Source organism: Sphingopyxis indica, assembly GCF_900188185.1.
Taxonomy (GTDB): domain Bacteria; phylum Pseudomonadota; class Alphaproteobacteria; order Sphingomonadales; family Sphingomonadaceae; genus Sphingopyxis; species Sphingopyxis indica.
In genome coordinates this window covers 57,672-173,014 of the sequence record NZ_FZPA01000001.1, presented here as the reverse complement: position 1 = coordinate 173,014, position 115,343 = coordinate 57,672, and the positions used below count along the sequence as shown (strand labels likewise).

At 63.8% G+C, this 115,343-nt stretch carries 95 protein-coding genes, 1 tRNA gene and 1 pseudogene (1 of these 97 only partly in view); 53 read left to right on the top strand and 44 right to left on the bottom strand.

Annotation, left to right across the window (positions count from 1 at the left end; translation table 11 throughout):
* On the bottom strand, positions 1–644 hold the beginning of the coding sequence (locus tag CHB69_RS00715) for an MFS transporter (RefSeq protein WP_089214076.1). It extends 682 nt beyond the left edge of the window; the window shows 644 of its 1,326 coding nt (coding positions 1–644); the start codon lies at positions 642–644; the stop codon falls past the left edge of the window.
* Between the two features lie 172 nt (positions 645–816).
* Here CHB69_RS00715 and cyoA point away from each other — a divergent pair, with 172 nt between their 5' ends.
* The 8 genes from cyoA (at position 817) to galE (ending at position 8,705) form a co-directional block, all read left to right on the top strand.
* Entirely contained in the window at positions 817–1,995 is a 1,179-nt protein-coding gene (gene cyoA, locus CHB69_RS00710) for a ubiquinol oxidase subunit II (RefSeq protein ID WP_089214075.1), read from the top strand.
* 18 nt (positions 1,996–2,013) lie between these two features.
* Positions 2,014–4,023, top strand: coding sequence for a cytochrome o ubiquinol oxidase subunit I (cyoB, locus tag CHB69_RS00705; protein ID WP_170935384.1), 2,010 nt, complete (start codon positions 2,014–2,016; stop codon positions 4,021–4,023).
* A gap of 1 nt (position 4,024) precedes the next feature.
* On the top strand, positions 4,025–4,660 hold the full coding sequence (gene cyoC / locus CHB69_RS00700) for a cytochrome o ubiquinol oxidase subunit III (RefSeq protein WP_089214709.1): 636 nt from the start codon (positions 4,025–4,027) through the stop codon (positions 4,658–4,660).
* Entirely contained in the window at positions 4,657–5,031 is a 375-nt protein-coding gene (cyoD, locus tag CHB69_RS00695; protein ID WP_089214074.1) for a cytochrome o ubiquinol oxidase subunit IV, read from the top strand. The genes cyoC and cyoD overlap by 4 nt, the downstream gene beginning before the upstream one ends.
* Positions 5,028–5,729, top strand: coding sequence for an SURF1 family protein (locus tag CHB69_RS00690; protein WP_089214073.1), 702 nt, complete (start codon positions 5,028–5,030; stop codon positions 5,727–5,729). The genes cyoD and CHB69_RS00690 overlap by 4 nt, the downstream gene beginning before the upstream one ends.
* Entirely contained in the window at positions 5,729–7,033 is a 1,305-nt protein-coding gene (locus CHB69_RS00685) for an ATP-binding protein (protein ID WP_089214072.1), read from the top strand. The genes CHB69_RS00690 and CHB69_RS00685 overlap by 1 nt, the downstream gene beginning before the upstream one ends.
* Positions 7,030–7,563, top strand: a complete 534-nt coding sequence (locus tag CHB69_RS00680) for a response regulator transcription factor (protein WP_089214071.1) — start codon at positions 7,030–7,032, stop codon at positions 7,561–7,563. Before CHB69_RS00685 ends, CHB69_RS00680 begins: the two co-directional genes overlap by 4 nt.
* Positions 7,564–7,673: 110 nt before the next feature.
* On the top strand, positions 7,674–8,705 hold the full coding sequence (gene galE, locus CHB69_RS00675; protein ID WP_089214070.1) for a UDP-glucose 4-epimerase GalE: 1,032 nt from the start codon (positions 7,674–7,676) through the stop codon (positions 8,703–8,705).
* 1 nt (position 8,706) lies between these two features.
* On the opposite strand, the gene CHB69_RS00670 is transcribed toward galE, so the two are convergent.
* From CHB69_RS00670 to CHB69_RS00635, 8 genes are all read right to left on the bottom strand, one after another.
* Complete coding sequence (locus tag CHB69_RS00670) at positions 8,707–9,279, bottom strand: TMEM165/GDT1 family protein (RefSeq protein ID WP_089214069.1); 573 nt, start codon at positions 9,277–9,279, stop codon at positions 8,707–8,709.
* A 238-nt stretch (positions 9,280–9,517) separates the two neighbouring features.
* Positions 9,518–9,712 carry a hypothetical protein gene (locus CHB69_RS00665; protein WP_089214068.1) on the bottom strand — a complete coding sequence of 65 codons (195 nt, stop codon included), beginning with the start codon at positions 9,710–9,712 and terminating at the stop codon, positions 9,518–9,520.
* Positions 9,712–13,944, bottom strand: coding sequence for a translocation/assembly module TamB domain-containing protein (locus CHB69_RS00660; protein WP_089214067.1), 4,233 nt, complete (start codon positions 13,942–13,944; stop codon positions 9,712–9,714). Before CHB69_RS00660 ends, CHB69_RS00665 begins: the two co-directional genes overlap by 1 nt.
* Positions 13,944–16,259, bottom strand: a complete 2,316-nt coding sequence (locus tag CHB69_RS00655; protein WP_245836424.1) for an autotransporter assembly complex protein TamA — start codon at positions 16,257–16,259, stop codon at positions 13,944–13,946. Before CHB69_RS00655 ends, CHB69_RS00660 begins: the two co-directional genes overlap by 1 nt.
* Positions 16,260–16,438: 179 nt before the next feature.
* Positions 16,439–17,650 carry a nucleotide sugar dehydrogenase gene (locus CHB69_RS00650; protein ID WP_089214066.1) on the bottom strand — a complete coding sequence of 404 codons (1,212 nt, stop codon included), beginning with the start codon at positions 17,648–17,650 and terminating at the stop codon, positions 16,439–16,441.
* 84 nt (positions 17,651–17,734) lie between these two features.
* Positions 17,735–19,201 carry a protein adenylyltransferase SelO gene (locus tag CHB69_RS00645; protein WP_245836423.1) on the bottom strand — a complete coding sequence of 489 codons (1,467 nt, stop codon included), beginning with the start codon at positions 19,199–19,201 and terminating at the stop codon, positions 17,735–17,737.
* A 33-nt stretch (positions 19,202–19,234) separates the two neighbouring features.
* Positions 19,235–20,419 carry a hypothetical protein gene (locus CHB69_RS00640; RefSeq protein WP_141133885.1) on the bottom strand — a complete coding sequence of 395 codons (1,185 nt, stop codon included), beginning with the start codon at positions 20,417–20,419 and terminating at the stop codon, positions 19,235–19,237.
* Between the two features lie 9 nt (positions 20,420–20,428).
* Positions 20,429–21,919: an O-antigen ligase family protein gene (locus tag CHB69_RS00635; RefSeq protein WP_170935383.1), complete on the bottom strand. Its 1,491-nt coding sequence runs from the start codon at positions 21,917–21,919 to the stop codon at positions 20,429–20,431.
* A 287-nt stretch (positions 21,920–22,206) separates the two neighbouring features.
* Here CHB69_RS00635 and CHB69_RS20450 point away from each other — a divergent pair, with 287 nt between their 5' ends.
* From CHB69_RS20450 to CHB69_RS19555, 11 genes are all read left to right on the top strand, one after another.
* Positions 22,207–23,658 (top strand): sugar transferase, encoded by a 1,452-nt coding sequence (locus CHB69_RS20450; RefSeq protein WP_089214063.1) that lies wholly within the window; start codon positions 22,207–22,209, stop codon positions 23,656–23,658.
* Between the two features lie 278 nt (positions 23,659–23,936).
* Positions 23,937–25,886 carry an acyltransferase family protein gene (locus CHB69_RS00625; RefSeq protein ID WP_170935382.1) on the top strand — a complete coding sequence of 650 codons (1,950 nt, stop codon included), beginning with the start codon at positions 23,937–23,939 and terminating at the stop codon, positions 25,884–25,886.
* 320 nt (positions 25,887–26,206) lie between these two features.
* Positions 26,207–27,277, top strand: coding sequence for a GDP-mannose 4,6-dehydratase (gene gmd, locus CHB69_RS00620; protein WP_089214061.1), 1,071 nt, complete (start codon positions 26,207–26,209; stop codon positions 27,275–27,277).
* Positions 27,278–27,346: 69 nt separating this feature from the next.
* Complete coding sequence (locus CHB69_RS00615) at positions 27,347–28,270, top strand: glycosyltransferase family protein (RefSeq protein WP_141133884.1); 924 nt, start codon at positions 27,347–27,349, stop codon at positions 28,268–28,270.
* A gap of 45 nt (positions 28,271–28,315) precedes the next feature.
* Positions 28,316–28,849 carry an acyltransferase gene (locus tag CHB69_RS20640; RefSeq protein ID WP_281252624.1) on the top strand — a complete coding sequence of 178 codons (534 nt, stop codon included), beginning with the start codon at positions 28,316–28,318 and terminating at the stop codon, positions 28,847–28,849.
* Positions 28,846–29,778 (top strand): NAD-dependent epimerase/dehydratase family protein, encoded by a 933-nt coding sequence (locus tag CHB69_RS00605; protein ID WP_089214058.1) that lies wholly within the window; start codon positions 28,846–28,848, stop codon positions 29,776–29,778. The genes CHB69_RS20640 and CHB69_RS00605 overlap by 4 nt, the downstream gene beginning before the upstream one ends.
* Positions 29,775–30,902: a glycosyltransferase family 4 protein gene (locus CHB69_RS00600; protein WP_089214057.1), complete on the top strand. Its 1,128-nt coding sequence runs from the start codon at positions 29,775–29,777 to the stop codon at positions 30,900–30,902. The genes CHB69_RS00605 and CHB69_RS00600 overlap by 4 nt, the downstream gene beginning before the upstream one ends.
* A 1-nt stretch (position 30,903) precedes the next feature.
* On the top strand, positions 30,904–32,403 hold the full coding sequence (locus CHB69_RS00595) for a hypothetical protein (protein ID WP_141133883.1): 1,500 nt from the start codon (positions 30,904–30,906) through the stop codon (positions 32,401–32,403).
* Between the two features lie 15 nt (positions 32,404–32,418).
* Positions 32,419–33,351: a GDP-L-fucose synthase gene (gene fcl, locus CHB69_RS00590; RefSeq protein ID WP_089214055.1), complete on the top strand. Its 933-nt coding sequence runs from the start codon at positions 32,419–32,421 to the stop codon at positions 33,349–33,351.
* Between the two features lies 1 nt (position 33,352).
* Positions 33,353–34,588: a WcaI family glycosyltransferase gene (locus CHB69_RS00585; protein WP_089214054.1), complete on the top strand. Its 1,236-nt coding sequence runs from the start codon at positions 33,353–33,355 to the stop codon at positions 34,586–34,588.
* A 224-nt stretch (positions 34,589–34,812) separates the two neighbouring features.
* Positions 34,813–36,816, top strand: coding sequence for a hypothetical protein (locus tag CHB69_RS19555; RefSeq protein ID WP_141133882.1), 2,004 nt, complete (start codon positions 34,813–34,815; stop codon positions 36,814–36,816).
* 30 nt (positions 36,817–36,846) lie between these two features.
* Here the strand turns inward: CHB69_RS19555 and CHB69_RS00565 are convergent, their stop codons facing one another.
* The 6 genes from CHB69_RS00565 to CHB69_RS00540 all read right to left on the bottom strand — a co-directional run bounded on the left by CHB69_RS00565 (position 36,847) and on the right by CHB69_RS00540 (position 44,159).
* Positions 36,847–37,515, bottom strand: a complete 669-nt coding sequence (locus CHB69_RS00565) for a hypothetical protein (protein ID WP_141133881.1) — start codon at positions 37,513–37,515, stop codon at positions 36,847–36,849.
* A 6-nt stretch (positions 37,516–37,521) separates the two neighbouring features.
* Positions 37,522–38,844, bottom strand: a complete 1,323-nt coding sequence (locus CHB69_RS00560; protein ID WP_141133880.1) for a lipopolysaccharide biosynthesis protein — start codon at positions 38,842–38,844, stop codon at positions 37,522–37,524.
* 127 nt (positions 38,845–38,971) lie between these two features.
* Positions 38,972–41,188 carry a GumC family protein gene (locus tag CHB69_RS00555; RefSeq protein WP_089214048.1) on the bottom strand — a complete coding sequence of 739 codons (2,217 nt, stop codon included), beginning with the start codon at positions 41,186–41,188 and terminating at the stop codon, positions 38,972–38,974.
* A 35-nt stretch (positions 41,189–41,223) separates the two neighbouring features.
* Positions 41,224–41,844, bottom strand: a complete 621-nt coding sequence (locus CHB69_RS00550) for a polysaccharide biosynthesis/export family protein (protein ID WP_170935381.1) — start codon at positions 41,842–41,844, stop codon at positions 41,224–41,226.
* A 350-nt stretch (positions 41,845–42,194) separates the two neighbouring features.
* Positions 42,195–43,232 carry an NAD-dependent epimerase/dehydratase family protein gene (locus CHB69_RS00545; protein ID WP_089214046.1) on the bottom strand — a complete coding sequence of 346 codons (1,038 nt, stop codon included), beginning with the start codon at positions 43,230–43,232 and terminating at the stop codon, positions 42,195–42,197.
* Between the two features lie 69 nt (positions 43,233–43,301).
* Positions 43,302–44,159, bottom strand: coding sequence for a metallophosphoesterase (locus CHB69_RS00540; RefSeq protein WP_342746761.1), 858 nt, complete (start codon positions 44,157–44,159; stop codon positions 43,302–43,304).
* Between the two features lie 204 nt (positions 44,160–44,363).
* Between CHB69_RS00540 and wecB the strand changes: the two genes are divergently transcribed.
* From wecB to CHB69_RS00515, 5 genes are all read left to right on the top strand, one after another.
* Entirely contained in the window at positions 44,364–45,479 is a 1,116-nt protein-coding gene (wecB, locus tag CHB69_RS00535) for a non-hydrolyzing UDP-N-acetylglucosamine 2-epimerase (protein WP_089214044.1), read from the top strand.
* Positions 45,469–46,764 (top strand): UDP-N-acetyl-D-mannosamine dehydrogenase, encoded by a 1,296-nt coding sequence (gene wecC, locus CHB69_RS00530; protein WP_089214043.1) that lies wholly within the window; start codon positions 45,469–45,471, stop codon positions 46,762–46,764. Before wecB ends, wecC begins: the two co-directional genes overlap by 11 nt.
* 75 nt (positions 46,765–46,839) lie before the next feature.
* Positions 46,840–47,658 (top strand): class I mannose-6-phosphate isomerase, encoded by an 819-nt coding sequence (locus CHB69_RS00525; protein ID WP_089214042.1) that lies wholly within the window; start codon positions 46,840–46,842, stop codon positions 47,656–47,658.
* A 4-nt stretch (positions 47,659–47,662) separates the two neighbouring features.
* The gene (locus CHB69_RS00520) at positions 47,663–48,742 is read left to right on the top strand and encodes a mannose-1-phosphate guanylyltransferase/mannose-6-phosphate isomerase (protein ID WP_089214041.1); all 1,080 of its coding nucleotides are present in this window, start codon (positions 47,663–47,665) and stop codon (positions 48,740–48,742) included.
* Between the two features lie 184 nt (positions 48,743–48,926).
* Positions 48,927–50,315, top strand: a complete 1,389-nt coding sequence (locus CHB69_RS00515) for an exopolysaccharide biosynthesis polyprenyl glycosylphosphotransferase (protein ID WP_089214040.1) — start codon at positions 48,927–48,929, stop codon at positions 50,313–50,315.
* 55 nt (positions 50,316–50,370) lie between these two features.
* Here the strand turns inward: CHB69_RS00515 and CHB69_RS00510 are convergent, their stop codons facing one another.
* On the bottom strand, positions 50,371–50,592 hold the full coding sequence (locus CHB69_RS00510; RefSeq protein ID WP_089214039.1) for a hypothetical protein: 222 nt from the start codon (positions 50,590–50,592) through the stop codon (positions 50,371–50,373).
* Positions 50,593–50,767: 175 nt separating this feature from the next.
* Between CHB69_RS00510 and CHB69_RS00505 the strand changes: the two genes are divergently transcribed.
* The 4 genes from CHB69_RS00505 to CHB69_RS00490 all read left to right on the top strand — a co-directional run bounded on the left by CHB69_RS00505 (position 50,768) and on the right by CHB69_RS00490 (position 53,142).
* The gene (locus CHB69_RS00505) at positions 50,768–51,178 is read left to right on the top strand and encodes a glycine zipper 2TM domain-containing protein (RefSeq protein WP_425442381.1); all 411 of its coding nucleotides are present in this window, start codon (positions 50,768–50,770) and stop codon (positions 51,176–51,178) included.
* A gap of 159 nt (positions 51,179–51,337) precedes the next feature.
* Positions 51,338–51,889, top strand: a complete 552-nt coding sequence (locus tag CHB69_RS00500) for a GNAT family N-acetyltransferase (RefSeq protein WP_089214038.1) — start codon at positions 51,338–51,340, stop codon at positions 51,887–51,889.
* The gene (locus CHB69_RS00495) at positions 51,886–52,326 is read left to right on the top strand and encodes a DUF1330 domain-containing protein (RefSeq protein WP_089214037.1); all 441 of its coding nucleotides are present in this window, start codon (positions 51,886–51,888) and stop codon (positions 52,324–52,326) included. The genes CHB69_RS00500 and CHB69_RS00495 overlap by 4 nt, the downstream gene beginning before the upstream one ends.
* Before the next feature lie 87 nt (positions 52,327–52,413).
* Positions 52,414–53,142 (top strand): hypothetical protein, encoded by a 729-nt coding sequence (locus CHB69_RS00490; protein WP_089214036.1) that lies wholly within the window; start codon positions 52,414–52,416, stop codon positions 53,140–53,142.
* A 15-nt stretch (positions 53,143–53,157) separates the two neighbouring features.
* Here CHB69_RS00490 and CHB69_RS00485 read toward each other — a convergent pair whose 3' ends face one another.
* Positions 53,158–53,895, bottom strand: a complete 738-nt coding sequence (locus CHB69_RS00485) for a Crp/Fnr family transcriptional regulator (protein WP_089214035.1) — start codon at positions 53,893–53,895, stop codon at positions 53,158–53,160.
* Between the two features lie 125 nt (positions 53,896–54,020).
* Here CHB69_RS00485 and CHB69_RS00480 point away from each other — a divergent pair, with 125 nt between their 5' ends.
* The gene (locus tag CHB69_RS00480) at positions 54,021–55,415 is read left to right on the top strand and encodes a DUF1254 domain-containing protein (protein WP_089214034.1); all 1,395 of its coding nucleotides are present in this window, start codon (positions 54,021–54,023) and stop codon (positions 55,413–55,415) included.
* 77 nt (positions 55,416–55,492) lie between these two features.
* Here CHB69_RS00480 and thiS read toward each other — a convergent pair.
* Positions 55,493–56,463 (bottom strand): annotated as a pseudogene (gene thiS / locus CHB69_RS00475) (sulfur carrier protein ThiS).
* A 78-nt stretch (positions 56,464–56,541) separates the two neighbouring features.
* On the opposite strand from thiS, the gene CHB69_RS00465 reads away from it, so the two are divergent.
* The 4 genes from CHB69_RS00465 (at position 56,542) to CHB69_RS00450 (ending at position 60,373) form a co-directional block, all read left to right on the top strand.
* A complete protein-coding gene (locus CHB69_RS00465; protein ID WP_089214032.1) occupies positions 56,542–56,982 on the top strand; it encodes a type II 3-dehydroquinate dehydratase in 441 nt (146 codons plus the stop codon).
* A gap of 66 nt (positions 56,983–57,048) precedes the next feature.
* Positions 57,049–57,534: an acetyl-CoA carboxylase biotin carboxyl carrier protein gene (gene accB / locus CHB69_RS00460; protein ID WP_089214031.1), complete on the top strand. Its 486-nt coding sequence runs from the start codon at positions 57,049–57,051 to the stop codon at positions 57,532–57,534.
* An 11-nt stretch (positions 57,535–57,545) separates the two neighbouring features.
* Positions 57,546–58,907: an acetyl-CoA carboxylase biotin carboxylase subunit gene (accC, locus tag CHB69_RS00455; RefSeq protein ID WP_089214030.1), complete on the top strand. Its 1,362-nt coding sequence runs from the start codon at positions 57,546–57,548 to the stop codon at positions 58,905–58,907.
* 71 nt (positions 58,908–58,978) lie between these two features.
* Positions 58,979–60,373 (top strand): L,D-transpeptidase family protein, encoded by a 1,395-nt coding sequence (locus tag CHB69_RS00450; protein ID WP_089214029.1) that lies wholly within the window; start codon positions 58,979–58,981, stop codon positions 60,371–60,373.
* 79 nt (positions 60,374–60,452) lie between these two features.
* Here the strand turns inward: CHB69_RS00450 and CHB69_RS00445 are convergent, their stop codons facing one another.
* Positions 60,453–61,673: a winged helix-turn-helix domain-containing protein gene (locus CHB69_RS00445; protein WP_141133879.1), complete on the bottom strand. Its 1,221-nt coding sequence runs from the start codon at positions 61,671–61,673 to the stop codon at positions 60,453–60,455.
* An 84-nt stretch (positions 61,674–61,757) separates the two neighbouring features.
* Between CHB69_RS00445 and CHB69_RS00440 the strand changes: the two genes are divergently transcribed.
* The gene (locus tag CHB69_RS00440; RefSeq protein WP_089214027.1) at positions 61,758–63,194 is read left to right on the top strand and encodes a serine hydrolase domain-containing protein; all 1,437 of its coding nucleotides are present in this window, start codon (positions 61,758–61,760) and stop codon (positions 63,192–63,194) included.
* A gap of 59 nt (positions 63,195–63,253) precedes the next feature.
* On the top strand, positions 63,254–63,751 hold the full coding sequence (locus CHB69_RS00435; protein ID WP_089214026.1) for a nuclear transport factor 2 family protein: 498 nt from the start codon (positions 63,254–63,256) through the stop codon (positions 63,749–63,751).
* Between the two features lie 13 nt (positions 63,752–63,764).
* Here the strand turns inward: CHB69_RS00435 and CHB69_RS00430 are convergent, their stop codons facing one another.
* From CHB69_RS00430 to CHB69_RS00415, 4 genes are all read right to left on the bottom strand, one after another.
* Positions 63,765–65,009 (bottom strand): dicarboxylate/amino acid:cation symporter, encoded by a 1,245-nt coding sequence (locus tag CHB69_RS00430; protein WP_089214704.1) that lies wholly within the window; start codon positions 65,007–65,009, stop codon positions 63,765–63,767.
* An 82-nt stretch (positions 65,010–65,091) separates the two neighbouring features.
* Complete coding sequence (locus CHB69_RS00425) at positions 65,092–66,414, bottom strand: dicarboxylate/amino acid:cation symporter (RefSeq protein ID WP_089214025.1); 1,323 nt, start codon at positions 66,412–66,414, stop codon at positions 65,092–65,094.
* Positions 66,415–66,516: 102 nt separating this feature from the next.
* Positions 66,517–68,064 carry a sensor histidine kinase gene (locus CHB69_RS00420; protein ID WP_089214024.1) on the bottom strand — a complete coding sequence of 516 codons (1,548 nt, stop codon included), beginning with the start codon at positions 68,062–68,064 and terminating at the stop codon, positions 66,517–66,519.
* A gap of 10 nt (positions 68,065–68,074) precedes the next feature.
* Positions 68,075–68,740, bottom strand: a complete 666-nt coding sequence (locus tag CHB69_RS00415; protein ID WP_089214703.1) for a response regulator — start codon at positions 68,738–68,740, stop codon at positions 68,075–68,077.
* Between the two features lie 405 nt (positions 68,741–69,145).
* On the opposite strand from CHB69_RS00415, the gene CHB69_RS00410 reads away from it, so the two are divergent.
* The 6 genes from CHB69_RS00410 to CHB69_RS00390 all read left to right on the top strand — a co-directional run bounded on the left by CHB69_RS00410 (position 69,146) and on the right by CHB69_RS00390 (position 77,751).
* The gene (locus CHB69_RS00410; RefSeq protein WP_089214023.1) at positions 69,146–71,752 is read left to right on the top strand and encodes a TonB-dependent receptor plug domain-containing protein; all 2,607 of its coding nucleotides are present in this window, start codon (positions 69,146–69,148) and stop codon (positions 71,750–71,752) included.
* Between the two features lie 80 nt (positions 71,753–71,832).
* Positions 71,833–72,663, top strand: a complete 831-nt coding sequence (locus tag CHB69_RS00405) for a sulfite exporter TauE/SafE family protein (RefSeq protein ID WP_425442380.1) — start codon at positions 71,833–71,835, stop codon at positions 72,661–72,663.
* Positions 72,664–72,709: 46 nt separating this feature from the next.
* Entirely contained in the window at positions 72,710–73,897 is a 1,188-nt protein-coding gene (locus CHB69_RS00400) for a pyridoxal phosphate-dependent aminotransferase (protein WP_089214021.1), read from the top strand.
* A 67-nt stretch (positions 73,898–73,964) separates the two neighbouring features.
* The gene (locus CHB69_RS19960) at positions 73,965–74,120 is read left to right on the top strand and encodes a hypothetical protein (protein WP_170935378.1); all 156 of its coding nucleotides are present in this window, start codon (positions 73,965–73,967) and stop codon (positions 74,118–74,120) included.
* Entirely contained in the window at positions 74,117–76,507 is a 2,391-nt protein-coding gene (locus CHB69_RS00395) for a TonB-dependent receptor (RefSeq protein WP_089214020.1), read from the top strand. The genes CHB69_RS19960 and CHB69_RS00395 overlap by 4 nt, the downstream gene beginning before the upstream one ends.
* Positions 76,508–76,509: 2 nt before the next feature.
* On the top strand, positions 76,510–77,751 hold the full coding sequence (locus CHB69_RS00390) for a dipeptidase (RefSeq protein WP_089214019.1): 1,242 nt from the start codon (positions 76,510–76,512) through the stop codon (positions 77,749–77,751).
* Between the two features lie 415 nt (positions 77,752–78,166).
* On the opposite strand, the gene tig is transcribed toward CHB69_RS00390, so the two are convergent.
* Together tig and CHB69_RS00380 are read right to left on the bottom strand one after the other, a co-directional pair.
* The gene (tig, locus tag CHB69_RS00385; RefSeq protein ID WP_089214018.1) at positions 78,167–79,780 is read right to left on the bottom strand and encodes a trigger factor; all 1,614 of its coding nucleotides are present in this window, start codon (positions 79,778–79,780) and stop codon (positions 78,167–78,169) included.
* Between the two features lie 60 nt (positions 79,781–79,840).
* A tRNA-Leu gene (locus CHB69_RS00380) sits at positions 79,841–79,925 on the bottom strand.
* A gap of 170 nt (positions 79,926–80,095) precedes the next feature.
* Between CHB69_RS00380 and CHB69_RS00375 the strand changes: the two genes are divergently transcribed.
* The 3 genes from CHB69_RS00375 (at position 80,096) to CHB69_RS00365 (ending at position 82,903) form a co-directional block, all read left to right on the top strand.
* On the top strand, positions 80,096–80,287 hold the full coding sequence (locus CHB69_RS00375) for a hypothetical protein (RefSeq protein WP_089214017.1): 192 nt from the start codon (positions 80,096–80,098) through the stop codon (positions 80,285–80,287).
* Between the two features lie 59 nt (positions 80,288–80,346).
* Positions 80,347–82,041, top strand: a complete 1,695-nt coding sequence (locus CHB69_RS00370; protein WP_089214016.1) for an amidohydrolase — start codon at positions 80,347–80,349, stop codon at positions 82,039–82,041.
* 100 nt (positions 82,042–82,141) lie between these two features.
* A complete protein-coding gene (locus tag CHB69_RS00365; RefSeq protein WP_141133877.1) occupies positions 82,142–82,903 on the top strand; it encodes a hypothetical protein in 762 nt (253 codons plus the stop codon).
* An 18-nt stretch (positions 82,904–82,921) separates the two neighbouring features.
* Here the strand turns inward: CHB69_RS00365 and gatB are convergent, their stop codons facing one another.
* From gatB to CHB69_RS00345, 4 genes are all read right to left on the bottom strand, one after another.
* A complete protein-coding gene (gatB, locus tag CHB69_RS00360; protein WP_089214014.1) occupies positions 82,922–84,388 on the bottom strand; it encodes an Asp-tRNA(Asn)/Glu-tRNA(Gln) amidotransferase subunit GatB in 1,467 nt (488 codons plus the stop codon).
* Between the two features lie 107 nt (positions 84,389–84,495).
* A complete protein-coding gene (gene gatA, locus CHB69_RS00355) occupies positions 84,496–85,992 on the bottom strand; it encodes an Asp-tRNA(Asn)/Glu-tRNA(Gln) amidotransferase subunit GatA (protein ID WP_089214013.1) in 1,497 nt (498 codons plus the stop codon).
* Positions 85,993–86,095: 103 nt separating this feature from the next.
* A complete protein-coding gene (gene gatC, locus CHB69_RS00350) occupies positions 86,096–86,398 on the bottom strand; it encodes an Asp-tRNA(Asn)/Glu-tRNA(Gln) amidotransferase subunit GatC (protein WP_089214012.1) in 303 nt (100 codons plus the stop codon).
* Positions 86,399–86,464: 66 nt separating this feature from the next.
* Positions 86,465–88,246, bottom strand: a complete 1,782-nt coding sequence (locus CHB69_RS00345; RefSeq protein WP_245836421.1) for a DUF4153 domain-containing protein — start codon at positions 88,244–88,246, stop codon at positions 86,465–86,467.
* A 75-nt stretch (positions 88,247–88,321) separates the two neighbouring features.
* Here CHB69_RS00345 and CHB69_RS00340 point away from each other — a divergent pair, with 75 nt between their 5' ends.
* The 8 genes from CHB69_RS00340 to CHB69_RS00305 all read left to right on the top strand — a co-directional run bounded on the left by CHB69_RS00340 (position 88,322) and on the right by CHB69_RS00305 (position 97,307).
* Positions 88,322–89,605: a DUF3089 domain-containing protein gene (locus tag CHB69_RS00340; RefSeq protein ID WP_089214702.1), complete on the top strand. Its 1,284-nt coding sequence runs from the start codon at positions 88,322–88,324 to the stop codon at positions 89,603–89,605.
* A gap of 122 nt (positions 89,606–89,727) precedes the next feature.
* On the top strand, positions 89,728–90,186 hold the full coding sequence (ruvX, locus tag CHB69_RS00335) for a Holliday junction resolvase RuvX (protein ID WP_089214010.1): 459 nt from the start codon (positions 89,728–89,730) through the stop codon (positions 90,184–90,186).
* A gap of 175 nt (positions 90,187–90,361) precedes the next feature.
* Positions 90,362–91,357 (top strand): aspartate carbamoyltransferase catalytic subunit, encoded by a 996-nt coding sequence (locus CHB69_RS00330; RefSeq protein WP_089214009.1) that lies wholly within the window; start codon positions 90,362–90,364, stop codon positions 91,355–91,357.
* Entirely contained in the window at positions 91,348–92,565 is a 1,218-nt protein-coding gene (locus CHB69_RS00325; protein WP_089214008.1) for a dihydroorotase, read from the top strand. The genes CHB69_RS00330 and CHB69_RS00325 overlap by 10 nt, the downstream gene beginning before the upstream one ends.
* Before the next feature lie 100 nt (positions 92,566–92,665).
* Positions 92,666–93,856: a GGDEF domain-containing protein gene (locus CHB69_RS00320; RefSeq protein WP_089214007.1), complete on the top strand. Its 1,191-nt coding sequence runs from the start codon at positions 92,666–92,668 to the stop codon at positions 93,854–93,856.
* A 113-nt stretch (positions 93,857–93,969) separates the two neighbouring features.
* On the top strand, positions 93,970–96,066 hold the full coding sequence (locus CHB69_RS00315; protein ID WP_089214006.1) for a malate synthase G: 2,097 nt from the start codon (positions 93,970–93,972) through the stop codon (positions 96,064–96,066).
* 190 nt (positions 96,067–96,256) lie between these two features.
* Positions 96,257–96,505, top strand: a complete 249-nt coding sequence (locus CHB69_RS00310; protein WP_089214005.1) for a hypothetical protein — start codon at positions 96,257–96,259, stop codon at positions 96,503–96,505.
* A 49-nt stretch (positions 96,506–96,554) separates the two neighbouring features.
* Positions 96,555–97,307, top strand: a complete 753-nt coding sequence (locus CHB69_RS00305) for an alpha/beta fold hydrolase (protein WP_089214004.1) — start codon at positions 96,555–96,557, stop codon at positions 97,305–97,307.
* On the opposite strand, the gene CHB69_RS00300 is transcribed toward CHB69_RS00305, so the two are convergent.
* The 3 genes from CHB69_RS00300 to CHB69_RS00290 form a co-directional block, all read right to left on the bottom strand.
* Positions 97,261–98,295 carry an alpha/beta fold hydrolase gene (locus CHB69_RS00300; protein WP_089214003.1) on the bottom strand — a complete coding sequence of 345 codons (1,035 nt, stop codon included), beginning with the start codon at positions 98,293–98,295 and terminating at the stop codon, positions 97,261–97,263. The two genes, CHB69_RS00305 and CHB69_RS00300, sit on opposite strands and share 47 nt — an antisense overlap.
* Before the next feature lie 62 nt (positions 98,296–98,357).
* The gene (locus tag CHB69_RS00295; protein ID WP_089214002.1) at positions 98,358–99,986 is read right to left on the bottom strand and encodes an MFS transporter; all 1,629 of its coding nucleotides are present in this window, start codon (positions 99,984–99,986) and stop codon (positions 98,358–98,360) included.
* 102 nt (positions 99,987–100,088) lie between these two features.
* Complete coding sequence (locus tag CHB69_RS00290) at positions 100,089–101,459, bottom strand: DEAD/DEAH box helicase (RefSeq protein ID WP_089214001.1); 1,371 nt, start codon at positions 101,457–101,459, stop codon at positions 100,089–100,091.
* A gap of 570 nt (positions 101,460–102,029) precedes the next feature.
* Between CHB69_RS00290 and CHB69_RS00285 the strand changes: the two genes are divergently transcribed.
* Positions 102,030–103,502, top strand: a complete 1,473-nt coding sequence (locus CHB69_RS00285) for a glycerol kinase (RefSeq protein WP_089214000.1) — start codon at positions 102,030–102,032, stop codon at positions 103,500–103,502.
* Between the two features lie 134 nt (positions 103,503–103,636).
* On the opposite strand, the gene rpmE is transcribed toward CHB69_RS00285, so the two are convergent.
* From rpmE to rpsB, 12 genes are all read right to left on the bottom strand, one after another.
* The gene (gene rpmE / locus CHB69_RS00280) at positions 103,637–103,864 is read right to left on the bottom strand and encodes a 50S ribosomal protein L31 (protein ID WP_089213999.1); all 228 of its coding nucleotides are present in this window, start codon (positions 103,862–103,864) and stop codon (positions 103,637–103,639) included.
* Positions 103,865–104,063: 199 nt separating this feature from the next.
* Positions 104,064–104,543, bottom strand: a complete 480-nt coding sequence (gene fabZ / locus CHB69_RS00275) for a 3-hydroxyacyl-ACP dehydratase FabZ (RefSeq protein WP_089213998.1) — start codon at positions 104,541–104,543, stop codon at positions 104,064–104,066.
* Positions 104,544–104,547: 4 nt separating this feature from the next.
* The gene (locus CHB69_RS00270) at positions 104,548–105,237 is read right to left on the bottom strand and encodes an OmpH family outer membrane protein (protein ID WP_089213997.1); all 690 of its coding nucleotides are present in this window, start codon (positions 105,235–105,237) and stop codon (positions 104,548–104,550) included.
* Positions 105,237–107,915 carry an outer membrane protein assembly factor BamA gene (gene bamA, locus CHB69_RS00265; protein WP_089213996.1) on the bottom strand — a complete coding sequence of 893 codons (2,679 nt, stop codon included), beginning with the start codon at positions 107,913–107,915 and terminating at the stop codon, positions 105,237–105,239. The genes CHB69_RS00270 and bamA overlap by 1 nt, the downstream gene beginning before the upstream one ends.
* Positions 107,916–107,986: 71 nt before the next feature.
* Positions 107,987–109,120: an RIP metalloprotease RseP gene (rseP, locus tag CHB69_RS00260; RefSeq protein WP_089213995.1), complete on the bottom strand. Its 1,134-nt coding sequence runs from the start codon at positions 109,118–109,120 to the stop codon at positions 107,987–107,989.
* Positions 109,113–110,276 (bottom strand): 1-deoxy-D-xylulose-5-phosphate reductoisomerase, encoded by a 1,164-nt coding sequence (locus tag CHB69_RS00255; protein ID WP_425442377.1) that lies wholly within the window; start codon positions 110,274–110,276, stop codon positions 109,113–109,115. The genes rseP and CHB69_RS00255 overlap by 8 nt, the downstream gene beginning before the upstream one ends.
* A gap of 1 nt (position 110,277) precedes the next feature.
* The gene (locus CHB69_RS00250) at positions 110,278–110,955 is read right to left on the bottom strand and encodes a phosphatidate cytidylyltransferase (RefSeq protein WP_089213994.1); all 678 of its coding nucleotides are present in this window, start codon (positions 110,953–110,955) and stop codon (positions 110,278–110,280) included.
* A 3-nt stretch (positions 110,956–110,958) separates the two neighbouring features.
* Positions 110,959–111,648, bottom strand: a complete 690-nt coding sequence (gene uppS, locus CHB69_RS00245; RefSeq protein ID WP_089213993.1) for a polyprenyl diphosphate synthase — start codon at positions 111,646–111,648, stop codon at positions 110,959–110,961.
* A gap of 162 nt (positions 111,649–111,810) precedes the next feature.
* A complete protein-coding gene (gene frr / locus CHB69_RS00240; protein ID WP_089213992.1) occupies positions 111,811–112,365 on the bottom strand; it encodes a ribosome recycling factor in 555 nt (184 codons plus the stop codon).
* A 20-nt stretch (positions 112,366–112,385) separates the two neighbouring features.
* Positions 112,386–113,108: a UMP kinase gene (gene pyrH, locus CHB69_RS00235; RefSeq protein WP_089213991.1), complete on the bottom strand. Its 723-nt coding sequence runs from the start codon at positions 113,106–113,108 to the stop codon at positions 112,386–112,388.
* A gap of 114 nt (positions 113,109–113,222) precedes the next feature.
* Positions 113,223–114,149, bottom strand: a complete 927-nt coding sequence (tsf, locus tag CHB69_RS00230; RefSeq protein WP_089213990.1) for a translation elongation factor Ts — start codon at positions 114,147–114,149, stop codon at positions 113,223–113,225.
* A 143-nt stretch (positions 114,150–114,292) separates the two neighbouring features.
* On the bottom strand, positions 114,293–115,105 hold the full coding sequence (gene rpsB, locus CHB69_RS00225) for a 30S ribosomal protein S2 (RefSeq protein WP_089213989.1): 813 nt from the start codon (positions 115,103–115,105) through the stop codon (positions 114,293–114,295).
* Positions 115,106–115,343 lie beyond the last annotated feature (238 nt).

The window sequence follows — 115,343 nt, the reverse complement described above, 5'->3', positions numbered from 1 at the left end:
ATCGCGAACGCGACGAAGAAGGGATAACGCCAGCCCCAGTCGAGGAAATCCTGCACGGGCAGCGCCGAAATCAGGAACATGAAGAGCAGGCTCGCGACGATCAGGCCGAGCGGGGCGCCGAGCTGCGGTATCATCGCATACCAGCCGCGCCTGCCCTCTGGCGCATTGATCGCGAGCAGCGAGGCGAGCCCGTCCCACGAACCGCCGAGCGCCACCCCCTGTCCCATGCGGAACAGCGCGAGCAGCGCCGCGGCGCCGAGCCCGATCGAGTCATAGCCGGGAAGGAAGGCGATCGCCGCGGTCGAACCGCCGAGCAGGAACAGCGCGATCGTCAGCTTGGCGCCACGGCCATAGGCGCGGTCGATCGCGGTGAAGATCACCGTCCCGACAGGACGCGCGAAAAAGGCGAGCGCGAAGATCGCGAACGACCAGAGCGTGCCGGTCAGCGGGTCGAACTGCGGAAAGACATGCTTCGGAAACACCAGCACCGAGGCGATCGCATAGACGAAGAAGTCGAAAAATTCGGACGTTCGCCCGATGATCACCCCGATCGCGATCTCGGCGGGCGAAATCGGGTGACCATCGTCGTGAAGCGCGCGCGCGTCGCGTTCGGCCTGCTCGGTGGGCGCGGTATCGGCAACCATGAAAGCCTGTTCCTGCTTCTGACGCGGCGCCAGCCGGGCTTGCCGCCGCGCGAGTCGGTATATTAGGGCATTGGCCCCGTGCATGAAACGCCCTCTGCGTCATTGATCGCGATCAAGGGATTGGACAAAATGTCCTATGTGCAGTGCAACAAAGTCGGCCTAGTGGCGCCGCATGCCTAGCATTGCCCCCCGCCTTGCGCGCCGGTTCCGGCTGATTCTGGCCGCGGCCGCGATTCCCTTCCTTGCCGGTTGCAATATGGTCGTGCTCGATCCCGCGGGCGACGTCGCGCGCCAGCAGGGCAATCTGATCCTCGTGTCGACCGGCCTGATGCTGTTGATCATCGTCCCCGTCATGGCGCTGACGATATTGTTCGCGTGGCGGTATCGCGCCGCGAACAGGCAAGCGACCTATCGGCCCGACTGGGATCATTCGACCCAGCTCGAACTGGTGATCTGGGCGGCGCCGCTGCTGATCATCATCTGCCTCGGCGCGGTGACCTGGGTTGCGACGCACCTGCTCGACCCCTATCGCCCGCTCGCGCGCACCGCGCCCGGACAGGCGATTGCGGCCGAAACACAGCCGATCGACGTCCAGGTCGTAGCGCTCGACTGGAAATGGCTGTTCATCTACCCCGAACAGGGCATTGCGACGGTGAACGAACTCGCGCTGCCGGTGAATCATCCGGTGCGCTTCCGCATCTCGGCCTCGTCGGTGATGAACAGCTTCTACATTCCCGCGCTCGCCGGGCAGATCTACGCGATGCCGGGGATGGAGACCAAACTTCACGGCGTCTTCAACGAAACCGGCCAATATACGGGTTTCTCGGCCAATTATTCTGGCGCAGGCTTTTCGGACATGCGCTTTGCGGTGAAGAGCCTGTCCGATGCCGGCTTCGCCCAATGGGTCGCCGAAACGAAAGCGGGCGGCGGAACGCTCGACCGCGCCGCATACCTCAAGCTCGAAAAGCCGAGCGAGAAGGTGCCCGTGCAGCGCTTCGCCTCGGTCGAGCCGCAGCTGTTCGACGCGGTGGTCAACCTCTGCGTCGAACCGGGCAAGATGTGTATGCACGATATGATGTCGATCGACGCCGCCGGCGGTGCGGGAATTGCGGGTATCCGCAATGTGCGCAGCCTGACCTATGACAAATTCGCCGCGCGCGGCACCGAGCCCGGCTATTGGGGCAAGCGCTATGTCGGCGCGCTGTGCAGCTCGCCGCTGCTCGCGCAGGACGACCGCCCCGACGCGACCCCGGTCGACCTCGCGCCGCTGACCGGCGCCGGCCTGCCCAGCCCCGGCGAACCCGATAGCGCCGCCGTCGCCCTCGCCAGCCGCCCTGCGCCCCGATCCTGATCGACCGAGACAATCGACATGACGCCCCACCCCGCTCCCGAAACCGGCCCCTTCCTCGGCCGCCTGTCGCTCGATGCGCTGCCGCTGCACGAGCCGATCCTCGTCGTCACCTTCATCGCGGTCGCGATCGGCGGCCTCGCCATCATCGCCGCGATCACCAGATATCGCCTGTGGGGCTATCTCTGGAAGGAATGGTTCACCACCATCGACCACAAGAGAATCGGGATCATGTACATGATCCTGGGGCTCGTCATGTTCCTGCGCGGCTTTTCGGACGCGATCATGATGCGGCTCCAGCAGGCGATGGCCTTCGGCGGGTCCGAAGGCTATCTGCCCGCGCATCATTATGACCAGGTGTTCACCGCGCACGGCGTAATCATGATCTTCTTCGTCGCGATGCCGTTCATCACCGGGCTGATGAACTATGTCGTGCCGTTACAGATCGGCGCGCGCGATGTCAGCTTTCCCTTCCTCAACAATTTCAGCTTCTGGATGACGACCGCGGGCGCCGTGCTGTGCATGATCTCGCTGTTCGTCGGCGAATTCGCGCAAACCGGCTGGCTCGCCTATCCGCCGCTGTCGGGGATCGCCTACAGCCCCAATGTCGGGGTCGATTATTATATCTGGTCGCTCCAGATCGCCGGCGTCGGGACGACGCTGTCGGGGATCAACCTGATCGTCACGATCCTGAAGCTGCGCGCGCCGGGCATGGGGCTGATGAAGATGCCCGTCTTCACCTGGACGAGCCTGTGCGCCAACATATTGATCGTCGCGAGCTTCCCGGTGCTCACCGCCTGCCTCGCGCTGCTCAGCCTCGATCGTTATGTCGGGACAAATTTCTTCACCAATGATTTCGGCGGGTCGGCGATGATGTATGTCAACCTGATCTGGATCTGGGGCCACCCCGAGGTTTACATCCTGATCCTGCCGCTGTTCGGCGTCTTTTCCGAAGTCACCTCGACCTTCTCGGGCAAGAAGCTCTTTGGCTATACCTCAATGGTTTATGCGACGGTGTGCATAACCATATTGAGCTATATCGTCTGGCTGCATCATTTCTTCACCATGGGGTCGGGCGCGAGCGTCAACAGCTTCTTCGGCATCACGACGATGGTGATCTCGATCCCGACGGGGGCGAAGCTCTTCAACTGGCTGTTCACCATGTATCGCGGGCGCATCCGTTTCGAGCTGCCGATGATGTGGACGGTCGCCTTCATGTTGACCTTCGTTGTCGGCGGCATGACCGGCGTGCTGCTCGCCGTCCCGCCCGCCGACTTCGTGCTGCACAATTCGCTGTTCTTGATCGCGCATTTCCACAATGTGATCATCGGCGGCGTGCTCTTCGGCCTGTTCGCGGCGATCAATTACTGGTGGCCCAAGGCGTTCGGCTTCAAGCTCGACGTCTTTTGGGGCAAGGTCAGCTTCTGGTGCTGGGTCGTCGGCTTCTGGCTTGCCTTCATGCCGCTCTATATCCTCGGACTGATGGGCGTCACCCGCCGGATGCGCGTGTTCGACGATCCGGGCCTGCAAATCTGGTTCGTCATCGCCGGCATCGGCGCCGCGGTGATCGCGGTGGGCATCGCCGCGATGCTCGTCCAGTTCGCGGTCAGCATCTGGAAGCGCGACCAGCTGCGCGACGAAAGCGGCGATCCGTGGGGCGGACGCACGCTCGAATGGGCGACCAGCTCGCCGCCGCCCGTCTATAATTTCGCCTTCACCCCCGTAATCCACGATCTCGATGCGTGGCACGACATGAAGGCGCGCGGCGCCGCGCGGCCGACGAGCGGCTTTCGCGACATCCACATGCCGGCGAACACCGGCGCGGGAGTGATCCTCGCGGGCATCAGCCTGGTGATGGGCTTTGCGCTCGTCTGGCATATCTGGTGGCTTGCGGGGCTCAGCTTCGTGGCGCTCGTCGCGACCGCGATCGGCCATACGTTCAACTACAAGCGCGACTACGACATTCCGGCGGCCGCCATTGCCGAAGTCGAGGATGCGCGCACTCGCCAGCTCGCGGCGGCCGGAGCCTGACATGAGCACGACCACTCTCGCCCCCGCCGCCGCACCCGAAGAGCTGCGCTTCTACGATCTCGACGAGCATCCGCACCCGGAGGGGCACAGCACGATGCTGGGCTTCTGGATCTATCTGATGAGCGACTGCCTCATCTTCGCGATCCTCTTTGCCTGCTATGCGGTGCTCGGCGGCAATTATGCCGCGGGCCCTGCGCCCAAGGATTTGTTCGAGCTGCCGCTTGTCGCGCTCAACACCGCGATGCTGCTCTTTTCGTCGATCACCTATGGCTTTGCCGTGCTCCAGATGCAGCAGGGCAAGGTGCGCGGAACCCAGCTGTGGCTCGCAATTACCGGCCTGTTCGGCCTCGCCTTCCTCGGCATCGAGCTGTCGGAGTTCCACCACCTGATCGAGATCGGCGCGACACCGCAGCGCAGCGCCTTCCTCTCTGCCTTCTTCACCCTCGTCGGAACGCACGGGCTGCACGTCACTTTCGGGACGGTGTGGCTCGTCACGCTGATGGTCCAGCTCGGCCGGCACGGGCTGATCGCCGCGAACAAGCGCCGCATCATGTGCCTGTCGATGTTCTGGCACTTCCTCGACGTCGTGTGGATCGGCGTCTTCACGATCGTCTATCTGATGGGAATGCTGCGATGAGCGCGAACCACGACCCCGCCGCCGGCGGCCATCACGAGATCGAGATGCCGCACGCGTCGCTGCGCGACTATATGATCGGTTTCATCCTGTCGGTGATCCTGACCGCCATCCCCTTCTGGATGGTCATGACGATGCCCTTGTCGGCGCCCGTGACCGCCGCGATCATCATGGGCTTTGCGGTGGTGCAGATCGTCGTCCATATGGTCTTCTTCCTCCACATGACCCCGAAGGCCGAGGGCGGCTGGTCGCTGACCTCGCTCGTCTTCACCATCATCGTCGTGGGGATCATGCTCGCGGGCTCTTTGTGGGTGATGCACCATCTCAACACCAACATGATGCCGATGCCGCACGACATGAACCAGCTGCCGTGAAACGCGCGCTGCTGACGACGCTCGCGCTGCTGTTCGCGGCGGGGTTCGTCGCGCTCGGGGTGTGGCAGGTCGAGCGGCGGGCGTGGAAGCATGATCTGATCGCCGCGGTCGATGCGCGCATTCACGCGGCGCCGGTCGCGGCGCCCGGCCCGGCCGCATGGCCCAAGATTTCGGCCGAAAAGGATGCCTATCGCCGCATCCGCGCAACCGGACGGTTCCGCCACGACAAGAGCGTGCTGGTGAAGGCGGTCACCGATCTCGGCGGCGGCTATTGGCTGCTCACCCCGCTCGAAACCCCCGCCTTCACCCTGTTCGTCAATCGGGGCTTCGTGCCGCAGGACAAGCGCAATGCCGTGTCCCGGCCTGAGGGCAGCGTGACCGTCACCGGCCTGCTCCGGATCAGCGAGCCCGGCGGTGCCTTCCTGCGCGCGAACGATCCCGGCGCGGGGCGCTGGTATTCGCGCGACGTCGCGGCGATCGCAGAGGCCGAGGGGCTGGGCCGCGTCGCGCCCTATTTCATCGACTCCGACGCCGCCCCGCAGGCGAAGGGTTATCCGGTCGGTGGCCTGACCGTCGTGCATTTTCCCGACAATCACCTCGTCTATGCGCTGACCTGGTTCGCGCTCGCCCTCCTCTGCCTGTTTTTCGCCTGGCGCCTGTGGCGTCAAGCCCCGCTTCGGTCCAATATGGGCGGGTGATGACCGATGCATCGCTGACCCTCGCGCCGCCCGAAGCCGATGCCGGGCGCCGCAACATGGCGCTGCTGATCCAGCTGCGCTGGCTTGCCGTGGGCGGCCAGCTCGCGACGATCGCGGTGGTCAGCGGGCTGATGGACATCGTGCTGCCGCTGCCGCCGCTGCTCGCCGCGCTCGTCGTTCTCGTCCTCATCAACCTCGTCAGCCTCGCGCTGCTCGGGCGCGGGCGCGCGGTGACCAATATCGAGCTGACCGCCGCGCTGCTCTTCGACGTCGCGGCGCTCGCGTGGCAGCTTCATCACAGCGGCGGCCTCGCCAATCCTTTCGCGTCGCTCTTTCTGCTCCAGGTGGTGATCGGCGCGATCCTGCTCACCCCCCGCTCGTCGTGGGCGATCGTCGCCGCGACGCTCGCGGCCCTTGCCGCGCTCCGCCTGAACCCGACGCCGCTGTTGCTCCCCGAACGCTATGCCGTCGATCCGCTCGGCCTCTATCTGAAAGGCAGCCTCGTCTGCTTCGTGTTGATCGCGGTGCTGCTCGTCGCCTTCGTCACCCGTATCAGCCGCAATCTGCGCGAGCGCGACGGCGCGCTGGCCGCCGCTCGCCAGCGCGCGGCCGAAGAGGACCATATCGTGCGCATGGGCCTGCTCGCCTCGGGCGCGGCGCACGAACTCGGCACGCCGCTGTCGACGCTGTCGGTGCTGATCGGCGACTGGAAAAACGCCCCCGCGGTCGCGCGCAACGCCGAGCTTCAGGAGGATCTTGCCGACATGGATGGCGCGGTGCAGCGCTGCAAGGCGATCGTCGGCGGCATATTGATGTCGGCGGGCGAAGCGCGCGGCGAGGCCCCGCAGCTCACGACGATGCGCGCCTTCCTGACCGCGATCGTCGAAGCGTCGCGCGCCGGGCGGATGCCGGGGACGGTCGAGTTCAACGACCTGTTCGGTCCCGACGTCGCGATCGTTTCGGACCCGGCGCTGCGCCAGGTGATCGGCAATGTCATGGACAATGCCGCCGAAGTCTCCCCCGACTGGATCGGTGTCACCGCCTCGCGCGACGGCGATATGGCGGTGATCGAGATCGCCGACCGCGGACCCGGTTTCAGCGAAGAGATGCTGGAACATTTCGGCCAGCCCTATCGTTCGAGCAAGGGCCGGCCAGGCGGCGGGCTCGGGCTGTTCCTGCTCGTCAATGTCGTGCGCAAGCTCGGCGGCAATGCGAGCGTCGCCAACCGCGATGCCGGCGGCGCGCTCGTGCGCATCGTGCTGCCGATTTCGGCGATCGCGCGCGAGGAAGGAGATGCGTCATGAGCGAAGCGCGGAAGCTGCTGATCGTCGAGGACGACGAGAGTTTCGCACGCACGCTCAAGCGGTCGTTCGAGCGGCGCGATTATGAAGTGCGCGTCGCCCACGGTCCCGACGAGCTCCACGCGCTGCTCGCCGGCTATCGGCCGGGCTATGCGGTGGTCGACCTCAAGCTCGGCAATGCCTCGGGCCTTGCCTGCGTCCAGACGCTGCGCGCCGCCGACGCCGCGATGCGGATCGTCGTGCTGACCGGTTTCGCGAGCATCGCCACCGCGGTCGAGGCGATCAAGCTGGGCGCTTCCTATTATCTCGCCAAGCCGTCGAACACCGACGATATCGAGGCGGCGTTCGAGCGCACCGAAGGCAATGTCGACGCCTCGCTCGACGCGCGGACGACCTCGATCAAGACCGTCGAATGGGAGCATATCCACCAGACGCTCGTCGAGACCGGATTCAACATATCGGAGACGGCACGCCGGCTCGGGATGCACCGCCGCACGCTCGCGCGAAAGCTCGAGAAAAGGCAGATTCGCTGAGCCCCGCCGGGTGGCCATCGCCCAAATCGGCCATCGCACCCCGCAGGGCTTGGCAGCGCCCCCGCAAACGCGCTAGCTCGCGCCGACCCAAACGAGAATGAGGTGCTGAGTTGAAGGTTCTCCTGACCGGCGGTGCCGGCTATATCGGCAGCCATGTCGCGGTGGCGCTCGCCGCCGCCGGACACGATATTATCTGCTTCGACAATCTGTCGAACAGCCGGGCCGACGTGATCGACCGGCTAGAAACGATCACCGGCAAGCCGATCCCGCTCGTCGTCGGCGACATTCGCGACCGTGCTGCGGTGCGCGGTGCGATCGGTAAGCATGGCGCCGAGGCGGTGGTGCATTTTGCGGGGCTGAAGGCGGTCGGCGAATCGGTCGCCGAGCCGATCAGATATTATGACAATAATGTCCGCGGAACGCTGTCGATGGTCGAGGCGATGATCGAGAGCGGCGTGAAGACGCTGGTCTTTTCGTCGAGCGCGACCGTCTATGGCCAGCCCAAATATCTGCCGCTCGACGAGGCGCATCCGACATCGGCGACCAACCCCTATGGCCGCACCAAGCTGATGATCGAGGAGATGCTGGCCGACATCGCGGGCGCGGATCCCGGCTGGCGGATCGCGGTGCTGCGCTATTTCAACCCGGTCGGCGCGCACGACAGCGGGCTGATCGGCGAGGACCCGAGCGGCATTCCGAACAATTTGATGCCCTTCATCAGCCGCGTTGCGGCGGGCCGGCTTCCCGAACTGTCGGTGTTCGGCAACGACTACGACACCCCCGACGGCACCGGGGTGCGCGACTATGTCCATGTCGTCGACCTCGCCGAAGGGCATGTCGCGGCGCTGGGCGCGATCGCCGCGGGCGACGCGCCGCTCGGCATCTGGAATCTCGGCACCGGCGAAGGCTATTCGGTGCTCGACATGATCGCGAGCTTCGAGCGGGTCAACGGCGTCAAAATCCCCTATCGCATCGCGCCGCGCCGCGCCGGCGACGTCGCGAGCTGCTACGCGAGCCCCGACCGCGCGCGCGACGAGCTCGGCTGGACGGCGCAGCGCGGTCTCGACGCGATGTGCGGATCGAGCTGGACCTTCGAGCGCACGCTCGCGATGCGCAACGCGAAGGGCAAGGCGGGCGAATAGCTCAGCCGATCCATCCCGCGGTCTGCGCCAGCACCCAGAGCCCGATCGCCAGGAACAACGCCGCGGCAACGACGCGGACCTTGGCGAGGTCGACCCGCTTCAACAGTTCGTGGCCGAGGAAGATGGCGGGCACATTGGCGATCATCATGCCGAGCGTCGTCCCCGCGGTTACCGCGGCGACATCATGGAAACGCGCGCCGAGCGCGATCGTCGCAACCTGCGTCTTGTCGCCCATTTCGACGAGAAAAAAGGCGATGAGCGTGGTCAGAAAGGCGCCGAACCGGGGCGCTGGAGCATCCTCGTCGTCGAGCTTGTCCGGAATCAGCGTCCATGCGGCCATCGCGACGAAGGAGGCGCCGATCGCATAGCGGAAGATCGGGCTGTCGAGGAAAGCCGCCGCCTGCGCGCCGAGCAGGGCCGCGAGCGCATGATTGGCGAGCGTCGCCGCGAGAATGCCGAAGATGATCGGCACCGGTTTTCTGAAGCGCGTCGCGAGCAGCATCGCGAGCAGCTGGGTCTTGTCGCCGATCTCGGCAAGCGCCACGATGGCGGTCGAGGTGACCAGGGCTTCCATGAACGAACTCCGGGGCCGGGCGGCTTGCGATTCCAACGGACATCCCGCCCGCCGCCCGGCCCGGACGGAGGCGCGATGCCATTGGTCTCGCCCGAACGGTGATCCCGCTCCCACCGCACCACGGCCTCTCGACCGAGTATGTTGACGCGGCGGCCCATCGCAAGGGGCGACGGCTGGCTACTCCCCAGATGACGCGGGCGGATTAGCGGCGCTTCGGCGCGCTGACAAGCTTGAATCGCTAACGGGTCTGCGGCGCGGCGCCGGTCCCGTCATCGTCCTTGGCCGCCTTGTCGGCTTCGGCGACATCGGCGTCCATCGCCTTTGCCCGCGCCTCGATCTCCGCTGCCGCCTTGTCGTAGCGCGTGTCGAAATCGGGCTCGTCCTTGCAGGCGCCGAGCAGAAGCAGCGGCAGCATTATCGCGGCGCGGCGCATCAGTAATTCTTGCGATAGCGGATCGACAGCGACGTCTCGCCCGATCCGCCCGCGGTGCTGAGAATCGACAGCGCGCGCGACAGGCTGATCTCGAGCTGGGTCGCGGTATAGCCGCGCCCGTCGGTGATAATCTCGACATAGATGTCGTTCGAAATATGCTGCCCTGCGGCGAGCGCGGTGCCGCGGCCTTCGGCTTCGTCGGCCCCGAGGACGCGCAGGCGGTCGATGCCGGTGGCCGACTGTAGCGAGCCCAGAGGGCTGAGGCCGCTGCCGCTGCTGTTCAGCCGATTGAGCGACGCTGCGAGTTGCACCGCCTGCAACGGCGACAGCGAGGTGATCGAGTCGCCGAACAGGATGCGCGACACGATTTCGTCCTGTGGCAATCCCGGCACGCTCGAGAAGGTGATCTGGGGAGCCAACGCGCGCCCGGACACGTTGATCGAAACCTCGACATCCTCGATCGCTTCAGTCGCGACGAGTTGGATCGACGGGTCATAGGGATCGCCCGTCGGGAAGGTCACCCGTCCTTCCTCAAGCTCGAACGACCGGCTCGCAAAGACCAGCGTGCCGCGCACGAGCTCGATTTCGCCGGTCACGCGCGGCGCCTCCGTCGTGCCCGCCAACGTCACGTCGGCTTCCCATTCGGATTCGAGCCCCATGCCGCTGACATAGAGTTCGTCGGGCGCGCGCAGGTGGACGTCGAGGCGCAGCGCGTCGAACAGGCTGCCGCTCGCCGCCGCCATCCCCTCGCCGGTGATCCGGCGCCGCCCGGCCGGCGCCTTGCGGCGCACCCCGCTCAGCGTCGGCACCTGCGCCGCACCCTCGCGCACATAGCGATAGCGCGTTTCGGGGAGCCGCAGTTCGCCCGACAGCAGCGCCGTCTCGCCCTTCGACTTGGTGAGCTTGAGCGTTCCCGTCGCGCGCGCAGCGATATTGTCGCTGCGCGCAAGTCGCGCATTGTCGAGCGTCGCGGTGAGGTTCATCGGATAGCCCTCGGCCTGGGCCAGGCTGATGAAGCCGCTCGCGGTGACGGCGCCGTCGCCGGCGGTCGCGGTCAGATTCCGGATCTCGAGCCGGTTGCCGCTGAAGCGGCCATCGACGGCCATATCGGTGAAGCGCGTGCCATAGGTCACATTTTCATAGGTCATGCCATTGCCGCGGACGACGCCGTTCAGGCACGGCGCCGCGAGGGTGCAGCTGAAATCGGCGGCGACCGCGACCGGCCCGGCGATCCGCTGGTCGGGCATGCCGGCAAAGGAGGACAGCGTTTCGGCGGGCCCGTTGTAGCGGATGCCGCCGCCGAGCGGCGCGGCGCGCAGCCGCTCGATCCACGGGCCGGCGCCGGAGCCGAGCGGGCGGAGCGACGCCTGCATCCGCCCAATTACGCTGCCGCGCTTGCGTATCACAGCGCGCGCCTCGCCGCCATCGGCGAGCAGCTTGCCCGCGAAATTGACGTCGACCGGCTCGCTGACCTGCGCCGCGGTAGTCCGGGTGAAATTGTCGATCGTCAGCCGCGCGTCGGCGCGGGGAAAAGCGTCGGCGCTCGCCTGCGCGAAATCGAGGCTGCCGCTCGCGCGCCCGCCGAGGCCAAGGTCGGGATAGACCGCGTTGAGCAGCGCCATATTGACCCGGTCGAGCCGGCTTTGCAGCAGGATGCCGTCGCCATATTTGCCCGCGATCCGCGCGCTGCTCCGGCGCCCGAGGTCGAGCGTCGTCGGCAGCAATTCATAGCCGTCGTCGCCGGGGACGATCCGCGCCGGCGAAACGGTCTCGAACGCGATGCCGGTCGCGCGGCCCTTCACCGACGCGCGCCACAGCTCGGGCTGCAGATCGGCGTTGACCGCGACGCGGAACGGCACGCCGCTCACCCCTTCGACAAGCGCCTGCGCGCGGCCGCGGCCGCCGGCATAGTCGATCTTGACCCGGCCGACCGCGATGTCGACCTCGCGCAGCTGCGTATCGGCGAGCTGGATGTCGGCGACGATCCGCGGCTGCTCGTATAGCGTCACATCGGCATCGACGACCGCCGAGCCGACGACGAGCCCTGCGGGTCCGGGCAGCGTCATATTGTTGGCGCGCACATTGATCGCCGCCGTCTGATACCGGCCGTCGGCGCCGAGGCGGACCAGGCCGCCGAGTCCCTGCCCCGACGCATCGAGCCGCCCCGTGAAGGGGCCGGCCTCGCTCTGCACGATGCGTCCCTTCATCTCGATTCCCGACAGGTCGGCGCGCTCCACGTCGATCGTCAGCGGCCCCGCTGCGGTGAGCAGCACGACGTCGGCCGCGAGCGGGCCATAATCGGTGTCGCCCGTCGCGGCGAGGCGATAGCCCTTGGGCGCGCCGGTGAGCCGCGCCTCGAGATTGGCGAGGCCGATCCCGAGCCCGGGCCGCTCTGCACGCAGCACCGCGCGCGGGTCGCTGATCGTCCCCGCGACCTCGACCCCGAGCGGGCCATATTGCGTCGAATTCGCGCGCGCACTGAGCTGGATGCGACCATCGGGCGAATAGCTCCCCTGCCCGCCCGTCACGCGCAGCAACGGCGCGGTCAGGCGCAGGTTGCTGAAACGGACGATCCCGTCGGTGCCATAGCGGACATTGGCGGTCGTCACCGCATTGCCGCCGAGCAGGTCGCGCACCCCGTCGTTGAAGAGCTTGGTCGAACGCGCCCGGACATTGCCCGCAATCTCGAACCCGCCGCGCGGCGCGGTCTTCAGGTCCATGTTGGTGTCGATGTTGAAGATGCCGACGCTTTCGATCCGGTAATTGTTGACGCGCCCGTCGATCGCCCCGGTATAGAAACCCTTGTTCGTGTCGGCGACAATGATCGCCTTCGCGTCGATGCGCGGCGAACGCAGCCGCAGATTGTCGCTGAGCAGGCGGCCGTCCGACCAGGCGAGGTCGCCGTCGAGCCGAACCTGCGTGAGCTGGCCGCCCGCGACGCTATCGAGCCCGCGGATGCGCGCGGCGCGCCCCGCGACCGGGATCAATATCTGGTCGGCGTCGACGCGCGCCTTGCCGCCGAGGCTCAGCGCCTCGACGATGATGTCGTTGACGCCGAGCGCGTTCGCCTGGGCCTGATATTCGACCGTCGGCGTCGCGAAGGCGCCGTCGAAGCGCGCGCTCGCGCGAACCCCGTCGCCGCGCACCCCGGGCGCGACCGCGCTTGGACGCAGCAGCACGAAGGCAAGCTGCAACGCGTCGTAACGATTCTTGCCGAGATCGACACCGCCGCTGATCCCGAGCCGGATGGCATCCGAGCCGACGCGCCCGTCGAGCGCCGCCTTGCGTTCGTCGAGCGCCGCGGTGAGCGCGATTTCGGTCTCGGGGCCGAGCAGCGCGGCCGCCGTGCCTTCGAGCAGGCGCGAGGGCTGCGCCCTGCCCTTGACCGCAAAGGTGCCGTCGCGCGCCGCCAGCCCGATCCGCGCCAGCGGATTGGCGCCGAGATCGGCGACGAGCGTGCCGTCCCATTTCGTCCAGTCGCCGCGCCCGTCGAGCTTCGCGGTCACCGGCTCGGTGAAGCCGCCCATCGCCGCGAGCACCCCGCCCTGCGGCGCACGCAGATCGAGCGTCATCGCGAGCCGGTTCTTCTCCGGCACCGCGTCGAGCAGCAGCTTCACCGCATCGCCCCTGGCGCCCGATCCGATCGTTTCGGCCTCGGCGCGCAGCTGCGCGCGGCGGTCGGCGATCGCGACCTTGCCCGAAAGCCGCGCCTCCTGCCGCTCGCCGGCGACCGCGGGTTCGAAGACGAGGCGATCGACCGCAAGCCTGCCGACGTCGATGTCGAGGTCGGGCAGCAAGGGCTCGCCCGTATCGGGCACCGGCTTGAATTCGGGAAGCCGCTCGAGCGTGATCCGCTTCGCCGTCGCCGAGCGGATGTCGATATGGTTCGCGAGATAAGCAAAGGGCCGCCAGTCGATCCGGATTTCGGGCGAGGTCAGGAAGCGCCCCTGCGGATCGGACAGCGAAAAGTCGCGCACGATCATCTCGCCATAGAGCGAGCCGTCGAGGCGGCCGATGCCGATCTTCATCCCGTTCTCGAACTCATATTTTTCGATCTGGGTGACGACGAAGCGCCGTCCGGCATCGCTGTTGAGCCCGATCAGGAACAGCGCGACGAGTGCGATCAGGCCGAGCAGGGCAATTCCCACGCCGCGCGCGATGCGGCGCGACCAGCCCTTCGCCGCCGGCGCCGCGGCTGCGCCCTCGGCGTCGAGGCGGGCGTCATCGGCCATCAGAAGGCCTGTCCGATCGAGATATAGACGGCGATCTTCGATTCGCCCGGCTGGCGGTCGATCGGCGTCGCGATGTCGAAGCGCATCGGCCCGAAATTGGTGTAGTAGCGCGCGCCGACCCCGACGCCGTAGCGCAAATCGGAAAAATCAGGCCGCGAGCTCGTATAGACCTGCCCCGCGTCGACGAAACCGACGATGCCGAAATTGCCGAAGCGATAGCGCGCCTCGACCGCGGCTTCGTTGAGGCTGCGCCCGCCGATCGGATCGTTGTTCGGGTCCTTCGGTCCCAGTTCCTGATAGCCGAAGCCGCGCACCGAACCGCCGCCGCCGGCATAGAAGCGCCGCGACGGCGCGAGCTTCTCGCGCGCGGCGCCGAGGATCGAGCCGATGCGCAACCGGCCGGCCAGCACGATGCTGTCCGTCACCGGATAATAGCCGCTCGCGTCGATCTGGGTGCGCACATAGGGCGAGAAATCGCCGCGCATCGACCCTTCGGGCTGGATCAGGCTGGTCAGCCGGAACCCCTTCGTCGGATCGAGCAGGCTGTCGGTGCGATCCATCCCCACCTGTCCGGTCAGGCCGAGGATCGTGTAGAAGTCGTTCGTCCGCTCGCCGAGCGCGAAGTCATAATCGTCCTCGCGCGTCGCGATCAGGTCGGCGCCATAGGCATAGGTGAACTTCTTCTGCCACAGCGGCGTCGATTCATAGGCCCAGCGCACCCCGACGCGGCCGGTCAAAGCATTATAGGCATCGTAGCGGCTGCGCGTCGCCTCGGCGACCAGCTCGAAGCTCTTGTCGCGGCGCCCGGCATTGGAGCGGCGCATCGTCACGCCGAGGCTCTGCTCCTGCGTGCCCGCGACGCCACGGACGATCAGCGCGCCTTCGGGCGGAAAGAGATTGCGGTGCGTCCAGCTGGCGACGAGGCGAATCCCTTCGCCGGTCCCATAGCCCGCGGTTCCCGCGATCGTGCGCGGTGGCCCGGCGTCCTGGGTGACGTCGACCGTCACATATTCGGTGCCGTCGCCGGCACTTTGGCCGGTCTGCTTCGGTTCGACCGCGACGTTCGAAAACAGCCCCGTCGCGACGAGCGCCTGCCGCAGATCGTCGACCTTGCGGCTGTCGTAAAGGTCGCCGCGCTCGAAACGCGACAGCACCTCGACATGCTCGGCATCGAAGGCGAGATCGCCCTTGGTCTCGATCCCGCCGAAGCGGCTGCGCGGGCCGATCGTCACGGGCAGCGTGTAGGCACCCTCGGCGGTCGCGCCGTCGAGCAATATGTCGCGCTGTCCGACCTTCGCAAAGGGATAGCCCTCCTCGGGCAGCTTGAGCGCGATCGCGGCCTCGGCACCCTGCACGCGCTCGGCGATGATCGGCTCGCCGGCCTTCAGCGCGAAATTGTCCTCGATCAGCCGCGGCGGCACCGTCGGTTCGGCTTTGATCGTGATGCCGGAAAATGTGTAGCGCTCGCCGGGCGTCACCGCGATCACCGCGGTCAGCGGCCCGCGGCGGCGTCCCTGCCCTTGGCCATTGCCATTGCCTTCGGCAACCGGCGCCCGGTCGATGCGCGTTTCGATCTGCGCATCATAATAGCCTTCGGACGACAGGATGCGCTGCATCAACTCGGCATCGGCGCCGAGCCGCGCGCGCAGCATCGCGACATTGTCGGCCTTGCCGTCGCCGTCCTCGAGCGCCGACAGATCGTGGAACAGATCGCCGAGGTCGATGTCGGAGCGGACGTCGGGACCGTCGAGCCCGGTGATCTGGACGCTATATTCGACGCTGCGATCACGCCCCTCTTCCTCGGGCTCGGCGAACTCGACGGGTTCGACGTTGAAATCCTCAAGCGCGGGCAGCGGCGCCGCGAGTTCGCCGTCGCTGATCGGCGCATCGCCGATCGGCTCGGCGGTATCGCCGTCGGCGAGCGCCGGAACCGGCGTGCCGTCCACCGCCGGCGGCGGCGCGCCTTCGCTGTCGGCGTCCTGTCTCGCCCTATCCTGCCTGGCCTTTTCGGCCTGCTGGCGCTCGAACTCGGCGATCGATTCGAGGGGCCGGTCGAGTTCGGGATCGTCCTCGGCGCCGATCGGCGGAATCGCGTCCTCGAACTCATCCTCGTCGATGATCGGCGCGACCTCGGGCAGCTGGACCTCGGGCGGCGGCGGGGTCGGCGCCGCGATCGCGTCGGGCTCGGCTGCACCGGCGGCGTCCTGCGCTTCGGCGGCCGGGGGTGTCGGCGGGGGCGAAACCGTCCGCTCCTGCGCCGAAGCGATATGGCCGCACGCGAGCCACGATACCGAAAGAATCAGCAATGCAGGCACGACGCGCAGCGTGCGCGCGAAAGTCAGGGGCGCGAAAAATATGCGACGCTTTTCAATATTTCGCATCAAGTCTCTGCCGATCCGCACTTGTGACCTGCCCGGATCGGCAGCGCAATCGCATTCTCTGGGCTTTGCGACCAATCGCGCGAATCAGCCTTGCGCAATCGCCGGGCGCCGGGTCAGCTGTCGGCGCCGAACAGGTCGCGGCTGTAGACCTTTTCCGCGACGTCCGCGAGGTCGTCGGTGACGCGGTTTGCGATAATGACATCGGCGCCCCGTTTGAATTCCTCCAGGTTCCGGATCACGCGCGAATTGAAGAAAAGTTCCTCTTCGAGCAGCGGTTCATAAACGATAACCTCGATCCCTTTCGCCTTGATGCGCTTCATCACGCCGAGGATGCTGCTGGCGCGGAAATTGTCCGATCCTGCCTTCATGGCGAGCCGGTGGATGCCGACGATGCGCGGGGCACGCTTGATGATTTCGCCCGCGATGAAATCCTTGCGCGTCGTGTTCGACGACACGATCGCCTGGATCAGATTCTGCGGCACTTCCTTGTAATTGGCGAGCATCTGCTTGGTGTCCTTGGGCAGGCAATAGCCGCCGTAGCCGAAGGAGGGATTGTTGTAGAAGGACCCGATGCGCGGATCGAGGCACACGCCCTCGATCACCTGGCGCGGGTCGATGCCGTGCAGTGCGGCGTAGGTGTCGAGCTCGTTGAAATAGGCGACGCGCATCGCGAGATAGGTGTTGGCAAACAGCTTGATCGCCTCGGCCTCGGTATTGCCCGTCTGGAGCACCTGCGTGTCGGGGTCGAGCGAGGCGGCGACCAGCAGCTGGGCGAATTCGCCGGCGCGCGGATGCGTGTCGCCGACGACGATCCGCGACGGATGCAGATTGTCGTAGAGCGCCTTTCCTTCGCGCAGGAACTCGGGCGAAAAGATGATGTCATTGCTGCCGGTTTCGGCGCGCATCCGCTCGGTGAAGCCCACGGGCACGGTCGATTTGACGACGATCAACGCGCCCGGCGCTCGTTCGAGCGCATCGGCGATCACCGCCTCGACCGATCCGGTATCGAAATAATTGGTGTCGGGATCATAGTTGGTCGGCGTCGCGACGATCACGAACTCCGCCCCGTCATAGGCCACGCGCTTATCGGTCGTCGCGACGAGGTCGAGCGGCCGGTTCGCAAGATAGTCCTCGATCTCGGCATCCGAAATCGGCGATCGCCTCGCGTTGAGCAAGTCGACCTTGTTCGCATCAATATCGAGCGCCACCACCCGGTTCCGCTGCGCGAGCAGGACCGCGTTGGAAATGCCGACATAGCCGGTCCCGACGACGGCGATCTTGCGGCCGCTCGATGCGGAAGGCGAAGGGGAGTCGGACACTATCATGCTCCTGCTTTCGGTTGAGCCGCAGCGCCCTAGCAAGCCGCAAGGTCCCGCTCAACTCGGCAAAGGGGTCGGCGGCTACGCCTTTCAGGTACCGCAATAGGTTATATAGGGACCAGAATCGGCCGGCGCCGGCTTTGCATAGTCGCCCCACGCCTCGCGTTCGACGAAGGGACTCTGGACGACTTCGAGCAGCGCGAACCAGGGCGCCATGTCGCCGCCCTCGGCCGCTTCGAGCGCCGCCTCGACCAGATGGTTGCGCGGAATGTAGAGCGGATTGATCGCATCCATCGCACCGGCGCGCGCGACCGGGTCGGCGCCCTCGCGCTCGATCGCCGCCCACCAGTCGGCGATCCACGGCGCCATCGCGTCGGGTTCGGGCAGCAGCGCGGCGAGCGGGCCGCCGTCGCCGCGCAGCAGGGACGCGAGCGCGCGGAAGAAGCCGGTGAAATCGACCGCGTGGCGCTCGAGTTCGGCGAACAGCGCATCGACGAGCGCGCCCTCGCCTTCGAAAGCCTCCTCGAGCCCCAGCTTCGCGCGCATCCGCGCCAGCCACGCGGTACGAAAAAGGTCGGGAATCCGCGCGACGACCGCCTTGGCCTCCTCGACCCCGCCTTCGTCGGCGGCGTGGATCGCGGGGAGCAAGGCTTCGGCGAAGCGCGCCATGTTCCAGTGCATTATCTGCGGCTGGCGCGCGTAGCTGTAGCGGCCGTTCGCGTCGATCGAGCTGAACACGGTTTCGGCAGCGAAGCGGTCCATGAAGGCGCAGGGGCCATAATCGATCGTCTCGCCGCTGATGGCGACATTGTCGGTGTTCATCACGCCGTGGATGAAGCCGATGCCGAGCCAGCGCGCGACGAGGTCGCACTGGAGCGCGACGACCCTTTCGAGCAGCGCGAGCGGCGGATTGGGTGCATCGGCGAGGTCCGGGAAATGACGCTCGATCGAATAATCGGCGAGCTGCTTCAGATGCTCGGCCCCGAAATGCGCGGCGAAGAACTGGAAGGTGCCGACGCGGATGTGGCTCGCGGCGATGCGCGTGAGCACCGCGCCGGGGTGCGCGCGCTCGCGCTGCACGCGCTCGCCGGTCGCGACCGCGGCGAGCGAGCGCGTCGTCGGCACGTCCATCGCCGCCATCGCCTCGGAGACGAGATATTCGCGCAAGACCGGGCCGACCGCCGCCTTGCCGTCGCCGTTGCGCGAGAAAGGCGTGGGGCCGGACCCTTTGAGCTGGATGTCGAAGCGCGCGCCGTCCGGCGCGACGACTTCGCCGAGCAGCAGCGCGCGGCCGTCGCCGAGCTGCGGCGAGAAATGCCCGAACTGGTGCCCGGCGTAGGCCTGCGCGAGCGGGTTGGCGCCTTCGGGAAGCTCGCCGCCCGAAAAGAGGCGGGCGAGGTCCTCGTCGCTTGCGTCGAGGGTCAGGCCCAGCTTTTCGGCGAGGGGACGGTTGAAGGCGAGCAGTTCGGGCGCAGGCGGCGGCGCCGCTTCGGCAGGGGCGTAGAAGCCCTCCATCGTGCGGTGGAAGCTGTTGTCGAAGGCGAAGGTCATCGGCATCGTGCTGCCTTCATTCGAGCCGATGTCTCGAGATTACAACCCTTGGCCGTTCTCGGTTACGAGCCGTATCGCATCGATTGTCACCGCAGCAAAGGCGTCACGATCCTGCGGACGCCCTGCGATCACCAGATCAGGATATTCGCATGACACTGAGCCGTCGAGCCGGAAGCGGACGCTTGTCGAACGTGCCTCGTTGTCTACGGGGCGGAAAGCAACCCCTTCTTCACCGGGACATGCGAGCCGGAATTCGAACATCTTGAGTTCCTTAAGGTCGTCCTGCGTCGAAACGTCCACGTCCAAGCGAGGCTGACCCACGTCGGCGAGTAGCACCATCGTACGCACGAATATCGGCGCACCGCTGCCTCCCCAGTTCAGCTGCAATTCGCCGTCCTTCCCTTCCGGCAAAATCTGGGCAGACACCCCCGGCCGGCTGAACGTCTCCCACTCAAAGGGCAAGGGACTCATCCGATCTTCTGGGGCCAGGGCGATGAATTTCGAGAAGTCGGGGTCGTAAATCGGGGCGGCGGATGCTGCGGTTCGGTTCGCGCTCAAGGCTATGCGCGCCGCATCGCCGCGCCGCCCTTCCCGCATCATCGCGTCGAGCGAGGGTTTGAGTTCGCTATGCCGAAGCGCCTTGCCTTCCTCGAGCATGCGATCGAGCAATCGGACACGGGCATCGAGCGTCGCCGGATCTCGCAACAGCGATCCCAGCTTGAAGTAGGTCGTCCGCCATTCGGGCTGAAGCTCGAGCCGTTCAATCAGCAATTCTGCTGCCGGAGGAAAGCTTTCGAGCCGGATCATGATCGGAAGAATTGCGTCGATCATCTTGCCGCGTCGCAGCAGGCCATCGATCCGCAGTACAGCGTCTTCCGGCTTCTGATTCGCAACCGCCTCGTAGATAAGGTTTTGCTGGCTGGGCGTGTCGCGCCATCCGAGCCCGACCAGCGCACCGGCAAACGCCTTCCGCCGCGCATCAGTGAGGTCTCCGCGCGCTTCGATGGCGAACAAGAGATTGAGCACGGGCTGGTCGAGAGGCTGCTCGGCCAGCAATTCGCGGGCCTTGACTGCGACTTCGGGCGGCACCTTTTCGTCTGGAACGGCGAGCAGCATCCATTGCGGATCGCCGGCAATCTTGACGGAAGCCTGTTGCCAGAATACGAACAGGATGCCCGCGAGCAACACGACGAACAATCCCATCGAGGAAAGTATCCGGGCCATCGGTCTGCCTTACTCTTCTGCCGGTCGAGCGGAATCAACGCGCACGCGCATCCTGGTGGGCGATTCCGCAAAGAAAAACGCTGCCATGACGCCGAACAGCACGGCAATCGATTGGGTACGAAGCGGATAGTCAACGATGGAATGCAAGGCAACGAGCAGCAGACCGATGGCCGAAGGCAAACCGAACGCCGCGAGGCGTCCCTTGCCGAACAGAACCCGCAGCCCGCGCGTCAGGAGAGCCACGACGGCAACGCCAAGCACGGCCATGGCAGGAAGGCCACCTTCGATCAGCAACTCCAGATACTCATTGTGAGCGTGGTTGAGATAAACGCGACTGACACTGTCCAGCGGTTCGATCGCTGCATAAGCCGGAACGAAGCTACCCAGGCCGCTCCCCCAAGGAAAATATTGAGTTACCAGTGGAGCCGACAGCTGCCAGAGGCGCAATCGATCATCGTCGCTAACCCCATTGAATCGGGAAAGGGACCGCTCGACAACACTCGTGAAGCTAAGCAGATAAATTGCGAGCGCCGCGATCGCGATCGCGGCCGCGATTAAAATCAATCGACGACGATTGAGCGCCTGGCCGAAATGCGCAAATTGCATCATGGCAATGCCGAGTACCGTCAAGCCCAGGCCGGCGCGCGAAATGGTCCCGACAGCCGCAACCAGAAAGGTCAGCGACAATATGACGGACCACGCCAGAAGTCCCTGCCGATACCTTAGTTTTCGATGCGCAAAGGCTATGGCGAATACCGCAGCAAGGGCGATGAAATCTCCCTCGTGGTTGCGATTGGCGAAGAAACCCAACAGGAATCCCCGGTGCGTGCTGCCATAGAAATCAAGCGTCGCGCCGCGACTTCCCAATTGGATAAGGCCTACGAATATCGATACCGCAGCCACCCCAAGGACAAGCATCACGCACCTTTCGCGCGCATGCTCATCAAGGGTCAACGCAGCAAAAAAGGCAGCGATGGGCGCAAGCAGGCACAACGCCGCCAACGCGGTGTCGCGAGGGGTCAGGCTGAGCGGATGCCACTCGCTCCCCGATCCGACGAGGTCGAATATCGTCGTCGGCAACTCGCGGCCTGGAAAGCCCCCCCATATCGAAGGCGGCAAAGGGACGAGCTGCAAGAGCGGCAATAGAGGAACCAGAACCACAGCGACCTGCGCCAGGAGCGGAAGGCGACGAAACGCGCGGCCGGCTCCGGCCCAGAGCGCCAGCGGCAGCAAGGCGGCAGCGGTTACGCAGATCAGCAGGATTCGCGGATTCGCGGATATCGCGCCGCCGCCAAAAACGAGTGCGAATACAATCAGTGCGTACAGTAGTATTTCGGTCCAAACAGCGGGACCCGCAAACTTCGATGGCGCATCCGGCCTCGTCGGCAGGGGACCTTGCGAAGGCGCAAGCTTACGTCGGCGCACGCGAGCATTCATCAGTTCGGAACCCCGGAAATCTTGATGATATTGGCTGGAACGGCTGCCCGAATGGCGGATCATTGTCAGCAAAGTCAAGCCCCCGCGCAGCTCGTTGAGACCAGCTGCCGCCCAGCTGGCACCCGTAAGATGCCCCTGTGGCAAGCGGTGAAGGGGAACGAAATCTGGTATGAGCCGTTGCATCGACCGCCAGTTACCGAGCCATTTCAGGCAAGGAACTTGCCCTGCCGCGCTGCCTTGCCTTGGCCGGACCATTGTGCGAAGCGAAAATCAGGGGTCGAAGATCAAAGAGAATTCAAGCTCCGGCATTCACCTGATCGATCCGGACAGAATTTGTCATGTGAGGCATCATGGATATCGAGTCATCCATCACCAACCTGTCCGGTTCTGCAATGAACGCAGAAAGCGAAACGTCTCGACCAGGAACTTTCTCCAAGTTGCGTCGTGCAGCCCCCCAGTTGGACCGGCTCGCCGGCAAGAGGCTTAGGCGCAGAAAGCTAACGATTTGGGCGTTTGCTGTTGATCTGCTTTGCATTGCGGTCGCCTATTCGGTCACCAGTTACGCGTGGCTCGACGCGCATCACGTCGAGCAGGTGTCCCGGATTTTGGTCAGCGTCTTGCCAATCTATCTGGGAATTTCGTTCAATAACCGCGGTCATCAGACCGAATTGCTAATTGACGCATTTCGTAGTGGCTGGCGGGCTGGAACGGCGTTGGCTTGGGCAGCTGCCACGTTGCTGCTCGTAGCATTCTTCATGAAGATCGGCGCCGAATTTTCTCGCCTCGTGTTCGGCTTCGGCACAGTTCTCGGCATCGTCCTGGTGGTCAGCTGGCGCAGTGTCCTGGCGAGGATTGCTAATCGCTATCTTGGGCCCTCCCCCTTCGCGACGCTATGCATCTACGACGACTGGCCGCGGAGCGAATTCGCGGGTGAAGGAGCCCTCGATGCCAGCGCCCATGGACTTTCGCCGGACCCTGCGGACCCTGCGGCTATCGACCATTTGGGCCGGGTCGTTATGGGCATGGACAGCGTCGTCGTGCATTGTCCGCCGGAGAAGCGCGCTCAATGGGCCTTCGTGCTGAAATCACTGGACGTTCCGAGCGAAATCGTCACGCCCGAGCTTAATGCGTTACACCCCCTCGCCATCGGCCAGCGTTCGGGGCAGACGAGCCTGGTTCTGACCAGCGGACCAATGCCCTGGAATCAGCGCTTACTGAAGCGATCGTTCGACCTGCTCATCACATTGCTGCTGATGCCGATTTTGGTCCCTTTCATTGCAGTGGTCGCACTCCTCATCAAGATCGACAGCCCGGGGCCGGTTTTCTTCAAACAGGACCGCATCGGCCTTGGAAACCGAAAGTTCAGCATAATTAAGTTTCGCTCGATGCGGACGGACATGCAAGACGACCGGGCTCGAAAACTGACGCAGCGGGACGATCCTCGCGTGACCAAATTCGGAAAATTCATCCGCAGCACGAGTATCGATGAACTGCCGCAATTCATCAACGTCCTTCGAGGCGACATGAGCCTTGTGGGGCCAAGGCCCCACGCCGAACTCGCCCTTGCGGGTGAACGTTTGTACTGGGAGGTCGATAATGCGTATTGGCACCGCCATGTCGTCAAGCCCGGCATCACCGGTCTCGCCCAGATTCGAGGACACCGCGGGAATACGTTTGATGAGCAGCAATTGCGCGATCGTCTCAATGCTGATCTGGAGTATGTGTCCGAATGGTCGCTGATCTCCGATATGAAGATCTTGCTCCGAACTATCAGCGTCGTTTTCCACAAGAACGCGTTTTAGATGTCGCTTCCGCTGCCAAGGTGTTTGCCTGCACCTGTGAACGCGCCAGTGCCGTACCTGTGCGTCGGCGCGCAGCGAAATGCCAGCATGAATGCCGGAGTACACATTCAGACGACCATGCGGCGGGCCTCGGGACCTGATAGGGAAACGCCAGGCGAGCACCGCCCTCTCGCTTGACAAGAAATGGCGACTTCCGTCTAGACCAAGCGCTGTTGGGGCATTCTTAGTGCCGCGTTGGACGCCTTGCCGCCATCAGACATCCGGACATGGAAGAATTAATGAACCGAAATAATTCGTCAGAATATCGCTACGATATCGACGGACTGCGCGCCATTGCTGTTACCAGCGTAGTTATATTCCATTTGTTCCACAACGCCCTTTCTAGGGGATTTCTTGGCGTAGACATATTCTTTGTTATATCAGGATTTCTTATTTCCGGAATAATTTTGAAGGATATTCAGAAGGGAAGGTTCACACTTCTCAATTTTTACGAACGGCGTATCAGACGCCTCATGCCAGCGCTGCTCTTCGTCCTGGCATTCACAATTATTGCGTCAGGATTCATCCTCCTTCCTGCCGACCTTGAGGGCTTTGGAAAAAGCATAATCGCTTCGATATTTTTTGTGGCAAATATATATTTTTGGCGCGATACGGACTATTTTTCGAGGGCGGCAGAGTTTAAGCCACTTCTGCACCTTTGGTCGCTAGGTGTTGAAGAACAATTCTATATATTCTTCCCTATCATTTTAGTTCTCCTTTATCGTCGCCGGACTGTTCTCGTCCCGACGATATGGTTTCTCACCATCGGCTCGCTCAGCGCGAACATCTGGCTGCTGACGATAGGAGGTGCGGCACCCGCATTCTACCTGCTTCCGACCAGAGCCTGGGAGTTGGGCGCAGGTGTGCTGATAACGCTTCACGGCCAGGCAACCCTCTCCCCCCGGGCGGGCATGCTCGCACGGGGGGGCGCGCTCTTGTTGCTTGTGGGGGGACTATTCTATCATGGGCCGTGGCCATGGTGGCTGCCTGTCGCATTGCCCGTAGTCGCCGGCACAGCGGTTCTGATCTGGGCGAGCGCGCCGATAGCCACTGCGACCGGACAATTGCTCGCCTTGCGACCGATCAATCTCGTCGGCCAGATTTCTTATTCGCTCTACCTTTGGCACTGGCCGCTGATCGTGCTCGCAAAATATTATCTGGTTCGCGACCTGACCTTTTCCGAGGCCGCGCTGGTGGGTCTGGCCGCCGTCGCGGCGGCGTTCTTCAGCTGGAAATATGTAGAGCAGCCGTTCCGAACGAGAGCCCTATCATTCCGCAAAGTCGCCAAATTTTCTGCTAGCGGCGCGGCCATCGCTCTCGTCGCAGCATTTGTAGTCCTGATTACTAATGGGTTGCCCTCGCGGCTTAGCGCCGAAGCGGCATCGATCAATCGATCTGTAGACACGCATTACCGGTGTCCTGTCAGCCAATTATTCCGCTTTGGCGCCTCAAGGGCATGTGATCTGACGCTGGACGGGCAGGACATCAACGCTGCCGAAGTCGTGTTGCTGGGCAATTCGCACGCCCAGATGTATGCGCCGATCATCGAGAAATTGCTTCGCAAGCATAAGGTTGCTGGCGCGCTTGTACCGATAAATGGCTGCCTCCCGACGGTTTCGATCAACATATCGACCGAATGCATTGATGCAGCGCGAGCGAATCTCGACGCTGTAAACCAACTGCCAGAATTGCGGACAGTGATCGTCGCGCTGAATTGGCCTCTCGAAGGATTGGTTGGGAGCAACGGCCGGCCTGTCGACACCTCTCGGGTCGAAGCCCTGACCGACGCAGTGCATGATCTCGCGTCACAGCTCGGTCATCGCCGCGTGATCGTGGTTGGGCCAATCGCCGAGCCCGACCTCGACATCGCGTCCGTCCTGAGCCGTCAGATCGCATTTGGCGTCGAGCCTCGCGCCGCGACGAGCGTAGCCGCCGAGCCGTTCCGGGCGAAGTTCGCCACAGTCTTTGAACGGATCGGGAACCGCGACGGCATCAGATTGGTTCGACCCGACCTCTATCAATGCACGCGGACACGATGCTATTTCGTCAAGGACGGCGTTGGCCTCTTCTCTGACAGCAATCATCTCGCTCAGCCTGCACTGAAATTTTTCGCCCCGGCGTTCGAGGGGATTTTGGACCATGAGGTCGCGGCCCCGGCACCTCCTCCCGATGGGCACGGGGGCACTTGATTGTCAGACATCATTTTTGCCGCCCCCATGAGAGACCTTTCCGGCCAAGCCCCCATTCAAATTGCGGGCCCAAATGTGGCATATCCGCCGCAGATCGTGCGCGGGACAACCAGCCTTGCCTTGCCTCGACTCTGGCGCCAAAGGAAAATCTCGATCCGGGCAGACTCACAACCTGCTCAGGGGGCATCTAGGCCTGCATGGTCCGCGGATGCTCTATACCATCCAGGCCTTTCGCCCGGCATTCTTCGGGATGCTGTTCGACGGCATCGCGAATTTCTTTTCGAGACGTACGGCCATTGGGTCGAATTATAAGGACCAGTATGACTGAGCATTTAGGAAAAACCGCCCTGATCACAGGAGTTACCGGCCAGGACGGGGCTTATCTCGCACAATTTTTGCTAGAAAAGGGCTATGAGGTTCACGGCATCAAGCGCCGTTCATCATCCTTCAATACTGGACGCATCGAGCATCTTTATGAAGATCCGCACGTTTCGGATCGCAATTTCGTGCTTCATTACGGAGATCTTACGGATTCGACGAATCTGATCCGTATTGTGCAGGACGTTCAACCCGACGAGATCTACAATCTCGGCGCGCAGAGCCACGTTCAAGTCAGTTTCGAAACCCCCGAATATACCGCGAACAGCGATGCCATTGGCACGCTTCGCCTGCTTGAAGCCATCCGCATCCTGAAAATGGAAGAAAAGGTACGCTTCTATCAGGCTTCGACGTCAGAGCTGTACGGTCTTGTTCAGGAAGTACCGCAGCGAGAAACCACGCCCTTTTATCCGCGGTCGCCATATGCTGCAGCGAAGCTCTATGCCTATTGGATCGTTGTGAACTACCGCGAGGCTTATGGCATTCACGCCTCCAACGGCATTCTTTTCAATCACGAAAGCCCATTGCGCGGCGAGACTTTTGTTACGCGCAAGATCACGCGGGCGGCTGCGGCGATCAAACTTGAACGGCAAGACAAGCTTTGGCTCGGGAACCTCGACGCCAAGCGAGATTGGGGACACGCGCGCGAATATGTTCGCGGAATGTGGCTGATGCTGCAGCAGGACACGCCTAACGATTATGTGCTGGCGACTGGTGAAACAACACCGGTGCGCACCTTCGTCGAATGGGCGTTCGAGGATGTTGGCATCCAACTGCAATGGAAGGGTGCGGGGGTCGATGAAAAGGGCTACTGCGCCGAAACCGGCCGGTGCCTGGTGGAAGTCGATCCACGCTATTTCCGCCCTACCGAAGTCGAGTTGCTGATCGGGGATCCCACAAAGGCCCAAGAGAAACTTGGCTGGCGGCACGAAACCACTGTGCGGGAACTCGCGCGCGAGATGGTGCAGGCAGACCTTATCCTGATGAAGGATGCTCTTCTGGGCAAAGGGTGAGCATTTTGAGGGTCAGCGCTGCGATCTGCTCGGGGCGCTGACCGCATGCCTGGTGCTATGGATGACTTGATGCAAAGCCCGAAGCCCCGTCGCCTGGCCCCGATCGGCCTCTTTGTCTATCGGCGGGCAAACATATTGCCCAGTGTGCTGGCGTCTCTTCGAAACTGTCCCGAATTCGCGGCAACCGACTGCTTCGTCTTTTCGGATGGCCCCAAGAACCAGGAGGCCGTCGGCGATGTCGAACGGGTTCGGGCGATCGTGCGCGACTGCGGAATGAAGAATGTGCAGCTCATTGCTTCGGACGAGAACCGAGGCCTGGCGCGATCGATTGAAGCGGGTGTGGGCAGGCTGTGTGACCAATACGGTCGGGCGATCGTCCTCGAGGACGACCTGCTCGTATCCCCTTCCCTGCTCGCCTGGTTCAACGCAGCGCTCGATAAGTATGAAAGCGATGACCGGGTTTTCCAGATCAGCGGTCACAATTTCGATGTTCCGTCGATGCGCAGCGAAGATTGCGGCTTCTTTGTTCCGATGATCACATCATGGGGCTGGGCGACGTGGGCGCGAGCCTGGAAACACTATCAGCCAGACGCTACAGGCTGGGATGAAATACGCGCAAAACGCAGCGCTCGCAGGGATTTTGACTTGGGGGGAAACTATCCCTATGCGCGCATGATGGAGATGCAGTTGGCCGGAAAAATCGACAGTTGGGCCATCCGCTGGTATCTGTCGGTATACCGCCAAAGAGGGTTGGCGCTCTTCCCGCCGCGCACTCTCGTCCAGAACATCGGGAGCGACGGTGCAGCCACTCATCGCGGCATCGCCGGCCGAATTCGTAACGCGCTGGCGATCCGGCGTTCGCCCGCCCCGGACGCACGCGTGCCTACGCTGCCGGAACAGGTAAGCGTCGATGAAGGGAAATTTCGTCGGCTAAAGCGCAGTATTTTTTGGCAAAGTTCCAAACTGTCACCGCTACACTGGTTGACGAAATAGTCGAGGCTTATGCTCAGACGATTGGTCCAGCTTTGTAGAAGCCTGATGCCTACGGCGAATATCGCAATCGGCAAAGGCAGCCGCGTGAAGCGCCGACGCGTCTCGCTCGATCCAGGGTGCAGGCTGGTGGTGGGCCGACAGTCCATTGTCGATGCGCGCATCATTGCGGACCGTCCGGGCGCAGAGTTTATTGTGGGCAATCGGACATCGCTCGGGAACAGCCTGCTCGTAGCAGCACAGCGGATCGAGATCGGCGACGACGTCCTGATGTCCTGGGGCGTGACGATCGTGGATCACAACAGCCACAGTCTCGAATGGAGTGATCGGCAGCACGACGTCGTGAACTGGGGCAAGGGCGTGAAACTCTGGGATCAAGTCACAGTCGCGCCGGTGCGGATCGGGCACAAGGTGTGGATCGGCTTCGGCGCCAGCATATTGAAGGGGGTCACTGTCGGCGAGGGCGCGGTGGTTGCTGCTGGAGCCGTGGTAACAAAAGACGTTCCCGCCTGGTCGGTGGTTGCGGGAAATCCGGCCAAAGTTATTCGCGCATTGACGCCCTTTCGTGAGGGCGACGCATGACCAGTCACGCGATCGTTACCGGTGCGCATGGGGCGATCGGACGCAAAGTCGTCGCGGCGCTGCGTGAGAAGAATATGAAGGTCTCGGGCATCGGCAACGGCCCGTCTCATTGGGCGCACCCGGAAAGCATCGACCAATGGGTTGCAGCTCCAGTCACGGCAAGGAATCTTGACCGGCTCGTGGAACGACTTGGCCCGCCTGCCCTGGTCATGCACCTTGCTGGTGGATCGTCGGTGCATGCGTCGATCGAGAATCCGGCGCTGGATTTTCGCCGCACGGTCGAAAGCACGATGGAGATCGCGCAGTGGCCTGGGATGCGGACGCATCGTCCCGCGCTGATTTACGCCTCGAGTGCGGCTGTATATGGTGACAACTCGTCGAGCCACATAGTTGAATCGGCTCCTATCCAGCCCAAATCGCCTTATGGTTTTCACAAGGATCTCGCTGAAAAGATCGTAGCTTATTGGTCGGCGCAATATGATTTTCCAAGCGCCACCGTCCGCCTGTTCTCGGTCTACGGCGAGGGTTTGCAGAAGCAGCTCGTTTACGAACTGAGCCGGAAATTGCTCGATGGAGCGGACAGGGTCGAAATGTTCGGCACCGGAGAGGAATTGCGCGATTGGTTGTGGATCGGTGACGCTGCCCGGCTGCTCGCGATGGCGCCCGATTGGGCGCGGGTCGGAGGAATGGCAGTCAACGGTTGCACCGGACACGGAACATCGGTCGCGACGATTTCGCAGCTATTGTGCGCCTTGGCGGGTAGCGATTGCTCCTTCGAGTTCCTGCAAAAGGAACGCAGCGGGGACCCCGACAACCTGGTCGGATCTTCCGCCCTTCTCGGCGAACTCGGCTTCAAGCCCATCATGCGCCTCGAAGAAGGGCTCAAACATACATATGAGAGCCTGGCGGGCGAGGGTCCACGCCAATGAAGCTGGCGATTGTCACCGGGGATCCGCGGCAGTGGGCGGGTGGGCTCAACTATGTCCTGAACATGAGCCGCGTACTCCGCCGATTTCATCCGGACCTTTCAGTTCAAATTTTCGTACTGGGAGACATCCCTCCGACAGTGGCGAAGCGCATCCGGATGAGCACCGGCCATGAACCGGTGGAACTCCCCGCCCGCTCAGCAGTCACAGACATGATAAGACTTGCCGGTCGCCCTTCCCCCGCGCTGACCACCGCTCTTCGGGCGCATTCCATCGATGTTGTGTTTGAAGCGTCGGGTTATGTTGGCAATATCGAACAGCCGGTCGTCAGTTGGCTGCCCGATTTTCAACATCGGCATCTTCCCCAACTCTTCAGCCGAACGGCTTGGCTTGCACGCGAGATGCGTTTCAGGAAAGTGATCGCTGGCCGCCGTTTTCTCATCCTGTCCAGCGACGATGCCCGCAAGGATATGGAAAAATTCTATCCGCCGTTTCGAGGATCTTTGCATGTCATCCCGTTCGCAATTGATCTGGAGATGCGTCCGACCGAAGAGGACGTGTCACGTGTCCGCGCGCAGTGGGGGTTGACGGACGATTATGTCTTCCTGCCCAATCAATTTTGGGCTCACAAGAACCATCGGCTGGTGATCGAGGCCCTAGACAGCATGGTCCAGAAGGAGGTGAAGGTCGTATCCACCGGAAGCTCGGGAGCCCCCGAGAACACGCGCCGTGTCGAAGAGCTCCAAACGATGGTTCGAGACCGGGGGCTGGAAGCGAACTTTCAATTTCTCGGGAATGTACCCTATGCTGAAATACTCGCGCTCAACCGCGGAGCAACGGCGCTGATAAATCCCTCAATGTTCGAAGGCTGGAGCACGACTGTCGAGGAATCAAAGGCTTTGGGAACGCCGCTACTGCTTTCGGATCTCGGCGTGCATTTCGAGCAAGCCGGTGACAATGCACACTATTTTGGCCGCGCAGACGCCAAAGACTGCGCCGCCAAATTAGCTGGCGCAGCGCGCAATCCCCCGGTTCGAAATGCCGATGCGGCGGCCAAGCAGAACGCCATCGCGCTACAGGCCTATGCCGACCGCTTGCACGTTTTGCTTAGATCGGCGAGCCATTGACATGAAACAAGCGACAAAGAACCCAAAACGGCCGCTGAACACTAAACGCGTGACGAAAAATAGGTGCAGTCACAGTTATTCTGGAAAGGCGCTAAGAATTGCTGGAACTGTTACAGGAATTTCCCTAAGCATAATCCTAGTGGTAGTCGCGGGATTTCCCGACCTTCTTTCTGCAATCTTACTTACAACGTCTCTAGCCTTGCTTTTCGACCTCGCGTTCTTTGGAATTTTCTCGCAGAGATTTTCCATATTGACCATGTGCTTTTGTTTCTATCATATATTCTTTTATATCGTTCCCGGTATTGTGCATATTTCCGAGAACCGATTCCCTTTTTACGGCCTATCCTATCCGATTGAGGAAGTCCGTTCCGCATCGGTTTTGATACTGGTATTCACCGCTGCTGTTTACAGCGGCGCGATGCTGTGCGCGCGACGCGTAAAGGTCGCAAGTCCCGACCAAAGGGCGGGAGGCTCGGAGCGATATTCGAACCTTCGCATCCTGCTTCTTGTAAGTATCGGCCTGATGGTGCTGGCCGGCATGGCGGGACGATATGTGGGCTGGGACTTTTTTCTGGCTCGTCGTGGCGGCGAGAACTCATCCATACTCGATCGCGCGCTGGTCGAAAATCAGATCGTGATCAACATGGCGCGCTTTGCGTCATTCGTTTCGTGCATGTCAATGTGGCTGATGGCGCGCAAGGAAAAGACAGTGCCGTTTACGGTTCTTGCAATAGCAATGACATTCATTGCCGTCTTCTTCAACGCACCTCAGTCCATCCCGCGCTTCTATCTCTTTGGATATATACTAGTTATAATTTATGTTTCTGTAGATATGAGCAGGCCATTGAGAAAATTTTCTCTGTTCATGGTAATGTCCATGTCGATGGTAATATTATTCCCTCTCGCTAACATGATCTCCCGTGGCGATATCAACCATCTCGAATACTTTGACCCTGTTGATTACTATCGGACCAGCGGTGATTTTGACGGCATGCAATCGACCTTGAATGTCGTGCATTATGTAGATCAGCAGGGGACGCGGAAGGGCGGGCAATTGGCCGGCACGGCGTTTACATTCATCCCGCGATCAATCTGGCCAGACAAGCCTCAGCCCACCGGAAGCCTCGCGGCACAAAATATTGGATATCACTTTCTCAATATTTCGGCTCCGTTGCCCAGTGAGATCTACATAGACTTCTGGTATCCCGGGGCCGTGATCCTCGGATTTCTAATTGGCTTTGCCTTGCTTCGAGTGGACATGGCCGCGCGAATATATCAACGCAGCGACGACGTGATGCTAACGCTCTTTCTCGGGCTGATCATAGGCTTTGAAACAATCGTTCTGCGCGGCTCGCTGATGGCGGCGCTGGCACCGATCGCCTTGATATTGGGCTTGACGTATCTCGCCCTGTTTCTCAGCAGTCGCGGGCGCCGGCGCTCAAGAAATCAACGTAGACAGCCCGGTAGGTCGTCCCGGCCGATTGCGGTTGGTCGCCGCTAGAAACCAAGGATCAGTATGAAGCTCTTGCAGGGAAAGAAGGTTTTTGTTGCCGGACACCGAGGAATGGTCGGCAGCGCGGTGGTGCGGCGGTTGACTAGTGAATCCTGCGAAATCCTGACAGCGCCGCGCGACAGGCTCGATCTAACTGATCCTGCCGCGGTTCGCGCATGGATGGCGTCGCATGCCCCTGATATCGTGGTGGTTGCGGCGGCCAAGGTCGGCGGCATTCTGGCGAACGACAGCTACCCCGCCGATTTTCTGTACGACAATCTGATGATCGAGGCTAATCTGATCCATGCGGCACACGAGATCGGCGTTGAAAAGCTGCTCTTCCTCGGGTCGTCGTGCATCTATCCTAAGCTCGCAGCGCAGCCGCTTACCGAAGACGCACTGCTGACCGGGCCCCTTGAAGCGACAAACGAATGGTACGCCATTGCAAAAATAGCGGGGATCAAGTTGTGCCAGGCTTATCGCAAGCAGCATGGTCGCGACTTTATTTCGGCGATGCCTACGAATCTCTATGGGCCCGGCGATAATTTCGACCTTGAGACCAGCCACGTATTGCCTGCCCTGATCCGCAAAGCTCACGAAGCAAAGCGGAATGGCGACGACGTGCTGACAATATGGGGTAGCGGCACACCGCGGCGCGAGTTTCTTCATGCCGACGACTGCGCCGACGCGCTTGTCTTCCTGCTGAAGAACTATTCGGGATACGAGCACGTGAATGTTGGATGCGGCGACGACCTGAGCATCCGCGAGCTGGCGGAAATGGTTGCGCAGACAGTTGGATTTGAAGGCCGAATCGTTTGCGATACCAGCAAGCCTGACGGCACACCGCGCAAGTTGATGTCGATCGAAAAGCTTGCGGCAATGGGCTGGCAGCCTTCAATAAAGCTACGCGACGGGATCGAGCGCACCTATCGGGCCTATCTCGACACGCTCAACTGACATGCGCCTTCTTTTTATCAGTCTGAACTACGCCCCGGAACCGACGGCCACGGGGATGTATACCGGCGAGCTGTGCGAAGCGCTTGCCGCAATGGGTCACGATGTACATGTTATCTGCGCGAACCCCTATTATCCCGAATGGAAGCTTGCGCCGGGATATCGGAATATCGGATGGCGCAGCGAGCTGCTGAACGGCGTCACCGTCCACCGTTGCATGTGTTGGATTCCGTCGAAAGTAAACGGGGCTACCCGTCTGGCGCACTATGCCAGCTTCAGCCTCACAATGCTGCTCCCATTGGTTGGCCGCATCATGCGGAAGCCACCGGACCGGATGTTCTTGATCGCACCTACCTTGATGCCTGCTGTCTTTGCCGCTCCCCTGGCGCGACTTCGCGGTATTCCGACTTGGATTCACGTGCAGGATTTCGAAGTCGAGGCCGGCTTCGCAACCGGACAAATGAACAAGTCGAGTCTTTTGGGGCGGCTGGCAGGCCGCTTCGAGCAACTCATGTTCGCAGGCTTCATGCGGGCGAGTAGCATCTCGCCAGAGATGTGCAAAAAGCTGATTCAAAAGGGTTTTAGCGAACATGCGGTTTACGAGCTGCGCAACTGGGCCAATGTCGACCGCATCGTGCCGCAGGAGGCATCTTCCTACCGAAACGAATGGGGCATCCACACGCCGCATGTCGCTCTCTATTCGGGTAGCATTGCCAAGAAGCAGGGCATTGATCTGCTATTCGACGTTGCGCGCCACCTTGAAAGTCGCGGCGACACCACACTGATCATCTGCGGAAACGGACCCGATCGCTCCCATTTGGAAGAGGCAGCCCGAAATATCCCGAATATTCTCTTCCGCGACCTCCAGCCTGCCGAACGCCTCGGCGACCTGCTTGCGCTCGCGACAGTTCATTTGTTGCCCCAGAAAGCGGAGGCCGCCGATCTCGTTCTACCGTCAAAGCTCTGCAACATGCTGGCGTCGGGAAGGCCCGTGGTGGCGGGAGCGCACGCGGGTACAGGACTGGCGCGCGAAGTCGAAGGGGTAGGCATAAATGTTGCACCTGAGAATGCAGCGGCGATGAGCGAAGCAATCGAATTTCTTCTCGATCACCCCGAAGAACGCCGGCGATTAGGCAAGTGTGCCCGGCAGCGGGCCGAAGAGCGCTGGAGCAAAGCCGCCATAATCGAGCGGTTTGAGCGCGAAATCGCGCTGGACTCCATTCAGAAAGCTGCAGGATGACAGATCGGCCGTTGTTCTCGAGACGACAGTCACTTTTGGGTGCGGCCGCAGTTGTTTCTGCTCCCTTGTTCGGCCCGGTGGCAGCCGGTTCGACATTTTCCCGCGAGCCGCGCGGACGCCCCGCAGCTGATCGCTCCGAGTTGGCGACCCGGGCGCCGAAAGCATCGCCGGTGCACTTAGTCGAGCGGGGTCGAGACGGGGTATTTGACTGGGTCGACGAGGATTTGTCGGCGCGCGTCGCCGCCGATCCCGAGCAGGGGCTCCATGTTCCTCCGGTCGACAAGCCTGACGGCAGGCACGGCGCCTGGGTGCGGCGCGTAGATGGTGATCTCCGCCCGCAGTGGTTTGGAGCATCGGCCGAGATCGCCGACAATCATCGAGCCATCACTGCAGCAGATCGGATGGCGCGAACCCTTGGCCTGAGCGTTTCATTTTCGCCTGGAACATATAACCTTCTCGCCGACCTGCTGATGACCGCCACCTGGCGCCTCCATGAGGAAACGATTCTGCGCTTCGCAGGTAGAGGGCTAACCAAGGGGCGGCGACTAATTGCTATGCGCAGTTATGGCGGACGCGAGCACCGGACGACGCGATTGGGGCACCCGCCGGTTTTTCCTCGCGCAGCATTGCGAGACGGGGCGGCCGGGACAAAGCTGGTTCGAACAGTGTCGCCTTCCGATGCCGAAGCCTTTGCTCCTGGAAGCATCGTCCGCGTATCGTTCGGTTACGACCCCTATGATGCAGACGATCCGCTCTATCGTTACGACCGACTAAACAGAGTTGTGCGCCGCGATACCGTCTCGGGCCAGATCGAGCTGGAAACTGCAATCGACGCGCCCATTAAAGCCTGGGGTTTCGAGCCCGGTGGGCCCTTTTATGACCCGGCCGACTGGCGCGCCGGTGAACGTATCGCGGCAGGCGAATGTCGTTATCATCCCCATCTGGCGCCGGGTAAGTTGGGAGGCGACCCTAATATCGGGGGCGTTTTTCGCGCGCGCACCACCGGGACGTGTCGCGGCGCGGACCTTTTGCATGACGACGGGGTGGCGTGGGATCGTGTCACCAATGATTACAACGGCCCGGGGAACGTCAATCAAGCGCAGCCCTTTGGCCGCGGCACGCCGTATATCGATGGCCGCCCCGTCATCGAGCTGGTTGATCAGCCCGTAAACGATATCGCCCTGATCGGTGGCACCATCCTCTGGGCAGGCACTTACCCGGCAATCATGGGCGTCGAAATGCGAAGCGTTTATCGTTGCCGCTGTGAAGGCACAGTAATTCGCTCGGAAACCCAACCCGTCGACATTCGCTGGGCGGTTTCCGAAGGCTCTAACGGATGCCTGCTCGCCGATAATGTGGATGCGACCCGGCCGGTAGCAATCAAGGCGCCGCAAGACCGAACAATTTCCATCTATTCGTCCGATCTCGTCGTGCGCGACCATCACTATGTGCAGGCGCGCGTGCCTTCTTCGCTGCCGCTTATTCTGGTCGAAAGTTTCGCGAATCTCAAAATTTCTGATAACTCACGCTTCGAAAGCCTTTCTAAGGGGCCATCAATGACCTTCTGCGCTGCCACGGGTGGTGCAACTTTCTCAATCGTCGATTCAACCATTACCGGCTTCGCGATCGTCTTTATTCAGCGAAACCCTTTTACCAGTGCGATCGGCGCGGAGTGGTTTCATGCTGGCCAATTCAAAACGGTACGTGGCAATGCAATCGAAGTAAGCGAACGACAGATACGATTTGCTGCTCAGGATTTTAGCTCGCGCGACCTCTACGTCGGCAATCGCCTCACGCTCACCCACCCCGACACAAACCACGGCAACGACCGGTCGTTCATACCTCGGGCAGTCCGGCCAGTCGACATTCGATTTCAGCCGCGTGCCGCGCAGAAGAACACAATCGTTCCACTTGACGAGCCGTTGGGCTCGGCAATTTTTTTATCTGCTGAAGCGCGCTGGGATAATCCTCGCGAAGGCGGAGAGATTGCGGTCTATCCGCGCCGAGCAAAAGGTAGGGAGCTTGGCCGCATGCTGACGTCGCTTGTGGCAAGAAACGGTGGAATACTCCTTAGTGACACGGCACCGAGAGGCGTGGTCTCCGGTGATGGCACAGCCGGCCGGCTCATCGATCGCACGGCAGGCGAAGCGCTTCACATATCGTACGACAGCAATCAGCGCGGGGTGTCGGGGACTGTTTCCGTCAGGATATGGGTGATGACCGAATAAGAAAGCGTCCTCCGCGCGGAAAAACCGACGCTAAAACCAACCGGCTGCGCGGAATCGGTCCGTAAAAATAAGACACTGGGAGGATGCTGCGCGAACAATATGCACATTCCCCCCACGCATCCGCTGAAACTCCATGGCGGTGTCCTGCTCGCCCCGCCGTTCGGCATCATCGAAAATGACGATAAACTCGTCCGCCAGGCTGCGCTCGAGGATTTCAAGCGCTCCCCAGCGGCTATTGCGAGCAGACCCTTGCGGTCCGTCTACAATTGCGAAATCAAATGCCTTGCTGCCATCAAAAACGTAGCTGTTCGCTTCGACCCCGCGGTAGGAGCGTGGCTCAAGCGGAAGAGCAAGAATTTCCCGCTCGACCTTCGTTCGCATGATGGCGGCCCAATCTTCATCGTGCTCGATCGATACGCCGCCCGCGCCCAGCGCGTCGAGCAAAAGCGTCGACTGGCCAATGCCAAGTTCAAGCGTGGCCGTCGGCGCAAACTCGGTCTGGATTCGATAGATCAAATATAAAAGAGAATAATTCGCTGCGCCGCCGATGGGATAGAAGGGCTGGCAGGGAATATTTGCGGTGCGTAGAGCTTCTGCCAGCATATGCGCGTATAGCAGTTCCTTGGCCGTTCGCTCGCCAGTAACTTTTTCAACAAATGAAGCCCAACGGAGCTTCTTTAGTCGTTGTGCAATGGACATGATTTCTCACTTCGTAGCTAACGGCAGGGCAGGAAAAGCGCTTCGGTAGAACCGAAACAACCAGATGAGCTGCAGACAATAGGCCGTGACAAAGAGAATCGACGCGTTTGCAATCAACGCGCTGCTCATGCCGGCCCGGCCTAGCAGAAAATAACTTATCGCAAAGCCGGCGATTCCGGACAACCCGACCGAATAGCCAAAATATTTCGACTGGTCGACATATACCAGGATGTTGAAGAGCAAATGCCCGCCCAGATAACCCGCCGCCAGCAATCCCATTCCCAAGAGAACTGGCTCGCCGCCCGGAATGCTGATCGAAAGCCACAATTCGAGTATATGGTTGCCAGCGACGGCGAAAGTCGCTCCCACCGCCAGCGCATAGGAAGCCGAGAAGGCGACCGCCGCAAGATAATAGCGTTTGAACCCGGTCGCATCGAGCCTGACCAATGCTTGCGAAATGACGGGAAAGACAGGATTGAGGAGCGATTGCGCAAAGCTTGCCAGCAGTACGAGAGCGCGTATCGCCGCGCCAATCGCACCGCCAGCCGTTAGGCCGATCATATGACTGACAAGATAAGTGAAGCCATGTAGATGGAGGACGATCCCAGCTTGCGCCTTCGCATATGAGACAGCCTTTGCGATGACCGGCATCGGGTCGATCGCGCCTCGTGCGAGATTGCCGCGAAACGCCTTTGAGCGGCCAAGCGCGAACATTGTCAAATTCAGACCCTGGACGAATACCGGCAGAGCAAACAATGCCAGGTAAAAATGCGGCAAGCTCGGCGCCACTCGAGCGACGAGCAGAACGGCCACAAAGGAAAGTCCCGATCCTGCCGAAGAATAGAGATTCGTGATAAAGTTCTCATGGAAAGACGCGCGAACGCCCTCGACCATGTTGAAGAGATAGACGCCGATTGTGTGGACCAGCGCCGCCAGCAGCATCGCTCGCGCCTCGGCCGGGAAGGCCTTAACCCCCTCGCCCAAAAATGCGTGAACGGGCAGAAAGCCGATCAGAATCAGTCCCGCCGTGAGCAGCAGCGCAGCGATGCCTGCCACGACGATCAAGGCGCTGCGCAGCCATTTCGCGGCTTCTGTCTCGTCGCCGTGCCCTATCGACGACGACATCAAATAGCCGACCGACGAACTAAAACCGAGTGCAGGAAACTGCAGTAGCGAGCCCATCGCGGCGACCGTCATCATTGCCCCGAATTTTTCGCTGCCTGCCGCCGCCAGTACAATCGGCAGAGCAAGGAGCTGAACTCCTGCAGTGGCGAGTTTGGACACGCCCGAGGTGGCATAGGCCAGAAAGATGCGCCGTAGCCGTCTCATAGCCTCCTCGCGACTGCCCGCTCGTGCCGCAATGCGGCGTGGACAAAATCCGATCGCCCCTCGCGCCCAGGCAGCCGTTTAGTCCGTTCAAATCGCCCGTTTTCTTCCAAGCCAGCCGGAAATACCATCATTCATATTTATAAGTGTATTGATATGCGTATTCATAATTATAGCCGGCATCCTTGAGGTCGAACTTACTCAACAGCACGCCGACAACATTGGCTCCGCCAGACAGCAAGCGGTGAATTGAGGCGCGCGTGTTGCTGCTTTGATTCTTTCCGGCCTCGACCACAAATACGCAGCCCTCTGCGAGGTTCGAGATTTCAATCGCGTCCGCAAGCCCCAGAGTCGGTGGGCTGTCGATCAAGACTACGTCATACGCTGACGTCAATTGGTCGATAACGGCGGGAGAGTCGGGACTTGCCAGCAATTCCGCGGGGTTAGGCGGAATTCCGCCACTCGGAATGAACGAGACACGCTCGTGGCTTGTCGGCTGAACCACTTCTTCGAGCGACTTGTTGTGCGTCAACAGATCGGTCATGCCGACGCCATTTTTGACGCCGAATAGCCGATGCTGAACCGGGCGGCGCAAGTCGAGATCGACAACGAGGACACGCTTACCAATGCGGCTGAGCGCAATGGCTGTCGCGAAACAACAAGAGGACTTGCCTTCCCCCTGCCGCGAACTGGTAAACATCAAGCTGCGCGGGAGACCATGGGAAGAGACGAGCATGAGCGACGAGCGCAGGCTCGAGAAGGTCTCTGAAACCTGCGTTTTCGGATCGAGAATTTCGACTTCGATCTGACTCTCGTCCTGCATCTTTGGGATCGCGCCAAGGGAAGGAAGGCCAAGCTTGCGCGTCACATCGTCCGGAGTCCGAATGATGTTGAACAATTGTTCGCGCCCGAACACAAAAAGGCCGGCAAGAATTATCCCGGCAAGCACGGACAGCGCTATGTTCAATGGGATACTAGGCTTGATAGGATTGGATGGCGTCATTGCCCGATCAACGATCGAAACATTGTTCGCCTGCACGCCGGCTTCGGCATTCAGTTCGTTGTAGCGGCGCAAAAGAAGGTCGTAGAGCTGTCGATCATTGCTTGTTTTACGCTGCAGAATTCCGAGCTGCACAGCTTCGCTCTGTTCATTCAGCGTGTCATTTTTCAGTTCGGACATCTGAGCCTGGATGGCATTTTCCTGGCTCAGCGCCGTCTCATACTGACCGCGAATCGTCTGGCGGATTCCCGCGGCGATCACTTCAATCTGGTCGTTGAGTTCGTCCAGTTGCGCTTTCGCTTGGCGAACGGTCGGAAAGTCTTCCTTGCGCCGCTGCAGTTCTTGCTCATAGGCGGCCTTTACAGTTGCCTTTTGCTGCAGAAGATTCTGAATTGCTAGATTATTGAGGACCTCGGGTAAGGTCATGACATTTTGACTTTTGGCGACTTCCCACTTTTTCTGAGCGTCAATTCGGCGGGCAAGCGCATCGGCATAATCCTGATTGAGATTAACCAGCGTCGCGGCGACAAGCGATTTCGGACCCCCGCCACTCGCATTTTCGCTTGCGGCGTTGCTGGCATCGATGATCCGCGTGCGCCGCGCATATTCAAGCGCCTGACGCTCAGATTCCGCGAGCTGGATTGCCGCCTCATCGAGTTGCTGCTTTAGAAATTCGCGGGCATAGGAGGACGTGTCAAACTTACGCTGCAGGTTGTTGCGAATATAATTCTGCGCAAAGCTGTTTGCCACACGGGCTGCCAATGCGGGATCCGGACTATCAAAGGCTATCGTCGCGATGCGTGAATCGATTGGCAACGAAACCCCAACATTGTCGTCCAGTGTCGAAAGGACCAATTCTCGCTGCGCGTCAGCTGCCGACCGCACATCCGACGCCGCGGCATCGGGATCGACCCCCATTTTTTCGAGAAATTGGGAGTTATTGAAAAGCTGGAGATCTTCGGCAACGGTCTGCGCAAGAGACCGGCTGCGAATAACGTCGAGCTGGGTCTTTAGAAAGCGGTCCGAATCCTGGATTGCGGCTGAAGAATCAGCGTCCTCGGTTCCCAAAATTTTGGCCGCTTCCTGATCGATCTGAACTGTCGATTCGGCGCGATAAACCGGTGTGGACAAAATCGTAATCATAACTCCGGCCAGCAGGCAGGCGAAGAATATACCGATAATCCAGTAGCGCGACCGATAAGCCGCCGCCCAAATTGCCGCGAAGTCGAGGCTAAACGCGGACTCGTCGACGTAAGCGGCGTCGGATTCGTGCGGGTGGCCGACCGATGCTGGAACAACAGCCGATAGACCGTCGATCGGACCGCTCACGGGGCGAATTTTGGCCATGCCTGCCTAAACCTTTTTTAGAACTTAAAGTTTGATTAGTTGCCGTCGAGCCGGACAAAAACTGTCGCGAGAACCGGGGAGAGTGCGACGAAGTCACGAAATAGCTGTTTGGCAAAGCTGTTGCCGACAACAACGATGTCGCTACCCAAGATTTCAGGATTGGCTGCACGCCCCTTGCGAATGTCATCGAGGTTGAACTGCGCTGCGTAAACCCCGTCTTCCTTACGGCGAAACACGATGATTTCGCCCAGTTTTGCAGTCTGCGTGGGCCCTTCCGCCATCGCCATGGCTTGCAATAGAGTCGTGGGGCCCTGAAGCGGGAACACGCCAGGCTTTTGGACTGCGCCTTCGACCGTGACGTTCTGCGATGCCGAAGTGGACACGATCGTCGACACCTGCGGGTCGACGAGATAACGTTCACCGAGCCGTTCCGCGATCGAACTCGATAGTTCGGTGCTCGTTTTGCCCGCGACCGCGACCTGTCCGATCAGCGGAAAAAGAATATTGCCACTTGCGTCGACCGGAACTTCTTCGAGCGAAAGGTCTGGCTCTTGAAAGACGGTAATTTTCAAAACGTCGAGCGGACCGATCCGATATTCGGCCGGTGCAGTCTTCTCGGAAGGAGCAGGAACGATGTCATAGGCTTCCTGTCCCACCGGAAGACCGGTCGAGGCGCACCCGGCCAGAGCGACACACATCGCTACAACGGCTATTTCCCTAAACAAAACTTGATTCTCCACTGGACAGGCGACTGCTCTTAACATCCGGCAAGGGCATTGCAACAATGCGATCGACCGCTGCCCGCAGGATCGGAATGGTCTTTCACCCCGCTTTTTTTGGGGTTCGCGTTCAATCATTCGGCGAGGTGGATGCAACAATATGCTGCAACGGCCGCGAGTGTCGAGCCGCGCTCCTCTGGTGCATAGACGGCAGCGGCGGGCGCATTTTGAGGCAGTTCGAGACTGCGCCACGACCAAGGGAACGCAATTCTCTTCCCCGATCAGCGTTAGCGTCGATAATAGTCCCGATACCAAGCGACAAACGACGCTATGCCTTTATCGAGTTCCGTCTGCGGCGAGTATCCCGTCAACCGATGCAGCAAGCTCCCGTCAGCCCAAGTATCGAATACATCACCTGCCTGCATCGGCAGCAGGTTGCGATCCGCGCCAACGCCAACCGCACGCTCGACGGCTGCGACGAAATCCAGCAGGGCGACCGGCTTTCCGCCGCCGATATTTACGATGCGATATGGTGCAACCGGAGACAGGCTATCGCCCTCATCCATATCGGCAACTGAGCTCGCCCTTTCTGGCGCAACGTCGATCAGCAAACGAATCGCCCATACAAGATCTTCAACGTATGTGAAGTCGCGTGAGAGCCTGCCTTCGTTGTAAAGGTCAATCGGTTGACCCGCGAGGATAGAGTCGACGAATTTGAACAACGCCATATCGGGGCGCCCCCAAGGGCCGTATACGGTGAAGAAGCGGAACATCGTGGTCGGGACATTCCAAAGATGCGCATAGCTGTGCGCCATGGCCTCTATGGCCTTTTTGGTGGCAGCGTAGAAGGAGACCTGAAGATCGGCCTTGTCGGTTTCGCGGAAAGGCATCGCTTCGTTCGCGCCGTAGATCGAAGAGGTCGATGCGACAAGCAGATGCCGCACCGCATGGCGCTTCGCCGCCTCGAGGACGTGAAAGGAACCGATAATGTTGCTTTGGACATAGGATTCGGGCGCCTCGAGCGAGTAGCGTACCCCCGCCTGACCGGCGAGATGAATGATCGTCTCGGGCGCAAAAGCATCGACCGCGGCATCGAAAGCCTGACGATCCTCAAGCATCGCCTCGACGGCGCGAAAGCGGGCATTCTGAAGCAGATTCTGGTGCCGGCGACGCTTGAGCTGCGGATCGTAATAATCGGTCATGCCGTCATAGCCGACGACATCGAACCCTTCGTTGAGCAGCAACTGCGCCAGGTGATAGCCGACGAACCCCGCGGTCCCCGTGATAAAGACTCTTTGGGTCAAACATTCCGCTCCATCGATCATGCATTGGAAATGGGCGTTAGCGACGCTCGGCTGCGATCGCGTTAACGCACCGGAGCGGGCCGCCCCGGATCAGGCGGCATTCTCAACCGCCCGATCGCTGGCGAACAGGAACCAGCGCCGATTGCCTTCCAGGCCGAGTGCCGCAAGCGTGCCGCTGCGAAAGGCGCCGACGTCGATTCCGATGCGATTGGACCGTTGGTCGGGCTCGGACGTGATGCTATGGCCATGCACGACCATTTTGCCGTGGTCGCCCGGATCGTCGAGAAATTCCTCACGAATCCAGCGCAGGTCCGACAACGCCTGCTTCTCGAGCGGAACGCCGGGGCGGATTCCCGCATGGACGAAGACATAATCGCCAATTTCGACGACATCCTCGCCCATGCTGAGAAAATTGACGTGCTCTGAGGGAACGAGTTTCGGCAGCCGTTCGGCCACCTCTTCGAACGTCGCCGTGGCCAAGCTCGCGTCGTCCTGCCAATAGCTGCGCACCGTGGCGTCGCCCCCGATCCGCATGAAGTAACGCACCCGCCGAACGTCGCCTGTCAGCGCCGCCAGAAAACATTCCTCGTGATTGCCGATCAGCAGGCGCGTGTCGGCAAATTCGTGCCGCAGATTCATCGCGCGCTCGACCACCGCCGCCGATTGGGCGCCGCGATCAACGAGATCGCCCAACAGGATTAGCGTCAGATGTGCAGGTCCGCGGGCGGCGTGGTCGGCGCGAATATGATCAATCATTTGCGCGAACAAGTCGTCGCGGCCGTGGATATCGCCGATCGCATACACCCTCCGCCCCGCGGGAACGGAGAAATGCAGCGGCACCGGCGACGCCGGCTTCTCCTTGCGTTTCCAGAATTTGGAGAGGGGAATCATCTGCCTCTTTGTCACTTGGTCGCCTGTTTTTCCGGCACCAACGGCCGAGGAGCACAACCCAGCCCTCCCCTAGCCACCCATTTTAACGGTGGCAATACGCCCGAATGGCGCCAATGTTGCAGCGCACTGTAGCAAACGACATTTTTACCTCAAATGAACGGGCGTCGCGTAAGAGGCGCGAATGTTCCATCTCCAACCCCAGTTGCCCGCCACCGGGACGCCGCAATCCGCCCTGCAACATCCTCGCCGGAGACGCACCCGATGAAGGTCATGACGGTTTTCGGAACCCGGCCGGAAGCAATCAAAATGTTTCCCGTTGTCCATGCCCTGCGCGAGCGGTGCGGGGTCGACGTGCGAGTGTGCGTGACGGCCCAGCATCGCGAAATGCTCGATCAGGTGCTTCAAATCGCGCGCATCGTCCCGGACGTCGATCTCGACGTGATGCAGGCGAATCAGACGCTCGATGCGCTGCTCGCGCGGCTCGTCACGGGCCTTGGCGAAACCTTCGATGCCGAGCGCCCGGACCGGATTCTCGTCCATGGTGATACGCTGACGACGATGGCGGCGACGCTTGCGGCCTATTTCCGCAAGATCCCCGTCGGCCACGTCGAGGCGGGGCTGCGCAGCGGCAACATCTATCACCCCTGGCCCGAAGAGGTGAATCGCAAGGTCGCCGGCGCCGTCGCCGATCTTCACTTTGCGCCGACCGAAACCGCGGCGGCAGCGCTGCGCGGCGAAAATGTCCCGGCCGACCGCATTCATGTCACGGGCAACACGGTGATCGACGCGCTACTCGCAACGCAGGCCCGCATCGCGGGCGAGCCTTCGCTCGCCGCGGGGCTCGATCCGCTTGCCGCGCGCTTTGCCGGCAAGCGGATCGTGGCGGTGACCTCGCACCGGCGCGAAAATTTCGGCGACGGAATGAAGGCGATAGCCGAAGCCGTCGCGGCGATCGCCCAGCGCGCCGATATCGGGGTGATTTTTCCCGTTCACCCGAACCCGCAGGTCCGCAGCGCGATGGAGCCGATCCTCGGCAGTCTCGCCAACGTCGCGCTCATCGACCCGCTCGACTATCCGCATTTCGTCCGTCTGCTCGGTCTGAGCGCGATCGTTCTGACCGATAGCGGCGGGGTCCAGGAAGAAGCGCCTTCGCTCGGCAAACCCGTGCTCGTGATGCGCGAGACGACGGAGCGTCCGGAAGGGATTGCGGCAGGCACGGCAAGGCTGGTGGGAACCGACAAGACCCGCATCGTTACCGAAATTTTCAGCCTTCTGGACGATGAAAGCGCCTATACAGCGATGGCTCGCGCTCACAATCCTTTCGGGGATGGAACCGCGGCCAAGCAGATTGCGGAGATTGTTGCACATGCCCATTGATGCCGGACAAAAGGTCGCCGTCCTCGGCCTGGGCTATATCGGCTTGCCGACCGCGGCGCTGATCGCGCGCTCGGGCTGTCAGGTTACCGGCGTCGACGTGAGCCCGAAGGTCGTCGAAACGGTCAACGGCGGCCGGGTTCACATCGAAGAGGTCGATCTCGACGGACTCGTCCAGGGCGTCGTCGCGCGCGGGGCGCTCACCGCATCGACCGACGTTCCTCCCGCCGACATCTTCGTCATAGCGGTGCCCACGCCGCACGACGAAGAACATCGCCCGGATATCAGCCATGTCCTTTCGGCGGCACGCGCGATCGCTCCCAGGCTGGAACCGGGCAATCTGATCATCCTCGAGTCCACCTCGCCGGTCGGCACGACCGAAAAGGTCGCGCGGCTGATCGCCGGCCATCGTCCCGACCTAAAGGTTCCCGGCGCGTGCGAGGGCGCTGCGGACATCTTCATCGCCTATTGCCCCGAACGGGTGCTGCCGGGGCGCATCCTCGTCGAACTCGTCGACAATGATCGCTGCATTGGCGGCATCACCCCGCGCTGCGCGCGCCGGGCGATGACCTTTTATCGCCAGTTCGTGCGCGGCGCATGTGTCACCACCTCTGCCCGCGCCGCCGAGATGGTGAAACTCGTCGAGAACAGCTATCGTGACGTCAACATTGCCTTCGCCAACGAGCTTTCGATGATGGCCGAGGAAATGGGAGTCGATGTCTGGGAGGTGATCCGCCTCGCCAACCGTCACCCGCGCGTGAATATTCTCCAGCCCGGTCCCGGGGTCGGCGGTCATTGCATCGCGGTCGACCCCTGGTTTCTCGTTCACGGCGCGCCCGAGCAGAGCCGGCTGATCCGCACCGCGCGCGAAGTCAACCTCGCCAAGACCGCGCATGTCATCGGCGCCGCCGAAATGCTTGTGTCGCAGTATCCGAACGCACGCGTCGCATGCCTCGGCCTGGCCTTCAAACCCAATATCGACGATTTCCGCGAAAGCCCCGCAGTCGAGGTGGCCGCCGCGCTCGCCCGCCGCTTCGGCACGCGGATCCGCATCGTCGAGCCCTTTGCCCGCGAACTGCCGCGCGAATTCGATGGCACCGGCGCCGCGCTGATCGATCTCGACAGCGCGCTGGCATCGTGCGACCTTTTGATCGTGCTCGTCGATCACGAGCTTTTCAAATCCATCCCGCTCGAGGAACGTCGCGACATGATCGTCTATGATACGCGCGGCCTCTGGCCCGACCAGTTGCAGCTTCATGCTACGCGGGGCGCGAGACTCGTCGCCTGAGCATCCGCGCGGGCATCGCCGGCATCGCGCGGGGTCATGTTGACTTGATTGGGAAAACTCCCCAGGACCGGCGCCATGATGATCCGGCTCCAGACCCGCGTTGTCGAAAAGCCCTGGGGGCGCACCGACATTCCTGCGTCTTTTGGCGACTTCGGCGGCCGCCGGGTGGGCGAAATCTGGTTTGAGGACCCCGAAGGCGACGCCGCCCCGCTGATGGTCAAATTCCTATTCACGTCGGAACGGCTGTCCATACAGGTTCATCCCGACGATTTGGCCGCGCAAGCGGCAGGTTACCGCCGCGGAAAAGAAGAGTGCTGGTTGGTGTTAGATGCTGCGAAAGATGCAGAGCTGGGCGTAGGCCTCACCAGCATCAGCGACGTCGACGCACTGCGCGATGCCGCCCTGAACGGCTCGATCGAGAGCATACTCCACTGGCGAAAGCCGCGTGCTGGCGATTTCATCTACAACCCCGCCGGCACGATCCATGCGATCGGGCCGGGCCTGATCGTCGTCGAAGTCCAGCAGAATGTCGATCTGACCTATCGCCTCTATGACTATGGGCGCGATAGGGAATTGCATCTGGATGCGGGGCTTGCCGTAGCGAAGGCGGCACCCCACTATGATGCGCGCGACACTCATGTCGCCGACACAGACAGTCGCATCTTGGTCGAAGGTCCGCATTTTCACTTGCGGCATCTTGCCGGCAAGAATGCACGCGCGCTGCTGCCCGATGGGGTCGGCCGTTACACCTTCATCCCCCTGTCGTCTGGTTGCACGGTTGCGCAAGAAGAGGTGAAGCTCGGCGAATGCGTGCTGATAGACCGTGCCGATATGCTTTCGCTAGATGAAGAGACGCATGGCTTGCTCTGCTGGACCGAAGGAAGCGGGCACTGAACCGATGATCGAGAAGCAGTTGATTTTTCCCATTGTCTTGTCCGGCGGTTCCGGAACGCGCCTATGGCCCGCATCGTCGGGCACAAGTCCAAAGCAATTTCAGGCACTTGTCGGAGATGTGAGTATGTTCCGGCAGACGATAGATCGCGTTGCGGATCGAGAGCGCTTTGCCGCTCCCATCGTCATATGCGGCCCGTCGCACGTCGACCAAGTGACGAAAGATCTGACGGCAGCCAACATCACGGACGCTCGGATCATTGTCGAGCCGGCTGCTCGCAACACGGCGCCGGCGATCGCGTTGGCTGCCGAGCTTTGTGGTAGCCAGTCTCTGATGCTAGTCATGCCGGCCGATCACGTCATGACCGATGTGGCGGCATTCCTGACTGCCATCGAACTCGCTTTGCCCGCCGTGCTAGATGGCGCGCTGGCAACCTTCGGGATCGATCCCTCCCACCCCGAAACCGGATACGGCTATATCGCGGCGGGCAGTATTCTCGCTGGCCATAGCGCCGTCTATGCGGTCGATCGCTTCGTCGAAAAACCTGAGCGTGCCGCAGCCGAAGCGATGATCGAAAAGGGCGGCCATTATTGGAATGCCGGTATTTTTCTGATGCGCGCCGATCGCTACCTGGCCGAACTGGCGCGTCAACAACCCGCGATTCACAGCGCTTGCGCCGACGCGATCGCTCAGGCCGACGCCGGCGATCGGATCGTCCATCCCTCAGAGGCGCCGTTTGTGGCCTGCCCTTCGAATTCGATCGACTATGCCGTCATGGAAGGCGCGGAAAACGTCGTCGTCGTTCCCGTCGATCCCGGTTGGTCCGATGTCGGCGGCTGGGCGGCGCTCTACGAGCTGGGCGACAAGGACGAGGATGCCAATGTGCTGGTCGGCGACGTCGTGGGCATCGACATAAGGCGTAACTATATCCGGACGTCCGACGGCAAGCGCGTGTCGATTTCCGGCCTTTCCGACCTCGTCGTCGTCGTCGAAGGTGATGACATCCTGATCCTGCCGCGCGAACGCGCTCAGGACGTCAAACTGCTCGCGCAGAAGCGATCGGCAGAGGCCAAGAAGATCGGCTAGGTGCAGCCCGGGCAGGCGGCATGCACAGGCTTCTTACTGCGCAAGGCGAACTCCATGCACGCGACCTCGTCGCACGGATCGTCCTGCATCCGGCACAGGTTCGCGCTGCCCGCTTGTATTCCTTGTCATCTGGGACATGCTGCATTGCAACATGATCGCGTGATCTCAAGGAGTGTTGTGCCCGATGACCAAGATCGACCTGGCGCTCCACGGCGCGCCCGTGCGTATCCCGTTGGCGAAAGCGGCGCGGCGAAATGCCAAGATCTGGCTGTGTCTGAGTCTGATCCTGCTGGACGCGTTCGCACTGATTGCGGGATTTGCGGTAGTGCTGATCGTTCAAGCGCCACAGCCCGTTGCGGGTGGGTTATGGACGATGATGCCTGGCGCATTGTTCGTGCAGGCAGCAATCGCATTTCAAAACCAGGCCTATAATCCGCGCTGCCTGACCGAGCCGGTCAAAAGCTGTCGTCAAACGCTGACGTCCTTTGCGATGACTTTGCTCGTCTTTCTGCTTGTCGCTTTCTCGCTCGGCGTAACCAGCAAATTTCCCCGTCTCGCGCTCGGCCTGGGCCTCGGCGCTGCGCTGACTCTTCTGGTCGCTCAACGGCTTTTGATCTGTCATGCCGTCCGCAAGATTTTCGGTCAGATGACCGCCGAACTCGTAATTGCCGACGGCGCGCGCTTGCCGACGTCATATCTCGACCGCGAGATCATCGACGCCCGCGTATCGAGACTTCGCGCCGATCTGGATGATCCATATATGCTGGACCGTCTGGGCAAGATATTGGAGGATTATGACCGCGTAACGATCGTTTGCGCGCCCGAGCGAAGGGCGGAATGGGCCCGGGCGCTGAAAGGCGTGAATATCTTGGGTGAGATCGTGATGCCGGAAATCGCCGAACTCGGACCGATCACGACGCGGAATCGTGAAGGAGTGACGACACTCGTGGTCTCGTGGGGGCCGCTCAATCGAGCCAATCGGGTGAAAAAGCGTGCGCTCGACCTTGCGCTGACGATTCCGGCGCTGGTGGTACTGTTGCCGCTGATGGCGATGGTGGCGCTCGCGATCAAACTCGATTCCCCGGGACCGGTTTTCTTTCGGCAGGAGCGGATGGGGCGCGGCAACCGCATATTTCAGATTCTGAAGTTTCGCAGCATGCGCGTCGAGGCGACCGACGCAACCGGCACCCGGTCGGCCAGCCGGGACGACGATCGGATCACGCGTGTCGGAAGGTTCATCCGGAAGACCAGCATCGACGAGCTGCCGCAGCTTTTCAACGTGCTGCTCGGCGAGATGAGCCTGGTCGGGCCGCGCCCCCATGCGCTCGGTTCGACGGCTGGAAACGAATTATTCTGGCGCGTCGATCGGCAATATTGGCATCGCCACGCGCTCAAACCGGGAATCACGGGCCTCGCCCAGATCCGTGGTTTCAGGGGCGCAACCAACACCAAGCGCGACATCGTCAAGCGTCTGGATTCGGACCTGGAATATCAGCGCGGCTGGTCGCTGCTGCGCGATATTTCGATCCTTTTACGCACGGTGCAAGTTATGGTGCATCGAAACGCCTATTGAACAAGAGCCACCGCGATGGCTTGTCGAGCCCCGCCGCGCCTTCGTTTCAGCCCGGTCAGATCAGCCCCCCGCCCAGCATCAGACGAACGACGCCGATCGCGATCACCACGATATTGAGGTTGCGCCCGGCGTTGCTGCTCGACATCGCGCCGAGCGCGAGGCCGACGATCGCGATCGGGATGATGATCCAGTTCGCCCAGCCGAGCAGCGGAATGAAGGCGGGTATCGCCAGGATCAGCGCGATCAGTCCGATAAAGATCGACAGGATGTTGAGCATGGCCGCAGTGTCGCACGCCTCCCGCCGCCCCGCAAGCGGCATTCATTTCGTCGGCGTCAGCCCTCAAGTCGTCGTGTTGCCTGACGTTCATGCAACGCAATCCGACCCCTGCCCGTTCTCCATGCGAAGCGCCCAAAGCCGACCGGCGGGGAGGCGCCGAACCAGGAAAGGACGAATGATGCGTTTGATTACCAAGAGCCTGACGGGTGCGGTTGCCGCCATCGGCATCGCAGCGACCGCTCCCGCTTTCGCGGGCGTGTCGGTCGAAGCCCCGGCACAGGCCTATGGTCTCCACCAGCCGGAGCAGGCGAATCAATATTATCACAAGAAGCACGACCGCCGCTATTATGCATCGCACGGCGAGCGCGTCGGCCCCAACACGCGCATCTGGCGCGGCAAGAACGGCCGTTATTACTGCAAGAAGGACAATGGCACGACCGGCCTGTTGATCGGCGGCGCCGTCGGCGGCCTCGCGGGGCACGAAATCGCCGGAGATGGCGACAAGCTGCTCGGCACGATCATCGGCGCCGGCGCGGGCGCGCTGCTCGGCCGCGAGATCGACCGCGACAAATATAGGTGCCGTTAGAGAGCACCGTTACGGGTGCGGGTCCGAGACCCCTCCGCCCGCACTACGTGATGGAGAGGGCGCCGGCCATCGGTCGGCGCCCTCGTCTTATGCGGCCCCTTGCCCTCGCCGCCCCCATGCTCCAGAAGCATCGCCCGTCCGCCGCCGAAAGGAACAGCGATGCTCAACGGCCCCCTTCTCGTCACCGAGCGGCTGATCCTGCGGCCGCCCGCAACCGAGGATTTCGACGCCTTTGCCGAAATGTGCGCCGAGGCGGAAACGATGAAATATCTCGGCGGTCCGTGCGCTCGCTCGCAGGCGTGGCGCCTATGGTGCGCGCTCGCCGGCGCATGGCATATCCGGGGCTTCTCGATGTTTTCGGTGATCGAACGCGATAGCGGCGAGTGGGTCGGGCGGCTCGGCCCGTGGGAGCCCGCCGATTGGCCCGGTCCCGAGGTCGGCTATGGCGTTCGCGCCAAATTCGCCGGGCGCGGCTACGCCTTCGAGGGCGCGATCGCCGCGTGCGATTTCGCGGTCGAGTTTCTGAAATGGCCGCAGCTGATGCACTGCATCGACCCCGGCAACAGCCGATCGCAGGCGCTCGCGCGGCGGCTCGGCGCGACGAACAGCGGCCCGACGCGCCTTCCCGCCCCGTTTCAGGATGCCCCGGTCGACGCCTGGGTCCAGAGCGCCGACCAGTGGCGGATCAAACGCAGGGAGTTCCAACCATGACCGACCGCTTTGTCGACCCCGAACGCGCCCAGTTCGATGCGTTCAAGGCGCTGCCGCGCGATACGAAGATCCACATGCTCAACCTCGTCCGCTTCAAGGCGAAGGCCGACTACCCCGCCGATCATCCGCTCGCGGGACAGCCGCTCACCGGAGCCGACGCCTATGCCCATTATGGCAAGGACAGCGGAGCGGTGTTCCAGCGCGTCGGCGGCCGCATCGTCTGGCGCGGAACGATGGAGGCGATGGTGATCGGCCCCGGCGATGAGCGTTGGGATGCGGTTTTCGTCGCCGAATATCCGAACAGCGGCGCCTTCATGGAGATGGTCACCGATCCCGTTTACCGGCAGGCGGTCGTCCACCGCCAGGCGGCGGTCGAAACCTCGCGCCTCATCCGCTGCAATCCCGACCTGTCTCGTACCGAGACAATATTCGGCTAACAAAGCCTTCCCGGTTAAGGACTTTTGCTCACATCTTCTTTACCAGCATCCGGCACAGGTCGGGGATGGATTAAGGGAGTGTTAGCGATGATGGTGCGCGGAAAATGGCTCGTTGCGGCCTTGCTGATGGCGACGGCGGGGCTCGCCGGCTGCCGCGACAAACCCGAGCAGGCCGAGCTGTCGCCGCTCGACGAGGGACTCGTCGACGCCGACCCGGCCATCAGGGACGCGCTTCAGGACAGGATCATGGTCGACCCCAAGCTCGCGGGCCAGTCGAACCGCAATGCGATCACTCCAGGGAACCGCCTGATCGACGGCGGGGTTCCGGCGATCCCGGCGGGCCGCGCCGCCGCGGCGGCCGAAGCCGCTGCGGCGATGAAGGCGGGCAAGCTGGTCAAGGCGCCGAACGCCCTTCCCTTCGCAGGCGGCGCGAACGAGCCCAAGACCATCGGCGCGCTCGCCGCACAGCAATCGAAGATCAAATGCGAAAGTCCGCTCAGCTACGATCGCGGCTGGGCCGACCGGCTGCCCGCCGCTTTCAGCGTCTATCCGCGCGCGACGGTGCGCGAGGCTGCCGGCGTCAAGGACAGCAAGTGCAATCTGCGCGTCGTCAACTTCCAGACCGCAGCTTCGCTGCAGGGCGTGCTCGACTATTACAACACGCTCGCGATCCGCGCGGGCTATGACACCGACCATCGCGTCGACGGCGAGGACCATATTCTCGGCGGGACCAATGGCGATTTCGCCTATGTCGTCTTCGCGCGCCGCGACGGCGGCATGACCGACGTCGATCTGGTCGCTTCGGGCGGGCGCTGATCGACGCCGGCAAAGTCAATCGCGCGAGGCGGCGATCCGGTCCAATGCTGCGTGATCGCGGATCGTCAGGCGATTATAGTCGGTCGTGATCAGCCCAGCCTCCTCGAAGCCGCGCAGCAGCTTGTTGACGCTCTGACGCGTGATGCCGAGCATCGCGCCGAGTTGCTCCTGCGGCAGCCGCAGGCCGACCTCGGTTCCTTCCTTCCCCTCGATGCCGTGAATGCGCGCAAGGTCGACGATCGTCGCGGCCATCCGCTGTTCGAGCGACCCCAATTGCTGATCGTTGAGGAGGCGCAGACTGTCCCCCTGCCGCGCGCACATGAACAGCGCGATACTGCGCCACAGCATCGGCTGGGCGTCGAGGATCGCGATCAGGCGTGCTGCGGGCAGGTGCAGCAGCGTCGTGTCGCCATAGGCGCGGTAGGTGAAGTGGATCGGCTGCCGGTCGAGCAGCCGGACCAGCGCCAGCACACTGTGCGCGCCGCTGACACTCAGCACATATTTGCGCCCCGAAGCCGAAACGCGGCTGATCTCGATTTCGCCGGCGGCGATCACGAACGCCTCGCGCCGTTCGGGATCACGCGCGAAGATTTCGGCACCGCGGGCATGATGCTCGACGCGCGCGATCGCGGCGAGCCTTGCCAGCGCGCCGTCATCCCAATCGGCGAAGGGCGGGCAAAGACGCAGCGCGGCAAGGCGGGCATCGCCGTTCCAGCCTCCTTTGCCGCCCACCGTCTTCGCTTCCGTGGTCATCGCTGCCCCTCCCGCACGGAACCTAATCGCTGCCCCGAAAAATCCCAAGCGATTGTCGGCGCGGCGACAGACGGGCGCCGCCGCGGGCGCTACCGCGAACGCCAACACGAAGGGAGACGGGAAGAATGACGAAATTTCTGGCCCTGCTGGCGCTCGCCGCCGGCTTGCTGTCGGCGCCCGCGCAGGCGGCGCCGGTGAGCGAGGACGAAGCCTATGCGATCGGGCTCGACGCCTACACCTACGCTTATCCGATGGTGCTGATGGAGGTGTCGCGCCGCGTTCTCACCAACGCGGGTTCGCCGGGGCGCCCGCGCGCGCCGATGAACCATTTCGCGCATATGCGGACCTATCCCGATGCCGGCTTCAAGGAGGTCGTGCGGCCCAACGCCGACACCCTCTATTCGACGCTCTGGTTCGATGTCGGCAAGGAGCCGCTGGTCGTCACCATGCCGAACACCGCAGGGCGTTATCATGTCGTGCCGATCATGGACATGTGGACCGAGGTGTTCGCGGCGCTCGGCACGCGCACGACCGGCAACGAGGGCGGCAGCTTTGCGCTCGTCGGGCCGCATTGGCAGGGCGAACTGCCCGCCGGGATGCGGATGGTGCGCAGCCCGACCGACAATGGCTGGATCATCGGCCGCATCCAGACCAACGGCGCGCCCGACTATGATCATGTCCACGGACTTCAGGCGGGCTATGCCGCGGCGCCGCTGTCGTCGTGGGGCCAACAGCAGCCAGCCAGCAAAGCGTCCATGGAGCCCGATCCCTCGATCGACATGGCGACCCCGCCCGTCGAGCAGCTCGCGCGAATGAGCCCCGCCGCCTTCTATTCGCTCTTTGCCGAAACGCTGAAGCGCAACCCGCCGCACGCCACCGACTATGCGATCCTGCTGCGCATGGAGCGCGTCGGGCTGGTTCCCGGCAAGAGCTTCGACCTCGCTGCGGTCGATCCCGCGGTGCAGCGCGGCCTGTCGCGCGCCGCCGCCGACGCCTATCGCCGGATCGTCGACAACCGGACGCGCGTGCGGCTGACCGCCAATGGCTGGGTTGCGCTCGGCAACGCGCTCGGCGTCTATGGCAATGATTATCTGCAGCGGGCCTTCATCGCCTATGCGGGCCTCGGTGCCCTGCCGCCGGAGGAGGCCATCTATCCGATGGCGCCGCTCGACGCCGACGGCAAACCGCTCAACGGCGCCTCGCGCTATGTGCTGCATTTCGACAAGGAGCAGATTCCGCCGGCCGATGCCTTCTGGTCGCTTACCATGTATGGCGCCGACCAATTTTTCGCCGCCAATCCACTGGGCCGCTTCGCGATCGGCGACCGCGACGAGCTGAACTTCAACGCCGATGGTTCGCTCGACCTCTATATCCAGCATGATTCGCCGGGGGCCGGCAAGGAAGCGAACTGGCTGCCCGCCCCCGCCGGGCCGTTCACGATGAACCTGCGGCTCTACCTGCCCCGACGCGAAGCGCTCGACGGCCGCTGGACGCCGCCGGCGATCCGGAAAGCGCCCTGACATATAAGGCGACGGCCTCCTTCACCGGAGGCCGTCTTCGCTGCAACGGCTTGACGCCATATTCCTTGGGCCTTTTGTCAGATAAGTCCTGCCAGCGGGCTCGACGGATCGGCATAGCGCCGCTGGCCCATACGCCCCGCGAGATAGGCGTCGCGTCCGGCCTCAACCGCCTGCTTCATCGCCCGCGCCATGCGGACGGGGTCTTTCGCCTCGGCGATCGCGGTATTCATCAGCACGCCGTCGCAGCCGAGTTCCATCGCCACCGCCGCGTCGCTCGCCGTGCCGACCCCCGCATCGACGAGAACGGGAACCGAAGCGCCCTCGACGATCAGGCGGATCGTCACGCGGTTCTGGATGCCGAGCCCCGATCCGATCGGCGCGCCCAGCGGCATGATCGCCACCGCCCCCGCATCCTCGAGCTGCTTCGCGGCGATCGGGTCGTCGACGCAATAGACCATCGGCAGGAAGCCCTCCTTGGCGAGCGTCTCGGTCGCGGTCAGCGTCTCGCGCATATTCGGGTAGAGCGTCTTCGCCTCGCCGAGCACTTCGAGCTTCACCAGGTCCCAGCCCCCCGCTTCGCGCGCCAGCCGCAGCGTGCGGATCGCATCGTCGGCGTTGAAGCAGCCGGCGGTGTTGGGCAGGTAGGTGACCTTCCTGGGATCAATATAATCGGTCAGCATCGGCGCACCCGGGTCCGACACATTGACGCGGCGCACCGCGACCGTGACAATCTCCGCGCCCGACGCCGCGACCGCCGCCGCATTCTGCTCGAAATCCTTATATTTGCCGGTGCCTACGATCAGCCGCGACGTGAAACTCCGCCCGGCAACGCTCCATTGGTCGGTCAACAACCGCCTCCTACGAAATGAACGATCTCGAGCGCGTCGCCCTCGGCGAGCGCGACGTCGGCCAGTGTCGAGCGCGGCACGATCGCGCGGTTGCACTCGACCGCGACCTTCTTCACGTCGAGCCCGAGCGACGCGACGAGGTCGGCGATGCTGCCTTCGCGCACCTGTCTCGGTTCGCCGTTGAGGATGATCGCGATCACCGCCTGCGCCCTTCTTTGCCTTTTGCCGAGCAGCCCATATAGGGGGAGTGCGCCACCTAGCAACCGAAAGCCCGGACATTGCCCGAACTTCCCGTCGTCTTCGTCCTCTCCGGCCCCAACCTCAATCTCCTCGGCACCCGCGAGCCGGAGATCTACGGCCACGATACGCTGGACGAGATTCATGCGCGCCTCGCGGAAAAGGCGGCCGGCCTCGGCCTCCGCGTCGACTGCCGCCAGTCGAACCACGAGGGCGTGCTGATCGACTGGCTGCACGAAGCGCATTTCGCGGGCGCGAAGGCGGTGCTGCTCAATGCCGGCGGCTATACGCACACGTCGATCGCGCTTCACGACGCGATCAAGTCGATCAAGGTGCCGGTGATCGAGGTGCATCTTTCGGACCCGATGACACGCGAACCCTTTCGGCATGTCAGCTATGTCGGTATGGCGGCGGCGGCACATTTTGCGGGGCATGGCGCGGGCAGCTATATGCTGGCGCTGGACGCCGCCGCGCGACTCTGACAAGAGGGCGCGATCGAAAACAGGGGTCGAGCGCCACCAAGGCGCCGCAACAGCAGGAATTATCACATGGGTGACCATAAAGAGCAGGGTATCAACATCGATCCGGCCTTCGTCCGCGCGCTTGCGGAACTGCTCGACGATACCGGGCTCTCCGAAATCGAGGTCGAGGACGGCGAGCGCAAGGTGCGCGTCGCGCGGGCGCTGACCGCCGCTGCGCCCGCGCCGATCGCGGTCGCCCCGGCGCTTCCGGCCGCCGCGCCGCCCGCCGCTGCTGCTCCTGCTGCCCCCGCCGCAGCGGCGCCCGCGGCCGAGGCCTTTCCCGATGCCGTCAAGTCGCCGATGGTCGGCACCGTCTATCTCGCCCCCGAACCCGGCGCGCCCAATTTCGCGAGCGCCGGCGCCGCGGTGAAGGAAGGCGACACGATCCTGATCATCGAGGCGATGAAGGTGATGAACCCGATCACCGCGCCCAAATCGGGCACGCTCAAGGCCCTGCACGTCGAAAACAGCCAGCCGGTCGAATATGACCAGCCGCTGTTCACCATCGACTGAGGGCAAACCCGATGAGCATCGAGAAACTGCTGATCGCCAACCGCGGCGAGATCGCGTTGCGCATCCATCGCGCGGCGCATGAAATGGGCATCAAGACGGTTGCGGTCCACTCGACCGCCGACGCCGACGCGATGCACGTCCGCCTTGCCGACGAGGCCGTGTGCATCGGCCCGCCGGCGGCGAAGGACAGCTATCTCAACATCCCCGCGATCATTTCGGCCGCCGAAGTCACGGGCGCCGACGCGATCCATCCCGGCTATGGTTTCCTTTCGGAAAATGCGCGCTTCGCCGAAATCATCGAGGCGCACGACATCGTTTTCGTCGGCCCCAAGCCCGAGCATATCCGTACCATGGGCGACAAGGTCGAGGCAAAGCGCACCGCGGTCGAACTCGGCCTGCCCGTGGTTCCGGGCTCGCCGGGCGCGGTCACCTTTGGCGCGGAGACGAAAAGACTTGCCGAAGAGATCGGCTATCCGGTGCTCATCAAGGCGGCGTCGGGCGGCGGCGGCCGCGGCATGAAGGTCGTGCCCGACGCGGCGAGCCTCGAAAGCCTGATGGGTCAGGCGGCGAGCGAAGCGGCCGCGGCTTTCGGCGATTCGACCGTCTATATGGAGAAATATCTCGGCAACCCGCGCCATATCGAATTTCAGGTGTTCGGCGACGGCAACGGCAACGCCATCCACCTCGGCGAGCGCGACTGCTCGCTGCAGCGCCGCCACCAGAAGGTGCTCGAGGAAGCCCCCTCGCCCGTCATCTCGGCCGAGGAGCGCGCGCGCATGGGCGGCATCTGCGCCGACGCGATGGCGAAGATGGGCTATCGCGGTGCGGGGACGATCGAATTTCTTTGGGAAAATGGCGAATTCTTCTTCATCGAGATGAACACCCGCATCCAGGTCGAGCATCCGGTGACCGAGATGATCACCGGCTTCGACCTCGTGCGCGAACAGATCCGCATCGCCGATGGGCGCGGGCTGTCGGTCGCGCAGGAAGACCTCGAATTCCGCGGCCACGCCATCGAATGCCGGATCAATGCCGAAGACCCGCGCAGCTTCATGCCTTCGCCCGGCAAGGTCACCGCCTATCACCCCGCGGGCGGTATGCACGTCCGCGTCGATAGCGGACTTTACGCGGGCTATTCGATCCCGCCCTATTACGACAGCATGATCGGCAAGCTGATCGTCTATGGCCGCACGCGCGAAAGCTGCATGATGCGCATGCGCCGTGCGCTAGAGGAAATGGTCGTCGGGGGCGTCAAGACCAACATCCCGCTCCACCAGGCCTTGCTCGCCGATCCCGACGTGATCGACGGCAACTACACGATCAAATGGCTCGAGGAATGGCTCGCAAAGCAGGACGCCGAAGCAAAGGAATAGGCGGCTTTCCTAACGCTTCGGCGGCTTTCCGCCGCCTTCCAAACCCCTCGGAACTCGGCTATGGCAAGATCATGGCCCTAATCTCCCCCCGTTTCGCGCCCGCAGCGGCGCTCCTCCTTCCGCTCGCGCTTGCGGGCGCCCCCTCATTTGCGCAGACCGCGCCTACGGACGTCAAAGAGGATTCGGTCGTCCTCCAGCCCGACAAGGTCGCCGACGATGCGCCGGTCGTCGAAACGCTGGCCGAAGCCAATCTGCCGAGCTGGAGCGAGGATAATGCCCGCGCGCTGCTGACCTTCATTCAGCATGTCGGCGAGGAAGGCCTTTTCCCGCAGGACTACAACCCCCAAGGCCTGCAGGCGGCGATCGCGAGCGGCAATCAGGTCGAACTCGACAAGGTGGCGACCGACGCCTTCCTGCTGCTCGCGACGCATCTGCGCGACGGACGCACGCCCAATGCGGCGCGCAAGCAATGGTTCATGGACGACACCGATTCCGACAGCACGCCGCTGATCCCGTTGCTCGATTATGCGCTGACCGCGAACGACGTCGCGATGACGCTCGCCGGCCTCGACCCGGTCCATCCGAATTTCGCGCTGCTCAAGGCGGCGCTCGCCACCGCGAAAACGCCTGCGGACGAGAATATCATTCGCGTCAACATGGAGCGCTGGCGCTGGATGCCGCGCGACCTCGGCGACGGCTATGTCGTCACCAACGTTCCCGAATATCTGACCCGCGTCGTGCGGAACGGCACGGTCATCGCGACGCACAAGGCGGTCGTCGGCAAGCCCTCGACCCCGACGCCGCAGCTCAACCCCATGGCGACCGGCGTGATCCTCAACCCGACCTGGACCCTGCCGCGCAGCATCATCGCCGAGGGCATCGGCGCGACGATCGCGCATAATCCCGCCTCGGCGCGGCGCCAGGGCTATACGTGGACCGGCAGCGGCAAGACGCTGTCGGTCGTTCAGCAGCCCGGTCCCGGCAACGCGCTCGGCGTGATGAAGCTCGAAATGCTCAACCCGCACGCCATCTATCTGCACGACACGCCGTCGAAGGGCGCGTTCAATGCCGAGAAGCGCGCCTTCAGCCACGGCTGCATCCGCACCGAAAAGGCGCTCCATTTCTCCGGCCTGATGGCGGTAATGTTCGCGGGCGCGACCCCGGAAGAGTTTGGCGAAGTCGTCGCGAGCGGCAAGACCACCCGCTTCGAATTCGAACAGCCCTTCCCGGTCTATGTCGCCTATTGGACCATGGTTCCCGACGACAAGGGCGGCGTGAAGAAACTCGCCGACCTATACGGCCGCGATGCGCCGGTCGTCGCGAGCTTTGCCGAAAGGGGCCGCCCGACCGCGGTGCTCATCTCGCCCACGCCGCCGCCGGTCGTGCCGACGACGACGACCGCAGCGCGCCAGCCGACGCAGAAGACGCCGAGCGCAGAGGCTCCGGGGATGTCGGGGATCTACTGAGGCGCGCGGGGCCGGCCGGTATTGAAAATGGTGCCGGCTCCGGTCGCAGATCCCTGCGGCATCGCTGCCCCAGCAGGCGCTACGGATCAGACTTGGACAATAATTCCCGTTCGAGCGCTTGCACGTCGCGCGCAACGAAAGGCATGGTTTGCTGCGCAATTCGCATATCATTCAAGGCCTCGCGGCGTTGACCCAAAGCCATCTTGGCGCGTGCAAGCGTAAACCGAAAATCACCTATCCCGGGATAAGCCTCGACGAGGCGATCGGCCACTAGCGCAGCCTCTCGCGCGAGCTGTGTATCCGCCCCGTGCCGGAGGACGAGATCGGCCTTCACTCGGGCAAGAAGCGACGCGGCGGGCAGAAAACCGGGCCGGGTCGTCGTCATTGTCTCAAGCAACCGTCGCGCCGCATTCAGGCTCCGTAGTTCGCCGGTGCGCCAGAGTGCCAGCGCCCGAAGATAGGAAGAACGAACGGCGACATCCTGCTGACCAAAACCGGCTTTCCCCAACTCCGGCGACAGTGCGGCAATGCCGGGATAGGCATTGTTTACGAAATGCCGGAGCGCTCGCTCGTAATCGCCGGGACGATATTCATAATTCTCCGCATAGAGAACTGCGCGCGATTGATCATCGACAAGCTGGACCGACAGACGAAATCCAGTGCTGGTGGGGACGAGCGCAAGCGTCGCCCGAAGGTTCGCTTGCGCGTCCGAACCCGAGAGGGCCGGTCGATCAAGGACGCGCACGCCTTCGATTTTCGACAGGTCGCGAACGAGGGCGGCGCGGGCGCCGCTCCAGTCCGTGCCGTCGATGCCGGGCGTCACGCCGCCGCTTTCGACCGCGATCGTGACCGGTGTCGAGCCGGCCGGAAAGCGGCCCCAGAAAATCGACGCGGCAACGATGGTCGCGACCAGCGCAAGCCCTGCGGTCAGGCGCCACGGTGAACGACGCGATGCCTCAGGACCCAAAATGCCGATGCGAAGCTCCGTTCGATAGCCCGCATTACGCACGGACTCGATCGCGCGGTCGGGCGCGCCGATCGAGGTCAGGCTGTCGCGCAGAAGCTTGACACGCTGCTTCATCGTATCGCGCGTGACCGCCGCCCCCCACACCACCTGTTCGATTTCGGCGTAGGCGACATGTTCGGGTGCGCGTTCCGTCAGCAGCAAGAGCAGCCGAAAGGAAAGATCGGGAAGCCGGGTTTCGCGATCGCCTGCGGCTACCACGCGCCTGCGGCGACAGATGCGAAGGTCGACATGTTCCTTTGAGGCAGGCGCCGGGGTCATTTCACCAAAATTCACCTTTCTTTTCTTGCTGCAACGGTTGCCGGCCCATCAATTGGAGCGGCCGGGTCATGTGAATCCGTCCCACCGCTGCGAGGTCCGATGAAGTCCATTTTCTCTCTGGCGTCCGTTATTGCCGCTGCGTCGATAGGATGCAATGCAACGTCCACCTATGCCGCCGAAGACCGCCTGGCGGGCGCCCGCCGTGTTGCCGATGCGATACTGGACGCGCAGTGGCAGGCGAGTGGCGTTCCGGGCATGTCTGCCGCAGTCGTTCGCGACGGGCATGTGCTGTGGACCGGCACGGCGGGATACCGCGACCGCGAAAAGCGGCTCCCCGTCGAACCGGCGACGAGCTTCCGTCTCGCAAGCGTGTCCAAGCTCGTCACGGCGACCGCGGCGATGCGCCTCTTCGACCGCGGCGCGCTCGATCTCGACGCGCCGGTGCAGCTCTATGCGCCGCAGCTTCATTTGTCATGGAGTCCGGTCAGCGCGCGCCAGCTGGCGGCACACACTTCGGGCATTCCGCACTATCAATCGATCGATGATAATCGCGGCGGGCGGCGTTTCGCCTCGGTGCAGGACGCGGTCGCAACATTCGCCGATCGCGACCTGCTTTTCGCTCCGGGGACCGGCTATAATTACAGCTCCTATGGCTACACCCTATTAAGTGCCGCAATCGAAGCACGCGCAGGTGTCCCCTTTCTTCAGTTTGTCGCGCGCGATGTCACCAACGGACTGGACATCCGGCCCGACATCCATCCGGATCGCGCAAACGACAGCATCGCTTATGAATTCGTCGACGGCGTGCCTGCAAAAGCAGCCGCGCATGACTATAGCTACTCGTGGGGCGGCGCCGGTTTTCGGGGGTCGGCCCCCGATGTCGCGCGGTTCGGCGCGCGCGTGCTCGATACGCAATTCCTGTCGGCGCGCGCCCGCGCTGCAATGTGGACGCCGACGCGGCTGATCGACGGGTCTGCCGTGGCGGACCGCGACGATCTGATCGGTTTCGGCTGGCGCATCGGCTCCGACAGCAACGGGGAACGCATCGTCCATCATGCCGGCGTCGCGATCGGTGCTCGCAGCGCGCTCCTCCTGTACCCCGACCGCGGGGAAAGCGTCAGCCTGTTGTCCAATGCCGTCTGGGTTTCGGACATCAAGGAAACGGCTGCGATGCTTGCGATGCCTTTCCACATGGAAGCCGTAAGCGAAAGCGCGCCCTGTCCAACCGGAACGACGCGCTATGACGGGCAATTCGCTGGCGAGGCGGTTTCAGGCTACGCCCGCTTCCGGGTCATCGATGGCATCTGCCGAGGAGAGCTGGATGCCGCCAATGCAGCGGGCACCTGGTTCAACGCTTTCCCGCAAGCGGACATCGAACATTTCACGGTAATCGCGCTGACGGCTGATGCCCGCTTTGATCGCGCTGCGTTGGTGACCTCCACCGGGACCTATCATTTCAGGCGCCAGGCCGATGGGAGCCTCGTAGCGGTTCTGGGGCCTTCGCGGCTTTTGACGGTGCGGCTCCGGAGCGATTGACGGAAAATCGGGGCCGCTTGCCCGGATGGCAAGGAATAGCTTAAAAATGGAGTTTACCGATGATTGGCTTTGCGCTTGTCGCCTCGCTGCTGTCGATGGCAGCCGACCCGATTTCCGCCCCGCGACCTGCCTATACGGATGCGCAGGCGAAGCATGATCTCAACATATTGATCGAGACATTCCGCACTGCGATACTTCGCAAGGACAAAGCGGCATTTCTCGCGCTGTTCGCGGATACCCCAATTATATGGCAACCCGTGGACAGCGATGCACGATTGGCCCAGTCACATTCGCCTGGAAAGAGCCGAACGAAAGTTGCCAGCGATCCCGCCAATGGGCCGCGATGGTTCATCGAGAACATCGTTGGCAGCAGCAATCGGCACGAAGAGACATTCGAGAATATCCAGATTCAGAACGATAATGACATCGCGTCCATCACATTCGATTTTTCGTATCGCGTGAATGGCAAGCCGATCACGGTCGGCAAGGAATCCTGGCATGTCGTGCGCAGCGAGAAGGGTTGGAGAATCATATCGGTAATATTCTCCCGTGGCTAGCGTCCGCGCTCGGTCATGTCATTGCTGGACGCTCCGGCGAAACGGATTGCTGGTCATATCGACCGACCACAGTCGTCGCTATGCCGTTGCCCAGCACGTTGGTTGCGGTGCGCCCCATGTCCATGAACTGGTCGATGGCGAGTACAAGGGCCACGCCTTCGACTGGCAGCCCGAACTGGGCGAGCGTCGCCGCGACGACGACGAGACTGGCCCTGGGCACTGCGGCCATGCCCTTGCTCGTGACCATGAGCATCAGCAGCATGGTGATCTGCATCCCCAGCGGCACATGGATTCCATATGCCTGGCAGATGAAAATCGTGGTGAAGGTTGCTGACATCATCGAGCCGTCGAGATTGAAGCTGTAGCCAAGCGGCAGGACGAAGCTGTAAACCCGGCGCGGCACGCCGAAGCCATCGAGCCGTTCCATCAGCTTGGGCAGCGCGGCTTCGGAAGATGCGGTAGAGAAAGCGATCATCAACGGTTCGCGCAGATATTTGACGAGCCGCGGCAGATCGCGGCCCAGGAATCGCACGCCCGCGCCCAGCAGCACCAACCAGAGCATGGCCAGCGCCATGTAATATTCGCCAATGAGCTTTGCGAAAGCACCGAGGATACCGACGCCGTGCTCGAGCATCGCCGACGACAGCGCGCTGAAGACTGCGAGCGGAGCCACCGCCATGACATATTCCGTTACCTTCAGCATCAGCGCGACCAACGATTCCACCACCACCACCAGCGGCTTGCCCCGGTCGCCGATGGCGCACAGGCCAAAGCCCACGAAGAGCGAGAAGACGACGATCTGCAGGATTTCATTCTCGGCCATCGCTTCGGTCATCGAGGCTGGGAATATGTGAAGTATGAACCCCCTCAGGTCGAGTTCGCGCAGCTCCACCGTCGCAGAAGACTGCGCGGTATGCAGGTCGAGGCCTATGCCCGGCTCGAACAGGTTGACCAAGATGAGGCCGATGGTCAGCGATACGAGGCTGGCGATCAGGAACCAGGCCATAGCGCGAAAGCCGATGCGGCCAAGACCCGAGCTGTCTCCGCTATGGGCGATGCCATAGACCAGTGTAGAGAACACGAGTGGCGCGATGATCATCTTGATGAGATGGAGAAAAATTTCCGCCGGCAGGTGGAGCATCGTCGCGGCATTTTTTGTCGCTTCGCTGTCCGTTCCCGGCCCCGCCCGCAAGGCCAGCCCCGCGACGATGGCCAGCCCTATCGATGCGAGGACATAACGGGTCATGTTGCCGTTCATCATCGGCATGGCTCCTGCTTGCGGACACCTGTCCGCGCTGCGCGGGTCGAATTGCATCGGTTTGCGAGCGCTTTTGCGCGCCTCAGGCACTTTTTCGTCGGGCCAGCACAGGCTCCTCGTGCGACACCGCAGGCTCCCGGTTGATCGCGACCGCGATCGCGAGGTCCCCCACCACGTTGACCAGAGTGCGAAACATGTCGAGCAAGCGGTCCATACCGATGACGAGCCCGATCCCTTCCGGGGGCAGTCCCGTCAGAGCCAGCACCGTCGCCACGGCAGGCAGGGCGCCCGCCGGGACGCCGACCGTGCCCATCCCCGCCAGCGTTGCGATAGCGAAGACCAGCGCTTGTCGGTCGATCGGCAGGTCCTTGCCGAAAAATTGACCGACGAACAGCACCGTCACCGCGATATAGATCGTCGTCCCACTCTGGTTCGAGACCGTGCCGATTCCGAGCACCGGCCGCGCTATCCGGCCGGGCAGGTTCAGGTCGGTTTCGGCAACTTTCAGCGCAGCGGGCAGAGTCGCGTTCGAGGATGAGGTGCTGAAGGCGATCAACGCGGCTTCCTGGACCGCGCGCAGAAACACGAACGGCGAGACATCGCCCCGCATCCACACCACCACGAAAAACGTGACTACGACCTGCAGGATAAGCGCGGTAACGACCACGGCCACATAGGCGCCAAGGTAGATCAGCAGGTTCCACCCGAACACGACTGTGAAGTCGAACATGAAGCAGGCCACCGCCAGAGGGGCGAAGCGCGCCACCAGCGACAGCACTTTCATGCTGACGGTAAACATCTTTTCGCAGCCCGTTAGCAGCCAGCGCCCGCTGTGCTTTCGCAGCATCGGAACTGTAGCGCCGATCGCAATGGATATGAACACCATGAGCATTACGGCCCCATTGGCCGACCGCAGGTCCGGTACGAGGGTTTCGAGGCTGATCGGGAAATGCGGCGTATGCAAGGCGAGCAACTGCCGGCCGACTTCCGCGGGTAGTCCGTCGCCCGGCCGGAACAGATTGGCCATGGCCAGCCCGATCAGGGCAGCAGAGATCGATACCGCCAGCATGTAGATGATGGTCGTCGCGAGCAGACCCGGAACCCCGGTCTTGCCCCGCAGACGCGACAACCCGGTTACGATTGAGGAAAACAGCAGGGGTACGATGAGAAGGAAAAGCACGCCGAGAAATAGCTGTTCAACCGGCCGCACGAACCATCGCAGCAATTCCAGCGTCATCAGGTGATTGGGCGCGAAGAGTTTGACACAAGTGCCACCCGCACCACCGAGCACAAGGCCCGAAAGCAGGAGGATGTGAGGCCGCAGCACAACGCCGCCTGAAGGAGCGGCAGGCCGTCTAGCCCGATTCCCGCGTCGCGCAAGGTGTGGAAAGGCCGGTCGCCCCATCGCTCGATCGTCGTCCCGCTGTCTGAAGCGACCCGGACCGTTGCCGGCGGTCAGAATCGGATTCGGAAAACTGATGTGCTTGAGTTTGCGCCGCAAACTCTGTCAGCAAGCTGTCATCTCTTCGGTCGGGTCGAAATTCGTTTCGATTTCTTCGTTCGCGTGCCTCGTTGCAGGCTGGAATTCGATCACGGCGAGCGTGCCGCGTCCGTCACGGCCGCTGGTCAGAAACACATGTGCTCCCATTCGCTCCCCCAGCGCGCGTACGATCGGCAGGCCGAGCCCGCTTCCCGATGGCGCATCGACCCCGGGCGCGCGATAAAAGCGTTCCCACACCTTTTCCCGGTCTGCCGGAGCGATGCCCGGACCGTCATCTTCGATCTCGACCACCGGCATCCCGTCGCTTTGCAGCACGCGAACGGTTACCGAACCGTCCGCCCGGTTGTAGCGGATGGCGTTGTCGACGAGATTGCCGATCATTTCGGTAGCGAGCATGGGATCGCCCAGCGCCGCAAGGCCGGCCTCTTGAGCTTCGAAGCCAATGTCCATCCGCGCGGTGTCGGGATGCGTGACGCGCGTAGCCAGTATCTCGGCCACGAGCCCGGTCAGGTCGAAGGCGTTCAACGGAGTTTCGGCCGAGGACTGTTCATCCATCCGCGCCAGCGTAATGAGCTGGGCGAGCAGGCGCTCGAGCGATTCGACCGCCGCCGCGATATCGGCGAGCGCCGTCGCGCCTTGCGGCGTGGACGAACCATAGCGACCGAGCACGTCGACATGGACGCGTACGATCGCGAGCGGGGTACGCAATTGGTGTGACGCATTAGCGGTGAACTGGCGCAGCGACTGCACCGCCCGTTCGTTGCGTGCCATCAGATCGTTGAAGGCGCTGGCCAGCGAACGCGCTTCCAGCGGATCTCCGGGTGACAATGCGACGCGCACATTTGGTGTAGCGCGCTTGTGCGCCTCCTCGATTTGCTGCGTCAGCGATGCGAATGGGCCTAGCCCCCAGGTGACGGCCCCGTAAAAGAGCAGGACTGCAATCATGACGACAAGGATGCCCGCACCAAGCACGCGCAAATAATAGGTCTGTTCATAGGCCCTGCGATCGTCGATGAAATCGGCCACCTGGATCGCAACCGGCCGCTCCGAACCCGGGAACTGCCGTATTTCGGTCGCCACCCGCACCGGCCGGCCGCCCAGCATGGCGTCTCGCAGGTAGGTCGGCTGGATCACCCCGGTGCTGTCGCGGTCATCGATGTAGCCGGTCGCCAGCCGTCGGTCGCGGTAGTCCTGCGGGAAACCGGCCGGATCGTGCAGCGGCAATGTCGCCGCGGGCCTCACAAGATAATCCTCTGGCGGAAGCAAATCCGGCGTGCCTGTCACCAGCCTGTCACCGTCAAAGACGCTGTAGACGGGCAGCGGTGCGGACCGGGTCCGCAGCAGCTCCACGGCAAGGGTGAGCAGGCTCTCGTGCGTGGCGCGCTCCGCCTCAATCGCCCGGCTGATCGTCAGAACCGAACCGACAAGGAGTCGGTCCGACGCGGTCGAGATCGTCCTGTGAATCATCCAGCAGGTCGTGCCGCCGAAAGTGATCGCCAGGGCGAGCAGCGGCATCATCACAGCCGCGGTCAACCGGGCGCGCAGCGATTTCATCGCGCGCCCGTCAACTGCCCTCCAGCATATAGCCAAGCCCGCGTACCGTTCTTATCGTCGGGCCGTCAGGCATCAGCTTGCGCCGAAGGCGACCGACATAGACATCGAGCGCGTTGGGCGCGACAGCGTCGCTGAAATTGAATACCTCGCTGGTCAGGCACTCGCGGGTGACGACTTTTCCCAACCGGCCCATGAGCGTCTCCAGCACGGCCAGCTCCCGGCGGCGCAGTTCGATGGTCGAGCAATTGATCTGGACCGTGCGAGTCGATCGGTCGAGGCTTAGCGCCCCTGCGCGCAACACCGGGTCGGGTGTACCCAGCCCGCGACGGATCAGCGCTCGTGCTCGCGATTCCAGTTCGCGCGGGTGAAAGGGCTTGGCCAGATAATCGTCGGCGCCACGATCGAGGCCTTCGATCCGGTCGCTTATTGCATCTCGCGCGGTCAGAATCAGGATCGGCGTCTGAATCTCGTTGCGACGAAGCCGGCTCAACACCTCCAGCCCGTCCATGTCGGGCAGGCCCAGATCCAGGATTACCAGATTATAGGGTTCGCTGCGGAGCACCCCGATCGCTTCTTCGCCCGTCGACACATAATCCAGTGCGAAACCGGCCCCCGTCATCGATGCGCTCATGCCGCGCGCAAGGCTGCGGTCGTCTTCCACAACAAGGATACGCAACAACTCCTCCTCACATCGAGTTGCGGCACCACCCCCAATCCGGACGGCGAACCAGATTTCGCTGATACCCGCCGAGGGATATTATTGTTGTTGAGTCGGCAGTCTTGGGATCGAACCTGTCACCAAGCTGTCACTGACGCGCAATTTCTTTTCGTTCCCGGCCGAAACAGTGACAGCTTGGTGACAGGTCGTCCAGCCTAACCAATCCCCACTCGCGAAAAAATTGCTTGCCGAACGATCGAGGGTCGATCGTGCGCCGATTCCGGTGCCGCGTTCGGGCGGGCGATCCGGCGGGTCAAAACAGGGATGAAGCCAGGAATTATCTCATGGATTCAGCTCCTTAAAACAATGTTCCACGGGAGGGAAATTCGACAACTTCCATGAAACAAAAAAGGGGCCGATCCAATGAAATTCAGGGAAACCGCATCATTTGCCGCACTCGCCGTTGCGCTCGGCCTTATGCCCGCGCCCGCGCTGGCCGAGAGCGCCGAAGCCGCAGCCGGCGAATCGGGCGACGTGATCATCGTCACCGGCACCCGCACGCTGGGGATGAATGCAGCGGACAGTCCCGCCCCAGTCCAGATTCTGACGTCCCAGAATCTCGAATCCACCGGCTCACCCGACCTCATGCAGACGCTGGCGCAGAGCCTGCCGACGATCCAGGCGCAGGCCTTCGGCAGCGATCTTCAGGCGCACAATCTGCAGATGAAACTGCGCGGCCTGAGCCCCAATCACACGCTGATCCTGATCAACGGCAAGCGCCGCCACGGCACCGCCAATGTCTCGATAGCGGGCGGTCCCTACGGCGGTAGCGCCGCACCGGACATGAGCTTCATCCCCGCTGCCGCAATCGGCCATATCGAAGTGCTGCAGGACGGCGCGGCGGCCCAATATGGCACCGACGCCATCGCCGGGGTCATCAATATCATCCTCAAAGACAATGACTATGGCGGCGCGCTCAGCGGCACGGCCGGACAATATATGGACGAAGGCGGGGATACTTACAGCCTGTCGGCCAATTTCGGGTTCGCGCCGATCGAGGATTCCTATTTCAACGTCACCGTCCAGAAAAAGAAGAAGGGCTTCAGCTTCCGCGGCGATGTCGATCCGCGCGTCTATGGCGACAATCCCGTCGCGGCGAGCAACCTCGCCAAATACCCGGACGTCGTGAACCAGGACCACTACCCCTACGTCAACCGCATCATGGGCGATCCCGAGATCGAGCAGACCACGGTGATGTACAATGCCGGATACCGTTTCGGCGATTTCGACCTCTACAGCTTCGGCAGCTACGGCCACAAATACGCCCGCGCCTATGAAAATTATCGCACGCCCGGCATCGTCGTGGCCGCGGACGGCACGCCCTTTTATCCCACCGGCTTCTCGCCACTCGAGGCCGTGCGTGAAACCGATTATTCGGTCACCGGCGGTATCAAGGGGATGTTCGGCGATCTCGGGTTCGATCTCGCTTCGACATATGGCGATGATTTCGTGGGCGTCTATGTGGAGAATTCAGCCAACGCCTCGCTCTACGCGGACACCGGCTTCACCCCGACAGAGTTCCACGATGGTGACTTCAAGGCCACCCAATGGACCAACACGCTCGACCTCACCTACCCGCTGGAGATCGGCCTTCCCGAGCCGGTGAATATCGCAGCGGGCCTCGAATGGCGGCGCGAGACCTATGGCATCGTCGATGGCGATCCCGCCTCCTACTACGGCAGCGGCGCGCAATCATTCTTCGGTTATGCGCCGGAAAATGCGGGCAGCCACCACCGCACCAACTTCTCGCAATATCTGGACATCTCGTTCAAGCCGACCGAGGCCTGGCTCGTCGATGGCGCGATGCGCCACGAACATTACAGCGACTTCGGCGACACCACCGTGTTCAAATTGACCAGCCGCTACGACATATCCGACTCCTTCGCGGTCCGCGGCACGGTTTCGACCGGTTTCCGCGCGCCGACCCTGGCGGAAGGCTTTTACTCGGGCATCTCGGTCGGCCCGAACTCGGTCGGCGGCGTGCTGCCCGCCAACTCGGCGGCGGCGGCATCCCTTGGCTTTGGCGGCCTGAAGCCCGAGAAGTCGACCAATTTCAGCGCCGGTATCGTCTTCAACCCGACCCCGCGCCTGACCATGACGCTCGATGCCTATTGGATCGACATCCGCGACCGCATCATGATCACCAGTTCATTCTACGGCTTCTACGGCAAATATTGCCCGGAGGATTATGCGGGCACCAATGCGGCCAGCTGCGTCGCCTATAACGAAGACACCTACAATATCTACAATCAGCAGGCGGTCTATGACGCGGTATCCTCGGCGTTGGGCGGTTCGATCCCGAGCTACGTCCTGCTCACCGACGGTCAGCGCAACATGGATGGCACGGTGCGCATCCAGACCTTCGCCAATGGCGCCGACATGCGCACCCGCGGCGTCGACTTCACGGCCAATTATGAATTGCCCACCGACATCGGCATGATCGACCTGTCGCTCACCGCCAACTACAACGAGAACAAGGTCAAGAGCGTCGCCGACCTGCCCTCGGCGCTCTACACCAGCACCGTAGATCCGGCCGCGACCGCCATCATCAACAAATATACGGTCTGGCAGCTTGAAAAGAGCACGCCCAAGTTTCGCGCCGCGCTCAACGCCCACCTGGAATCGGACAGGTTCAGCGTGAACCTTCGCGAGAGCTATTATTCGCGGGTCTCGGCACTCGAAACCACGCCGGGCAACAGCCCGCTCGCCGGTGCCGACCTCGTCGTCCCGGTAAAGGCGGCCTTCATCACCGACGCAGAGATCGGCTACAAGGTTACCGAGGGTATCAAGCTCTCGATCGGCGCCAACAACCTTTTCAACAAATATCCGACCAAGCGGTCCTACGAAAATATTCGTGCCGCGCAGCTGGCGTCGGGCTCCGCAAGCTACGGCACCAACGTCTATCCGACCATTTCACCTTACGGCATCAACGGCGGCTACTACTACGGCCGCGTGAACCTGACTTTCTGAACCGGCGGCGGCTGGCACCACCCGCTTCTTCCGGGTGGCGCCGCCATTTTCGACAAGAATTACGAACTGGAGCGATGCTTGTGCTAGTTTCTTCGACGGATTGGCTGGTTCCTGCGCTGGGTTTGCTGGGAGCGGGTCTCGCAGCCGGGTTCGCGGGCGGCGTGTTCGGGATCGGCGGCGGTTTCGTGGTCGTGCCCGCGCTCCTGCTGATGCTGCCGCTGCTCGGCGGCGACAGCGCCCAATACGCCCACGTCGCGATCGGCACGTCGGCCGCCACAATCATCATCACCTCGCTGCGCTCGGTAACAAGCCACAACAAGCGCGGTTCGGTCGATTTCCAGATTCTCAAAACCTGGGCGCCGTGGATCGTGCTCGGCGATGGCCTGGGTGTGATCCTCGCCAGCCACGTCGATGGCCATGTTCTCACCATGGTCTTCGCGACGGGCGTCCTGCTGATGTCGCTCAATTTCCTTCTGCCCCGACTGGGCGACAAGATATTGGCCGATGAAATGCCCACCGGAGTGCTGCGCATCGGCATTGCCGGCGGGCTCGGAACCTTTTCCTCGCTGCTCGGCATCGGCGGCGGCACGATCGCCATCATGGTGATGACGCTGTGCGGACGATCCATTCATCGCGCCGTCGGCACCGCCGCGGGTATCGGCACGCTCATCGCAATCCCCAGCGCCATCGGCTTCGCCATCATTGGCCTGAAAGAGCATGGCCTGCCCTGGGGCTCGCTCGGTTTCGTCAACCTGCCCGCTACGGCGGCGATCACCTCGATGTCGATCCTGACGGCGCCGCTCGGCGTGGCCGCCGCCCACGCGCTCGAGCCGCGGATGCTCAAGCGTGTCTTCGGCATCTACCTGATCATCATCGCCATCGTCATGTTCCACAACGCAATGAAGCCCTGATCCGCCGCAAGATCGGCAACCGATCCAAGTTTCAAGGAGAGCATCAATGACTGAATATGGTTCCCAGCTTCTCGAAAGCCGCGACGCGGACAGCTTCCGGGATGACCTGCTTTCGCGCGGCTATTCGCGCCGTCATCTCGGTCGCATCGCGGCGTTGCTCGGCGGCGGCGTGGCGCTGGCGCAAACCGCGCGGCCTGCGTTTGCCCAGCAATCCGCAAAGGCCGTGGTCGGCGCGGTCCGGATCGGGTCCAACGAATGCTGGACGGGGCCGTTTCCGGCCGGCGCCAGTGCGGCGATGCAGATCGTCTCGCTCGGCAATCGTTATGAGCCCAACAACGAGCACGAAAAGCTGTTTGCCGCCGTAGCCGCGGTCGAAGGCGTGCCGGTGGAGCGGGTGACCGCCTGGCCGGGGTCGAGCGACCCGCTCAATCGCTCGACGGTCGTCTTTGCTTCGCCCGAACGCGGCATCGTAACCGCCGACCCGACTTACGAAATGATCTGGCGTACCGGCGACTGGATTGGCGCCAAGGTCACCAAGGTCCCGCTGACGCCGGACTATCGCCATGACGTCAAGGCCATGCTGGCGGCGGACCCCAACGCCGGGCTCTATTATATCTGCTCGCCGAACAACCCCACCGGCACGCTGACCCCGATCGAGGATATCGTCTGGCTGGCCGAGAACAAGCCCAGGGACGCGGTCCTGCTGGTGGACGAAGCTTACATCCACTTCGCCGATGCGCCGAATGCCGCGAAGCTCGCGGCGACCCGCGACGACGTGATCGTCATGCGCACATTCTCAAAACTGTTCGGCATGGCCGGGATGCGTCTGGGGCTGACCATCGCGTCGAAGGATCTGCACGACAGGATGATGCGCTACGATGGTCAGCAAGTGTCCAACATGCTGCCGATGACCGCAGTCGCCTGCGGCACGGCATCGCTCCCGCTGGCCGATCAGATCAAGGCCCGCCGCGCCGAAATGGCAGGCGTTCGCGCAAAGACCATTGCTCACGTCGAGAGCCGCGGGCTGAAGGTTCTTCCCGGCAGCCAGGCGAACATGTTCATGGTCGAATGGAAGGACAAGACGCCCAAGGAAATGATGGCTGCCTTCCTCGACCACGGTGTGCAGATCGGCCGCTCGTGGACCGCCTATCCTCAGATGTCGCGCGTCACCGTCGGCTCGGCAGAGGATATGGAAAAGTTCCGCCTCGCGCTCGACAAGATACTGATGGCCTGAGCACGATCCGAATGACCGAGGCTTCGCTTGCTGCATTTCGAACGCGGAGCGTCAGCCTTCTCATCGGATGTTCGATGCTCGCAATAGCCTGAACCAACCGGCGGCACAGGCAGCTGATCGCAACCGACAAGGCGCCGGAGAGCGCCTGTCGCGAAACAAGCGGGAGAAGATCAAGGCTGGCGCGACGATGCCGCGCCGCAAAACCAAAGGGGATCTTCGATGACCAGGAACAGGGATCATTTCTTGCGACCGGGCAATTGCCTGTTCGCCGTGGCCGTGGCGGTCGGTCTGCCGCAGGCGACCTATGCCGCCGAAGAGGCGGAGGAGAATCCAGCCGCCGACGGAACCGAAATCGTCGTGTCCGGCCGCCGCGTGTCGGAGGCATCGGAAACGATCGGCGTCGACCGGGTGACGAACACGGTGGCGGTCACGCGCGACGCCCTGTTGTCCGCGCCGTCGGGCATTTCGGGTCTCAAGATGCTCGAAACGCTCCCCGGCTTCAACGTCCAGACCGACGGCGCCCTCGGCCTCTATGAATTCGGCAACAGCGTACAGGCGCGCGCCTTCAATCTCGACCAGATCGGCTTCACGATCGACGGTATCCCGCTCGGCCGTAGCGACGCTTTCGGCGGCAGCCCGGTATTCCGCTATGTCGACAATGAAAATCTCGCCCGCGTCGAAGCCTCTGTCGGCGCCGGCGACGTCAGCGTCCCAAGCTATGCCTCGCTGGGCCCGGTCGTCGAATATATAACGATCGCGCCGCAGGAGGAACTTGGCCTGTTCGTCGCGCAAAGCTTTGGCGAGGACGACATGAAGCGGACGTTCATCCGCCTGTCGACGGGCCGGGTCGGGCCCTTCAAGGCCTATGTCAGCCGGACCAAGCTCGACAGCGACCTCTGGCGCGGCTTCGGCACCGTCGACCGCGAACATTGGGAAGCGCAGCTGACCGCCGATCTGGGCGGCGACAGCTGGGCGCGCTTCAAATTCGTGTCCAACGACTTTTTCGATTATGACTCGCCGTTTCTGAGCCGCGCGACCTATTTGTCGGCCACGCCCGATCTTGGCGGCAAGACCGGGCGCGATCGCGGCTATATCGACGTGCCGCCGCCGACAGAACCGAATTTCACGCCCACGGTGGCGGGCATCCCCTATTCCAACCCCAATTACACTTATACCTATGCCCTCGCGATCAATGTGCGCAACGACAAGCTCTACGGTGGCACCTTTCATGCCGGGATTGCCGACGGGGTCTGGGCCGAGGCGACGGCTTATTGGGAAGACAAGGACGGCTATGGCGTCTCGCCCGAAAGCTATTCGAGCGTTCTCGCTCGCTACGCTCCGCAACTGGCCGCGGGCCTGCCGGTTACGGCGCCGCGCGGCACCGCCTATGGTCTCTCGGGGGTCGGCGGCGATCGCTATGGGGTGACCACCAAGCTGCACTGGGAAATCGGCGCCAATATGCTCGAAGCCGGCGTCTGGATGGAAACCGACAAATATCACCGGACACAGCGGCGCCTCAACACGGTCGACGGTTCGCCCGCAAGCGCTCCGGTGCCTGACGAAGTCATCTACTTCCGCCGCGATTATCGCTCGAAGCGTGACACGACCCAGATCTTCGTCAAGGATACATTGTCGCTGATGGACGATGCGCTGGCGCTGACGGCCGGTTTCAAGGGGCTGTCGGTCGACTATATGCTGAACGGCTATCGCGACTACAACGACTATTATCGCGTCGTCGGCGGGGTCGGCGTGCCCGGCTATGGTCCGCAGGTCGGGACGGCGAAATATACCGACTGGTTCCTGCCGCAGGCGGGTCTTGTCTACAAGTTCGACCGCCGCACCCAGCTCTTCGCCTCCTATTCGCAGAATATGGCGTTTCCGAAGGGGATGGACGATATTTATTCGACGACGCTGAGCAGTTCGTCCGCCTTCGTTCCGGCACCCGATGCCGAAAGGGCCGAAAATTTCGAGCTTGGCGTCCGCACCAACCAACCGCAATTTTACGCCGCTCTCGCCGGCTATTATACCAGGTTCAAGAACCGCATTCAGGCCTTCAGCACGCCGCTGCCCGGAGCGATCAGCGGCACCGAAACCTATTTCCAGAATGTCGGAACGGTCGAGGCCTATGGCCTGGAGTTTACCGGCTCCTACAAGCCGGAATTCCTCAACGGATTGGCCTATTTCAACCTCAATGCCACTTACAATATCGCCAAGTTCCAGGACGATGTGGTGACGCCGGCACGCACCTATCTGCTCGACGGCAAATATCTTCCCGACAGCGCGAAATGGATCGTCAACGGTGGGATCACGATCGAACCGGCAAGCTGGCTCGTCGCCAATCTCTCGGGCAAATATACCAGCAAGCGCTGGTCGACCTTCGAAAATACGCCGGGTTCCAGTGTGCCGGGTTTCGCCGTTTTCAGCGCCTATGTCGATGTCGGCGACGGCCTCTCCGTCGGCCCGCTGAAGAGCGTGAAGGCGCGGGTCAATGTCGACAATCTGTTCGACAAGGATGTCTTGTCCTTCATCGGCGCATCGCTGACCGGCGACGGCTTCTTCCGTCCGTTGTCGCCTCGCACCTTTCAGCTGACCCTTTCGGCGGAATATTGAGGATGCCGCTGCGACCGACGCATCCGCTTGCCGCCGCCGCATTGCTGGCGGTGTCGGCGACGGCATCGGCCGGGGCAAAGGAGGGCATCGTGCCTCCCACCGTCATGGCCATTCACGACCGGCTGCTCACGCTCGACACGCATCTCGACACGCCGGCATCGCTCGCGAACGAAGGCTGGTCGATCGAGGAGGAGCATGACGTCGATGCCGATTTCACCCAGGTCGACCTGCCGCGCATGAAAAAAGGCGGTCTCGACGGCGGTTTCTGGGCGATTTATACGCCGCAGGGGCCGCTCGACAGCGCGAGTCTCGAAAAGGCGACCAATTTTGCAATCATGCGCGGCGTCGTGATCCGCGAGATGATCGCCGCCGACCCCGCCAATTTCGTGCTCGCGACGCGGGCGGGGGATGCCGCAAGGATTGCCGCCGAGGGCAAGCGCATCGTCTATATGTCGATGGAGAACGCCTATCCGCTCGGCGACGACGTCAGCCTGGTCCAGACCTTTCATGACATGGGCGTTCGCCTCATCGGCTTTGCCCATTTCGCCAACAACCAGTTTGCCGACAGCGCGACCGATCCGGCCGGCGGACATTGGGGCGGGCTCAGCCCGCTGGGTATCCAGCTCCTTGCCGAAATGAACCGGCTCGGCATCGTGCCCGACGCATCGCACAGTTCGGACAAGACGTTTGACGATCTCCTGCGCCTGTCGAAAGCGCCGATCATCCTGTCGCATTCCGGCTGCAAGGCGATCTACGATCATCCGCGCAATATCGACGACGACCGGCTGCGCGCGCTCGCGGCCAAGGGCGGGGTGATCCAGATCAACTCGTTCGGCAGCTACTTGCGCGCGGCCGCGCCAAACCCGGAACGGCAAAAGGCGATGCGCGCGCTATTCGCCTCGATGCGAGAGGAGGGGATGACCAAGGCGCAGCGCGACACGCTGATCGCGCAGCGACGCGAAATCGACCGGCTCTATCCCGACACCGGCCGGCCCAGTTTCGATGATTTCATGAAGCATCTGTTGCACGCGCTGGAGGTGGTGGGCCCCGATCACGTCGGCATCGGCCTCGATTGGGACGGCGGTGGCGGCGTCGCGGGCATGGAGGACGTCGCGCGGATCCCGCGGATCACCAAAGCGCTGCTCGACGCCGGATACAAGGAGGAGGATATCGCCAAAATCTGGTCGGGCAACATCCTCCGCGTCCTCGCCGCGAACGAAGCAATGGTCATGCCGGCGAGATAAGCGGATAAATAAGTGGCGTCCTGACCTTAAGGATCTGCGGTGCAATTTCTTGATACCGAAGCTGGAGTGCTCGCCGCTCCGCAGACCGACAGTTCATCCGCATTGTGGATCGCTCCAATGATATCGCCGTCGTCGGCTCGCTATATCGACGCCTCCAGCGTTTATAATAAAGGTGTGCCCGCGAAAGCGGGAATCCAGTGTGGAGTCAGCCGGCGCACGCTCTGGATTCCCGCTTTCGCGGGAATGACAAGGTTATGAAATGCCGATCGTCGCCTACCGGTCGATAACGGACAACACCCCACCGTCGTCATCGCGGGCCAACCATATGGAGCCGCCGCCCGCCCGCCACCACGAACAGCAAAAGGCCGGGCGGAGCATCCTCCACCCGGCCTTTCGATTTCCAGCCTCGCGACCCTTATTTCTTCGCGGGCGCAGCCTTTTTGGCCGGGGCCTTCTTCGCAGCCGGCTTTGCGTCGGCGTCGGCCTTTGCTTTCGCGGGCGCCTTCTTGGCAGCGGCGGCGGGCTTGTCCTCCGCTTTCGCAGCCGCGGCCTTCTTGGCCGGAGCCTTCTTCGGCTCGGCGGGTTCGGCCGCATCGTCCTTGGGCCCGGCCGCCTTCTTGGCTGCGGGCTTCTTGGCCGCCGGCTTCTTGGCCGGCTTTTCGTCGTGATCATGGCCGCAGCCCGGACCGTGGACATGCTCCTCGTCGGCTTCGATCGCCGCTTCGAGTTCTTCGCGGGTCACTTCGCGGTCGCTGATCTCGGCCTTGTCGAACAGGAAGTCGACGACCTTGTCCTCATAAAGCGGTGCGCGCAGCTGTGCGGCGGCGAGCGCGTCCTGCTGGACATATTCGACGAAGCGCTGGCGATCTTCGGGGCGATATTGCTGCGCCGCCTGCATGATCAGCCGCTGCATTTCCTGGTTCGACACCTGGACGCCGTGCGCCTGGCCGATTTCGGAGAGCAGAAGCCCCAAGCGGACGCGGCGCACCGCGATGCTGCGATATTCGTCGCGATCCTTTTCAAGCTCGGCCTTCGCCGCCTCGGGATCTTCCTCGTGGCTGGCCTCGTGCTCGAGCTGCTGCCAGATCTGGTTGAATTCGGCCTCGACCATCGTCGGGGGGACCTCGAAGTCGTGCGACGCGGCGAGCTGGTCGAGCAGCTTGCGCTTCATATAGGTGCGCGTCAGCCCGTTATGCTCCTGCTCGACCTGATCCTTCATCAGTTCCTTGAGCTTGTCGAGGCTTTCGAGGCCGAGCGACTTGGCGAACTCGTCGTCGATCTTGCTGTCGGCGGGCACCTTGACCGTCTTCACCGTCACGGCGAATTCGGCATCCTTGCCCTTCAGATTTTCGACCGGATATTCCTCGGGGAAGGTCACCTTGACGGTCTTTTCGTCGCCGGCCTTCACGCCGACGAGCTGATCCTCGAAGCCGGGGATGAGCTGGCCCGAGCCGATTTCGACCGCCATATCCTCGCCGGTGCCGCCGTCGAAGGGGGTGCCGTCGACGCTGCCGGCGAAGTCGATGATCACCTGGTCGCCGGTCGCGGCCTTCTTCGTCTTCGGCGCATCCTCGAAGCGCTTCATCTGCGCGGCGAATTCCTCGATCTTGGCCATCACCGCCTTGTCGTCGGCGGGGACGGTCAGGCGCTCGAGCGTCAGGCCGTCGATCGAGGGCGCCTCGATCTCGGGCAGCACTTCCAATGCGACGGTGATCTCGGCATCCTTGCCGCGCTCATAGCCGTCGCCGAGCGACACCGCGGGTTGCAGCGCCGGGCGCAGCTTTTCCTGGTTCATCAGGTCGCGAACGCCCTGGTCGATCGCCTTGTTCAGCGCGTCGGCCGACAGTGCCTCGCCGTGCATCTTGCGGATCAAATTCGGCGGCACCTTGCCGGGGCGGAAGCCGGGCATGCGCACGGTCGGCGCGATGCTCTTGACCTCGTCGTCGACGCGCGCGTCGATATCCTTGGCGGTGATGGTCAGGCGATATTCGCGCTTCAGGCCTTCGTTCAGCGTTTCGACGGTCTTCATTGCCTTGGTCTAATCCTTACTCAAAATCTCGTAACGTCCCGGCCTGCGCTGCTGCGGGGCTGGTGCGGGCGAAGGGACTCGAACCCCCACATCTTGCGATACTGGTACCTAAAACCAGCGCGTCTACCAATTCCGCCACGCCCGCTCAGAGCTTTCGGCCGGGCTGCACGAAGTCATGCGCTGTACCGCACACGCCCGTGCGGGCCGGGCGGCGCTATAGCAGACGGGACGCCGAGGGCAAGGGCGAACGCCGCGAAACGCACCGGCCGGAACGAGGTGCGCGTCCGAGCGTTTTGAGGCGCGAGGAGACAGACGATGGCCGACCCCTATCCCAAGCCGCAGCCCGACAAGATCGAACCCCAGTCGCCGCCCGAAACCCCCGCGCGTCCCGCCCCGCCCGAAGGACCGCCCGGACAGCCCGCCGAGGTCCCCGGCCACCCCGGCGGCGGCGACGTGGACGAGCCCGGACGCGGCCCCGACGAACTGCCGCAGCAGTCGCAAATTTAGTATTCTAACCACTTGACCGGCGACCTCTCCCGCCGCCAGAGTTGCGGCAGGGAGAGAGAATGATGCTGAAATGGTCGGGGGCGCTCGCTCTGCTGGGCGCCGCATGGGCGCTGCCCGTGGCGGGACAGGATACGACGCTCTATCGCGGCGGGCCAATCGTCACGATGGACGGCGACACGCCGCAGACGGTCGAAGCCGTCGTGACGCGCGGCGGCCGCATCGCCTATGTCGGCAGCGAGACGGGCGCCGAGGCCGCCGCCGGCAAGGACGCCGCGATCCACGAGCTTCACGGCGCGACGATGCTCCCCGGCTTTATCGACGCCCATTCGCATTTCGCCGTCGCGATGCAGATGGCGGGCGGGCTCGACCTGTGGGACAAGTCGCTGGCTCCTGTCACCGACATCGCCGGCCTGCAACGCGTCATCGGCGATTTCATCGCGCGCGAGGCGATCCCGCCCGGCGGCTGGGTGATCGTCTGGCAATATGACAATGAAAATCTCGCCGAAAAGCGCCACATTACCCGCGCCGAACTCGACGCGGTGGCGGCCGACCGCAAGATCGTCGTGCTCCACCAGTCGCTCCACGCGCTCGTCGCGAACAGCGCCGCACTCGCCGCCGCGAAGCTCAGCGACGCGAGCGAACCGCCGCCCGGCGGCATGATGCTGCGCGACGATGCGGGGCATCTGACCGGCGTTCTACTCGAAAGATCGACCTTCCTGATGCTCACCGCGATGCCGCAGCTGACCGCCGAGCAAAAGCTCGCGCGGCTGAACGCGGCGCAGCAGCGCTATTTCGCCGAGGGCTATACCCACGCGCAGGACGGCGCCACCCAGCCCGCCGACCTCGCCTTCTTCACGAGCCCCGAAGCGCGCGCGCATCTGAAGATCGACCTTGCGCTCCTGCCCTTTTACACCGGCCTCGACGCGCTGCTCGCCGACCCCGCCATCCGCTTCGGAACCTACGACGGGCATGTGAAGCTCGCCGGGGTGAAGTTCATCCTCGATGGCTCGCCGCAGGCACGCACCGCCTTTTTCACGCGCGATTATGCGCGCGGCGGCCCCGACGGCCACCATCCATGGCACGGCAAGCCGATCATCGGCCAGGACGAATTCGACGCGCTCGCGCGCAAGGTCGACGACAAGGGCTGGCAGATTTTCGTCCACGCCAACGGCGACGCCGCGATCGACATGGCGATCAAGGGGTTCGATGCGATCGGCATCAAGGCCGCCGACGACCGCCGCCCGATCGTCATCCACTCGCAGTTCCAGCGCCCCGACCAGCTCGCCGACTATGCGCGCATCGGCGTCGGCCCCGCCTATTTTTCGAACCACACATGGTTTTGGGGCGACGTCCACCGCAGCAATTTCCCGAAAGAAGTGGTCGATTTCATCAGCCCCTTCCGCTCGGCGCGCGCCGCGGGGCTGATCCCGTCGAACCATAGCGACTTCAGCGTCACGCCGCTCGACACGCGCTTCCTGCTCTGGACCTCGATGGCGCGCGTCTCGCCCACCGGCGTCGTCAGCGGCGAGGGCGAGCGGCTGACCGCCTATGAGGGGCTGCAAGCGCTCACCACCGGCCCCGCGTGGCAGATATTCGAGGAAGACCGCAAGGGCCGGATCAAGGCCGGCCTGCTCGCCGACTTCGTGATCCTCGACAAGAACCCGCTGACGACGCCGACGGGCGGGATCAGGGACATCAAGGTGCTGGAAACGGTGAAGGAAGGGCAGACGGTGTGGAAGGCGAAGAAGCGCTGAATTGCCCGTGGCTCATCTATGCCCGGGCAAGAGCGAATTTGTTTCGGGAAATGAGTGACCTTTGATATTTCGGCAGGGCTTTTGCAAAAGGAGTCCCGCCATGCGCTCGACCACCGCCGTTGCTTTGCTGGCTACCGCGGCCCTCCCAACTGTCGCCACTGCCCAATCCTCCCCCGACGTCGCTGATCTCGAAGGCGCTCGCGCCGCTGGCGGCGAAACGCAGCTTCTCGCGCGCGGATATGAATCGCGCCGTTCGACCGTTGTGGGAGAGCAGCGCTTTACCTTTTGGTACAACGCGCGCACCGGCCGCTGCCTTTCCGTACCGACGGCCGATGGCCGTTATGGAACATTGATGTCGGTGCCGGCCGAGAATTGCGACGCGGCCCCCTCCGGCAGCCCGCCGCAGCACAGCAGCACGCCGCCTGCCGAACCAGGGTATCGCGATCCGAATTCGCTGGTACTGATCTGCTACGGCGGCGGATCGCGTCCGACGGTGCAGAACAACCCAACTTATCAGTGGAACGCCACCACCCACAAATGGGAGTGGAGCAATATCGTTTCAAACGCCAGCGAGGGGTTCAGCAGTGACGTGCAGATCGAACTCTATGGCGATCACGGCCGCATTCAACTTGGCTCCAAGCTCGTACCGCCGATCCATTCGGGTGACGATCACGGCTGGTGGGATCTGAACAATCTGGTCGTCACCCCCGACCGTATCACAGCAAGCTATCGTCTCAACGGCATGAACAAGCCCAAGCTGACGATCGACCGTCGCTCGGGGCGCATTACGATCAATGCCACGACCAGCTTTTCCGGGCAGTGCGATGCCGGCGATTGGGGTGCGGGGCGACGGCGCTTTTAACGCCGCTCGCCCGCCGCCTCAGCCCAGCGCCTTCTTCAGCAGTTCGTTCACGACCTGCGGGTTCGCCTTGCCCTGCATCGCCTTCATCGTCTGGCCGACGAAGAAGCCGAACAGCGCTTCCTTGCCGCCGCGATATTGTTCGAGCTGGCCGGGATTCTTCGCCAGCACCTCGGCGATCACCGCCTCGATCGCGCCGGTGTCGCTCGTCTGCTTGAGGCCTTCGCGCTCGACGATCGCCGCGGCGCCGTCGCCGGTTTCGAGCATGATCTCGAACACCTGCTTCGCGATGCTGCCCGAAATCGTGCCGTCGGCGACGAGGCCGAGCAGTTCACCCGCCTGCGCCGGGGTCACCGGGCAGTCGGCGATGTCCTTGCCGAGCCGGTTCAAGGCACCGAACAGTTCGCTCGTCACCCAATTCGCCGCCGCCTTGGGCTCGGCGCCGGTTTCGAGCAGCGCGTCGAACCAGCGCGCGCTTTCGACCTCGGCGGTTAGCACCCCGGCGTTATAGGCCGAAATCCCCGCCGCTTCGTAACGCGCGCGCTTGGCGTCGGGCAGTTCGGGCAAGGACTCGCGGCACTCGGCGAGAAAGGCATCGTCGAGTTCGAGCGGCAGCAGGTCGGGGTCGGGAAAATAGCGATAGTCGTGCGCGTCTTCCTTCGACCGCATCGTGCGCGTCGTCCCGGTGTCGGGGTTGAACAGCCGCGTTTCCTGGTCGACCGTGCCGCCGCTCTCCAGCAGCTCTACCTGGCGCTTCGCCTCATATTCGATCGTCTGCATGACGAAGCGCACCGAATTGACGTTCTTCGTCTCGGTGCGCGTGCCGAAGGGGTCGCCGGGCTTGCGGACGCTGACGTTGACGTCGGCGCGCATCGAGCCTTCCTCCATATTGCCGTCGCACGAGCCGACATAGCGCAGGATCGACCGCAGCTTGCGGACATAGGCGCCGGCTTCGGCGGGCGAGCGCATGTCGGGCTTCGACACGATTTCCATCAGCGCGACGCCCGAGCGGTTGAGGTCGACATAGGACATCGTCGGATGCTGGTCGTGCATCAGCTTGCCGGCGTCCTGTTCGACATGGATACGCTCGATCCCGATCACCTTGTCGGCAGCGATGCCGGCCTTTTCGTCGGCCTCGATATGCAGCGAGCCTTCGCCGACGAGCGGATGATAGAGCTGCGAAATCTGATAGCCCTGCGGCAGGTCGGCGTAGAAATAATTCTTGCGGTCGAAGCGCGACCATTTGTTGATCTGGGCCTCGATCGCCATGCCGGTGCGCACCGCCTGCCGGATGCATTCGCGGTTCGGCACGGGCAGCATCCCCGGCATCGCGGCGTCGACCAGCGACACCTGCGTGTTCGGCTCGGCCCCGAACGCCGTCGCGGCGCCCGAGAACAGCTTGGCGTTGGAGGTGACCTGCGCATGGACCTCAAGGCCGATCACGACCTCCCACTCGCCGGTTTCGCCCTTGATGCGATAATCAGACATCTCTTACTTCCTTTGTGTCCCTGCGAAGGCAGGGACCCATCACCCGCCGCTTCAACCTTGCACCATCCGGAGATGGGCCCCTGCCTTCGCAGGGGCACGCGGTTGAATTACCACCACTTCTCCGCCCGCGCCGTAAAGCCCGCGCGTTCCTCGATCGCCAGCCCCGCGTTCAGCACGCCCTGCTCGTCGAAGGCCTTGCCGATGATCTGCAAGCCCAGCGGCAGCCCTTCGCGGTTCAGCGCCGCGGGGACCGACATCGCGGGCAGGCCCGCGAGGCTCGCGGGCACCGCGAACACGTCGTTCAGATACATCGCCAGCGGATCGGACGTCTTTTCGCCGAGCCCGAACGCCGCCGACGGCGCGGTCGGGGCGAGGATCACGTCGCACGTCCCGAACGCGGCCGTAAAATCGCGCGAGATCAGCGTCCGCACCTTTTGCGCCTGCGTGTAATAGGCGTCGTAGAAGCCCGCCGACAGCACATAGGTGCCGATCATGATGCGGCGCTTGACCTCCGGCCCGAAGCCGTCGGCGCGCGTCGCGGCGTACATGTCCTGCAAGCCCGCGCCCTGCGGCAGATCGCGAAGGCCGTAGCGCACGCCGTCGTAGCGCGCGAGGTTCGACGATGCCTCCGCCGGCGCGATGATATAATAAGCGGGCAGCGCATATTTGGTGTGCGGCAGGCTGATCTCCACGACCTCGGCCCCCGCATCCTTGAGCATCGCGATCCCGGCGTCCCACATCGCGTCGATGTCGGGGTCGATGCCTTTGAGGCGATATTCCCTGGGAATGCCGACCGTCTTCCCCGCAAGGTCACTCGACAAGGCCGCTTCCCAATTGGGCACGGCCATGTCGAGGCTGGTCGCATCCTTGGGATCGAAGCCCGCCATATTTTCGAGCAGGATCGCGCAGTCCTGCACCGTCCGCGCCATCGGTCCCGCCTGGTCGAGCGAGCTGGCGAAGGCGACGATGCCCCAGCGCGAGCAGCGGCCATAGGTCGGCTTGATCCCCGAAATGCCGGTGAAGGCAGCGGGCTGGCGGATCGAGCCGCCGGTGTCGGTCCCCGTCGCCGCGGGGCACAGCCGCGCCGCGATCGCCGCCGACGAGCCGCCCGAGGAGCCGCCGGGCGCGAGCGCCGCCCTCTCTTTAAGATTTGGGCCGCCGTCGTTGCGCTTCCACGGCGAGATGACGTTGCCGAAATAGCTCGTCTCGTTCGACGAGCCCATTGCGAACTGGTCGAGATTGAGCTTGCCCAGCATCCCCGCGCCCGCGTCCCACAATTTCTGCGAAACGGTCGATTCATAGCGCGGCACGAAGCCTTCGAGCATATGGCTCGCGGCGGTCGTCTGGACGCCGTTGGTGCAGAACAGATCCTTCATCCCGATCGGCACGCCCGACAGCGGCTTCAGCGTCCCCGCCGCGCGGTCGGCGTCGGCCGCCTTCGCCGCCGCGAGCGCATGGTCGGGCGTCTCGACGATGAAGGCGTTGAGCGCCTTGGCGCCCGCAACATTGGCGCTGAACGCTTCGGCAACCTCGACGGCCGAAAAATCGCCCGCGCGGTGGCCGTCGCGGATCTGGGCTACCGTTAGATTCGTAAGGTCGGTCATACTTCAAAAACCTCGTGCCCCTGCGAAGGCAGGGGCCCATCTCCAGACGCGTCGTGATGGATCCCCGCCTTCGCGGGGATGATCGAATGATCCGCTACGCTCCTCATTCGATCACCTTCGGCACGCCAAAGAACCCATGCTGCGGCTCGGGCGCGTTGGCGAGAATATCGTCGCGGCGATTGCCGCCGGTCAGCGGATCGGCGTCGATCACATCGTCGCGCAGCCGCAGCTGGTTCGGGATCACCGCGGTCATCGGCTCGACCCCGCTCACATCGACCTCGCCGAGTTGTTCGACCCAGCCGAGGATGTTGTTGAGTTCGCCTGCGAGTCCGTCGGCTTCCGCATCGCTGATCGCGATGCGCGCCAGCGACGCGATTTTCCGTACCGTTGCCTGATCGATTGTCATTCTTATCCTGCCTTTGCGGGAGACGCCGCGCCGCTAGCACCCCGCCCCGCGTCCATCAAGCGCGCGCTATTCGAAAGGCGCCGATTCGGGCACTCCGTCGACGGTGATCCGGCGGCGCGCGACCGTCTCGACGTCGATCCGGGCCTTGGACAAGTCGACGCCCGGCCGGTCGGCGGACTTGGGAAAGACCCCGTCATCCTGTCGCCAATCCCCCTTGTCGCCGCGGACGAGGATATAGGAATCGACCGCCGCGCCGGGTTCGTCCTGCCCCAGCACCCCGATCCGGCCCTCGCCGAGCCGGACGGCGACGCAGGCCGCGACGCGGCGGCACATATAGCCGCTCTCGATCGCTTTCAGCGCCTCGGGCGGCAAAGCCTGCCCCTGCGGGACGACGCGCAGCCGCTCGGCAAAGGGTTTGAGCAGCACGGGGCCGCGCGGCCCGGTCAGATCCCAGCGATTTTTCGCCTGCAATGCGGCCTTCGCCTTGTCGGCGCGCGCGGCCCCCGGCGAATTCGCGAGCGCCTTCAGCCCCGCACGCCCCGCCGGACCGAAATCGAACGCCATCGCCGCCCAGTCGAATTTTTCTTCCGTCACCGCCCCCGACTTCAGCCGCGCCAGCTGATCGCGTGCCGAAATCGCACCGAAATCGAGGATCGGCAGCGCGAGGAAAGCCGCGAGCAGCATCAGCCCGATCGCGAGCTTCTGTTGCAGCGGGCGCAGCCGGTCGTCGAATGCCTCCCGCCCCTTCGCGACCGCCCACAGCCCCGACACCCCATAAGCGAGCGCCACCGCGACCGCGATCACGCCCCAGATGCGCTCGGGCGTCCAGCCATATTGCCCGATCCTGAGCCCCATCGACACCGCGGCGATGATCGCGAGCGGCAGCACCGCCACCGCAAGCACCGCCGCCGCGCCGTGCAGCGCGCGGCTTCCCGACCGGTCCTCGGCGCCATTGCCGATCACCGCATTGGCGAGCAGCACCGCAAAGGCCGCAACCCCGAGCATCAGGCCCGCGGTCGAAAAACCCGCGTCCCACAGCTTTTGGAGGCCGGTGCCGAGCAGCGACAGGAGGAAGAGGATCAGCGCCACGGCGAGCACCGGCGCGAGCACCGCGAGCACGGTCATCACCAGCCGCTGCAAGGTCGCTACGAGCCTGTCGCGTTCGCGCAGCAGCCCGACCGCGCCCCCGAACGCCGCGCCCGCAAGCATCCATCCGAACCATTCGTCGTTCAAAAGGTCGCGGATCACCTCGATGCCGATCAGGTGGAACATTTCGCCGATCAGCACGGTGAGCAGGAAGGTCACGCCGACGAAGGCGAGCGCCGCCGCGCCGATCACCGCGTCGGTCCACGCATGATCGTGCAGCCGCGCATAGGGCATCCGCCACAGCGTCCAGAAGCGCCAGTCGGGCGCGACGTCACGCCGCGTCTGGAACAGCGGGGTCGCGACGAGCACCGCGAGGATGCCCGACCAGAAGGACCATTCGACCGGCGAATGGCTTGCGTTGTAACCCGCCGAATGCCAGGTGATGAGCCCGATCACCGCCCCCCACAGCAAGGCGAAGCCCGCGGCCCAGTGCCAGCGGCGCAGCTCGACCCCCAGCACGAAGACGATCGTCGCGACGGCAACGAAAGCGGCGAGCGCATTGCGCCCCGGCGCGTCGGGCGCGTCCCAGGCGCGGTCGATCAGATGGTGAAAGATCAGCCCCGCAACGGCGCAGATCGCCGCCATGATCCAGGGGCGCAGCGGCCAGGGCGCGTCGGCGGCGTCGAGCCGTGCCGACACGGGGCGTGCAGGGACGGAACGGGGCGACTCGGGGGCGGGCGGAGTTGCAGGTGCATCGGTCATGCCCCACATCTGGGCTTGTTTCATGCGCGCGCGCAAGCCAGATAGCGCGACGCCGTCCCGCCCATGGAGCGCCCCTTGGCCCGCAAGTTTCTTTACCTCGTCGCCGCAATCATCCTGATCGTCCTCGGTTTCGGTGTCGCCTATCAGCTCAATCCAGGCTGGTTCGGCCGCGTCGCCTTCGTCCCCAGCGCCGAGTTCGAACCGCAGGAAGCGATCGCGCCCAACGCCTATGACGAAGCGGGCATGTGGCTCGCGCGGCCGGGGATGGAGGATAATCCGTCGGACTGGCGCCCCGTCGTCGCCGACGCGCCCGCGCCGCCGCCCGACAGCGCCGCGGCGCAATCACGCGACCAGCTCATCCCGCCCGCAAACGCCGCCGAACGCCTGCTTGCAACATCGGCCGTAAAAAAGGGCGACGCGGCTGTCTTTTTCGTCCACCCGACGAGCTATTACAGCAAATCGAGCTGGAACGCGCCGCTCGACGACGCCGACGCCAATTACCGCGCGGGCCTGTTCATGCGCGGCATGGCGAGCGCCTTCGCCGATGCGGGCGAGGTCTGGGCGCCGCGCTATCGCCAGGCGACGCTCGGCGCCTTCCTCGCCGAAGACCGCGTCACCGCAGGCAAGGCGATCGACGCCGCCTATCGCGACGTCGAACAGGCATTCGACGCCTTCCTCGCCGCCCAGCCGAAGAACAAGCCGATCATCCTCGCGGGCCACAGCCAGGGCGCGCTGCACATCGAGACGCTGATCAAGAACCGCATCGCCGGCACCCCGCTCGCGAAACGCATCGTCGCGGCCTATATCGTCGGCTGGCCGATCAGCCGCGAGACCGACCTCGAAGCGCTCGGCCTGCCCGCCTGCGAAACCGCCGAACAGGCGAACTGCATCCTCGGCTGGGCGAGCTTCGCCGAACCCGCCGACACCTCGATGGTGACGCAGGCCTATGACGGCACGATCGGCTATGACGGCCGCCCGCGCCGCGACACGCGGATGCTCTGCACCAACCCGATCACCGGCGTCCCCGATACCCAAGCCCCCGCCGAGGCCAATCTCGGCACGCTGAAGCCGCGCGAAGGCTTCAAGGGCGGCGAGCTGGTCGCGGGCAAGGTCGGCGCGAAATGCGACGATGCGCGCGGCTTCCTGATGATCGGGGAAGCCGATGCGGTGAAGCAATATGCGCCGAACTATGTGCTGCCCGGCAACAATTACCACGTCTTCGACATCACCCTCTTCTGGGCCGACGTCCGCGCCGACGCGCTGCGCCGGCTCGCCACCTTCGAGGGGAAACCCTCGCCGGTTCCGCCGGCGGCGGCGCCGGTGGCGGCGCCCGCGTCGGACACCGCTCCCCAAACCTGACCCGTCATTGCGAGGAGCCGAAGGCGACGCGGCAATCCAGGGCGCCCGTAAACCGCTCTGGATTGCTTCCCCCGGCTTTCGCCGGGGTCGCAATGACGTTCTTTTGCGATTAGAGGCGAGGAATGATCACCACCGCCGCTCCCGACTTCGCCGCTGCGCTGCCGAACGGCGGGCGCCTCGCCGGGCTCGACGTCGGCACCAGGACGATCGGGGTGGCGCTGTGCGATGCCGGATGGAGCTTCGCGACCCCCGACAAGACGATCCTCCGCAAGAAGTTCGCCGCCGACCTCGAAGCGCTGAAAGCGCTCGTCGCCGCGCAGTCGGTTGCCGGGCTCGTCGTCGGCCTGCCGCTCAACATGGACGGCAGCGACAGCCCGCGCACGCAGTCGGTCCGCGCCTTCGCGCGCAACCTCGCTCCGCTCGCCCTCCCCGTGCTGCTCTGGGACGAACGCTGGTCGACCGCCGCGGTCGAACGCGCGATGATCGCCGCCGACGTGAGCCGCGCGAAGAGGGCCGAACGCATCGACAGCGCCGCCGCGGCTTTCATCCTGCAGGGCGCGATCGACGCGATGGTGCGGTGATCCTCCCCGGAAGCGGGGAGGGGGACCGCCGAAGGCGGTGGAGGGGGCTGGCGGCCTCACACGACGTTGAAGGCCGATAACCCCCTCCGTCATCGCTTCGCGATGCCACCTCCCCGCAGGCGGGGAGGATCAAGACTTGCGAAAATCGCAACGCCCTCCTAAACGCTGCCCTTTAATGACAAGCGCAACGATCCGACCCGCCAGCGACTATCCGCCCGGCGGCGATGCCTTTCGCCATCGCCACCTGACCGGTATCGCCCAGCTCACGCCGTGGGAGATTTCCTACATTCTCGACGCCGCCGAACAGTGGGTCGAGCTCAACCGGGCGGGCGCCGCCAAACATGACGACGCGCTGCGCGGCCTGACGATCATCAACGCCTTTTTCGAAAATTCGACGCGCACTTTGCTGTCGTTCGAAATCGCGGGCAAGCGGCTCGGCGCCGATGTCGTCAACATGCACGCCGCGCAATCGAGCGTGAAGAAGGGCGAAACGCTGATCGACACGGCGATGACGCTCAACGCGATGCGCGCCGATGCCATCGTCATCCGCCATCAAAGCTCGGGCGCGGTACAGCTGATCGCCGACAAGGTCGACTGCCCGGTGCTCAACGCCGGCGACGGGCGCCACGAGCATCCGACGCAGGCGCTGCTCGACGCGCTGACCATCCGCCGCCGCCTGGGACGGGTCGAGGGACTGACCATCGCGATCTGCGGCGACGTGCTCCACAGCCGCGTCGCGCGCTCGAACATCCTCGCGCTTACCCTGCTCGGCAACGAGGTGCGCGTCGTCGCGCCGCCGACGCTGATCCCGCCCGCGATGGAGCGGATGCACGTCCGGGTCTTCACCGACATGGACGCGGGGCTCGACGGCGCCGACGTCGTGATGATGCTGCGCCTTCAGAACGAACGGATGGACGGCGCCTATCTCCCCAGCCCGCGCGAATATCATGCGCTCTATGGCCTGACGCCGCAGCGGCTGGCGAAGGCGAAGCCCGACGCGATCGTCATGCACCCCGGCCCGATGAACCGCGGGGTCGAGATCGACAGCAATGTCGCCGACGACCCCGCGCGCTCGACGATCACCGAGCAGGTCGAAATGGGCGTCGCGGTGCGCATGGCGTGCCTCGACATATTGACCCGCCGGACGCGGAAGGTGCCGGGATGGAACTGAAACCGCTCCTTGTCGAGAATGCCCGCCTGCTCGGCGGCGATACCGGCCGCCTGCTCGCGGTCGATGGCAGGATCGCCGCGCGCGATCCCGCCGACGTGCCGGCGGACGCCGAGCGCGTCGACGCGAAGGGCCAGTGGCTCGCGCCCGGCATCGTCGACCTCGGCGTGTTCGCGACCGACAAGCCCGCCTTTCACTTCGGCGGCATCACGCGCGCGGCGCTGATGCCCGACGGCGGCCACCCGCTCGATCATCCGGGCATGGTCGAGCGCGCGGCGAAGGGCGGCAAGCCCGACCTGTGGGTCCACCCGCTCGCCGCCGCGACCAAGGGCCTTGCGGGCAAGGAACTCGCCGAAATCGGGCTGATGAAGGCGTCGGGCGCGCGCGCGGTCGCGACCGGCCGCGCGCGGATCGCCGACGCGGGCGTGATGCGCCGCGTGCTCGTCTATGCCGCCTCGCTCGGCCTGACCGTCATCGCCCATGCCGAGGACGAGGGCTTGACCGCGGGCGCGGTCGCGACCGACGGCGAGATGGCGACGCGGCTCGGCCTTGCTTCGGCGCCGGCAATCGCCGAGGCGATGGCGGTCGCGCGCGACCTGATGCTGGTCAGGGAAACCGGCGCCCCGCTGCACTTTCGCCAGATCACCACCGCCGCCGCGCTCGACCTGATCCGCGAGGCCAAGGCGAAGGGCCTGCCCGTGACCTGCGGCATCACGCCCGCGCATCTCTTCCTCTCCGACACCGCGATCGGCGATTTCCGCACCTTTGCGCGCCTGTCGCCGCCGCTGCGCAGTGAGGAGGACCGCCACGCCTGCCTCGCCGCCATCGCCGACGGGACGATCGACGTCCTCGCCTCGGGCCACGACCCGCGCGGCCCCGAGGACAAGCGCCTGCCCTTCGCCGAAGCGCTGCCCGGCATGGCGGGCGCCGAAACCTTGCTCGCGATGGGGCTCCAGCTCGTGCGCGACGGGCACGTCACGCCCGCGCGGCTCTTCGACCTCCTCGCCGCGAACCCGGCGAAGCTGCTCGGCCTCGACGCCGGGACGCTCGCCGAGGGCATGGACGCCGACCTCATCCTGATCGACGAGGGCACGCCGTGGCAGGTCGATGCCAAGAAAATGGCCGCATGGGCGGGCAACACCCCGTTCGACGGCATGCCGGTACAGGGCCGCGCGACCGCGGTATGGAAGGGTGGACAGCGGATACGCTGATGCCGCGCGCGGCACGCAGCATCGCGATAAATAACCACGCATTAAGGAAAGTTTTGCTCGCTCGCTGCTAGAACCCGATGAGTCTATAGAGCGAGTTTCCATGACGGCAGCCTTCATCCTAGCGATCAACCTGTTCATCGCCGGCATTTTTGCCGTGGCGTTCGGCGTGGTCGCAGCGACGAATCGCACCGCGCGCGGCGCGGGTTGGCTGTCGCTCGGCTATGCGCTGGGTATCGTCGACGTGCTGCTCGAACTCGTGCTGCCCGATCAGGCCGACCCGACGCCGGTCGCGGTCGGCATTTTCCTCATTTTCCTGACCGGCCAGACTTTTTGCCTGATCGGGGTCGCGCGCCATTATCGCGTGGCGCCGCCGTGGATCGGGATCGCGGCGATCTCGACGCTCAGCGTCCTCGCGATACCGCTGATCTTCACGCTCGAATATGCCTCGCCGCTGCGCAGCCTCACCTATCAGCTTCCCTATTTCGCGATGCATTCGCTGATCGTCCTCACCATCTACCGCTCGGGGCGGCGTCAGGCGCTCGACGTGCTGCTGATGGCGCTCACCGCCCTCACCGCCTTGCTCTACCTCGTCCGCCCGCTGATCATCTGGACCATCGGGACGGCCAGCGCGCCGCAGGGCTATATGGGAACGACCTACGCCGCGATCTCGCAAAGCGTCGGCGCGGTGACGCTGATCGCGATGGCGCTTGTGCTGCTGCTTGTCATCATGCGCGACACCGCGACCGAAATGATCGCGCGGTCCGAAACCGACTCGCTGTCGGGGGCACTCAACCGCCGCGGCTTCGATGCCCATGCCGAACCGATGCTCGCCCGGGCGCTGCGCACCGATGCGCCGCTGGTGCTCGTGGCCGCCGACCTCGACCATTTCAAGGCGATCAACGACGGCTTCGGTCACGCCGCGGGCGATACGGTGATCGCACATTTTGCCTCGCTCCTGCGCGGCATGGCTTCCGGAGCGGCGATCGTCAGCCGGCTCGGCGGCGAGGAGTTCGCCGTTCTGCTGCCGAACGCGAACATCGCCGACGGGCGGCGCTACGCCGAATCGGTGCGGACCGAACTCGCGGCCGTCCCCTTGTCGGGACTGGGCATCGACCAAAGGGTCACGGCCTCGTTCGGCGTTGCGCAGGCTATGCCCGGCGACACGCTGTTCGACCTTTCGCGCCGCGCCGACGCCGCGCTCTATCGCGCCAAGGCGAGCGGACGCAATCAGGTGAGCGCCGCGCTCGCCGACCTCTCGCCGACCCCGACGCCGCAGCGCGGACTCGCCTGAGGCAAGCGGCATCGCCGGCGGGCATTGCCTTCGCCGGCCATTCGCGCCATAGGGCGGCGGCCCTTTCCTCCCCGGGTCCATTGCGCAATCCGCGCCGACCAAAGGGTGTTTGCATGACTGATTTCCTCGACCGCCACGGCCTGTCCGTCGATTCGCGCCTCGTCGCCTTCGTCGAGGAAAGGGCGCTTCCGGGCACCGGCGTCGATACCGATAAATTCTGGGCCGATTTCGCTGCACTGCTCGGCAGGTTCGCGCCCGAAAATGCGGCGCTGCTCGCCAAGCGCGAAGCGTTGCAGGCGAAAATCGACGGATGGCACGAAGGCCATGCGGGTCAGCCGCATGACGCAGCCGCCTATGAAGCCTTCCTGCGCGAAATAGGCTATCTGGTGCCCGAGCCGGCACCCTTTGCGGTCGGCACCGGCAATGTCGACGCGGAGATTGCGACGATGGCGGGGCCGCAGCTCGTCGTGCCGGCGCTCAATGCGCGCTTCGCGCTCAACGCCGCCAATGCGCGTTGGGGCAGCCTTTACGACGCCTTTTATGGCACCGACGCGCTCGACGCGCCGCCCGCGAAGCCCGGCGGTTATGACCCGGCGCGCGGCGCCGCGGTGATCGCGCGTGCCAAGGCTTTCCTCGACGAAGCGGTGCCGCTGGCGTCGGGCAGCTGGGCCGACTGGCAGGGCGGCGAACCCGTGCTCGCCGATCCGTCGCAATGGGTGGGCAGCAGGCCCGGCGGCATCCTGCTCCGCCACAACGGCCTGCATATCGAACTGATCGTCGATCCCGAGAGCCCGATCGGCAAGACCGATCCCGCCGGGATCGCCGACGTCCTCCTTGAAGCTGCGCTGACGACGATCATCGACCTAGAGGACAGCGTCGCCGCGGTCGATGGCGAGGACAAGGTGCTCGGCTACACCAACTGGCTCGGGCTGATGCGCGGCGACCTGGTCGAGAGCTTTGACAAGGGCGGCAGGACCGTCACCCGCCGCATGGAGGCCGACCGTGAATGGACCTCGCCGGACGGCGATCCCTTCACGCTGCACGGCCGCAGCGTGATGTTTGTGCGCAACGTCGGTCATCTGATGACGACGCCGATGATCCGGCTTACGGGCGGCAGCGAGGCGCCCGAGGGGCTGTGCGATGCCGTCATCACCAGCCTTTGCGCGCTCCACGACCTCAAGGGGCTCGGCGCGCTGACCAACAGCCGCGCGGGCAGCATCTATATCGTCAAACCCAAGCAGCACGGGCCCGAGGAGTGCGGCTTCACGAACCGGCTGTTCGACGCGGTCGAGGATATGCTGGGCCTCGCACGCCACACGATCAAGGTGGGGGTGATGGACGAGGAGCGCCGCACCAGCGCGAACCTTGCCGCGTGCATCGAAGCGGTGAAGGACCGCATCGTCTTCATCAACACCGGCTTCCTCGACCGCACCGGCGACGAGATCCACACCTCGATGCGCGCGGGGCCGATGATCCCCAAGGGCGAGATGAAGGCGTCCGACTGGATCGCCGCCTATGAGGATCGCAACGTCCGCATCGGCCTTGCCTGCGGCCTCAGCGGCAAGGCGCAGATCGGCAAGGGCATGTGGGCGATGCCCGACATGATGAAGGCGATGCTCGAAGCCAAGATCGGCCATCCGAAATCGGGCGCGAACACCGCCTGGGTGCCCTCGCCCACCGCCGCGACGCTCCACGCGCTGCACTATCATAGGGTCGATGTGTTCGCCCGGCAGCGGGAGATTGCCGGCGAGGCGGTGCCAGCGCTGTCGCGCCTCCTCACCATTCCGGTGGCCGAAGGACGCAACTGGAGCGAGGCGGAGGTGACGCGCGAACTCGACAATAATTGCCAGGGCATTTTGGGCTATGTCGTGCGCTGGATCGACCAGGGCGTCGGCTGCTCGAAGGTGCCCGACATCGACGATGTCGGTCTGATGGAGGACCGCGCGACGTTGCGCATTTCCAGCCAGGCGCTCGCCAACTGGCTCCTCCACGGCGTCTGCACCGGCGAACAGGTCGATGCGGCGCTCGCGCGCATGGCGAAAAAGGTCGATGCACAGAATGCCGGCGATCCGCTCTACGAGCCGCTGACGCCCGGCGGCATCGCCTGGCAGGCGGCGCGCGCGCTGATCTTCGAAGGGGTGACGCAGCCATCGGGCTATACCGAGCCGCTGCTGCACAAATATCGGCAGGCGAAGAAGGCGGCGGGTTAGCGCGCAACGGTGGGCCGACGCCGGTAACGCGGCCTTCGCCAAGGCGGCGGCGACGTCCCACCGCGTCGCCGGCTCGCCATGACGCGCGCGCCCTTTCCCTTCTGTCGGATTAACTTACAGTTTACCATCGCTGCCGCGCACCGAATCGCGGTTTCGCGCCACTGGCACACCTCTTGCTGATCGGTGAGTGATGCTGAAAAAAATCGGACGCCTCTTCGTCATCAAGACGCGCTTCGAAGCCTGCCTGATCATCTACGCGCTCGGCGTCGGCGCGATGGCGCGCGGAACCGCCTATCTGCACGAATATCCCGGCATCGGCGGTAAATTGCTGCTCGTCGCGTGCAGCGGCTCGGTGTTCCTCGCCGGCGCCAAGATCTTTGATTGCCTGCGCCACGAACGCGCGGCCGAGGCCGACAAAGCGTCCCGTTCCGCAACATAGGCCCGCACGCTCTTTCGCGCCGCACTGCTTTGTGCCAAGGCTGGAGGCCATGGGCAGGATCGGCGGCAACCCCGACATCAGCATGGAACATGTGTACGGCCTGACGCTGCGCGTCGCGCGCTGGCGGGCCGGAGCGGCGGGGACGCCGCTGTTGTTCCTCAACGGCATCGGCGCCGACATCGCGGCCGCGGCGCCGCTGCTCGCGCAGATCCAAGGGCGCGAGGTGTGGACGCTCGACATGCCGGGGGTCGGCGGCTCGCCCGACGCGCTGATGCCCTATGGCGCGGCGACGATGGCGGCGACGGTGATGGAGATCGCCGACCGCTTCGGCCAGGCTACGCTCGACCTCGCCGGCTTCAGTTGGGGCGGCGCGCTCGCACAGCAGATCGCGGTACAATTCCCGGGGCGCATCGGGCACCTCGTGCTGATGGCGACGACCCCTTCGGTCAATGCGCCGGGGATCGGCTGGGCAGCGCTGCTCGACGACGACATGCTCGCGAGCGGGCTCAAGCTGCCGACCGCAACGCCGCTCGGCCTGGCCTATCAGGCGGCGGCGATGGCGGGCTGGACCAGCGCGGCGATGCTGCCGTCGCTGAAGAATGTGCCGACTTTGATCCTGATGGGCGAGCGCGACGGCGTCGTCCCCGCCTGCCACGGCCAGTCGATCGCCGACCTGATCGACGGCGCATATCTCGAAACCATGCCCGGATCGCACCTCTTCCCCTTCACCCATGCGGCGAAGGTCGCGGCGCGGATTACGGCGTTTCTGGATCAGCCGGCGATGCGCCAAGCCGCCGCTTGAGGAAGCCGGCGATCGCCGCGGCGGTCGCATCGGGTGCTTCCTCCATCGGCAGATGCCCGACCCCGTCCAGCAGCACGACCTCCGATCCCGTAATCCGCTCGTGAAAGGTCTGCGCGGCGCTGGGGTTGATCAGCCGGTCCTCTTTGCCGAACAGGATCAGCGTCGGCGCCTTGATCTCGCCGATCCGGTCGGCCATCGCGGGTTCGCGGTCCTGCGTTGCGCGCAGCGAGGTCGCCTCGCGGTTGCCCGGAAAGCGCAGCAACTCCCAATAGCGGTCGATCATCGCGTCATCGACGATCGCCTGATTGGCGACCGAACCGCGCAGCGATTCCTCGATCAGCCCGCGCGGCGTGATCTGGCTCGCGAGCCAGCGCCCGAACGGATATTCGAGCAGGCGGAAGCCGACGTTCGACGGCGGCGGCTTTTCGCCCTTGCGCAGCGGCATCCCCGCGGCGTCGATCAGCAGCAGCGCATCGACCGGGTGCGCGCCGGCGAGCGCATAGCGCCACGCGACCCAGCCGCCCATCGAATTGCCGCCGAGGATGAAATGATCGAGCCCGAGCTTCGCCGCGACGACGTCGACCGCCGCGATCATCCCGCTCGCGCCATAATCCTTGTCGGGGGTGCCGCCGGTCAGGCCGTGGCCGGGCAGGTCGAGCGTGACGATGCGATAGTCGCCGCCGAGCCGCCGAACGAGCGGCTCCCACGTCTGAAGGCTGCTGTTCGAGCCGTGGAGCAGAATCATCACCGGCGCATCGCGCCGGCCCTGGTCGCGATAGTGGATATTCTGCCCCGCCGGCCCGGCGGCGAACTGTGCGTTCGGGCCGCCATATTTGGCGATCATCGCGTCGCGATCGGTATCGGGGGTGCGCAGCGCCAGGAAGGCGACGAGGATCGCGAGCAGTGCAGCGAGCGGCATAAGCACGCGCTTGCGCCGGAAGAGCGGCCGGCGCGGCGGCGGTGCCTCGAAATCATCCTCGTCGATCATCTGGCCCTCCCCGACCGTCCTCCAGCAAATCTAGCGGGCAAGGCCGCGCGGTCAATGCGCGGTCAGTGGTGAATCGCGCGGCGAAAGGTTTCGGGCAGGAACAGCAGGCCGACCACCAGCGTCAGCAGGGCGACCGCGACCGGATACCAGAGGCCGTAATAGATATTCCCGGTCGCCGCGACCATCGCGAAGGCCGTCGTCGGCAGGAAACCTCCGAACCAGCCATTGCCGATATGATAGGGCAGCGACATCGCCGAATAGCGGATGCGGCTGGGGAAAAGCTCGACAAGCAGCGCCGCGATGGGGCCGTAAACCATGGTGACCAGCAGCACGAGCCAGAAGAGGATCGCGACGACGCGCGGCTTGTCGATCGCGGCGGGGTCGGCCTTTGCCGGATAGCCGGCGGCGGCCAGCGACCTGGAAAGGGCGGCATCGAAACTCGCCTTGCCGGCAACGGGAACCACGCGTTCGCCGACCCGGACGACCGCTCGGTCATCGTAGGTCCCATCCGCATTGGCATAGGGAATCCCGGCTTTGGCCAGCGCGGACTTGGCAATATCGCAGCCGGTCCGGTCGAATGCGGTGCGACCGATGGGATCGAACTGGAACGAACAACTGTCCGCATCGGCGAACACGACGACCGGCGCGCGGGCCTGGGCCGCGGCCAAGGCGGGATTGGCCGCCGCCGTCAGCATGTGAAACGCCGGGAAATAGGTGAGCGCGGCGAGTGCGCAGCCGGCGAGGATGATCGGCTTGCGCCCGATCCGGTCGCTGAGCCAGCCGAAGAAAATGAAGAAGGGCGTGCCGAGCGCGAGAGCGAGGGCGATCAGGATGTTCGCGGTCGCGCCATCGACCTTCAGCGTCTTTTCGAGAAAGAACAGCGCATAAAATTGTCCGGTGTACCAGACCACCGCCTGCCCCGCGACGGCGCCGAGCAGCGCGACGAGCACCCATTTGAGGTTCGCCCATCGCGCGAACGCCTCGGTCAGCGGCGCCTTGGAGGTCTTTCCCTCGGCCTTCATCTGCCGGAAGACCGGGCTCTCCTCGAGCTGGAGGCGAATCCACAGCGATACGCCGAGCAGGATCACCGAGATCAGGAAGGGAATGCGCCAGCCCCAATCCGCGAACGCCGCTTCACCGACGAGGAAGCGCGTCGCGATGACGACGAGCAGCGCGGCGAACAGGCCGAGCGTCGCGGTGGTCTGGATGAAGCTGGTGAACAGCCCGCGCTTTCCCTCGGGCGCATGTTCGGCGACATAGGTTGCGGCGCCGCCATATTCACCGCCGAGCGCGAGGCCCTGAACGAGGCGGAGCGCAACGAGCAGGACCGGTGCAGCGACCCCGATCGACGCATAGCTCGGCAGGACGCCGACGAGGAAGGTCGACAGGCCCATGAGACCCATCGTCACAAGAAACGTATATTTGCGCCCGACAATGTCGCCGACCCGGCCGAATACCAGCGCGCCGAACGGCCGTACCGCAAAGCCCGCCGCAAAGGCGGCAAGCGCGAAAATGAAGCCCGTCGTCTCGTTGACGCCCGAAAAGAACTGCGCCGAGATGATCGTCGCCAGCAGGCCGTAGAGGTAGAAATCATACCATTCGAATATGGTCCCGAGCGACGAGGCCAGGATGACCTTGCGTTCGCTCTGGGTTCGCTCGAGAGGTAGCGCTACCACTGCACCATCCGTCATCCGCCCTGCTCTCCCCCCATATACATTCTTCGATTGCGCACAAAATAGGCCCCTCCTCTGGAGAGGAGGGGCCGGAGGAACCTAGCGGCCAGGCGGCGGACGTCAACCGACGCGTGTCACGGCGCCCTTGTGCGCGCCGACGCCGCCGCGACGCGGGCGGAAGCGGCGCTTGCGCTGCGGCTGGGCGCCATCGCCCGCACCCTCGCGGCGCGGCTGGCCGCCGTCGCGATGGCCGCCCGCCTTGCCGCGCTGCGCTTCCTCGCGCTGGCGCTGGGGGTTGCGACCCTTGCCGCCCGTGTTGCGCGGCGGATTGACCGGCTTGGGAAGGTTGCGGACCATCTCGCCGAAACCGTCGGGCAGCTTGACCGGTTCGGCCTTCGTCCGCGTCACGCGCTCGATGTCGCGCAGATAGGGGCGCTCGTCGGGCGCGACGAAGCTGATCGCGATGCCCTCCGCCCCGGCGCGCGCGGTGCGGCCGATGCGGTGGACATATTGTTCGGGGACGTTCGGGATCTCGAAGTTGATCACATGGCTGACCCCCGACACGTCGATGCCGCGCGCGGCGATGTCGGTCGCGACGAGCAGCCTGACCTGCCCCGAGCGGAAGGCCTGGAGCGCGGTGGTGCGCTGCGCCTGGCTCTTGTTGCCGTGGATCGCGAAGGCGTCGATACCCGCGCCCTTCAGGTGGCGCACGACGCGGTCGGCGCCATGCTTGGTGCGCGTGAAGATCAGCGCCCGGTCGATGTCCTCGATCTTCAGCACATGATGGAGCAGCGCCTGCTTCTCCTTCTGCTCGACGAAGGTCACCTGCTGGCGGATCTTTTCGGCGGTCGTCGCCTGCGGCGCGACCGAGACGGTGACTGGATCGTGCAGGAACTGCTGCGCGAGCGCCGCGATTTCCTTGGGCATCGTCGCCGAAAAGAAGAGATTCTGCCGCTCTTTGGGGAGCAGCTTCGCGACGCGGCGCAGCGAGTGGATGAAGCCCATGTCCATCATCTGGTCGGCCTCGTCGAGCACGAAGATCTCGACGTCGTCGAGGCGCAGCGCGCGCTGATCGACGAGGTCGAGCAGGCGGCCGGGGGTGGCGACGAGGATGTCGACGCCCTGCCCCAGTTCGCGGATCTGCTTGTTGATCGGGACGCCACCGAAGACGGTCATCACGCTGAACTTCGCGAAACGGCCATAGTCGCGGCAGCTCTGCGCGATCTGCGCGGCAAGTTCGCGCGTCGGCGAGAGCACCAGCATCCGGCAGCCGCGCGGGCTGCGCGGTTTCGGGTTGTTGAGCAGATAGTCGAGCGAGGGCAGCGAGAAGGCAGCGGTCTTGCCCGTCCCGGTCTGCGCGATGCCGCACAGGTCGCGGCCCTCGAGCAGCACCGGGATCGCCTGTTGCTGGATCGGGGTCGGCTGGCTGTAGCGCTTGGCCGTCAGCGCACGCTCGATGTCGGCGTGGAGGCCGAAGTCTTTGAATTCCATTATAATTTACTCACATATGGGCCGTGAACGCGCCGAAAGACGGCCGCGCACGGCGGGCGGGTTCGAAACGACCCGCGTGAAAGGGTGCCTCTGAGGACAAAGCGCATGTCCGGCTCGTCCCGCGCCTGGTTCGGGCGGGAAAATCACGCTGCCGGTGGTTGCGGCGGACCAGTCCGCCATGCTGCGCTGGCGGGCATATGGCGAATGTTACGCGAATTTGCAAGAAGATTGCTTTTGTCGATCGAACTTCGGGATCGGGTAGAGGGAGAGGATTCGCGCAGAGATCGCAAAGGCGGAAGAAGAGGATTCACGCGGAGACGCGGAGACGCGGAGAAGTAGTAAGGTGCCGCGAAGCGGCCGTTATCATTCTTCGGCGCGCCATGAGGCCCCGTCGATTGGAGAAGGGCCTTTCGGCCCAAATCATCATCTCCGCGCCTCCGCGTCTCCGCGTGAACAAAGTCTTTGCGATCTCTGCGGCCTCTGCGCGAAATAGTATCGTCTCGCGTTCCGGCGGCCTTGTTCGAACGGCCCGGCTTTGGCAGGCTGATGGCAACGGACAGGGGATGCGCATTGGCCGAAAAGATCATCGTCATCGACGCGGGAACGACCTCGACCCGCACGATGCTGTTCGCGGCCGACGGCACCCCGCTCGGCAGCGCGCAGCGCGAGTTCCGGCAATATTACCCCGGCCCGGGGCTCGTCGAGCATGATGCCGCCGAAATCTGGACCGCGACGCTCGCCTGCACGCGCGCGATGATCGAAAAGGCGGGCGGCGCCGACCGGATCGCCGCGATCGGGATCACCAACCAGCGTGAGACGGTGGTGTTCTGGGATCGCGCGACCGGCGAGCCGCTCGCCCCCGCGATCGTCTGGCAGGACCGGCGCACCGCGGCCGATTGCGCGGCGCTGAAAGAGGCGGGACATGAAGCGGCGGTGCGCGCGAAAAGCGGATTGCTGCTCGATCCCTATTTTTCGGGGACCAAGATCGGCTGGGCGCTCGAAAACTGGCCGCAACTGCGCGAAGCGGGCGATCGGCTCGCGATCGGCACGGTCGAATCCTGGCTGGTCTTTCGCCTGACCGGGGGCGTGCATGTGAGCGACGCGACCAACGCCGCGCGCACCCTGCTGATGGACATCGGACGCGGGGGCTGGGACGCGGGGCTGTGCGATCTGTTCGGTGCGCCGATCGGACTGCTTCCCGAAATCGCCGGCTGCACCGCGACCGTGGGCGCCACCGCCCCCGACCTGTTCGGCGGCGCGATTCCGATTTCGGGCATGGCGGGCGACCAGCAGGCGGCGACGATCGGTCAGGCGTGCCTGTCGCCGGGCCAGACCAAGGCGACCTTCGGCACCGGCGCCTTCATCCTGTCGGCGAGCGGAACGCGGCGGCCGGCATCGGACAACCGGCTGTTGTCGACGATATTGGTGCAGGAGGGCGACACGCGCCTCTATGCGCTCGAAGGATCGGTGTTCGTCGCCGGCAGCCTGATCAAATGGCTGCGCGACGGGCTGGGCCTCTTGTCGAGCGCGGGCGAGAGCGAGGGGCTGGCGCGGTCGATCCCCGACAATGGCGGGGTCTATCTGGTCCCGGCGCTTGCCGGGCTCGGCGCGCCGCACTGGCGGCCCGATGCGCTCGCAGCGCTATCGGGCCTCAGCTTCGCGAGCGGCAAGGCGCATGTCGCGCGCGCCGCGCTCGAGGCGCAGGCCTATCAGGCGCACGACCTTAAAGCGGCCTTCGCCGCCGACGGGGTCGATTGGGCCGAACTGAGGATCGACGGCGGCATGGCCGCGAACGACTGGATGGCGCAGGATCTGGCGGACATGCTGGACCTGACCGTCGAGCGCCCCGATTTCGTCGAAAGCACAGCCTTGGGCGCGGCGATGCTCGCCGCGACCGGCGCGGGGCTCTATCCGGATCTCGCGAGTGCCGCGGCCGCGATGCGCGGCCGCACGACGCGCTTCACCCCCGCGCTCGATGCCGCCAAACGCGAAGCGCGCCTTGCCGGCTGGCAAAGCGCGCTTGCGAAGGTTTTGGCTTCTTAAGCCCCTCCTCTTCAGAGGAGGGGTTTGGGGTGGTGCTGTGGCTGGGCGCAAATCCCGGCCACCACCCCGCTGCGACTAGCGAACAAGTTCGCAAGTCTCGCTGCCCCTCCTCTGAAGAGGAGGGGCTAAATAGATCAGCGCTTGAGGGTGAGGCCGCCGAAGCGCTTGTTGAACTTCGCAACCTGGCCGCCCTGGTCGAGCATACGGCCCTGGCCGCCGGTCCAGGCCGGGTGCGCGGTCGGGTCGATTTCGAGGGTCATCGTGTCGCCCTCGCTGCCCCAGGTCGAGCGCGTCTGATATTCGGTGCCATCGGTCATCTTGACCGTGATCATGTGATAGTCGGGGTGAATGTCTTTTTTCATCTCATAAGCTCCTGTGCCGCTGGTTTCCGACCAGCAGCGTGAGTCTGCATCCGGGGACGCGAAGTGGCGGCCTTTAGGCAGGAACGGAGGAAAATGCAACACCATCCCGTTTCCCCGAGCGAAGACGAGGCCGCACCGTTGCTGGTTCTCGCTCCGCTCGAACGGGCCCCTCGTCTTCGCTCGGGGAGACGGAATGGAATCAATCGCTCGGCGGGTCGGCGATCATCGCGGTGAACTGGCACTCGGTCGCAAGCTGGCCGTCCAGCAGCGCGCGTCCTTCGAACTTGCAGATGTTCCGCTTCGCCTGAAGGATGGTGACGTGGAGGTCGAGCAGATGGCCGGGTTCGACGGGCTTTCGGAACTTCACGCCGTCGATGCCCATGAAATAGACGAGCTTGCCAGTACCGGCGAGGCCGAGCGATTCGATCGCCAGCACGCCGCCGGCCTGCGCCAGCGCCTCGACGATTAGGACGCCGGGCATGATCGGCCGGCCGGGAAAATGCCCCTGGAAGAAGGGCTCGTTCATCGTCACCGCCTTGACCGCGTGGATCGACTGGTCCTTGACCATCGAGACCACCCGGTCGACGAGCAGCATCGGATAACGATGCGGCAACAGGCTGAGAATCCGGCGGATGTCCGCCGGCCCAAGCGTTTCGCCCTGCCCTTCCCCAGCGGTCATCGGCTCAGCGCGTCGTCGGCTGGTTGCCGGCGGCCGGGGCCGGGGTCGCCGCCGCGCCCTGCTGCGAGCGCGCCGCGTCGATCAGCTGCTGGTTGCGCTGCTGAACGAGCTGGCCGGGCTTGTAGCCCGCCGGCACCGCGGTCGAGACCGACGGCAGGATGCGGTTGAGTTCGGTGACGACCGCATCGGTGATGTCGGCGTTGTTTTCCCGCGCGAGGACGGCGTCGGGCTGAAGCAGCAGATCGACCTTCTTGGCCGTCATCGCGGCCTTGATCGCCTCGTTCATGCGCACGCTGATCTGGTCCTCGACATAAGAGAGCGCGAGTTCGACGGGCGCGCCGATGCGGTTCAGTTCTTCCGAAGCCGACTGGCGCTTGTCCTGCACCGCCTTGGCAGCGGCCTGGAGGGCGGCCTGATTCTGCGGCGTCTTTTTCGCCTCTTCATTATATTTGGCGACGAGCACGTTCAGTTCCGCCTGCAGCGTCTGGCCGCGCGATTCCTGTTGGTCGATCTGCGCCTTGTATGTCGTCTGGATCTGCTGCGACGCGGTCTTGAACGCGTTCGACTGGGCGGCGGCGGCACGCACATCGGCGACGGCGACCGAGCGCGCCTGCGCGGCGGCCGGGGCGGCGAGCATCGGCGAAATCGACAGGCTGGCGATCGCCAGCGCCGAGGCAGTGAAAATTTTCTTCATCAGAATTGGGTTCCTACGTTGAATGAGAAGCGTTTGGTATCATCGCCCTCTTCTTTGCGAAGGGCGTAAGCGAAGTCGATCCGGAAGGGACCGAAGGGGGAGTTCCAGTTGACGCCGGCGCCGATCGAAACACGCGGCTTCCAGCTGTCGCCGTAAAAGCGTTCCTCGAACGGAGCGAGCGCCGAATAACCGGTGGGACACTGGTTGTAGAGGCCGGTGGGGTTGCCGTTCGAATCGGTTCCCTGCGTCGCGAACTGGCTCGTTTCTTCCGCCGAGTTGCGGCAGAGATATTTGGTCAGGCCATCCGACGGGTCCGTGAAATTGGCCAGGGTCGTCAGCTCTGGCTTGACCACGCTGAACACCGAGCCGACGTCGACGAAGATCGACGGACGCAGGCCCATTTCCTTGGCACCGGCGCCGAGCGGGATGTCGAGTTCGAGGCGCCCCTTGTAATAAGCCTTGCCGCCGAGCGCGTCGTCGATCAGCTGTCCGCGGTCGGTGGTCAGATCGAGCACCGGATTGGCCGGATCGGTGAGGTCGACGCCGGTGTAGCGGATGACGCGCGGGCCGACGCCGCGAATGTCGAAGCCGCGCAGGTCGGGTTCGCCGAGCTGGAAGCGGTCGGTCAGCCGCACCGCGTCGGTGAAGGGATCGGGCTGATCTTCGAGCGGATAGATGTAGCCGCCCTCGAGATAGGCGTTGAGAATGAAGCGGCCGCCGAGGCTGCGATGCTTGCTGGCCGTGGCGCGCGTGCGGAGATATTTGACGTCGCCGCCGAGGCCCGCGAAATCCTGACTGAGGGTGAAGGACTGGCCGCGCGTCGGCCGGATGCGGTTGTCGCGATCGTCATAGGCGAGGGTGAAGCCGATCAGCGAGGTCGTCCGCTTGCCGATTGCATCGCACAGATAGCGCCCGGCGATCAGGGGATCGCACTCGTCGCCGAAATAATAGACGCTCTTGTCGAGCGTCACATCGTCGAAGTTGAGACTGTAGCGCCCGAACGCCGACATGAACTCGGTCAGCGGAACGCCGACGTTCATCTGGAAGCCGGTCGTCGTCTGCTCGAACGTCGTCTGGCGGTCGTTGTTGATGAAGTTGAACGAATTGAGATCGCGGCGATAGACGCTGCCGCCGATCGAAATGTTGCGATCGAACAGATAGGGTTCGGTGAAGCCCAGTTCGATCGACTTCGAATAGCTCGAATAGTTGACCGACGCCTGCAGCTGCTGGCCCATGCCGCGGAAGTTGCGCTGACGCACCGACGCCTGGACGAGGAAGCTTTCGATCGACGAGAAGCCCGCCGACAGCGACAGTTCGCCGGTCGGTTTCTCCTCGACATTGGTGTCGAGGATGATGCGGTCGGGGGTGCTGCCTTCCTTGCGCTCGATTTCCAGATTCTCCTGGAAATAGCCGAGGCTGTTGATGCGGTTTTCGGTGCGCTTCAAGGCGAAGCTGTTGAACGCGTCGCCTTCGTTCAGGCGGAATTCGCGGCGGATGACCTTGTCTTGCGTCAGCGTGTTGCCGTTGACGTCGATCCGCTCGACATAGGTGCGCGGGCTTTCGCCGACATTGAAGGTGATGTCCATCGTCCGGTCTTCGGGATTGCGACGGAATTCGGGGTTGATGTCGGCAAAGGCATAGCCGAAGAGGCCTGCGGTTTCGCTGAGGCTTTCGACCGTATCCTCGACCTGCTTGGCGTCGTACCAGTCGCCGGTCTTCATCGGCAGCAGCTTCTGCATCTGCTCGGGCTTGAAGTCGCGCAGGCTGCTCTCGATCTTCACATCGCCGAATTTGTAGCGCTCGCCCTCTTCGACGACATAGGTGATGATGAAATCCTGCTTGTTGCTCGTCAGCTCGGCGACCGCCGAAATGACGCGGAAATCGGCATAACCGTTCTGCAGGTAAAAGAGGCGCAGCTTCTGCTGGTCATAGGCGAGGCGGTCGGGGTCGTAGGTCGTGTTCGACGACAGGAAAGAGAGCAGGCCGCCGGTCGTGCGCGTCGCCATCTCGTCCTTCAGATCGCCGTCGCTGAATTTCTCGTTGCCGATGATGTTGATCTGGCGGACCTTCGACTTCGGCCCTTCGGTGATCTCGAACACCACATCGACGCGGTTCTGGTCGAGCTGGACCATTTTCGGATCGACGGTCGCGGCGAAACGGCCCTGCCGCTTGTAAAGCTCGATGATGCGCGCGACGTCTGCGCGCACCTTCGACCGGGTGAAGATCTGGCGCGGTGCGAGCTTGATCTCGGGCCGGATCTTGTCTTCCTTGAGCCGCTTGTTGCCCTCCAGGATCACGCGGTTGATGACCGGATTCTCGACGACCTGGATCGTCAGCGCCCCGGCATCGTCGGTGATCTGGTAATCCTTGAAAAGCTCGGTCGAAGCGAGATCCTTGAGCGCCTGGTCGAGCGTCGCGCGATCATATTCCTGACCGACGCGCAGGCGCAGATAAGAGAGGATCGTCTGGGTTTCGAGGCGCTGGTTGCCGGTCACGGCGATCGACTTGATCGTCGATGCGGTCGGCACGGCCTCGGGCGTCGGCACCGGCACGGTCGGCACCGTCTGCGGCGGCGCGGCCTCCTGCGCAAAAACCGGCCCGGTCAGCATCGTTCCCGCCAACAGGAGCGCCGACAGCTGCATCCGCGCCGTAAATTTGTGTGAAACCACGCTGTTCATCCCGCCAATAATATCGTCCCAGCGCCCGGACCCCCGTAAAGTCCGAGCGCGCTCTCCCTGCCCGACTCCGGCTATCCAATCAAGCGGGCGATCCCGTCCCACAAACCGAATGAGCCCAAATCGTTGAAAGTCACGACCAGCATGAGCGTCACGATCGCGGCAAAACCGAATCGGAACGCCCATTCCTGTGCCTGCGGCGGGGCCGGGCGCCGCCTGATCGCCTCATAGGCGTAAAAAAGCAAATGACCGCCATCGAGCATCGGCAATGGCAACAGGTTGATGAACCCCAGATTGATGGAGACGAAGGCGATAAAGGAGATCAGCGCCACGGGGCCGAGCGTCGCCACTTCACCCGATTGCTTCGCGATCCGAAGCGGGCCGCCCATATCCTTGACCGAACGCTGGCCGGTAACGAACTGGCCGAGCACTTCGCCCGTGAGCCGCACCATGTCCCACGTCTGCCTGGCCCCGGCCTCGACCGACGCGATCGGTCCCGCCGGGGTGAGCGTCGGGGCGCCGGGCATGATGCCGATGATCGCCCGCTCGGACGTGTTGCCGAACCGATCGGTTTCGGACACGATCCGCGGCCGCAGCGAAATCGTCCGCTGCTCGCCGCCGCGCTCGACCGAAAGGTCGATCGGCCTGCCGAGGTCGAAGGCGACCGCGATGCGGATGTCGTCGAAGGTCTCCATCGCCCGGCCGTCGATCGCCGCGATGCGGTCGCCCTCGCGCAGCCCCGCCTCGGCCGCGGCGCTTTGCGGTTGCACGCCGGCGATCACCGGCGGGGTGGTCGGCACGCCGTAAGCGAGGTTGAAGGCGGCGAAGATCAGAATCGCGAACAGGAAATTGGTGAACGGCCCGGCGGCGACGATCAGGGCGCGTTTCCACACCGGTTGCGCCGGAAAGCTGTGCGACCGTTCGGCGTCGGGAAGCGACTGCCAATCGGCGTCGGGCTGGCTCACCGCATCGCGGTCGCCCGCGAACTGGACATAGCCGCCGAGCGGCAGCCAGCCGATCTTCCATTCGGTGCCGCGCTTGTCGGTCCAGCCGACGAGCTTGCGCCCGAAACCGATCGAGAAGGCGTCGGCTTTCACCCCGCACCAGCGCCCGACGATATAATGGCCATATTCGTGGACGAAGACGAGCGGTCCCAGCACGAGGATGAAGGCGAGGATGGTGAAAGGGATACCGGGCGTCTCAAGCATGTACGAGTTGGTCCACAAATATCTGCGCGGCCGCGCGCGATGCGGCATCGACGCTGAATATGTCCTGAAGCGAAGCCGGCACCGCCGGCGCCTCGGCGTCGATCACGCGCCGCACCGTATCGACGATCGCGGGAAAGGCAATGCGTCCCGACAGAAAGGCGGCGACCGCCACCTCGTTCGCGGCGTTGAGTTGCGCCGGGCGGGCGCCGCCCTCGGCGATCGCGGCGCGGCAGAGCGCGGTCGCGGGAAAGCGCGCTTCGTCGGGCGCTTCGAAATCGAGGCGGCCGATGCTCGCCAGATCGAGCGGGGCGCATGGCGTCGCCATCCGTTGCGGCCAGGCGAGCGCGCTCGCGATCGGGATGCGCATGTCGGGCGAGCCGAGCTGCGCGAGGGTCGAGCAATCGACGAATTCGACCATCGAGTGGATCACCGACTGCGGATGGACGAGGATTTCGATGCGGTCGAGCCCGACGGGGAACAGATGATGCGCCTCGATCAGCTCGAGCCCCTTGTTCATCATCGTCGCCGAATCGACGCTGATCTTCGCGCCCATCGACCAGTTCGGGTGCGCGACCGCCTGTGCAGGGGTGACCGCCGCCATCGCTTCGGCCGCCATGGTGCGGAACGGGCCGCCGCTCGCGGTCAGCACAATGCGCCGCACCTCGTCGATGCGACCGCCGGCAAGGCACTGGAAAATCGCATTATGTTCGGAATCGACGGGCAGGATCGTCGCGCCCGATGCGCGCGCCGCGGCCGTCATCAGCTCGCCCGCCGACACCAGCGCTTCCTTGTTGGCGAGCGCGACGTCGTGCCCGGCCGCCAGCGCCGCCATCGTCGGCGCGAGTCCCGCGGTGCCGACGATCGCCGCCATCACGAGGTCGGTCGGGCGCTGCGCCGCCTCGACGAGCGCTTCGGCGCCCGCCGCCGCTTCGATTCCCGTTCCCGCGAGCGCGTCGCGAAGCGCGCCATAGCGCGCGGGATCGGCGATCACCGCGATGCCGGGGCGGAATTCGCGCGCGAGCTTCGCCAGTTCGGCGACGTCGCTGTTCGCGGTGAGCACGGTGACGCGCCACGCCTCGCCGTCGCAGCGGACGAGATCGAGCGTCGAGCGCCCGACCGAGCCCGTGGCGCCGAACAGCGACAGGCGCCGCACCATCTCAGCCGCCCGCCCGCACGGCCAGCGGCCCAAAGGCCGCGAGCGCACCGATGACGAGCGCGACGGGGAGCAGCCCGTCGACGCGATCGAAAATCCCGCCATGCCCGGGGATCAGCCTGCCCGAATCCTTGACGCCTGCGCGCCGCTTCATCCAGCTTTCGCCGAGGTCGCCGAGCTGCGCGAGCAGCCCCATGAACAGGCCGATCCACAGCGGCACGCCGATGATGCCGGCACGGTCGCCGATCGTCGCGCTGGCGATCAGCGCCGCAACCATCCCGCCGGTCAGCCCCGACCAGGTTTTCGACGGGCTGATCGCCGGCGCAAGCCGCGCGCCGCCAAAGGCGCGGCCGGCGAAATAGGCGCCGATGTCGGTCGCCCACACCATGCCGAACAGCCACAGCGCCGCGGTCACCCCCAGCGCATCGCGCACGAACCAGAGTCCGCCGATCGCCCCGGCGACGAGGATCAGGCCGAGGGCGATGAAGCCGGCCCGGCCCCCGCTCCCGAGCGGCATCGCGCGGACGAGTGCGGTCCATTCGACGAGCGTGAGCGCCCCGCCGACGAGCAGCAGCAGGCCATAGGCGATGCCGCCGAGCCAAAGCGCGACCCCGGCGATCGCGAACAATATGATCGCCGAAAGGATGCGCACCCAGAGGTCGGACTTCGCCGCGGTCGCCATGGCCTATAATCCTCCGAAACCGCGTTCGCGCCGCGCAAAATGATCGAGGGCCGCCTGCAGGTCGGCGGGCGTGAAATCGGGCCACAGCCGGTCGGTGAAATAGAGTTCGGCATAGGCCGCCTGCCAGAGCAGGAAGTTCGACAGCCGGACTTCACCCGAGGTACGGATGAGCAGGTCGAGCGGCGGCAGGCCGGTGGTGTCGAGATGCGCCTCGATCGTCTCGGCGGTGATCCCGCCCTCCTCCGCCGCAGCGGCGCGCGCGGCGCGCACCAGCTCGTCCTGCGCGCCATAGTTGAGCGCCACCGCGAGCGTCGTGCGCTTGTTGCCCGCGGTGCGGTCGAGCGCATTTTCGATCAGCGCGACGACGTCGGGCGCAAGCGCGCGCCAGTTGCCGATCACCTTCAAGCGCACATCGTTGGCGGCGAACTCGTCGAGGTCGGAGAGGATGAAGCGCTTCATCAGCCCCATCAGGTCGCTGACCTCCTCTTCGGGACGTTTCCAGTTCTCCGACGAAAAGGCATAGAGCGTCATCGCCTCCAGCCCCATGTCCCCCGCTGCGCGGACGATCGTGCGCACCGCCTCCACTCCCGCGCGGTGGCCGGCGACGCGCGGCAGATGGCGCTTCTTTGCCCAGCGCCCATTGCCGTCCATGATGATGGCGACGTGGCGCGCGCCGTGGTCGTGGATGATCATCAATCCTCCCCGCTTGCGGGGAGGTGGCAGCGCGAAGCGCTGACGGAGGGGGGGGGCAGCATCAAGCGAAGCTCAAGGCTGTGACCCCCCTCCACCATGCTTCGCATGGTCCCCCTCCCCGTGCCGGGGAGGATCGCAATGACCTCTGCGACGCCCATCGACTTAGCCCAGGATTTCCTTTTCCTTTGCACTCGCGGCTTCGTCGATGTCGGCGATCACCGAATCGGTCAGCTTCTGCACTTCGGTCTCGGCGCGCTTGCGCTCGTCCTCGCTGATTTCCTTCTTGTTCTCGTCCTGCTTCAGCGCGTCCATGCCGTCGCGGCGGACGTTGCGGACGGCGACGCGCGCCTTTTCGGCATATTGGCCGGCGAGCTTGGACAGTTCCTTGCGGCGTTCCTGCGTCATGTCGGGGATCGGCAGGCGCAGCATCTGGCCGTCGACGATCGGGTTGAGCCCGAGCCCCGCCGAGCGGATCGCCTTGTCGACCGGGCCGACGTTCGCCTTGTCCCACACCTGAACCGACAGCATCCGCGGCTCGGGCGCGCTGATCGAGGCGACCTGGTTGAGCGGCATATGCGCACCGTAAACCTCGACCGTCACCGGGTCGAGCAGCGCCGAATTGGCGCGGCCGGTGCGCAGGCCCGCGAGGTCGTGCTTCAGCGATTCGAGTGCGCCGTGCATCCGGCGCTCGAGATCGGCCTTGTCATATTTCGCCATTGTCTTTCCTCTCTGTTCGATCAGGCGGCATCGCCGACGACGGTGGCGACGCCCTCGCCCGCCAGCACGCGCGCCAGATTGCCGGGTTCGCGGATGTTGAACACGACGATCGGGATATGATTGTCGCGGCACAGCGCCACCGCGCTCGCGTCCATCACCTTCAGATTGTCGGCGAGCACGCGGTCATAGCTGAGGCTGTCGTAGCGCACCGCGTCCGGATCCTGCTTCGGGTCGGCGTTGTAAACGCCGTCGACGCTCGTGCCCTTCAGCAGCGCGTCGCACTTCATTTCGGCGGCGCGCAGCGCCGCGCCGCTGTCGGTCGTGAAATAGGGCGCGCCGACGCCCGCGGCAAAGATCACCACACGGCCCTTTTCCATATGGCGTTCGGCGCGGCGGCGGATCACCGGCTCGCACACCTTGTCCATCTCGATCGCCGACTGGACGCGCGTCTCGACGCCGAGTTGCTCGAGAGCATTCTGCATCGCGAGCGCGTTCATCACCGTCGCGAGCATTCCCATATAGTCGGCCTGCGCGCGGTCCATCCCCTTCGCCGCCCCCGCCATGCCGCGAAAGATATTGCCGCCGCCGATGACGAGGCAGAGTTCGAGGCCGCGATCCTTCGCCGCCTTCACTTCGGCCGCCATGCTGGCGACGGTTTCGGGGTCGATCCCGAAGGGGCTGGAGCCCATCAGCGCCTCGCCCGACAATTTGAGCAAGATGCGTTTCAGGCCGGGCAATGCCATGTCTGTGGGAACCTTATTATATGGGTCGATATGCGAATGGCGCGCACCCTAGTCAGAGTGCGCGCCATTGCCAAGCGGACTGCCGCACCGGAGGCGCGGCAGTCGCGATCCAGTTTAGCGGCCGGCGGCAGCGGCGACTTCGGCGGCGAAGTCGCTTTCTTCCTTCTCGATGCCTTCGCCGAGCTGGAAGCGCACGAAACCCTTGAGCGTGATCGTCGCACCGACATCCTTGCCGGCGGCGGCGACGACTTCGGCGACCGGGGTCTTGCCGTCGATCACGAAGGGCTGCGAGAGCAGCGCATTTTCCTTGCGGAACTTGGCGATCGCACCATCGACCATCTTCGAGACGATGTCGGCGGGCTTGCCCGACTGCGCCGCCTTTTCCTCGGCGATCGCGCGTTCGCGCGCGACGAGGTCGGCATCGAGATCGTCGCCGTTGAGCGCGAGCGGGTTCGCGGCGGCGACATGCATCGCAAGCTGCTTGCCGAGCGGTTCGAGGACGTCGGCGCCGGCGCTCGATTCGAGCGCGACGAGCACGCCGATCTTGCCGAGACCCGGCGCGACGGCGTTGTGGACATAGCCGGTGACGACGCCCGATTCGACGGTGACGACTTCCGAACGGCGCAGCGACTGGTTTTCGCCGATCGTCGCGATATTGTTCGTCAGCTTTTCGGCGACGGTGCCGCCCGACGGATAGGCCGCGGCGCCGAGCGCTTCGATGTCGTTCAGCGAACCGGCGAGCGCAACCTCGGTCACGTCGCGGACGAAGTCCTGGAACTGTTCGTTCTTGGCGACGAAGTCGGTCTCGCTGTTGACCTCGACGACCGCGCCGCGGGTGCCGTCGGTCGACACGCCGACCAGGCCCTCGGCGGCGACGCGGCCGGCCTTCTTCGCGGCGGCGGCCAGCCCCTTGGTGCGCAGCCAGTCGATCGACGCTTCGATGTCGCCGCCGGTTTCGGCGAGCGCCTTCTTGCAGTCCATCATGCCCGCGCCGGTGCGTTCGCGCAGTTCCTTGACGAGAGCGGCCGTAATCTCAGCCATGGGTCATTCCTTTCCATAGGGGCGGTTCGCAATGTCGAACCGCTGCTGCGCCGCGCACATGGCGGCGCGATAGGTCAAAACGATGACCGGGACGGCACCCCGTTCAAGGCAGGGCGCCGTCCCGTCATTGCAGCCGGCGCGGATCAGGCGTCGCGCTGAACTTCGGTTTCGGCAGCGGCGGCGGCCGGAACCTGTTCGTCTTCGGTCACGACGGCGGGCTCGGCCGCCGGCTCGACGGCTGCGCCCAGATCTTCGCCGGCGTCGGCGCGCGCCTGCTGGCCGCCGCGGGTCGCCGCCTGGGCAACCGCTTCGCAATAGAGGCGGATCGCGCGCGCGGCGTCGTCATTCGCGGGGACCGGGAAGGCGATGCCGTCGGGCGAAACGTTCGAATCGAGGATCGCGACGACGGGGATGCCAAGGACGTTGGCTTCCTTGATCGCCAGCTCTTCCTTGTTCGCGTCGATCACGAACATCACGTCGGGAATGCCGCCCATGTCGCGGATACCGCCGAGGCTGAGTTCCAACTTGTCGCGCTCGCGGGTCTTGTTGAGCACTTCCTTCTTGGTCAGGCCCGAGGTGTCGCCCGAGAGTTGCTCTTCGAGCGCCTTCAGGCGCTTGATCGAGTTCGAGATCGTCTTCCAATTGGTGAGCATGCCGCCCAGCCAGCGGTGGTTGACGAAATGCTGGCCCGACGCGCGCGCCGCATCGGCGATCGGGCCCTGCGCCTGGCGCTTGGTGCCGACGAACAGCACCTTGCCGCCGGCGGCCGAGGTCGACGCGATGAAGTCGAGTGCGCGCGCGAAGAGCGGCACGGTCTGCGACAGGTCGAGAATGTGGATGCCGTTGCGCGCGCCGAAGATATACGGCTTCATGCGCGGGTTCCAACGGTGGGTCTGGTGGCCGAAATGCGCGCCGGCCTCGATAAGATTCTGCATCGTGACGACAGGAGCCGCCATAGTCTTTCTCCTTCCGGTTAGTCCTCTGGAAGGCAAGAACCGAGCTATCCTCAAAGGACGATCCCGGCACCGGTATGTGCGCCTTCCATGTGGAATGGGCGGGCCGTTAGCGTCCGGGGCGCACAAATGCAAGGGGGAATGGCGGCCGGCGGGTGGCGGATCGGCGCGGCGCATCGCAGGCGTAGTTCAACTTACCGACGAAAACGCTCGTTTCGTCGCAGGCAGGTTGAGAACGAAA

What these genes read in the sequence shown, in the direction of transcription:
- cyoA (WP_089214075.1), top strand. Translation starts at nt 817, where the DNA reads ATGCCTAGCATTGCCCCCCGCCTTGCGCGCCGGTTCCGGCTGATTCTG.
- cyoB (WP_170935384.1), top strand. Translation starts at nt 2,014, where the DNA reads ATGACGCCCCACCCCGCTCCCGAAACCGGCCCCTTCCTCGGCCGCCTG.
- cyoC (WP_089214709.1), top strand. Translation starts at nt 4,025, where the DNA reads ATGAGCACGACCACTCTCGCCCCCGCCGCCGCACCCGAAGAGCTGCGC.
- cyoD (WP_089214074.1), top strand. Translation starts at nt 4,657, where the DNA reads ATGAGCGCGAACCACGACCCCGCCGCCGGCGGCCATCACGAGATCGAG.
- CHB69_RS00685 (WP_089214072.1), top strand. Translation starts at nt 5,729, where the DNA reads ATGACCGATGCATCGCTGACCCTCGCGCCGCCCGAAGCCGATGCCGGG.
- CHB69_RS00680 (WP_089214071.1), top strand. Translation starts at nt 7,030, where the DNA reads ATGAGCGAAGCGCGGAAGCTGCTGATCGTCGAGGACGACGAGAGTTTC.
- CHB69_RS00670 (WP_089214069.1), bottom strand. Translation starts at nt 9,279, where the DNA reads ATGGAAGCCCTGGTCACCTCGACCGCCATCGTGGCGCTTGCCGAGATC.
- CHB69_RS00665 (WP_089214068.1), bottom strand. Translation starts at nt 9,712, where the DNA reads ATGCGCCGCGCCGCGATAATGCTGCCGCTGCTTCTGCTCGGCGCCTGC.
- CHB69_RS00660 (WP_089214067.1), bottom strand. Translation starts at nt 13,944, where the DNA reads ATGGCCGATGACGCCCGCCTCGACGCCGAGGGCGCAGCCGCGGCGCCG.
- CHB69_RS00650 (WP_089214066.1), bottom strand. Translation starts at nt 17,650, where the DNA reads ATGATAGTGTCCGACTCCCCTTCGCCTTCCGCATCGAGCGGCCGCAAG.
- CHB69_RS00645 (WP_245836423.1), bottom strand. Translation starts at nt 19,201, where the DNA reads ATGCCGATGACCTTCGCCTTCGACAACAGCTTCCACCGCACGATGGAG.
- CHB69_RS00640 (WP_141133885.1), bottom strand. Translation starts at nt 20,419, where the DNA reads ATGGCCCGGATACTTTCCTCGATGGGATTGTTCGTCGTGTTGCTCGCG.
- CHB69_RS00635 (WP_170935383.1), bottom strand. Translation starts at nt 21,919, where the DNA reads ATGATCCGCCATTCGGGCAGCCGTTCCAGCCAATATCATCAAGATTTC.
- CHB69_RS20450 (WP_089214063.1), top strand. Translation starts at nt 22,207, where the DNA reads ATGGATATCGAGTCATCCATCACCAACCTGTCCGGTTCTGCAATGAAC.
- CHB69_RS00625 (WP_170935382.1), top strand. Translation starts at nt 23,937, where the DNA reads ATGAACCGAAATAATTCGTCAGAATATCGCTACGATATCGACGGACTG.
- gmd (WP_089214061.1), top strand. Translation starts at nt 26,207, where the DNA reads ATGACTGAGCATTTAGGAAAAACCGCCCTGATCACAGGAGTTACCGGC.
- CHB69_RS00615 (WP_141133884.1), top strand. Translation starts at nt 27,347, where the DNA reads ATGCAAAGCCCGAAGCCCCGTCGCCTGGCCCCGATCGGCCTCTTTGTC.
- CHB69_RS20640 (WP_281252624.1), top strand. Translation starts at nt 28,316, where the DNA reads ATGCCTACGGCGAATATCGCAATCGGCAAAGGCAGCCGCGTGAAGCGC.
- CHB69_RS00605 (WP_089214058.1), top strand. Translation starts at nt 28,846, where the DNA reads ATGACCAGTCACGCGATCGTTACCGGTGCGCATGGGGCGATCGGACGC.
- CHB69_RS00600 (WP_089214057.1), top strand. Translation starts at nt 29,775, where the DNA reads ATGAAGCTGGCGATTGTCACCGGGGATCCGCGGCAGTGGGCGGGTGGG.
- CHB69_RS00595 (WP_141133883.1), top strand. Translation starts at nt 30,904, where the DNA reads ATGAAACAAGCGACAAAGAACCCAAAACGGCCGCTGAACACTAAACGC.
- fcl (WP_089214055.1), top strand. Translation starts at nt 32,419, where the DNA reads ATGAAGCTCTTGCAGGGAAAGAAGGTTTTTGTTGCCGGACACCGAGGA.
- CHB69_RS00585 (WP_089214054.1), top strand. Translation starts at nt 33,353, where the DNA reads ATGCGCCTTCTTTTTATCAGTCTGAACTACGCCCCGGAACCGACGGCC.
- CHB69_RS00565 (WP_141133881.1), bottom strand. Translation starts at nt 37,515, where the DNA reads ATGTCCATTGCACAACGACTAAAGAAGCTCCGTTGGGCTTCATTTGTT.
- CHB69_RS00560 (WP_141133880.1), bottom strand. Translation starts at nt 38,844, where the DNA reads ATGAGACGGCTACGGCGCATCTTTCTGGCCTATGCCACCTCGGGCGTG.
- CHB69_RS00555 (WP_089214048.1), bottom strand. Translation starts at nt 41,188, where the DNA reads ATGGCCAAAATTCGCCCCGTGAGCGGTCCGATCGACGGTCTATCGGCT.
- CHB69_RS00545 (WP_089214046.1), bottom strand. Translation starts at nt 43,232, where the DNA reads ATGATCGATGGAGCGGAATGTTTGACCCAAAGAGTCTTTATCACGGGG.
- wecB (WP_089214044.1), top strand. Translation starts at nt 44,364, where the DNA reads ATGAAGGTCATGACGGTTTTCGGAACCCGGCCGGAAGCAATCAAAATG.
- wecC (WP_089214043.1), top strand. Translation starts at nt 45,469, where the DNA reads ATGCCCATTGATGCCGGACAAAAGGTCGCCGTCCTCGGCCTGGGCTAT.
- CHB69_RS00525 (WP_089214042.1), top strand. Translation starts at nt 46,840, where the DNA reads ATGATGATCCGGCTCCAGACCCGCGTTGTCGAAAAGCCCTGGGGGCGC.
- CHB69_RS00520 (WP_089214041.1), top strand. Translation starts at nt 47,663, where the DNA reads ATGATCGAGAAGCAGTTGATTTTTCCCATTGTCTTGTCCGGCGGTTCC.
- CHB69_RS00515 (WP_089214040.1), top strand. Translation starts at nt 48,927, where the DNA reads ATGACCAAGATCGACCTGGCGCTCCACGGCGCGCCCGTGCGTATCCCG.
- CHB69_RS00510 (WP_089214039.1), bottom strand. Translation starts at nt 50,592, where the DNA reads ATGCTCAACATCCTGTCGATCTTTATCGGACTGATCGCGCTGATCCTG.
- CHB69_RS00505 (WP_425442381.1), top strand. Translation starts at nt 50,768, where the DNA reads ATGATGCGTTTGATTACCAAGAGCCTGACGGGTGCGGTTGCCGCCATC.
- CHB69_RS00500 (WP_089214038.1), top strand. Translation starts at nt 51,338, where the DNA reads ATGCTCAACGGCCCCCTTCTCGTCACCGAGCGGCTGATCCTGCGGCCG.
- CHB69_RS00495 (WP_089214037.1), top strand. Translation starts at nt 51,886, where the DNA reads ATGACCGACCGCTTTGTCGACCCCGAACGCGCCCAGTTCGATGCGTTC.
- CHB69_RS00490 (WP_089214036.1), top strand. Translation starts at nt 52,414, where the DNA reads ATGATGGTGCGCGGAAAATGGCTCGTTGCGGCCTTGCTGATGGCGACG.
- CHB69_RS00485 (WP_089214035.1), bottom strand. Translation starts at nt 53,895, where the DNA reads ATGACCACGGAAGCGAAGACGGTGGGCGGCAAAGGAGGCTGGAACGGC.
- CHB69_RS00480 (WP_089214034.1), top strand. Translation starts at nt 54,021, where the DNA reads ATGACGAAATTTCTGGCCCTGCTGGCGCTCGCCGCCGGCTTGCTGTCG.
- accB (WP_089214031.1), top strand. Translation starts at nt 57,049, where the DNA reads ATGGGTGACCATAAAGAGCAGGGTATCAACATCGATCCGGCCTTCGTC.
- accC (WP_089214030.1), top strand. Translation starts at nt 57,546, where the DNA reads ATGAGCATCGAGAAACTGCTGATCGCCAACCGCGGCGAGATCGCGTTG.
- CHB69_RS00450 (WP_089214029.1), top strand. Translation starts at nt 58,979, where the DNA reads ATGGCCCTAATCTCCCCCCGTTTCGCGCCCGCAGCGGCGCTCCTCCTT.
- CHB69_RS00440 (WP_089214027.1), top strand. Translation starts at nt 61,758, where the DNA reads ATGAAGTCCATTTTCTCTCTGGCGTCCGTTATTGCCGCTGCGTCGATA.
- CHB69_RS00435 (WP_089214026.1), top strand. Translation starts at nt 63,254, where the DNA reads ATGATTGGCTTTGCGCTTGTCGCCTCGCTGCTGTCGATGGCAGCCGAC.
- CHB69_RS00430 (WP_089214704.1), bottom strand. Translation starts at nt 65,009, where the DNA reads ATGAACGGCAACATGACCCGTTATGTCCTCGCATCGATAGGGCTGGCC.
- CHB69_RS00425 (WP_089214025.1), bottom strand. Translation starts at nt 66,414, where the DNA reads ATGGGGCGACCGGCCTTTCCACACCTTGCGCGACGCGGGAATCGGGCT.
- CHB69_RS00420 (WP_089214024.1), bottom strand. Translation starts at nt 68,064, where the DNA reads ATGAAATCGCTGCGCGCCCGGTTGACCGCGGCTGTGATGATGCCGCTG.
- CHB69_RS00410 (WP_089214023.1), top strand. Translation starts at nt 69,146, where the DNA reads ATGAAATTCAGGGAAACCGCATCATTTGCCGCACTCGCCGTTGCGCTC.
- CHB69_RS00400 (WP_089214021.1), top strand. Translation starts at nt 72,710, where the DNA reads ATGACTGAATATGGTTCCCAGCTTCTCGAAAGCCGCGACGCGGACAGC.
- CHB69_RS19960 (WP_170935378.1), top strand. Translation starts at nt 73,965, where the DNA reads ATGTTCGATGCTCGCAATAGCCTGAACCAACCGGCGGCACAGGCAGCT.
- CHB69_RS00395 (WP_089214020.1), top strand. Translation starts at nt 74,117, where the DNA reads ATGACCAGGAACAGGGATCATTTCTTGCGACCGGGCAATTGCCTGTTC.
- CHB69_RS00390 (WP_089214019.1), top strand. Translation starts at nt 76,510, where the DNA reads ATGCCGCTGCGACCGACGCATCCGCTTGCCGCCGCCGCATTGCTGGCG.
- tig (WP_089214018.1), bottom strand. Translation starts at nt 79,780, where the DNA reads ATGAAGACCGTCGAAACGCTGAACGAAGGCCTGAAGCGCGAATATCGC.
- CHB69_RS00375 (WP_089214017.1), top strand. Translation starts at nt 80,096, where the DNA reads ATGGCCGACCCCTATCCCAAGCCGCAGCCCGACAAGATCGAACCCCAG.
- CHB69_RS00370 (WP_089214016.1), top strand. Translation starts at nt 80,347, where the DNA reads ATGATGCTGAAATGGTCGGGGGCGCTCGCTCTGCTGGGCGCCGCATGG.
- CHB69_RS00365 (WP_141133877.1), top strand. Translation starts at nt 82,142, where the DNA reads ATGCGCTCGACCACCGCCGTTGCTTTGCTGGCTACCGCGGCCCTCCCA.
- gatB (WP_089214014.1), bottom strand. Translation starts at nt 84,388, where the DNA reads ATGTCTGATTATCGCATCAAGGGCGAAACCGGCGAGTGGGAGGTCGTG.
- gatA (WP_089214013.1), bottom strand. Translation starts at nt 85,992, where the DNA reads ATGACCGACCTTACGAATCTAACGGTAGCCCAGATCCGCGACGGCCAC.
- gatC (WP_089214012.1), bottom strand. Translation starts at nt 86,398, where the DNA reads ATGACAATCGATCAGGCAACGGTACGGAAAATCGCGTCGCTGGCGCGC.
- CHB69_RS00345 (WP_245836421.1), bottom strand. Translation starts at nt 88,246, where the DNA reads ATGACCGATGCACCTGCAACTCCGCCCGCCCCCGAGTCGCCCCGTTCC.
- ruvX (WP_089214010.1), top strand. Translation starts at nt 89,728, where the DNA reads ATGATCACCACCGCCGCTCCCGACTTCGCCGCTGCGCTGCCGAACGGC.
- CHB69_RS00330 (WP_089214009.1), top strand. Translation starts at nt 90,362, where the DNA reads ATGACAAGCGCAACGATCCGACCCGCCAGCGACTATCCGCCCGGCGGC.
- CHB69_RS00325 (WP_089214008.1), top strand. Translation starts at nt 91,348, where the DNA reads ATGGAACTGAAACCGCTCCTTGTCGAGAATGCCCGCCTGCTCGGCGGC.
- CHB69_RS00320 (WP_089214007.1), top strand. Translation starts at nt 92,666, where the DNA reads ATGACGGCAGCCTTCATCCTAGCGATCAACCTGTTCATCGCCGGCATT.
- CHB69_RS00315 (WP_089214006.1), top strand. Translation starts at nt 93,970, where the DNA reads ATGACTGATTTCCTCGACCGCCACGGCCTGTCCGTCGATTCGCGCCTC.
- CHB69_RS00310 (WP_089214005.1), top strand. Translation starts at nt 96,257, where the DNA reads ATGCTGAAAAAAATCGGACGCCTCTTCGTCATCAAGACGCGCTTCGAA.
- CHB69_RS00305 (WP_089214004.1), top strand. Translation starts at nt 96,555, where the DNA reads ATGGGCAGGATCGGCGGCAACCCCGACATCAGCATGGAACATGTGTAC.
- CHB69_RS00300 (WP_089214003.1), bottom strand. Translation starts at nt 98,295, where the DNA reads ATGATCGACGAGGATGATTTCGAGGCACCGCCGCCGCGCCGGCCGCTC.
- CHB69_RS00295 (WP_089214002.1), bottom strand. Translation starts at nt 99,986, where the DNA reads ATGACGGATGGTGCAGTGGTAGCGCTACCTCTCGAGCGAACCCAGAGC.
- CHB69_RS00290 (WP_089214001.1), bottom strand. Translation starts at nt 101,459, where the DNA reads ATGGAATTCAAAGACTTCGGCCTCCACGCCGACATCGAGCGTGCGCTG.
- rpmE (WP_089213999.1), bottom strand. Translation starts at nt 103,864, where the DNA reads ATGAAAAAAGACATTCACCCCGACTATCACATGATCACGGTCAAGATG.
- fabZ (WP_089213998.1), bottom strand. Translation starts at nt 104,543, where the DNA reads ATGACCGCTGGGGAAGGGCAGGGCGAAACGCTTGGGCCGGCGGACATC.
- CHB69_RS00270 (WP_089213997.1), bottom strand. Translation starts at nt 105,237, where the DNA reads ATGAAGAAAATTTTCACTGCCTCGGCGCTGGCGATCGCCAGCCTGTCG.
- bamA (WP_089213996.1), bottom strand. Translation starts at nt 107,915, where the DNA reads ATGAACAGCGTGGTTTCACACAAATTTACGGCGCGGATGCAGCTGTCG.
- rseP (WP_089213995.1), bottom strand. Translation starts at nt 109,120, where the DNA reads ATGCTTGAGACGCCCGGTATCCCTTTCACCATCCTCGCCTTCATCCTC.
- CHB69_RS00255 (WP_425442377.1), bottom strand. Translation starts at nt 110,276, where the DNA reads ATGGTGCGGCGCCTGTCGCTGTTCGGCGCCACGGGCTCGGTCGGGCGC.
- CHB69_RS00250 (WP_089213994.1), bottom strand. Translation starts at nt 110,955, where the DNA reads ATGGCGACCGCGGCGAAGTCCGACCTCTGGGTGCGCATCCTTTCGGCG.
- uppS (WP_089213993.1), bottom strand. Translation starts at nt 111,648, where the DNA reads ATGATCATCCACGACCACGGCGCGCGCCACGTCGCCATCATCATGGAC.
- frr (WP_089213992.1), bottom strand. Translation starts at nt 112,365, where the DNA reads ATGGCGAAATATGACAAGGCCGATCTCGAGCGCCGGATGCACGGCGCA.
- pyrH (WP_089213991.1), bottom strand. Translation starts at nt 113,108, where the DNA reads ATGGCATTGCCCGGCCTGAAACGCATCTTGCTCAAATTGTCGGGCGAG.
- tsf (WP_089213990.1), bottom strand. Translation starts at nt 114,149, where the DNA reads ATGGCTGAGATTACGGCCGCTCTCGTCAAGGAACTGCGCGAACGCACC.
- rpsB (WP_089213989.1), bottom strand. Translation starts at nt 115,105, where the DNA reads ATGGCGGCTCCTGTCGTCACGATGCAGAATCTTATCGAGGCCGGCGCG.